At 53.2% G+C, this 115,343-nt stretch carries 89 protein-coding genes, 29 pseudogenes and 3 other annotated features; of the genes and pseudogenes, 46 read left to right on the top strand and 72 right to left on the bottom strand.

Features of this window, described 5'->3' with window-relative positions; translation table 11 throughout:
• Positions 1 to 127: 127 nt before the first annotated feature.
• From KGP22_RS22925 to KGP22_RS22910, 4 genes and pseudogenes are all read left to right on the top strand, one after another.
• A complete protein-coding gene (locus tag KGP22_RS22925; RefSeq protein ID WP_123061070.1) occupies positions 128 to 1,114 on the top strand; it encodes a tyrosine-type recombinase/integrase in 987 nt (328 codons plus the stop codon).
• A 438-nt stretch (positions 1,115 to 1,552) separates the two neighbouring features.
• A pseudogene (locus KGP22_RS22920) lies at positions 1,553 to 1,677 on the top strand (IS3 family transposase); the annotation flags it as partial.
• 1,186 nt (positions 1,678 to 2,863) lie between these two features.
• Positions 2,864 to 3,695 (top strand): annotated as a pseudogene (locus KGP22_RS22915) (IS630 family transposase); the annotation flags it as partial.
• A 39-nt stretch (positions 3,696 to 3,734) separates the two neighbouring features.
• On the top strand, positions 3,735 to 4,223 hold the full coding sequence (locus KGP22_RS22910; RefSeq protein WP_223540637.1) for a hypothetical protein: 489 nt from the start codon (positions 3,735 to 3,737) through the stop codon (positions 4,221 to 4,223).
• 165 nt (positions 4,224 to 4,388) lie between these two features.
• Here KGP22_RS22910 and KGP22_RS22905 read toward each other — a convergent pair.
• From KGP22_RS22905 to KGP22_RS22895, 3 genes and pseudogenes are all read right to left on the bottom strand, one after another.
• Positions 4,389 to 5,153: pseudogene (locus tag KGP22_RS22905) on the bottom strand (IS66 family transposase zinc-finger binding domain-containing protein); the annotation flags it as partial.
• Between the two features lie 6 nt (positions 5,154 to 5,159).
• A complete protein-coding gene (tnpB, locus tag KGP22_RS22900) occupies positions 5,160 to 5,540 on the bottom strand; it encodes an IS66 family insertion sequence element accessory protein TnpB (RefSeq protein ID WP_143345826.1) in 381 nt (126 codons plus the stop codon).
• Positions 5,527 to 5,859: a hypothetical protein gene (locus tag KGP22_RS22895; protein ID WP_123061067.1), complete on the bottom strand. Its 333-nt coding sequence runs from the start codon at positions 5,857 to 5,859 to the stop codon at positions 5,527 to 5,529. The genes tnpB (KGP22_RS22900) and KGP22_RS22895 overlap by 14 nt, the downstream gene beginning before the upstream one ends.
• An 83-nt stretch (positions 5,860 to 5,942) precedes the next feature.
• On the opposite strand from KGP22_RS22895, the pseudogene KGP22_RS22890 reads away from it, so the two are divergent.
• A pseudogene (locus tag KGP22_RS22890) lies at positions 5,943 to 6,323 on the top strand (transposase); the annotation flags it as partial.
• Between the two features lie 202 nt (positions 6,324 to 6,525).
• Positions 6,526 to 6,816, top strand: a complete 291-nt coding sequence (locus KGP22_RS22885; protein ID WP_123061066.1) for an Ail/Lom family outer membrane beta-barrel protein — start codon at positions 6,526 to 6,528, stop codon at positions 6,814 to 6,816.
• A 112-nt stretch (positions 6,817 to 6,928) separates the two neighbouring features.
• Here KGP22_RS22885 and KGP22_RS22880 read toward each other — a convergent pair whose 3' ends face one another.
• From KGP22_RS22880 to KGP22_RS22855, 6 genes and pseudogenes are all read right to left on the bottom strand, one after another.
• The gene (locus tag KGP22_RS22880) at positions 6,929 to 7,852 is read right to left on the bottom strand and encodes a Gfo/Idh/MocA family oxidoreductase (RefSeq protein WP_123061088.1); all 924 of its coding nucleotides are present in this window, start codon (positions 7,850 to 7,852) and stop codon (positions 6,929 to 6,931) included.
• A gap of 2 nt (positions 7,853 to 7,854) precedes the next feature.
• Positions 7,855 to 8,505: a YceH family protein gene (locus KGP22_RS22875; protein WP_223582559.1), complete on the bottom strand. Its 651-nt coding sequence runs from the start codon at positions 8,503 to 8,505 to the stop codon at positions 7,855 to 7,857.
• A gap of 9 nt (positions 8,506 to 8,514) precedes the next feature.
• Positions 8,515 to 8,589: pseudogene (locus KGP22_RS22870) on the bottom strand (30S ribosomal protein S5 alanine N-acetyltransferase); the annotation flags it as partial.
• Between the two features lie 54 nt (positions 8,590 to 8,643).
• Entirely contained in the window at positions 8,644 to 9,066 is a 423-nt protein-coding gene (locus KGP22_RS22865) for a hypothetical protein (protein ID WP_143345823.1), read from the bottom strand.
• A 1,333-nt stretch (positions 9,067 to 10,399) separates the two neighbouring features.
• Entirely contained in the window at positions 10,400 to 15,751 is a 5,352-nt protein-coding gene (locus KGP22_RS22860; protein ID WP_223580483.1) for an invasin domain 3-containing protein, read from the bottom strand.
• Positions 15,752 to 16,227: 476 nt separating this feature from the next.
• Entirely contained in the window at positions 16,228 to 16,626 is a 399-nt protein-coding gene (locus KGP22_RS22855; protein ID WP_223582557.1) for a hypothetical protein, read from the bottom strand.
• 166 nt (positions 16,627 to 16,792) lie between these two features.
• Between KGP22_RS22855 and KGP22_RS22850 the strand changes: the two are divergent.
• Positions 16,793 to 17,001 (top strand): annotated as a pseudogene (locus KGP22_RS22850) (IS91 family transposase); the annotation flags it as partial.
• 204 nt (positions 17,002 to 17,205) lie between these two features.
• Here KGP22_RS22850 and KGP22_RS22845 read toward each other — a convergent pair.
• Complete coding sequence (locus tag KGP22_RS22845) at positions 17,206 to 17,670, bottom strand: GyrI-like domain-containing protein (RefSeq protein ID WP_123061062.1); 465 nt, start codon at positions 17,668 to 17,670, stop codon at positions 17,206 to 17,208.
• A gap of 239 nt (positions 17,671 to 17,909) precedes the next feature.
• Between KGP22_RS22845 and KGP22_RS22840 the strand changes: the two genes are divergently transcribed.
• On the top strand, positions 17,910 to 19,115 hold the full coding sequence (locus KGP22_RS22840; RefSeq protein ID WP_123061061.1) for an AAA family ATPase: 1,206 nt from the start codon (positions 17,910 to 17,912) through the stop codon (positions 19,113 to 19,115).
• Positions 19,115 to 20,089, top strand: coding sequence for a ParB family protein (locus KGP22_RS22835; protein WP_223582697.1), 975 nt, complete (start codon positions 19,115 to 19,117; stop codon positions 20,087 to 20,089). Before KGP22_RS22840 ends, KGP22_RS22835 begins: the two co-directional genes overlap by 1 nt.
• 81 nt (positions 20,090 to 20,170) lie before the next feature.
• Here KGP22_RS22835 and KGP22_RS22830 read toward each other — a convergent pair.
• A pseudogene (locus tag KGP22_RS22830) lies at positions 20,171 to 20,275 on the bottom strand (DUF4113 domain-containing protein); the annotation flags it as partial.
• Positions 20,276 to 20,339: 64 nt separating this feature from the next.
• On the opposite strand from KGP22_RS22830, the pseudogene KGP22_RS22825 reads away from it, so the two are divergent.
• Positions 20,340 to 20,465 (top strand): annotated as a pseudogene (locus tag KGP22_RS22825) (IS3 family transposase); the annotation flags it as partial.
• A 394-nt stretch (positions 20,466 to 20,859) separates the two neighbouring features.
• Here the strand turns inward: KGP22_RS22825 and KGP22_RS22820 are convergent.
• From KGP22_RS22820 to KGP22_RS22795, 6 genes and pseudogenes are all read right to left on the bottom strand, one after another.
• Positions 20,860 to 21,642 (bottom strand): annotated as a pseudogene (locus KGP22_RS22820) (transposase); the annotation flags it as partial.
• A gap of 19 nt (positions 21,643 to 21,661) precedes the next feature.
• Positions 21,662 to 21,883, bottom strand: a pseudogene (gene tnpB, locus KGP22_RS22815) (IS66 family insertion sequence element accessory protein TnpB); the annotation flags it as partial.
• A 155-nt stretch (positions 21,884 to 22,038) separates the two neighbouring features.
• Positions 22,039 to 22,620, bottom strand: coding sequence for a DUF2913 family protein (locus KGP22_RS22810; RefSeq protein ID WP_123061056.1), 582 nt, complete (start codon positions 22,618 to 22,620; stop codon positions 22,039 to 22,041).
• Positions 22,621 to 22,671: 51 nt separating this feature from the next.
• Positions 22,672 to 23,241, bottom strand: coding sequence for a cytochrome b/b6 domain-containing protein (locus tag KGP22_RS22805; RefSeq protein WP_223582702.1), 570 nt, complete (start codon positions 23,239 to 23,241; stop codon positions 22,672 to 22,674).
• 599 nt (positions 23,242 to 23,840) lie between these two features.
• Positions 23,841 to 25,059 (bottom strand): annotated as a pseudogene (locus tag KGP22_RS22800) (IS3 family transposase).
• Positions 24,657 to 24,772, bottom strand: a sequence feature (AL1L pseudoknot). It overlaps the preceding pseudogene by 116 nt.
• Before the next feature lie 699 nt (positions 25,060 to 25,758).
• Positions 25,759 to 25,971, bottom strand: a pseudogene (locus KGP22_RS22795) (phospholipase D-like domain-containing protein); the annotation flags it as partial.
• Positions 25,972 to 26,139: 168 nt separating this feature from the next.
• Between KGP22_RS22795 and tnpB (KGP22_RS22790) the strand changes: the two are divergent.
• Positions 26,140 to 26,424, top strand: a pseudogene (gene tnpB, locus KGP22_RS22790) (IS66 family insertion sequence element accessory protein TnpB); the annotation flags it as partial.
• Here tnpB (KGP22_RS22790) and KGP22_RS22785 read toward each other — a convergent pair.
• Positions 26,425 to 26,862 (bottom strand): annotated as a pseudogene (locus KGP22_RS22785) (IS66 family transposase zinc-finger binding domain-containing protein); the annotation flags it as partial.
• Positions 26,863 to 26,916: 54 nt separating this feature from the next.
• A complete protein-coding gene (locus KGP22_RS22780; RefSeq protein ID WP_143345814.1) occupies positions 26,917 to 27,828 on the bottom strand; it encodes a LysR substrate-binding domain-containing protein in 912 nt (303 codons plus the stop codon).
• 107 nt (positions 27,829 to 27,935) lie between these two features.
• On the opposite strand from KGP22_RS22780, the gene KGP22_RS22775 reads away from it, so the two are divergent.
• On the top strand, positions 27,936 to 28,298 hold the full coding sequence (locus KGP22_RS22775) for a nuclear transport factor 2 family protein (protein WP_143345813.1): 363 nt from the start codon (positions 27,936 to 27,938) through the stop codon (positions 28,296 to 28,298).
• Positions 28,299 to 28,452: 154 nt separating this feature from the next.
• A complete protein-coding gene (locus KGP22_RS22770; RefSeq protein WP_172621951.1) occupies positions 28,453 to 28,974 on the top strand; it encodes a response regulator in 522 nt (173 codons plus the stop codon).
• Between the two features lie 52 nt (positions 28,975 to 29,026).
• Here KGP22_RS22770 and traM read toward each other — a convergent pair whose 3' ends face one another.
• The 10 genes and pseudogenes from traM to KGP22_RS22720 form a co-directional block, all read right to left on the bottom strand.
• The gene (gene traM, locus KGP22_RS22765) at positions 29,027 to 29,407 is read right to left on the bottom strand and encodes a conjugal transfer relaxosome DNA-binding protein TraM (protein ID WP_123061013.1); all 381 of its coding nucleotides are present in this window, start codon (positions 29,405 to 29,407) and stop codon (positions 29,027 to 29,029) included.
• A 436-nt stretch (positions 29,408 to 29,843) separates the two neighbouring features.
• Positions 29,844 to 30,095: a hypothetical protein gene (locus KGP22_RS22760; protein ID WP_143345811.1), complete on the bottom strand. Its 252-nt coding sequence runs from the start codon at positions 30,093 to 30,095 to the stop codon at positions 29,844 to 29,846.
• Complete coding sequence (locus KGP22_RS22755; RefSeq protein WP_143345810.1) at positions 30,092 to 30,676, bottom strand: adhesin; 585 nt, start codon at positions 30,674 to 30,676, stop codon at positions 30,092 to 30,094. The genes KGP22_RS22760 and KGP22_RS22755 overlap by 4 nt, the downstream gene beginning before the upstream one ends.
• 98 nt (positions 30,677 to 30,774) lie before the next feature.
• Entirely contained in the window at positions 30,775 to 31,032 is a 258-nt protein-coding gene (locus KGP22_RS22750; protein WP_143345809.1) for a hypothetical protein, read from the bottom strand.
• Complete coding sequence (locus KGP22_RS22745) at positions 31,029 to 31,526, bottom strand: adhesin (RefSeq protein WP_223540632.1); 498 nt, start codon at positions 31,524 to 31,526, stop codon at positions 31,029 to 31,031. Before KGP22_RS22745 ends, KGP22_RS22750 begins: the two co-directional genes overlap by 4 nt.
• 428 nt (positions 31,527 to 31,954) lie before the next feature.
• Complete coding sequence (locus tag KGP22_RS22740) at positions 31,955 to 40,903, bottom strand: hemagglutinin repeat-containing protein (protein ID WP_223582695.1); 8,949 nt, start codon at positions 40,901 to 40,903, stop codon at positions 31,955 to 31,957.
• 129 nt (positions 40,904 to 41,032) lie between these two features.
• Positions 41,033 to 41,608 carry an Ail/Lom family outer membrane beta-barrel protein gene (locus tag KGP22_RS22735; protein WP_143345805.1) on the bottom strand — a complete coding sequence of 192 codons (576 nt, stop codon included), beginning with the start codon at positions 41,606 to 41,608 and terminating at the stop codon, positions 41,033 to 41,035.
• Positions 41,609 to 41,660: 52 nt separating this feature from the next.
• Positions 41,661 to 42,212, bottom strand: coding sequence for a toxin-activating lysine-acyltransferase (locus KGP22_RS22730; protein WP_143345804.1), 552 nt, complete (start codon positions 42,210 to 42,212; stop codon positions 41,661 to 41,663).
• A 10-nt stretch (positions 42,213 to 42,222) separates the two neighbouring features.
• Positions 42,223 to 43,965, bottom strand: a complete 1,743-nt coding sequence (locus tag KGP22_RS22725) for a ShlB/FhaC/HecB family hemolysin secretion/activation protein (RefSeq protein WP_223582693.1) — start codon at positions 43,963 to 43,965, stop codon at positions 42,223 to 42,225.
• Between the two features lie 288 nt (positions 43,966 to 44,253).
• Positions 44,254 to 44,364, bottom strand: a pseudogene (locus KGP22_RS22720) (NgoMIV family type II restriction endonuclease); the annotation flags it as partial.
• 43 nt (positions 44,365 to 44,407) lie between these two features.
• Here KGP22_RS22720 and KGP22_RS22715 point away from each other — a divergent pair.
• From KGP22_RS22715 to KGP22_RS22690, 7 genes and pseudogenes are all read left to right on the top strand, one after another.
• Positions 44,408 to 44,530: pseudogene (locus KGP22_RS22715) on the top strand (IS91 family transposase); the annotation flags it as partial.
• A pseudogene (locus KGP22_RS22710) lies at positions 44,524 to 44,862 on the top strand (DUF3363 domain-containing protein); the annotation flags it as partial. The pseudogenes KGP22_RS22715 and KGP22_RS22710, both read left to right, overlap by 7 nt.
• Before the next feature lie 135 nt (positions 44,863 to 44,997).
• Positions 44,998 to 45,579: pseudogene (locus tag KGP22_RS22705) on the top strand (TetR/AcrR family transcriptional regulator).
• A 357-nt stretch (positions 45,580 to 45,936) separates the two neighbouring features.
• Positions 45,937 to 46,197: an MFS transporter gene (locus KGP22_RS24290; RefSeq protein ID WP_332107299.1), complete on the top strand. Its 261-nt coding sequence runs from the start codon at positions 45,937 to 45,939 to the stop codon at positions 46,195 to 46,197.
• Positions 46,194 to 46,796: a hypothetical protein gene (locus KGP22_RS24285; RefSeq protein ID WP_332107298.1), complete on the top strand. Its 603-nt coding sequence runs from the start codon at positions 46,194 to 46,196 to the stop codon at positions 46,794 to 46,796. Before KGP22_RS24290 ends, KGP22_RS24285 begins: the two co-directional genes overlap by 4 nt.
• A gap of 10 nt (positions 46,797 to 46,806) precedes the next feature.
• Entirely contained in the window at positions 46,807 to 47,571 is a 765-nt protein-coding gene (locus KGP22_RS22695; RefSeq protein ID WP_143345802.1) for an SDR family oxidoreductase, read from the top strand.
• A gap of 24 nt (positions 47,572 to 47,595) precedes the next feature.
• Positions 47,596 to 47,811: pseudogene (locus KGP22_RS22690) on the top strand (LysR family transcriptional regulator); the annotation flags it as partial.
• Positions 47,812 to 47,852: 41 nt separating this feature from the next.
• Here the strand turns inward: KGP22_RS22690 and KGP22_RS24245 are convergent.
• A complete protein-coding gene (locus tag KGP22_RS24245) occupies positions 47,853 to 47,978 on the bottom strand; it encodes a hypothetical protein (protein ID WP_282440867.1) in 126 nt (41 codons plus the stop codon).
• Between the two features lie 355 nt (positions 47,979 to 48,333).
• Between KGP22_RS24245 and KGP22_RS22685 the strand changes: the two genes are divergently transcribed.
• On the top strand, positions 48,334 to 48,561 hold the full coding sequence (locus KGP22_RS22685) for a hypothetical protein (RefSeq protein ID WP_172621950.1): 228 nt from the start codon (positions 48,334 to 48,336) through the stop codon (positions 48,559 to 48,561).
• A 135-nt stretch (positions 48,562 to 48,696) separates the two neighbouring features.
• Here the strand turns inward: KGP22_RS22685 and KGP22_RS22680 are convergent, their stop codons facing one another.
• On the bottom strand, positions 48,697 to 49,797 hold the full coding sequence (locus tag KGP22_RS22680; RefSeq protein WP_245405369.1) for a reverse transcriptase domain-containing protein: 1,101 nt from the start codon (positions 49,795 to 49,797) through the stop codon (positions 48,697 to 48,699).
• Positions 49,798 to 50,472: 675 nt separating this feature from the next.
• Here KGP22_RS22680 and KGP22_RS22675 point away from each other — a divergent pair.
• The 5 genes and pseudogenes from KGP22_RS22675 to KGP22_RS22655 all read left to right on the top strand — a co-directional run.
• Positions 50,473 to 50,711: pseudogene (locus KGP22_RS22675) on the top strand (transposase domain-containing protein); the annotation flags it as partial.
• A gap of 529 nt (positions 50,712 to 51,240) precedes the next feature.
• A complete protein-coding gene (locus tag KGP22_RS22670; RefSeq protein ID WP_143345834.1) occupies positions 51,241 to 51,972 on the top strand; it encodes a 3-oxoacyl-ACP reductase family protein in 732 nt (243 codons plus the stop codon).
• Between the two features lie 350 nt (positions 51,973 to 52,322).
• Positions 52,323 to 52,961 carry a glutathione S-transferase N-terminal domain-containing protein gene (locus KGP22_RS22665; protein WP_143345833.1) on the top strand — a complete coding sequence of 213 codons (639 nt, stop codon included), beginning with the start codon at positions 52,323 to 52,325 and terminating at the stop codon, positions 52,959 to 52,961.
• 48 nt (positions 52,962 to 53,009) lie between these two features.
• A pseudogene (locus tag KGP22_RS22660) lies at positions 53,010 to 53,584 on the top strand (IS5/IS1182 family transposase); the annotation flags it as partial.
• A gap of 126 nt (positions 53,585 to 53,710) precedes the next feature.
• Positions 53,711 to 54,283, top strand: a complete 573-nt coding sequence (locus tag KGP22_RS22655; RefSeq protein ID WP_223582690.1) for an NAD(P)H-dependent oxidoreductase — start codon at positions 53,711 to 53,713, stop codon at positions 54,281 to 54,283.
• Between the two features lie 210 nt (positions 54,284 to 54,493).
• On the opposite strand, the gene KGP22_RS22650 is transcribed toward KGP22_RS22655, so the two are convergent.
• The 7 genes and pseudogenes from KGP22_RS22650 to KGP22_RS22620 form a co-directional block, all read right to left on the bottom strand.
• Positions 54,494 to 56,065, bottom strand: coding sequence for an IS66 family transposase (locus KGP22_RS22650; protein ID WP_223582689.1), 1,572 nt, complete (start codon positions 56,063 to 56,065; stop codon positions 54,494 to 54,496).
• 19 nt (positions 56,066 to 56,084) lie between these two features.
• Positions 56,085 to 56,432 (bottom strand): IS66 family insertion sequence element accessory protein TnpB, encoded by a 348-nt coding sequence (tnpB, locus tag KGP22_RS22645; protein WP_143345776.1) that lies wholly within the window; start codon positions 56,430 to 56,432, stop codon positions 56,085 to 56,087.
• Positions 56,429 to 57,044 (bottom strand): annotated as a pseudogene (tnpA, locus tag KGP22_RS22640) (IS66-like element accessory protein TnpA). Before tnpA ends, tnpB (KGP22_RS22645) begins: the two are co-directional and overlap by 4 nt.
• Positions 57,045 to 57,092: 48 nt before the next feature.
• Positions 57,093 to 58,438, bottom strand: a protein-coding gene (locus KGP22_RS22635; protein ID WP_123060779.1) for an IS3 family transposase whose coding sequence is annotated in 2 segments (ribosomal slippage) — positions 57,093 to 57,953 and positions 57,956 to 58,438 — 1,344 coding nt in all. Because the reading frame shifts where the segments join, the coding sequence is not laid out codon by codon here.
• Between the two features lie 115 nt (positions 58,439 to 58,553).
• A pseudogene (locus KGP22_RS22630) lies at positions 58,554 to 58,661 on the bottom strand (IS6 family transposase); the annotation flags it as partial.
• Between the two features lie 77 nt (positions 58,662 to 58,738).
• Positions 58,739 to 59,362, bottom strand: coding sequence for a helix-turn-helix domain-containing protein (locus KGP22_RS22625; protein ID WP_223540699.1), 624 nt, complete (start codon positions 59,360 to 59,362; stop codon positions 58,739 to 58,741).
• Positions 59,363 to 59,574: 212 nt separating this feature from the next.
• Complete coding sequence (locus KGP22_RS22620; RefSeq protein ID WP_223582688.1) at positions 59,575 to 60,069, bottom strand: ProQ/FINO family protein; 495 nt, start codon at positions 60,067 to 60,069, stop codon at positions 59,575 to 59,577.
• A 273-nt stretch (positions 60,070 to 60,342) separates the two neighbouring features.
• On the opposite strand from KGP22_RS22620, the pseudogene KGP22_RS22615 reads away from it, so the two are divergent.
• Positions 60,343 to 60,866: pseudogene (locus tag KGP22_RS22615) on the top strand (IS1 family transposase); the annotation flags it as partial.
• An 82-nt stretch (positions 60,867 to 60,948) separates the two neighbouring features.
• On the opposite strand, the gene KGP22_RS22610 reads toward KGP22_RS22615, so the two are convergent.
• The 26 genes from KGP22_RS22610 to tssB form a co-directional block, all read right to left on the bottom strand.
• The gene (locus tag KGP22_RS22610; RefSeq protein ID WP_223540697.1) at positions 60,949 to 61,254 is read right to left on the bottom strand and encodes a cytoplasmic protein; all 306 of its coding nucleotides are present in this window, start codon (positions 61,252 to 61,254) and stop codon (positions 60,949 to 60,951) included.
• Complete coding sequence (locus KGP22_RS22605; protein ID WP_123061154.1) at positions 61,238 to 62,020, bottom strand: DsbA family protein; 783 nt, start codon at positions 62,018 to 62,020, stop codon at positions 61,238 to 61,240. Before KGP22_RS22605 ends, KGP22_RS22610 begins: the two co-directional genes overlap by 17 nt.
• On the bottom strand, positions 62,013 to 62,573 hold the full coding sequence (finO, locus tag KGP22_RS22600) for a fertility inhibition protein FinO (RefSeq protein WP_223582687.1): 561 nt from the start codon (positions 62,571 to 62,573) through the stop codon (positions 62,013 to 62,015). Before finO ends, KGP22_RS22605 begins: the two co-directional genes overlap by 8 nt.
• A gap of 135 nt (positions 62,574 to 62,708) precedes the next feature.
• Positions 62,709 to 64,040, bottom strand: coding sequence for a hypothetical protein (locus KGP22_RS22595; protein ID WP_223582686.1), 1,332 nt, complete (start codon positions 64,038 to 64,040; stop codon positions 62,709 to 62,711).
• On the bottom strand, positions 64,027 to 65,364 hold the full coding sequence (locus KGP22_RS22590; protein WP_223582685.1) for a VasL domain-containing protein: 1,338 nt from the start codon (positions 65,362 to 65,364) through the stop codon (positions 64,027 to 64,029). Before KGP22_RS22590 ends, KGP22_RS22595 begins: the two co-directional genes overlap by 14 nt.
• Positions 65,365 to 65,453: 89 nt before the next feature.
• Positions 65,454 to 65,924 carry a hypothetical protein gene (locus KGP22_RS22585; protein ID WP_123061157.1) on the bottom strand — a complete coding sequence of 157 codons (471 nt, stop codon included), beginning with the start codon at positions 65,922 to 65,924 and terminating at the stop codon, positions 65,454 to 65,456.
• A gap of 14 nt (positions 65,925 to 65,938) precedes the next feature.
• Positions 65,939 to 66,391: a type VI secretion system baseplate subunit TssE gene (gene tssE, locus KGP22_RS22580; protein ID WP_223582682.1), complete on the bottom strand. Its 453-nt coding sequence runs from the start codon at positions 66,389 to 66,391 to the stop codon at positions 65,939 to 65,941.
• Positions 66,384 to 66,920: a type VI secretion system lipoprotein TssJ gene (gene tssJ, locus KGP22_RS22575; protein ID WP_223582680.1), complete on the bottom strand. Its 537-nt coding sequence runs from the start codon at positions 66,918 to 66,920 to the stop codon at positions 66,384 to 66,386. The genes tssE and tssJ overlap by 8 nt, the downstream gene beginning before the upstream one ends.
• Positions 66,901 to 68,004, bottom strand: coding sequence for a type VI secretion system baseplate subunit TssG (tssG, locus tag KGP22_RS22570; RefSeq protein WP_223582678.1), 1,104 nt, complete (start codon positions 68,002 to 68,004; stop codon positions 66,901 to 66,903). Before tssG ends, tssJ begins: the two co-directional genes overlap by 20 nt.
• Positions 67,959 to 69,722 carry a type VI secretion system baseplate subunit TssF gene (tssF, locus tag KGP22_RS22565; RefSeq protein ID WP_223582669.1) on the bottom strand — a complete coding sequence of 588 codons (1,764 nt, stop codon included), beginning with the start codon at positions 69,720 to 69,722 and terminating at the stop codon, positions 67,959 to 67,961. The genes tssG and tssF overlap by 46 nt, the downstream gene beginning before the upstream one ends.
• Before the next feature lie 20 nt (positions 69,723 to 69,742).
• Positions 69,743 to 71,338, bottom strand: coding sequence for a type VI secretion system protein TssA (gene tssA / locus KGP22_RS22560; protein ID WP_223582667.1), 1,596 nt, complete (start codon positions 71,336 to 71,338; stop codon positions 69,743 to 69,745).
• Complete coding sequence (locus KGP22_RS22555) at positions 71,338 to 74,751, bottom strand: ImcF-related family protein (RefSeq protein WP_223582659.1); 3,414 nt, start codon at positions 74,749 to 74,751, stop codon at positions 71,338 to 71,340. The genes tssA and KGP22_RS22555 overlap by 1 nt, the downstream gene beginning before the upstream one ends.
• Positions 74,738 to 75,898: a hypothetical protein gene (locus KGP22_RS22550; protein ID WP_223582657.1), complete on the bottom strand. Its 1,161-nt coding sequence runs from the start codon at positions 75,896 to 75,898 to the stop codon at positions 74,738 to 74,740. The genes KGP22_RS22555 and KGP22_RS22550 overlap by 14 nt, the downstream gene beginning before the upstream one ends.
• Positions 75,899 to 75,901: 3 nt before the next feature.
• Positions 75,902 to 76,168, bottom strand: a complete 267-nt coding sequence (locus tag KGP22_RS22545) for a PAAR domain-containing protein (protein ID WP_223582655.1) — start codon at positions 76,166 to 76,168, stop codon at positions 75,902 to 75,904.
• A gap of 23 nt (positions 76,169 to 76,191) precedes the next feature.
• The gene (locus KGP22_RS22540; RefSeq protein WP_223582653.1) at positions 76,192 to 76,962 is read right to left on the bottom strand and encodes a hypothetical protein; all 771 of its coding nucleotides are present in this window, start codon (positions 76,960 to 76,962) and stop codon (positions 76,192 to 76,194) included.
• The gene (locus KGP22_RS22535; RefSeq protein WP_223582651.1) at positions 76,955 to 78,976 is read right to left on the bottom strand and encodes a lipase family protein; all 2,022 of its coding nucleotides are present in this window, start codon (positions 78,974 to 78,976) and stop codon (positions 76,955 to 76,957) included. Before KGP22_RS22535 ends, KGP22_RS22540 begins: the two co-directional genes overlap by 8 nt.
• A gap of 1 nt (position 78,977) precedes the next feature.
• Positions 78,978 to 81,518, bottom strand: coding sequence for a type VI secretion system Vgr family protein (gene vgrG / locus KGP22_RS22530; protein ID WP_223582650.1), 2,541 nt, complete (start codon positions 81,516 to 81,518; stop codon positions 78,978 to 78,980).
• Positions 81,519 to 81,597: 79 nt separating this feature from the next.
• Positions 81,598 to 81,825: a hypothetical protein gene (locus KGP22_RS22525; protein ID WP_223582649.1), complete on the bottom strand. Its 228-nt coding sequence runs from the start codon at positions 81,823 to 81,825 to the stop codon at positions 81,598 to 81,600.
• A 111-nt stretch (positions 81,826 to 81,936) separates the two neighbouring features.
• Positions 81,937 to 82,428 (bottom strand): DUF2778 domain-containing protein, encoded by a 492-nt coding sequence (locus KGP22_RS22520; RefSeq protein ID WP_223582648.1) that lies wholly within the window; start codon positions 82,426 to 82,428, stop codon positions 81,937 to 81,939.
• Between the two features lies 1 nt (position 82,429).
• Entirely contained in the window at positions 82,430 to 85,078 is a 2,649-nt protein-coding gene (gene tssH / locus KGP22_RS22515) for a type VI secretion system ATPase TssH (RefSeq protein WP_223582647.1), read from the bottom strand.
• A 176-nt stretch (positions 85,079 to 85,254) separates the two neighbouring features.
• The gene (hcp, locus tag KGP22_RS22510) at positions 85,255 to 85,746 is read right to left on the bottom strand and encodes a type VI secretion system effector Hcp (protein WP_123061171.1); all 492 of its coding nucleotides are present in this window, start codon (positions 85,744 to 85,746) and stop codon (positions 85,255 to 85,257) included.
• Positions 85,747 to 85,750: 4 nt separating this feature from the next.
• Positions 85,751 to 87,466, bottom strand: coding sequence for an OmpA family protein (locus tag KGP22_RS22505; protein ID WP_223582646.1), 1,716 nt, complete (start codon positions 87,464 to 87,466; stop codon positions 85,751 to 85,753).
• Between the two features lie 3 nt (positions 87,467 to 87,469).
• Positions 87,470 to 88,123 (bottom strand): type VI secretion system protein TssL, short form, encoded by a 654-nt coding sequence (gene tssL / locus KGP22_RS22500; RefSeq protein ID WP_223582645.1) that lies wholly within the window; start codon positions 88,121 to 88,123, stop codon positions 87,470 to 87,472.
• Positions 88,120 to 89,457 (bottom strand): type VI secretion system baseplate subunit TssK, encoded by a 1,338-nt coding sequence (gene tssK, locus KGP22_RS22495; protein ID WP_223582644.1) that lies wholly within the window; start codon positions 89,455 to 89,457, stop codon positions 88,120 to 88,122. The genes tssL and tssK overlap by 4 nt, the downstream gene beginning before the upstream one ends.
• Positions 89,458 to 89,475: 18 nt before the next feature.
• A complete protein-coding gene (tssC, locus tag KGP22_RS22490) occupies positions 89,476 to 91,023 on the bottom strand; it encodes a type VI secretion system contractile sheath large subunit (RefSeq protein WP_123061175.1) in 1,548 nt (515 codons plus the stop codon).
• A gap of 33 nt (positions 91,024 to 91,056) precedes the next feature.
• Complete coding sequence (tssB, locus tag KGP22_RS22485) at positions 91,057 to 91,554, bottom strand: type VI secretion system contractile sheath small subunit (RefSeq protein ID WP_223582636.1); 498 nt, start codon at positions 91,552 to 91,554, stop codon at positions 91,057 to 91,059.
• 264 nt (positions 91,555 to 91,818) lie between these two features.
• Between tssB and KGP22_RS22480 the strand changes: the two genes are divergently transcribed.
• Entirely contained in the window at positions 91,819 to 92,451 is a 633-nt protein-coding gene (locus KGP22_RS22480) for a hypothetical protein (RefSeq protein ID WP_223540680.1), read from the top strand.
• A gap of 285 nt (positions 92,452 to 92,736) precedes the next feature.
• Positions 92,737 to 93,749, top strand: a pseudogene (locus KGP22_RS22475) (IS3 family transposase); the annotation flags it as partial.
• Positions 92,817 to 92,933 (top strand) — a sequence feature (AL1L pseudoknot). (Overlaps the previous pseudogene by 117 nt.)
• Positions 93,750 to 93,920: 171 nt before the next feature.
• Here KGP22_RS22475 and KGP22_RS22470 read toward each other — a convergent pair.
• Positions 93,921 to 94,340, bottom strand: a complete 420-nt coding sequence (locus tag KGP22_RS22470; protein WP_223582626.1) for a hypothetical protein — start codon at positions 94,338 to 94,340, stop codon at positions 93,921 to 93,923.
• Between the two features lie 367 nt (positions 94,341 to 94,707).
• Here KGP22_RS22470 and KGP22_RS22465 point away from each other — a divergent pair, with 367 nt between their 5' ends.
• The 4 genes and pseudogenes from KGP22_RS22465 to KGP22_RS22445 form a co-directional block, all read left to right on the top strand.
• Positions 94,708 to 95,124, top strand: a complete 417-nt coding sequence (locus tag KGP22_RS22465) for an Exc2 family lipoprotein (protein ID WP_223582624.1) — start codon at positions 94,708 to 94,710, stop codon at positions 95,122 to 95,124.
• A gap of 252 nt (positions 95,125 to 95,376) precedes the next feature.
• Positions 95,377 to 95,598 (top strand): annotated as a pseudogene (locus KGP22_RS22455) (transposase); the annotation flags it as partial.
• 108 nt (positions 95,599 to 95,706) lie between these two features.
• Complete coding sequence (locus KGP22_RS22450; protein WP_223582620.1) at positions 95,707 to 96,516, top strand: TSUP family transporter; 810 nt, start codon at positions 95,707 to 95,709, stop codon at positions 96,514 to 96,516.
• A 211-nt stretch (positions 96,517 to 96,727) separates the two neighbouring features.
• A pseudogene (locus KGP22_RS22445) lies at positions 96,728 to 97,074 on the top strand (transposase); the annotation flags it as partial.
• Positions 97,009 to 97,105 (top strand) — a sequence feature (AL1L pseudoknot). Its footprint overlaps the pseudogene before it by 66 nt.
• Before the next feature lie 220 nt (positions 97,106 to 97,325).
• Here KGP22_RS22445 and KGP22_RS22440 read toward each other — a convergent pair.
• The 3 genes and pseudogenes from KGP22_RS22440 to KGP22_RS22430 form a co-directional block, all read right to left on the bottom strand.
• On the bottom strand, positions 97,326 to 98,519 hold the full coding sequence (locus KGP22_RS22440; RefSeq protein WP_223582618.1) for an MFS transporter: 1,194 nt from the start codon (positions 98,517 to 98,519) through the stop codon (positions 97,326 to 97,328).
• 119 nt (positions 98,520 to 98,638) lie between these two features.
• Positions 98,639 to 99,403 (bottom strand): annotated as a pseudogene (locus KGP22_RS22435) (IS5 family transposase).
• 62 nt (positions 99,404 to 99,465) lie between these two features.
• The gene (locus KGP22_RS22430; RefSeq protein WP_223540674.1) at positions 99,466 to 100,197 is read right to left on the bottom strand and encodes a 3-oxoacyl-ACP reductase family protein; all 732 of its coding nucleotides are present in this window, start codon (positions 100,195 to 100,197) and stop codon (positions 99,466 to 99,468) included.
• Positions 100,198 to 100,584: 387 nt separating this feature from the next.
• Here KGP22_RS22430 and KGP22_RS22425 point away from each other — a divergent pair.
• From KGP22_RS22425 to KGP22_RS22395, 7 genes are all read left to right on the top strand, one after another.
• Positions 100,585 to 101,279, top strand: a protein-coding gene (locus KGP22_RS22425; protein ID WP_223582616.1) for an IS1 family transposase whose coding sequence is annotated in 2 segments (ribosomal slippage) — positions 100,585 to 100,831 and positions 100,831 to 101,279 — 696 coding nt in all. Because the reading frame shifts where the segments join, the coding sequence is not laid out codon by codon here.
• 105 nt (positions 101,280 to 101,384) lie between these two features.
• Complete coding sequence (locus tag KGP22_RS22420) at positions 101,385 to 101,927, top strand: NAD(P)H-dependent oxidoreductase (RefSeq protein WP_223540672.1); 543 nt, start codon at positions 101,385 to 101,387, stop codon at positions 101,925 to 101,927.
• Positions 101,928 to 102,143: 216 nt separating this feature from the next.
• Positions 102,144 to 103,358 carry an IS91 family transposase gene (locus KGP22_RS22415; protein WP_223540671.1) on the top strand — a complete coding sequence of 405 codons (1,215 nt, stop codon included), beginning with the start codon at positions 102,144 to 102,146 and terminating at the stop codon, positions 103,356 to 103,358.
• A 365-nt stretch (positions 103,359 to 103,723) separates the two neighbouring features.
• Positions 103,724 to 104,020: a DUF2282 domain-containing protein gene (locus KGP22_RS22410; protein ID WP_223540670.1), complete on the top strand. Its 297-nt coding sequence runs from the start codon at positions 103,724 to 103,726 to the stop codon at positions 104,018 to 104,020.
• Between the two features lie 87 nt (positions 104,021 to 104,107).
• A complete protein-coding gene (locus KGP22_RS22405; protein WP_223540707.1) occupies positions 104,108 to 104,941 on the top strand; it encodes a DUF692 domain-containing protein in 834 nt (277 codons plus the stop codon).
• A 1-nt stretch (position 104,942) separates the two neighbouring features.
• A complete protein-coding gene (locus KGP22_RS22400) occupies positions 104,943 to 105,686 on the top strand; it encodes a DNA-binding domain-containing protein (protein WP_223540669.1) in 744 nt (247 codons plus the stop codon).
• On the top strand, positions 105,680 to 106,156 hold the full coding sequence (locus KGP22_RS22395) for a DoxX family protein (protein WP_223582614.1): 477 nt from the start codon (positions 105,680 to 105,682) through the stop codon (positions 106,154 to 106,156). The genes KGP22_RS22400 and KGP22_RS22395 overlap by 7 nt, the downstream gene beginning before the upstream one ends.
• A gap of 183 nt (positions 106,157 to 106,339) precedes the next feature.
• Here KGP22_RS22395 and KGP22_RS22390 read toward each other — a convergent pair whose 3' ends face one another.
• Positions 106,340 to 106,930 carry a sigma-70 family RNA polymerase sigma factor gene (locus tag KGP22_RS22390; RefSeq protein ID WP_223582611.1) on the bottom strand — a complete coding sequence of 197 codons (591 nt, stop codon included), beginning with the start codon at positions 106,928 to 106,930 and terminating at the stop codon, positions 106,340 to 106,342.
• A 561-nt stretch (positions 106,931 to 107,491) separates the two neighbouring features.
• Between KGP22_RS22390 and KGP22_RS22385 the strand changes: the two genes are divergently transcribed.
• From KGP22_RS22385 to KGP22_RS22365, 5 genes and pseudogenes are all read left to right on the top strand, one after another.
• Complete coding sequence (locus tag KGP22_RS22385) at positions 107,492 to 108,043, top strand: hypothetical protein (RefSeq protein ID WP_223582609.1); 552 nt, start codon at positions 107,492 to 107,494, stop codon at positions 108,041 to 108,043.
• 8 nt (positions 108,044 to 108,051) lie between these two features.
• Positions 108,052 to 108,306: pseudogene (locus tag KGP22_RS22380) on the top strand (transposase zinc-binding domain-containing protein); the annotation flags it as partial.
• A gap of 134 nt (positions 108,307 to 108,440) precedes the next feature.
• On the top strand, positions 108,441 to 109,265 hold the full coding sequence (locus KGP22_RS22375) for a transposase (RefSeq protein WP_223582607.1): 825 nt from the start codon (positions 108,441 to 108,443) through the stop codon (positions 109,263 to 109,265).
• A gap of 591 nt (positions 109,266 to 109,856) precedes the next feature.
• Complete coding sequence (locus KGP22_RS22370; RefSeq protein ID WP_223582700.1) at positions 109,857 to 110,465, top strand: isochorismatase family protein; 609 nt, start codon at positions 109,857 to 109,859, stop codon at positions 110,463 to 110,465.
• A gap of 5 nt (positions 110,466 to 110,470) precedes the next feature.
• A complete protein-coding gene (locus KGP22_RS22365; protein ID WP_223540662.1) occupies positions 110,471 to 111,334 on the top strand; it encodes a pirin-like C-terminal cupin domain-containing protein in 864 nt (287 codons plus the stop codon).
• A gap of 19 nt (positions 111,335 to 111,353) precedes the next feature.
• On the opposite strand, the gene KGP22_RS22360 is transcribed toward KGP22_RS22365, so the two are convergent.
• Positions 111,354 to 112,265, bottom strand: a complete 912-nt coding sequence (locus tag KGP22_RS22360; protein ID WP_223582605.1) for a LysR substrate-binding domain-containing protein — start codon at positions 112,263 to 112,265, stop codon at positions 111,354 to 111,356.
• Between the two features lie 624 nt (positions 112,266 to 112,889).
• Positions 112,890 to 113,504: a DUF2913 family protein gene (locus tag KGP22_RS22355; RefSeq protein WP_223582603.1), complete on the bottom strand. Its 615-nt coding sequence runs from the start codon at positions 113,502 to 113,504 to the stop codon at positions 112,890 to 112,892.
• 791 nt (positions 113,505 to 114,295) lie between these two features.
• Between KGP22_RS22355 and KGP22_RS22350 the strand changes: the two genes are divergently transcribed.
• Complete coding sequence (locus tag KGP22_RS22350; protein ID WP_223582601.1) at positions 114,296 to 114,460, top strand: hypothetical protein; 165 nt, start codon at positions 114,296 to 114,298, stop codon at positions 114,458 to 114,460.
• Positions 114,461 to 114,467: 7 nt separating this feature from the next.
• On the opposite strand, the gene repA is transcribed toward KGP22_RS22350, so the two are convergent.
• Positions 114,468 to 115,343, bottom strand: a complete 876-nt coding sequence (gene repA, locus KGP22_RS22345) for an incFII family plasmid replication initiator RepA (protein WP_123061002.1) — start codon at positions 115,341 to 115,343, stop codon at positions 114,468 to 114,470.

Below are 115,343 nucleotides of genomic sequence, written 5' to 3'. Positions count from 1 at the left end.
ATTACGATTCTATTTATTAAAATATACGTTTGAAAAAGTAGACTCTCTGCTGTACGCTTTGGTGTATAACTTTTCCCCGATTTTTCACGCAGCGCGCCGGAGGTTTTCCGGCCCGGACGGAGCCGAAATGACCCTGATGCCCGATGACGAACCGGATCTGAGTCTGTCCGCAGCGGTCATTCCACCTGGTGAGGCGTTTTTGCCGGCGCTGGCCGGTGAAAATGCTCCGGTCAGCCCGGCGCGGGCATACCTGCTTTCCCTTAATTCCCCCCGCAGCCGGCAGACCATGGCCTCGTTCCTGAACATCGTTGCCGGCATGCTCGGAACCCCGTCTCTCGAGTCCTGCTGCTGGGGCAGCCTGCGGCGCTATCACGTGATGGCCGTGACCGAACTGCTGCGCGACACCGGCCGGGCCACCGCCACCGTCAATACCTACCTTTCTGCACTGAAAGGGGTGGCAAAGGAAGCCTGGATGCTCCGACTGATGGACGTCGAGAGTTTCCAGCACATCCGGGCGGTGCGTAACCTGCGCGGTAGCCGTCTTCCGCGCGGCAGGGCCCTGCCACCGGAGGAGATCCGTTCTCTGTTTTCTGCCTGCGAGGCCGATGATTCCAGTATCGGTATCCGCGATGCGGCGATACTTGCCGTCATTCTCGGCTGCGGCCTGCGCCGTTCGGAGGTCGTGGGGCTGGATTTGAGTGACGTTGTCACAGATGAACGGGCACTCCGGGTACTGGGTAAGGGAAACAAGGAAAGGCTGGCCTACATGCCGGCCGGCACCTGGCAGCGGCTCAGAACGTGGATCGATGACGTCCGGGGGGAAAAAGACGGGCCGCTGTTCACCCGTATCCGCCGCTTTGACACCCTGACCAACGACCGGCTGACCGACCAGGCGGTGTACCATGTCCTGCAGGTCCGCCAGCATCAGGCAGGCATTGCTAAATGCGCCCCGCACGATTTGAGGAGAACCTTTGCCACGGCCATGCTGGATAACGGCGAAGACCTGATTACCGTTAAGGATGCCATGGGCCACGCCAGTGTCACCACCACTCAACAGTACGACCGCCGCGGTGAAGCGCGTCTTCGCAAGGCCAGAGATCGTTTAAAAATCTAACCGTCATCCATAAGGTATATAAATGCTTTTGTATCATTACAGTGACCAAAATGGTTTTATTGGAATTACTATTCCGCGCAGCTATTTAGCCAAATGACTTCTGTGTGTAAATTAAGTAAAAAAAACATATAAAAATACACCATTATAATAATAAGTTTCCATTATAATGAAAAGGTTGGATTACATCATTATTTGTTTCACATTTTTTTTTGCCCGTTCATACGGGCTTTTTCTATATGACGTTATATTATATCTCACATGAAATTGGCTTTCTCTAAAGCCTCGCATGTTAGACGCCTGAAGATGCAATTTGCTATGAGAGTAATTGGAAGCATAACGGGTTGCCATGATTTAATTCCTGCTGAAACTGAATTTTCTTTGAAGAGCAAGCAATTTAGTAACCTGGTAACACCTGAGGTGCTTAATCAGAGATAGCCCATTGATTTTATGTTCGATACGCTAATCCGTGGTATAAACTTCAAGACCTTCAATGTGTGGGTGGTTTTAACCGTGAAGAGCTGGCAATAGAAATCGATCTTAATATTCCTGCTCAGCGAGTTGTCTGGGTGCCAGACAGCATAGTGGTAAACCGGGGTTGCCTGCTGAAATTATTGACACTGGCACAATAGGAGGACTGAAGATGTTACCGACTATCCTGAAATGCTGCCCGTACTGCGGAAAACTGACGAACCCCTATGCGGGATATTGCTATCACTGTCATATATCGTCTCCTTTTGAAAGAGGAAGAAGGCGCGAGCGGAGAAGGAATATCTTGTGGGCTGCATTGGTGATGATTTTCGGTGTCATCATGATGCTCACGCTACTATAGCTGAATTTTCTGTATAATTTTTCTATTCCTTAATATGTTCATCAAAATAAGACTACTCACGGAACGGGAACAACTTTATCACTAAAAGTGATTTTGTTATTTTTGGGGAATATTTACATGCATGACACTAAACAAATATTTTTATGTATCTCTGTCATGTATTGCCCGTTTTATATGGAACTTGTAATTAAACACATCTTGTTATTAAGGAAAAATCATAAATTAACTACCCCCCCCCCCCATTAATATGGGCTTACCAACGTGTTATTGTTTTTACCACATCTATTAAAGAGAAAATCAAACCTACAAATAACAACAAATTCCCTGTATGCATTGTTGGTAGTTTTGTTTGGTCAACAAAAAAAATTGAATAACACCCCATCAAAACTGCAACAATCCAGATTATACGGCGTAATGGAAATTTCATAGGATACCCTTGAAATGTAATTGCCCAGTATATAGTCTGCTCACTTTTTTTATTTAGTTTGATTTCAGTGTGATATCATATTAACCTAATAACTCTTTAAATGGCTATTTTCCATTCCAATATCACACCCTGAAATATATAGTACAGATTATAACTTTAGTATTGGTTAAGTGATTTATATTAATTTTGAATTCATCCATGTCATTGCTAATGGATTTATAACGTATTGTATCTAACAATGGCAGCAATAAACAATGAATGATAGATTTTTTTATGTGTTTTATTGGCTATTATTTTCAAACCACTGTGCTTATAAAAATAAAAAAAGAGAACTGACCACACTGCTGCTGTCTTTCCCTCCGTATTTCGGAGATCAACTTATACAATCTAAAGGGAAAGTATCAAACACCACTTCTGAACAGATTCAAGGACAATGTAGGAGATATAATCATTTTCTGATGCCACTTCTTACAAATACACTATACTTGGAATTGAGCATATCTGCATCCTGTTACGTGAACAGATAAAGTATTCTCCCGGTGATTTTGGTTATCAGCGTTCGCGCTGGAGAACAGAACGTCTGGCGATAAAAAAATCAATGAGATAACAGGATCCCCGCTTCATGTGGGAACTCTTCATCGCTGGTTGCCCATCGCTGGGATAGTATGGCGCAGGGCGGCTCCGACGCTGTGTATGCATGATCCGCATAAAGATGAAAAGATGGCCGCCATCCATAAAGCGCTGGACGAATGCAGCACAGATCACCCGGTCTTTTATGAGGATGAAGTGGATATCCACCTCAATCCCCAAATCGGAGCGGACTGGCAGTTGCGCGGGCATCAGAAACGTGTGGTCACACCGGGGCAGAATGGAAAATATTATCTGACCGGGGCGTTGCACAGCGACACAGGAAAAGTCAGTTACGTGGGGAGAAGCAGCAAAAGTTCGGTACTGTTTATCAGCCTGCTGAAACACCTTAAAGCCACGTATCACCGGGCAAAACCATCACGCTTATCGTGGATAACTACATCATTCATAAAAGCCGTGAAACACAGCGCTGGCTGAAGGAAAACCCGAAGTTCAGAGTGATTTACCAGCCGGTTTACTCGCCGTGGGTGAACCATGTTGAGCGACTCTGGCAGGCCCTGCACGATACGATAACCCGGAACCATCAGTGCCGGACAATGTGGCAGTTGTTGAGAAAGGTTCACCATTTTATGGAAACCGTCAGCCCGCTCCCCGGAGGAAAACATGGGCAGGAAAAGTGGAGCGGTATTAGACGCAGCTATTTAGATCAGCGGCTTGTTAGCACCTTGCTTTTGTGATATTTTCCAAAAATTATCGAGGTAAAGGCAGGCAGCAGAATGAGATATATTTCATTGTTATGTTTTAGTGTTTCTATTGTTTTTTCCAGCACATCTTTGGCAAGCTCAAGTGATTCACCCCTTGGATGGTATTCTAAAAATCAGACTTTATATTATGGGAAGGAAAAATCCGATATCCGATATGGTGCATTTGCGTGCGATAAAAAATCACAAAAAATATATTTTTCTATCAATCAGGAAATGGAAGGATTAAAATCTAATAAAGAGAAAAGGATAGAAATTGTAGTTAATGAGAAAAGTTTCAGCCTTAAAGTAAAAGGTAAGTTTGATGCGGGTTGGGAAAATGCAGTTCCAGAAATATCATTCACAAAAAAAGAATTCAACAATAAAGAAAGCTTTGTTAATTACATTGCAAATCACCAGGGGGTGATTACTCATTTTTTGGGCGGAGAAAACCCGCATATCCCTCTCAATCGTGACTTCCATGAAAGATACAGCAAGCTAACAAAGCAATGTTTCGGAAATTAAAATAAAGAGGGAGACCATGTGTATATAGATTAATTACATGATCAATACATACGAATTCAGATAATAAGAATCAATCCCAGAAGGGATTGTCAGATGTCGTAACTGATAATTTCTGAAGGAGAAAATATGACGGGCGGCAAATGGCAGATCAGCGATGAACAATTCCGCCAGTGGTGTAAGTGCTGCCCCCGCACGCCCTACCATATCAGCCATCGTGCTGACGGGCAGATGGATATCTGAGCGGGCCAGCACCGACTGCTGGCGGTACAGGGGCATATGGTCGCAGTGCTTGCTGATCACCATCTGGGCGATGAGTGACGGCTCTGCCGCACCTTTCGGGATAATGTGTGCAGGCATATCACCGCTGACCACCCGCTGGCAGCAGGTACATCCATACTGCGGGCGAACGTACCGGTTAACCACGACGCGAGCCGGGATATACTCCAGTTTTTCGCTCACCTCATCGCGGATGTGACGCAGTGCGCCCTGGCAGTCAGGACAGCTTTCGGTTGAGGCCGGTTCGATAGTTTTTGTGACACGCGGGAGATGGGCCGGTAGCGGTTTTCGTGCCGGACGTTCCGGAGCTGATTTTTCTTCAGCAGGAAGCAGCGTGTCCAGTTGCGCTTCAACCGCAGCGATATCCGCATCCATATCCTCTTCGAACAGGGAGCGTTGCATACCGGCCAGTGTTTCGCCCTTTTTACCGAACCGTTGCTGGCGTGCCAGTTTCAGCGCTTCTTCCAGCAGAAGGATGTGTTGCTGAAGAGAGATATTCTGCTGGCGAAGCTTTTCTTCTTTTTCAGCGTTCTCAGACACGACATTTTGCACCATGGCAAGTGCCAGTGTGCGAAGTTGCTCGATGTCGTTGGTGGTGGAGAGAACAGAGATATCCATGCGGGTAATTATACCGCATCCGGCACAGATAGTCATTATTGTTCATAAGGTTATACTGGCTTTTGGTGCAGATTCAGTTGCATCCCGGAAGACCCATTTTGTGAGATCGTGACCTTTGACCTGCTGCCAGTCAACGCCGCTGACGAGCCAGCTGAACTCATCGGTAGTGAGGGACCAGGCAACATCACTCGCCCGGGACCAGCGGAAGTTCCCCTTGTGCAGACGGCGAACGCATAACCAGACGCCGTGTTTATCCCAGCGCAACACTTTGATACGCGAGCGGGATTTATTGGTGAAGACGAAGGCGGCTCCTTCGTGCCACGACGCGTTGAGCTCATTCTGGACATACTGCGTCAGCGTGTCGATCCCCCGACGCATATCAACGGGTTTGACGGCGAGAAAGACATTTTCAGGCGTCAGCATATTTGAGAGCCCTGAAGACATCGGTGAGTTGCGAAGGATGGCAGCACATGCGTATCCCGCCGGGGAGAAAGAGGGTTACGGGCTCATTTACCACGGGTGAAAAAGGTTCAGCAGGCGGCGTAGCTTCCGTGATATGTACGGGCAGCACAGCGGGCTCGCTGGCGCGTCGCTCTGCCTTTGCGACATCCTGCGGCCATTCACGGAATGAAGTAAAGGGTATGTCGTTAAGTTCGCAATACTGCTGACGGGTAAGACCGCTGGCCCGCCAGCTGGCGACATGGTGTTTTTTCTTCTCAATGAACCATCGTTGTCTCATCAGTAAACATCCTTCGTCAGTTAAAGATGTTGCTGATATTACCCGCTGAAATAATTAAGAAAATATGAGTTCACCGGATGCTTACGTTGTGGCAATGGCTGGAGCAGCAGAAAGAAGCGTGCCCGGAGAGCTCCGCGCTGGGTAAAGCGATCGCGTATGCACTAAAACGTCGTGTGGTTCTCAGTCGCTTCCTGGAGGATGGCGCGTTACCCCTTGACAATAATCGCTGTGAGAGGGCCATCAGACCTGTGGTGATGGGACGCTCCAGCTGGCTCTTCGCCGGTTCGGTTGCAGCGGGTGAGCGTGCCACAAAAATCATGAGCCTGCTGGAAACAGCGAAGATGAACGGTCTTGATCCACATGCCTGGCTGACGAACGTTCTGCAACAGTTACCTGGCTGGCCGGAAGAAGACCTAGACGCCTTGCTGCCGCTGCCGGGGTTCGTCTTCGTGCGCGAAGGAGCCTGACAGAAAGCCCCCGATATCCGCACTAAGGACTTGCGCGCCTGAGTCCGTAAATAGCGGGAGCCCGCTTCCCACAAGGCTTCATCGCCATAGCATACCTGACTAAGTTCCAGCGCCACACGCGCGGAATACCTCACTCAGTACTTCACCACCTGACGAACGCTTCCCGGAGAAACCTGATGCCGGCCCCATCGGAGCTGTCAATATGAGTTCACCGGATGCTTACCAGTATCTCAGCTTCTATGGCCTGATTGGTGCTGCCGGCACGAAGGCTGACTCCCGTCTGGTGTGGCGCAACAGTGTGCGGGCTGACGAGCCGGGCGGTAATCAAACGTTTAATGGTTCTTCGGTTTCCACAAACTTTGCGTACGCCGCAGGGGTGAGCATTAACCAGGTAGAAAATCTGTCCCTGAATGTCGGTTACGAAGGCAGCCGACCGGAGTACTGGAATACAACCTATTCCATCAACAGCTTCAGCGTGGGCTACCGCTTCTGACGAGATTTCACACGCCCTTCCAGGGGCGTGTTTTTATTTCCTTCAGGACAATCAAGCGGCGCTTAGTCTACCCGGATTTCAACGAATTACTATCCGCAGATGTTACAGCGAGTTATTCGCTCATGGCATCGCGCCAGAGCCTTTCCACAATGCGCTGCGCCAGAATGGCCTGCTCGCCGGACGTTTCAGGAACCGTCTGATTTTGCACGCAGGTGATAAAGTGACGGGCGCATCCTGCGAAACCGCGCTGCTCGAGGGTGCTCTGCCAGCCTGGCGCCGGGAGCGTCACCACGCCGTTGCCCTTCTCTTCCCGCCATTCGCGCATGTCCGTTATGTCGTACAGCGCGCCCTCGGTCACCGCCTGCACGGATTCACGCTGGCTACCCGCCCGACGGTGCATGCTGGTGGTAATCTGAAGATGCTCAACGGCAAAGTGGTGCTCCGCGTAGACCATCTGCCCCTGGTCATTCGTTAACAGGGTACCGCTTTTCAGCAGCGCTTCGCCGTTGCTCAGCCACAGAGCCGTATCCACAACGTGCAGATAATCATCCAGAAGGGTGAAGTGCAGATCGTTCGGCCCAATGCTGTCGGTGCGGTGTTTATCCATCCGCAGCGAGGCGAGCGTGTCCGACTGCGCCTTCAGCTGCTGGTAAAGCGGCGCGAAGCGGCGGTTGAAGCCCACCATCAGCGTCAGTTTTTTGCGCGCGGCCAGCTCAATCAGCCGTTCGGCATCCTGAACATTTTCCGCCAGCGGCTTATCCACGCAGACGTGAACCCCCAGATTGAGCAGCTCGCTCACCACCTGATAGTGGGTTGCCGTTGAGGTATGCACAAAAACCGCATCACACTCGCGGGCCAGATCCTGCAGAGAGGCGGCATACGGAATGCGCCAGGTTTCGCAGATACGTTCTGCCTTTTCTCGGGTGGGTGACCATGCCCCTTGCAGGGTCCAGTCCGTGGCCGCACCTAAAACAGGCAGCCAGGCTTTTTGCGCGATGCCGCCGAGCCCCACCACGCCTACGCGTAATTTTTTCACCGTCATTCTCCCAGATGTGCCAGCAAGGCATCCAGACGCTGTTTCAGCCCGGCGACCTCGTCTTCCAGCGCCTCTACCCTAGCGACAAGAGTGTCAGTGCCTGCTGAGGATCCCGCGTCGCTCTCCACGGTAGCGACATCGACGTCGCCGCTGAACAGATGCATATAGCGGCTTTCACGTTTGCCCGGCTCGCGCGCCAGACGCACCACGTATGGGCCGTCTTCGCGAGAAGCCAGCCCTTCCAGGGTCTGCTCAACTTCCTGCATGTCGCTGAACTCATGCATACGGGAAGCGCACGTGAGCAGCTCTCCCGGCGTCTGCGCCCCGCGCAGCAACTGCGTGGTGATGACCGCCACTTCCGCGCTGCTCAGCTTCAGGTCGCCGAATTCGGAGTTACAGAAGCGCTGTTCGTATTTGGTCACGCGGTTGCCGAAGCCGCTGACGGTGCGCAGATAGTGGCGTTTTACCAGCGCATCCAGCACGTTCTGAACCTCATGCTCGCTGAGGTTCATCACCGGCTCGCGGTTGGTCTTCTGGTTGCCGGCCATGGTTACGGCGTTGACGGAGAGCGGATACTGCTCCGGCGTGGTGACCTGTTTTTCGAGTAAGCACCCAATCACGCGCGCTTCTGTACCGTTTAGCTGATACTTCATCTTTTCTCCTTAACGACCTGCGGTCCAGTCCCGGGTGGTTAACGCCGTCAGAACGTGGTCGCGCCACTCTCCGTCTATCAGCAGCAAAGAACTCTATAGTACAATTGAGTTAATCATATAGTACGATGTTACCGCTCTTTATATATAACAAAGCCTCTGTTTTATATAGGCGCTTTTACTGCTAACGGTTTTAGTCGTCACTTTTTCTGAAGCTATTTTTAATGCTCGGTTAAACGCAATTAATGTCAAAGGGCTCTGATTAAACTTTTTGTAATTTGAATGGCTCTGGAAAATATAGACATCATCAGGATATCGTTTAGCACGTATTTCAATCAACTTTTTAAGGCTTATATTCATATTTAAAAACTCCCCTTTAAATCTCCTGTGGGATTTCAGGAAAATCACATCTTCATGAACATCATTATATTTCAGCATCAGAATCCTTCCGACTGGCACTCTGGTAATAAACAACATCATCCAGAGATCAGCCCAACTGTCGGAGATTGAATAGAGATTGTTATAAATCCCAGTGAACTCAACGGGAGTTAAATGCTTTTCCAATCTGAAACCCTTAAAAAGCACCATGAGTGTATCTAAAAATAGCATCTCAGGGAAAAGTTAAAAACTCAAAATAACTCATAAAAAAATATTAAAACACATGTAAATCATTATAAAAATCAATTCACACAATAAAAAAACACTGAACCACAACAATATGCCGGGATATTTTTTGCTGTGAACTCAGACAACCAGAACCGCAGTTTGGAGATCGGAAATTTTTGTACGTTAAGCGCATTATTTAACCAATCGAGATTCGTAACAGATTGATTTTACATCAGCGGCTATCGCTTTTAAGTTGCCGCTCTTGCCGTATTGCATTTAGGTTATCCAATTAAGGTCAAATCCCTGAAAACGGCGTATAGCACAGGAATACACACTATTGGTACAGTAAGCCTGTTCAAAAACAGCCTTACCGTACAATAATTATCTATATCCAAACTGCCCCCGGAAACGATGGCCGGAAACGATGGCTTCTGGGACAGACTGCAGGGTAAGTGCGCCTTAAAAACGGCTTTCAGGTTAAAAACTCACCAAAAACCGCATTTTATCGTCATAAGTGCCACAACAACCCGCAACCATTACGCTCCTCACGAGAACATCCATGGTCAAGATATTTTTAAAACGATGATTCATTTTCCTAAGCATGAACGGAAAAATCTGGGATTCCGGCGTAGTCCCCCCTAAATACTAAAGATCCTTGCGACACGCTGTGTGTCCCACTGCGCTAATGGGGGAGGGTATAGCAACGTAGCCCACGGTAATGTTGGCGCTGTTATTAAAGCCGCTGCTCGCCGGGTCCGACACCCAGTAGAAGTTATGGAAAAACTCACTAGTACCATAATACCGTATTGCCCCCCACTCGCTCCAGAGTCCGCCCAGTGTACCTCGGGTGCCATTGCCGATAAGTTGTTGCGCAGTTGGCATACTGTAGCCGGACCGCGCAGAGCAGTATGCAGCGACATCAGACCATAACATCTCTGTGTTTCCGCTACCTAAAAACCAACTTTTTATCGTGAAAGTATAGGTCAGAGCGGAACCTCCCAATTTCGGTGTCGCCGTAATGGTAACCGGGGAGGCGTTTCCATTAGAGATAAATTCCACCCGACCACTATCATCCACCGAAGCCCATGGGGCACTGCTGGCCCAGTCATATTCATTTGCAGACCGTATATTAATGGTAGATGCTGAGACTTGTTTAACTTCATTCGAACACGGATTGACATCAAATTTCAATCAACAATTGGAATCTGTTCATCAACTATGAACCGAACTGCACCTTACTTTGTTGGAAGTCCAATTTTTCGGGTGCAGGCCCAAAATATGCAGGTAAATATTATAAATATTTACTACACATAACATAATCTACCGCAACTATAGAACCAGTATACACTATACCTGATTCCATGCTTGCCTCATACCAAGTGGAAACATTTAAAGCTTGTGCAGACCAATACGATCCATTAGTAAAGCCTGAACCCGGATACACCGCTAAAGCCCCCCACTCATTCCAAAGAGCACCTATACCACGGACTCCTGTAGCAATATTACTGTTGTTAACCGTCATATCACTGAGAACAGGCAAATTTAGAGCCCTACCAATGCACCAATCTCTGGCATTATTTCCCGTTAACCGAGTTGCACCATTATTAATAAACCATTTATTAACTGTAAATGTATAAGTCAATGCATCCCCCCCGGCAATTGGTGTTGCCGTAATGGTTACAGGCGATGTGGTACCCTCTGCAGTAAACGTCACTCTACCAGTAGAAGATACCGAAACCCACGACGTATCACTACTTGTCCAGTTATATCCTGCTGCAGCCCCCACTGTATTAATGGTAAATGAGGCATTATTAAAACCAGTTGTCGGGAAACCTGCCGTAGTAGCAAAGGTAAATCCACCTGCGGTGACACCTGTTATCTCTCCAGTCAGGGTGACACCGGCCGGGGCCACCCCGAAGGCCGCACCGCCCAGCGTGGCGCTCACCGCCGCAGCGCCCGCCGTCGTTCCGGTCAGGGTCGCCGTGTAGCTGCCGTCTCCGTTGTCCGTCACCGTGCTGAAGGTCACCCCCCCGAGGGTCGAGGCAAAGGCAACCGCCTGCCCGCTCACCGGGTTGTTCAGCGCGTCGCGCAGCGTCAGGGTCAGCGTGCTCGCCGCCACCCCGTCAGCCGCTATGGTCGCCGGCGCCGCGGCCAGCGATGAACGGGCCGCATCCGGCGCGCCCGCCGTCAGGGTGACACCGGCCGGGGCCACCCCGAAGGCCGCACCGCCCAGCGTGGCGCTCACCGCCGCAGCGCCCGCCGTCGTTCCGGTCAGGGTCGCCGTGTAGCTGCCGTCTCCGTTGTCCGTCACCGTGCTGAAGGTCACCCCCCCGAGGGTCGAGGCAAAGGCAACCGCCTGCCCGCTCACCGGGTTGTTCAGCGCGTCGCGCAGCGTCAGGGTCAGCGTGCTCGCCGCCACCCCGTCAGCCGCTATGGTCGCCGGCGCCGCGGCCAGCGATGAACGGGCCGCATCCGGCGCGCCCGCCGTCAGGGTGACACCGGCCGGGGCCACCCCGAAGGCCGCACCGCCCAGCGTGGCGCTCACCGCCGCAGCGCCCGCCGTCGTTCCGGTCAGGGTCGCCGTGTAGCTGCCGTCTCCGTTGTCCGTCACCGTGCTGAAGGTCACCCCCCCGAGGGTCGAGGCAAAGGCAACCGCCTGCCCGCTCACCGGGTTGTTCAGCGCGTCGCGCAGCGTCAGGGTCAGCGTGCTCGCCGCCACCCCGTCAGCCGCTATGGTCGCCGGCGCCGCGGCCAGCGATGAACGGGCCGCATCCGGCGCGCCCGCCGTCAGGGTGACACCGGCCGGGGCCACCCCGAAGGCCGCACCGCCCAGCGTGGCGCTCACCGCCGCAGCGCCCGCCGTCGTTCCGGTCAGGGTCGCCGTGTAGCTGCCGTCTCCGTTGTCCGTCACCGTGCTGAAGGTCACCCCCCCGAGGGTCGAGGCAAAGGCAACCGCCTGCCCGCTCACCGGGTTGTTCAGCGCGTCGCGCAGCGTCAGGGTCAGCGTGCTCGCCGCCACCCCGTCAGCCGCTATGGTCGCCGGCGCCGCGGCCAGCGATGAACGGGCCGCATCCGGCGCGCCCGCCGTCAGGGTGACACCGGCCGGGGCCACCCCGAAGGCCGCACCGCCCAGCGTGGCGCTCACCGCCGCAGCGCCCGCCGTCGTTCCGGTCAGGGTCGCCGTGTAGCTGCCGTCTCCGTTGTCCGTCACCGTGCTGAAGGTCACCCCCCCGAGGGTCGAGGCAAAGGCAACCGCCTGCCCGCTCACCGGGTTGTTCAGCGCGTCGCGCAGCGTCAGGGTCAGCGTGCTCGCCGCCACCCCGTCAGCCGCTATGGTCGCCGGCGCCGCGGCCAGCGATGAACGGGCCGCATCCGGCGCGCCCGCCGTCAGGGTGACACCGGCCGGGGCCACCCCGAAGGCCGCACCGCCCAGCGTGGCGCTCACCGCCGCAGCGCCCGCCGTCGTTCCGGTCAGGGTCGCCGTGTAGCTGCCGTCTCCGTTGTCCGTCACCGTGCTGAAGGTCACCCCCCCGAGGGTCGAGGCAAAGGCAACCGCCTGCCCGCTCACCGGGTTGTTCAGCGCGTCGCGCAGCGTCAGGGTCAGCGTGCTCGCCGCCACCCCGTCAGCCGCTATGGTCGCCGGCGCCGCGGCCAGCGATGAACGGGCCGCATCCGGCGCGCCCGCCGTCAGGGTGACACCGGCCGGGGCCACCCCGAAGGCCGCACCGCCCAGCGTGGCGCTCACCGCCGCAGCGCCCGCCGTCGTTCCGGTCAGGGTCGCCGTGTAGCTGCCGTCTCCGTTGTCCGTCACCGTGCTGAAGGTCACCCCCCCGAGGGTCGAGGCAAAGGCAACCGCCTGCCCGCTCACCGGGTTGTTCAGCGCGTCGCGCAGCGTCAGGGTCAGCGTGCTCGCCGCCACCCCGTCAGCCGCTATGGTCGCCGGCGCCGCGGCCAGCGATGAACGGGCCGCATCCGGCGCGCCCGCCGTCAGGGTGACACCGGCCGGGGCCACCCCGAAGGCCGCACCGCCCAGCGTGGCGCTCACCGCCGCAGCGCCCGCCGTCGTTCCGGTCAGGGTCGCCGTGTAGCTGCCGTCTCCGTTGTCCGTCACCGTGCTGAAGGTCACCCCCCCGAGGGTCGAGGCAAAGGCAACCGCCTGCCCGCTCACCGGGTTGTTCAGCGCGTCGCGCAGCGTCAGGGTCAGCGTGCTCGCCGCCACCCCGTCAGCCGCTATGGTCGCCGGCGCCGCGGCCAGCGATGAACGGGCCGCATCCGGCGCGCCCGCCGTCAGGGTGACACCGGCCGGGGCCACCCCGAAGGCCGCACCGCCCAGCGTGGCGCTCACCGCCGCAGCGCCCGCCGTCGTTCCGGTCAGGGTCGCCGTGTAGCTGCCGTCTCCGTTGTCCGTCACCGTGCTGAAGGTCACCCCCCCGAGGGTCGAGGCAAAGGCAACCGCCTGCCCGCTCACCGGGTTGTTCAGCGCGTCGCGCAGCGTCAGGGTCAGCGTGCTCGCCGCCACCCCGTCAGCCGCTATGGTCGCCGGCGCCGCGGCCAGCGATGAACGGGCCGCATCCGGCGCGCCCGCCGTCAGGGTGACACCGGCCGGGGCCACCCCGAAGGCCGCACCGCCCAGCGTGGCGCTCACCGCCGCAGCGCCCGCCGTCGTTCCGGTCAGGGTCGCCGTGTAGCTGCCGTCTCCGTTGTCCGTCACCGTGCTGAAGGTCACCCCCCCGAGGGTCGAGGCAAAGGCAACCGCCTGCCCGCTCACCGGGTTGTTCAGCGCGTCGCGCAGCGTCAGGGTCAGCGTGCTCGCCGCCACCCCGTCAGCCGCTATGGTCGCCGGCGCCGCGGCCAGCGATGAACGGGCCGCATCCGGCGCGCCCGCCGTCACGCTCACGCTGGCATCTGCCACGATGTTACTGGCTGGTATATTCGCTTTAAGAGTGTTTATGCCGGCAGACGTCATCACAACGCTCGCGGAATAACTTCCGTCTCCGTTGTCTGTCCAGACAATTCCACTGTAATCCTGTCCCGTCAGGGTGTTACTCAGCACGATATCAGAGGATTGCAGGCCTGTTACAGGAACTGAATCGCGGTTGACAACCTTTAACGTCAGCATACTGCTCTGCCCGACCGTTACAGGAGAAGTTGCCAGCAGGGTCATACCGGTAACGGAGGCATTCACCGGAACAAAAGTCACACCGGTTACAAAACTGTTGCCGTTGATGAGCGTTGTACTGAGCGCGTACTGCCCCGCCCTTAAGTGAGTTATATTGAGAGCAACCTGGCCTGAAGCATCCGTTGTTGCCGCAAACCCTCCGCAGTCAGACGAGCCATTGATGGTACATTCATTCTTTCCTGTCGAAGGGGATATAATCACCTTCAGCGCCATTCCGGACACTGGCTTCCCGCTGGCGTCCGTCACCTTAACCACCACCTGATTGGCAGACCGCCCGTCCGCAAGCGCATTATCTGACACAACGCTGAGAGTGGCCTGAACGGAAGACGCCTTCACGGTTATAACCGTCCGGGCTTCCGCTTTGTTGCCTTCCCTGTCGGTCATTACTGCAGTAAGAGTGTAGGTATTTTCTTTTCCCGTTTCAGGCGAATTCCAGGCAGGCAACACCAGGCTGACCTCAAGAGGATTTGCCCCTGTGACAATCTGCCCTCCGGCTGCAATAAAGGCGCCGGCCTCCCACTCAACGCGGGAAACTCCGTACTTTGCCTTCGCCTTTGCGGTAACCGGAATACTCGTCAGCGCCTCCCCCTCAAATGACGGAGGTAATGACAATGAAACAAGCTCCTGCTTGCGGTACTGCATGACAATATTATAGTTACGGTCAACAAGGTCATAACGGCCGCCCTTAAGACTACGCATAATGCTGACATTGTCAGCACTTAACTGCTCAGAAAGCGACAATCCAAACCGCCAGTTAAAATCAATCCTGGCAAACAGGTCAGATGAGTCACCTGAGCGGTGACCGGCAGTGACTGTCATTAACGGGAAAGGCGTATAATTTACGGCAGTCGTAAACGTCTGCGGAGCATCCCGGAGGGAATCAGGAGAGGCAGAGCCTGTCCCGGAAGCTATTCCTTTTCCGAAATATTTTTCGTAGGTAAATTCCCCACCAACCTGCGGATATGCCGGCAGCCAGTACCTGGCCCTCAGGTCATAACCGTTAGCAGGGCGCTCATCATAATCACGCATGGAATCAAGCACCGACTGATGCCAGTCAGTAATTCGGAAATAACGGTTCGCTGAAAGACTGATATAGTCAGTTCTGGCCTCGAGCCCTACACCATAACGGGCATTATTGCCCGTCTGGTCATAATCATAAAAACTGTTAACTCCCAGCATGAATTCCTCTGCCGGGTAATACCGCACGCCCAGACCGCCATTCCAGATTGTTCTGTCTCTGTCACGCCGCACGCCGGCCTGACCATAAATAAGATGCTCCTGAGCATCCACCAGAGGAACCAGTAAATCAGCGCTCCCGCGTTTTTCCGTATCTATCTGAACACGTGCATTGCCTTTTTGCCCAAGCCAGTCACGTATGGCATTATTCATCACCCCATTGGCCATTCCGTTGATACGTCCAAGCGCTGCTGAGCGCGCAGCCCCGGCGCGGTCCTCCGCCCCCATAACTCCCCAGACGGACTGAACCCCGCTCAGCAGGGCCTGAGGGGGTTCGGTTTTTTGGGGGGAAGTTTCATTATGTATACTGCCCGGCATTAGTGGTGGACTCGCAGGCTCTGAAGAGTCCGTTCCGGCTGAATGAACTGAAATATCAGGGTTGCTGTGGTTGTTGTTTTTGCCGGGAAACGCTGCGCCCCGCAAAGGCTCTGAGGATGGCTTAACAACAGACACCTCAGGCGCCGGGAGTGACGATGCCTTTCCGTAAGGTTCAGAGAGCAATGCCTCCGTCTTCCCGTGACCAGCCTCCATCAGATGACTCATCTCCCCGAGCCTTTCCATCCCATCAGGCTGGGAAGCAAATGCAAGCGGGGCAAGAGGGAAAAGAAAACTACTTATGACCCAGTAAAATAAAACAAACAGCCGCATTTTTTCAAAAAACCTGATGTCAGCAAACACAAACAGCACCCCGAATATATCAATAATTAAATCTTAGAAACCTGTAACATGCGGTTTCGTATTTCAACAAACGTCTGACTTTTAACCCTGTCACAAATCATATTCAGCTTATCATTCAGAGTGATGACCATAACTTCTTTAGGGTCCTTTTCCATTAATTCTTCATTAGCTTTATAGTACGCGTACTGTCGGTTAACGCTGTCAAACTGGGCCTTATATCCGGAATACGCAGACGTGTTAAGTTGCTTCAGGAGGTCGAAGTTATCAACACACTGGCGACCATCTGATTTTGCGCTGATGCTGCTTTTCTGACTCTGAGATGAAACGAGAGAAACTGAAGAAGGCCGGGTCTTGCCGACCGAATTACAGCCAATCAGGAGTGAAGAAATAACAGAAATAATTACCAGATGCGTTTTTCTGTCCATGTATTAACCATCACCGTGAGATAATTTCAAAATAAAATTAATTATGAGCGCATAAACACATCGGTGTAAATATGTAAGAAAACTCATTTAAAAACCCAAAAATCCACATTATTTAAGTCTTTTGCGTATTGAGGTAGTGACCGGGTAGCTGCGTTAATAGCTAACTTTGTACAGCGCGCTGGAAATGGATAAACCGGAGCCGGCGGCAAAGGTCTGCTACGCGCAGATGAGTAAGCAGTCCTGCGGTATGACCCGTTTGCCTGCGTACTGTGAGGTGGCCAGATGGTGTACCGCCGGGCGGTGGCGGGCCTGAATGTGCAGGAGCTGAAAATCCACGCTCGGGAAATCAGTCTGATGAGGTATATCCCGGCCTGACACAGGGAAGATCCGCCCTGAGCACTCTGACAGCCTGAAAAAGGGTTCCGAAGCCCAACCGTACGGAAACGTACGCTAAGTGCATTTCTGAACAATTCAATATGCACATAGCATATGTGAATATTGATGAGTTTTGGACGTATTCCTTGTCTACGTTGGGGGCTGAGCCACAATGTAGACTTATGGAAATTGAGTTTGAAAAGATTATGTAGTGCTAATACCTATGTAGATATCAGCTTCTTCAGGACTTTTATAAGCTTCAAAATCAGTAAGAAAACTGCGACATATCTCAGGGTGTTGCTCAAAATAAGACCAGATATAAGACCAGGTTTGAATCATCGCATCGGGCATAGCCCCTCTTGCTTCAAAAACGAGATATTCCCCAGCTTCAATGACAATATTTTCAAAATCGCTGTTTGATTTATCAACAGATACACCAACGGTTAAATCATAGAAGCCGGTAGCGTCAGTTTCATAAGCTGAGTAAACGCCAAAAATTGGAGTATTTGGTAACCGTGTTGAGATCTGCTCTGTCACCCCCTCTGAATAGAACTTTGCCCATAGTCCAGGGATTTTTGCACTTTCAGAATTGAACTCATCAATGTTTTTCGTACGTACGCAAAGCCCCGCCACGCAGAAGCTTTTTATATGTTCAGTCTTTGGTTTCATAATGATTGTCTCTCTATGTAAATTTGAATTATACCCCAATGTGACAGGTTGACGCGCCCTGCGGGCTTGCCCACCCCCTCGCTCAGATGCAAGCTCTGAACTTACTCACGATTTGTGCTGTGGGTCAACAAAATTAAACACGTCTCCAACTGTTGAGAGCAAAATCAAAATATTATGATTTTTTCCTTGTAACATGATGTTTTTTGCTCAAAATAACAAAAAATGTCATGAGGTGATAAATGGAAAATATTGAGCAGTTACGGAAAGTAGCTACACGTGCAGGTAAACTTCTGACATCCTTGAGCGAAAGTATCCGCCAGCAAAAAGAGGAATTGAAGCTTACTGAGTTCTATCAGGAATACAGCAAAGCTGCCCTGTATAAGCTGCCTAAGCTCAGCAAAGGGAGTGTTGAGTATGCTGTAGCCGAAATGGAAGCAAGTGGCTACATTTTTAAAAAGAAACCTTCCGGCAATACGATGAAGTACGCGATGACGATTCAGAACGTCATCGATCTGTATTTCCATCGAAAAGTCCCCAAGTACAGAGATCGATTCGATAAAGCCTTCACTATTTTTGTATGTAACCTTAAAGGTGGCGGTTCCAAGACAGTTTCTACCGCTTCATTATCCCATGCTTTTCGGGCTCATCCTCAGCTTCTGTTCGAAGACATGCGTATTCTGGCCATCGATTTCGATCCGCAGGCATCTCTGACAATGTTCCTGAGCCATGAGAATTCAGTGGGCCTGGTTGAAAATACGGCTGCTCAGGCCATGCTCCAGAACGTGTCTCGTGAGGAATTACTGTCCGATTTCATCGTGCCGTCAATTATCCCGGGCGTTGATGTTATTCCCGCTTCCATTGACGATGCATTCCTTGCTGAAGGCTGGAAGGGATTGTGTGAGGAACATCTGCCCGGGCAAAATATTCATGCAGTGCTTAAAGAGAACCTTATCGACAAGCTCCGGTATGACTACGACTTTATCTTCCTTGATAGTGGTCCTCACCTCGATGCGTTCCTGAAAAACTGTATCGGAGCGGCAGACCTGATGTTGACCCCTCTTCCTCCGGCAACGGTTGATTTTCATTCTTCCCTGAAGTTTGTAGCCAGCCTTCCTGCGCTTATTGATTCGATCGAACAGGATGGACACACCTGCAATCTCATCGGAAATGTCGGTTTTATGTCCAAAATCCTGAACAAGTCTGATCACAAAATTTGCCATAGTCAGGCTAAAGAGGTATTCGGTGCCGATATGCTCGACATGGTTCTGCCGAGGCTGGATGGCTTCGAGCGCTGCGGGGAGACTTTTGACACAGTTATCTCCGCAAATCCAGCAACCTATGATGGAAGCGCAGAGGCGCTTAAAAGCGCAAAATCTGCAGCGGAAGACTTTGCGAAGGCCGTATTTGATCGCATTGAGTTCATTCGTACTAACGGAGGTATGTGATGTCGAATGAGAAAAGGAAAACCATTGGTAGACAGTTAAATACCCAGGCGTCAATGGTCGAGATGACTGACACCCAAAGAAGTCAGGTATTTACCCTAAAAACCGGCAGGAAGATAACGTTCAGGTTTGTTCGGGTACCTGCATCGGACGTTGAAAGTAAGACATTCGTAAACCAAGAAACCAACGGAAGAGATCAACTTGCTCTGACCAAGGAGTCCCTTAAATCTATTATCCAGACGATTAAGTTTCAGCAGTTCTTTCCCTGTATTGGAATTAAGCAAGGTGAAAGGATTGAGATACTGGATGGTTCAAGACGGCGAGCCTCAGCGATTTATATCCGTACAGGGCTTGATGTAATGGTTACCGATGAACTTTTATCAGCTGATGAAGCTCGCCAGCTAGCTAAAGATATCCAGACAGCTAAAGAGCATAATCTTCGGGAGATCGGCTTAAGATTGATGGCTCTGAAAGAGTCTGGATTCAATCAAAAGGAAATTGCTGAACTGGAGGGGTTATCCCAGGCTAAGGTCACCAGGGCACTGCAGGCGGCAGCAGTACCGCAAGAATTGATTTCTCTGTTCCCAGTTCAGTCTGAGCTGTCGTTTAGTGACTATAAAATTCTGTTAGAGGTTAATGAAAAACTCAGTGAAAAGGGCTTAACGTCTGAAGGGCTCATTCAGTCTGTCTCAGATCAGCATGATGCAATTTTGAGTGACTACGAGCGACCAGAAGACGAAAAGAAAGTCAGTATACTGAAATTGATTTTCCAGGCCTCTCAGGCATTGATAGCTCCGCCTCCTAAGGAAAAGTCAGTAATTTCCGCACTCTGGACCTTTAACGAAAAAGACAAGTTCGCGCGCAAACGTGTGAAAGGGCGTACGCTGACTTATGAGTTTAGCCGTATGCCAAAAGTGGTTCAGGATGAACTGGACAAAGCTATTAACGAGGTCCTTGATAGAAATTTGAGTCAATAATTTCGCCACGGCGATTTCATATCTAACTTATTGTAATTAAGTTATTTATTTTGATAATTTCAAGGTGAAATCTCCACAATTTCAAGTCAATTTTGCTGCAGAAATATCCGCCCAGCGTGTCGTGTAAGCTGGCGAAAGTAGTTCCCTTTTAATCTACCACTCGGGGGCAATCCCCCGACCGGCGAACCTCCGGTAGAGCTGGCTAAGGAAACACCCACACGTGCGTGGGGAAGACGACACAGTCGGGCAGGCGACGCTGGCGTGGGTGGACTGGTACAACAATCGCCGGTTGCTGGAAAGGCTGGGGCATATCCCACCGACAGAAGCCGAACAGGCATATTATGCTTCCATCGGGAATAAGGATCTGGCAGCCTGAGTTCCCAACCAAAATACTCTCCCGGAAAACCGGGGCGGTTCAGGTTCACACGTTCCGTATCTGAGCCTGAGCAGAGATCATGCCACCTCAATGCCGGTTGCCGGATGGTCAGTAAACAGGTTTCCACCATCCTTATCCCGGGGTAACGACAAGAACCCGGTTTTGACAACGCTTACACGTAACGACACTTGTCCAGTGGTTCACTCGCGTTCATCTTCTCTGCTCCTACCTGACGGCTTCTTGCCGCCTTTTCCCCAGCGCTTCCTGCTGTGGCTCTTTACCACAACAGTCTGAGGTGGTTTGTATCATCCTCCTGTAAGGCGAATACGGAAGGCCATCTTCCATCTCAGACACAGCATGGACGGAGCCTTCCCGGTTCCGTCCTTCGTGTCACACTATCATCGGTATGCACTTTGCAAGCCTGGAGTGCCTCATACAGCGGACGAAGCCGGTTGCCCATCATCGCGACCCAGCGGACCATCGTGTTACGGCTCAGCACCAGCCCATGACGGGTGTAGATTTCAAAGTGTCGGTACAGCGGCGTGTGCTCCACATATTTTCCGACCAGGATACGGGCCAGCAGGCTGCTGCCCACACGACTGCCTTCTACTGGTTTGGACGGGAGCGGTGCCTGCACGATCACGTCGCACCGGCTGCACGCCAGTTTTGGCCGGACCGTTTCGATAACTTTAAAGGCGGTATTGATGATTTCCAGTTGTTCAGAGAGATTTTCTCCCCTTCAGTTCTCCACCACAGGACGGGCAGACGCTGTCCGCTGGCAGGAGAATCTGCGTTTCCCGTGGCAGGTCGGCTGGCAGCGGTTTTCGGGTGGTGTTGCGGGCGGTTTTTCCTGGCGTCGTTTGTGGTGCAACCTCAGCATCTGTTGGCGCATCCAGGACCGGTTTGTCGTCGTTCAGGCAGTTTTGGCCGCCTCCAGACGGGTATCAAGCTCTGACAACCGTTTCTCTGCCTGACGGATTTTGTTTTCCAGCTTATTACGGCTCTTTTCCGAACTCTGACCGAACAGCATTCGTCGTAGTTTATCCAGCTGTGCTTTCAGGCGGTTTATTTCCAGCTCGTAACCCGCAACCTGTCCTGCATACTGGCGCAACAGGGTCTGTTGTTTACGTAGCATGACCTTCAGCTGGTCGATGTCGTCAGGAAGTTCATTTTCCATACCACGACATTACAACAGGTTACACCCGCAGGCCAGGACGTTGTGATGACTGCGGATGTTTCCAGTTCAGGCCTTCCAGCAGCATAGCCAGTTGCGCCGGGGTCAGGTGGAGCTTCCCGTCGCTGACAACGGGCCAGGTGAAGTGTCCGCGCTCCAGTCGTTTGATGAACAGGCACAGACCATCCTCATCTGACCACAACAGCTTCACCATATCACCACGGTGTCCCTGGAAGATGTCAATGCCAAGATTTATGGCCATGACAGTCTTATATCATTGGCACTAACAGTATTGCAGGAGGAGTTTCAGACACAGGTTTTGAACCGCTCCAGAAATCCGGGAGAAAAAAGTGTCAGGGGGAGAGGTGTACAGAATAACTGATTAAAATCCGGTGCGTTTCAGCCGGTGCGGATGGCCATCAGTATCCACTGGGTGTCGTTGCTGACGGCCTCCCAACCACAGCTTTTCAGCAGCGTATTCAGTCCGCCAGCCCTGCCGCCAATTCTCGCCGGAACCGGCATAACCTGCTTCCCGTCATCATTAAAACCGATTTCCAGCGCGCTTTTCAGCAGAAAGATGCTGTTTACCGACGCTGATGGCTGAATCTGACGCCGGCCGCTCCACTCACTGTCGCTGAGGACGTGATACACCCAGTCATACTGCTTCGCCAGCTCCAGGGCGTATGTCAGGCGAAAGAGGTCGTTCTGCTCTGACAGTTCGCCCGTACAGCTGCGCCAGAGATAATCGAGCTTATGCCGTAACCCTGCCCGAACGCCAAGTCTTCGCCCCTGATCCAGTATCCAGTCAATATCCGTGGCCACGTCACGCGGGAAGCGGCGCTGTTTTTTCGCCTGCGCAAACCAGCGGTTGATAAACAGGTTTTCCTGCGACTCTGACAGTACCAGTCCGTCTTCCCGCGCCGTGTGCAGGGCAACAAGAGCGCACCATGCCAGATGGCCCGTTTTTTCCATGTTTCTCATAAATATATCCCCTGCTGAGATATTCTTACAACCCGGCTGCTGGGGTCTTTGTTATTCTGTATCTGGCAGAGAAAAGTAGCTCATTATCATATGAAGTAGTCCCATAGCTCCGTGAGCAAAAAAATAAATCTCAATGAAACTGGTCAGAAATTTATGTAATCCAATCATTATTTCTGTGTTAACACCAGAAAAGAGATAAAAATAGTCAGATAAAAACCATGATGCACCTGAAAGAGTAACGCCCAGCAGTGCCAGCACGCCAAGTCCCTGCACAGTAGCTGCAATTCCCCCTGAGTGAGCGTCAGGAAGACTCTTTTCCCTCAATGTAAGCAGATCTTTCTTAATTCCGGTAAAATCCATGAAAAGCCAGCAGTAATAATAACGAACACCTCTCTTCAGTAACATCCAGGAAAACAATACAGTACCCAGAATAATCAGACTTAGGCCTGAGATAATATGAAACCACGTGACGATATTATCAATTCCAGTCTGCTCCAGGGCATCAGTGCTTGTCATATTTGAGTTAATAATCTGGGAAAGAATCAAAAGAGCAATGAAAATATGCAGAAGACGAAAGCCTGGAAAGCTGCTATGAGGAAGCAAACCCCATATTTTTTTAATCTTCTTGATTTACCTGCTTTTATTCTTAAAAATTTAATGTTTTTGTTTATGATTAATTTCGGATATACAAAAGGTATTACAGATATAAATATATCAGCTTTTATGTCATAACGACATGGAGGAGCCATCCAATACGTAATATTGTACATTCTCTGAATGTCGCAGCTACCAACGTGATAGCCTGTGGCTGTTAACATTCCTCGCCGTGTAAATCCATAATCGGGGTATGACGCTCAATGGCGCGAAAAGTCACGTTAAGAGCATTAACAATGAGGGGTCACCTCAGAAAATAGAAAATTTCTCACAGCGCATTCTACGCAACGTGAAGCGAAGATATATAGCCCTCTCACAGCTCGACGCAAGAATGGATTAGGGAGCGGAAAATCCGTGAGTATGTCCATTCGAGGAAGCAGAAGGGAGCTGATCTGTCATATGGCACTTTCTCGCCGATGGTTGAAAATTGAGCGTTTGATGTTTTGCATTGAGATTAGGGCAAAGACAGGGAACTGTCCCCTGCTTTCTTGCAGAGTTATCCACAGAGTTTGTGGGTTAAAAACTGAACCGCCCCGGTTTTGTGGGAGAGAGTTTAGTCCGGGAACTCAGGCTGCCAGAGCCTTTTCTCCGATGGAAGCATAATATGCCTGTTCTGCTTCAGCAGGTGGTATGTGGCCGAGTCGCCCAAGCAGCCGACGATTGTTGTACCACTCCACCCATGTCAGCGTCGCCAGCTCAACCTCTGTACGGTTTTTCCAGCTCTGTCGGTGTATCACCTCCGCTTTGTACAGGCCATTGATGCTCTCCGCCATTGCATTGTCGTAGGAGTCCCCCGTGCTGCCCGTTGAGGCCAGCAGTTCCGCCTCCTGTAGCCGCTGCGTGTACGCCAGCGACACATATTGCGATCCCTTATCGCTGTGATGGATTGTGCCTGACGGACGACGGGCCCACAGCGCCTGCTCCAGCGCATCCAGCACGAATGTCGTCTCCATCGAGGATGACACCTGCCAGCCCACGATGACGCCGGCGAACACATCGATGATGAACGCCACGTACGCGAAGCCCTGCCAGGTGCTGGCATACGTAAAATCTGCCACCCAAAGCTGGTTGGGACGGGCAGCGACGAACTGGCGATTGACCCTGTCATGAGCGGCCTGCGTTTTACGACCGACTGTCGTGCGCACTTTTTTACCACGGAGCACACCGGCCAGCCCCATAGCCTTCATCAGCCGCGCGATGGTGCATCTGGCCACGCTGAAGCCTTCCCGCTGCAACTGACGCCAGACCTTGCGAACACCATAGACGCTGTAGTTTTCGTCGTACACGCGCTGTATCTCCACTTTCAGCTGGTCGTCACGTTGCTGCCGCAGGCTACGCTTCTCCGGATGCTGACGCTGCTCCTGGTGCCGGTAATATGTCGACGGGGCGATATCCAGCTCATGGCATACCGGTCCGACCCCGTGGCTCCTGCTGAGGGTATCCAGCAGCGGTATTATTTTTCCACAGACGGTCGAACTCCGCCTTCGCAAAATAAGCGGAAGCCTGCCGCAGGATATCGTTGCTGCGCCGCAGTTCCCGGACTTCCCGCTCCAGCTCCTTGAGACGTTCGCGCTCAGAGGTGGAAAGTCCACCGTCACCTCCGCCTGCATCCCGCTCATGCTGACGAAGCCAGGTGCGCAGGGTGTCGGTGCTGCAGCCTATTTTAGGGGCAAGAAAATGGATAGCCGCGTGTTCAGAACGGTACTCATCACGCTGGTCCAGCAACATTCTGACTGCCCGTTCACGAAATTCCGGGGAGTAACGGTTTGCTGATTTTGATGCCATGTCGGATCTCCTTTTTCACTGAGAGTTTAGTCTCCCGGAAACCCGGTGCGGTTCAATCCGTATGTTTTGACGGACGCTACCATGCTGCTCTCCCTTATTTGAGAAGTTAACCAATAGTTTTGCAATGAAAGACCAGATGGAAGTGGGCACGCTTTAGCGTCAGGGCAAAGTCTGAACCCCTATCGTCACCATTACAGTCACGCATTCGCTTTTTCCATCCTCCTCTACCCGCACTGCCAACAGCGTCTCTTACGATTTGCCTGCCCTTAGGGCAGCAATACGGGCTTACCACGTTTCTGATGGGCTTGCCTATCTGCCGGGGGCTGTTCTGGCGACGTGTCCCAAAACTACAATGAAACATCCAGCCACCTTTACCTTTTGGTTAATGCCTGTCAGCCGTTTGGCATCTTCTTCGTTGACGACATTTATCAGCAATTCACTCATGTTGCCCATACCGACCAGCCTTGCCTCTTGGCCCTCTTTCGGCTGAGAGCTTCTGCCCCACATTTCACAATGATGAGGCACCCTGCCAGGGGAGTACGTTGTCAGAGGAGCTCCAGACAGTTCCGTTACCAGCACTGCCTGTCCTCTTAGGCTACAGTTGGTCGCACAACTGGTTAACTAACAATGCTCAATAAGCTATTGGTTTAACAATGATAAATCAGACAGTCACGTTTGTTAGGCGTGTACGTGTCGCACGAAGTTAAAGGAGCCGACCTGGGTGTTGCGCCCGTCAGCGACGATCACTTTGTCATGGAGAATTTTGTAAGTACTGACTGTACGAACCGGAATGCCCGCACCAGCCAGAAGGTTCATCGCGGCCTTACTCGCGTTGTTGTTCTTTCCGGCATTTGATTTCCAGTCCAGCACCACGGCCACATCCACACCGCGCCTTTTTGCCCGGACAAGCGCCGTACTTCCTGTGACTCTCGATGCAGCTGCCGTACAGTCAGAGCCACTCGTGGAGGCCCCGGAAACCCTCAGTATCAGCTGTGAGGTAACGTTCCGGCACGGAACGCTCCGTCTCAATGGCACTGTCAGCGAAAAGCTCCTGACCCTGCTGATACAGGAGCTCAAACGGTGATCCCGTTACCAACAGGCACCAAAATATGGCTGGTTGCCGGTATCACCGACATGCGTAACGGCTTCAATGGTCTCGCTGCAAAGGTGCAGACGACGCTGAAAGACGATCCGATGTCCGGCCACGTCTTCATCTTCCGGGGCCGCAGCGGCAATCAGATCAAACTGCTGTGGTCTACCGGTGACGGGCTGTGCCTGCTGACCAAACGGCTGGAGCGCGGCCGCTTCGCCTGGCCGTCAGCCCGCGATGGCAAAGTGTTCCTGACACCGGCGCAACTGGCGATGCATGTGTTCTGCATATTTTCCAACCAGGATACGGGCCAGCACGCTGCTGCCCACACGACTGCCTTCTACTGGTTTGGCCGGGAGCGGTGCCTGCACGATCACGTCGCACCGGCTGCACGCCAGTTTTGGCCGGACCGTTTCGATAACTTTAAAGGCGGTATTGATGATTTCCAGTTGTTCAGAGAGAGTTTCTCCCATCACCTTCAGTTCTCCACCACAGGACGGGCAGACGCTGTCCGCTGGCAGGAGAGTCTGCGTTTCCCGTGGCAGGTCGGCTGGCAGCGGTTTTCGGGTGGTGTTGCGGGCGGTTTTTCCTGGCGTCGTTTGTGGCGCAACCTCAGCATCTGTTGGCGCATCCAGGACCGGTTTGTCGTCGTTCAGGCAGTTTTTGGCCGCCTCCAGACGGTTTTCCAGCTCTGCCAGCCGTTTCTCTGTTTGGATTCTCTAACTGGTGCCTCAATGGGAAAAAGAAATTTCAGATACCTTGGCTATTCAGTCGTTTGCCGCAGTGAAGTGGTCCACAAAATTCTTTGCCTGATCGTCAAGCCATTTAGAAAAACGCTCCAGAGTGCCCCAATTGTGTGAGCGGTGAGGCCAGACTAGATAGTAGCTGAATGTGTGTGTAGCTTCGATAGCTGTTACCTGAACAAGTTCTCCACGTTCTAGCAGACCTGAAGCAATTGAGCGGCGGGTGAGTGCTATGCCCATTCCTGTTCTTGCAGCTTCCAGCATGTGTGTCGAATCGCTGAAAAGTAATGAAGGTGGGAGGGCGTCAAACGTACACGCCTCTGTTCTTCCGGACAACCATGTTGACCAACTCTCGGTGGCTTGTAACCTAGGAAATGCAAGGACTTCTTCCACAGTTTGCAGCCCACCAGTAGAGAATAGCCGCGGAGCAGCAACCAGCAACAATGAATCCCCCATAAGTCGGTGGATATGCATATTTGGCCATTCACCGTGTCCGAAGCGAATTGCACAATCTGCTGGCCCAGTATCAAAGTCGGTCAGATCCGTCGACGCCTCAAGATTGAGAGTAATAGTGGGGTTGCAGGCTAGCCAGTCAGACAACCTAGGTACTAACCAGTGCATGGCAAAGGAGGGTAAGACAGATATCCTCAAATACTGGCTACCTACTTGGTATCGAAGGTGCTCGGTGGCAGAGACAATATTCTCCAGTGCTTGACTAATCTGGTACGCATAAACTCGCCCCTCATCAGTGAGGATAGTCCGGCGGCCGGTACGGTTTACCAGTGATATACCAAGATAATTTTCAAGGGCGTGCATCTGGTGACTGATCGCACTGTGTGTCACATGTAATTCATCAGCAACAGCACCAACCGAGCCCAGACGTGCTAAAGCAACGAAGGCACGAAGTGCCGTTAAAGGAGGGAGTTTTGATTTCATGTTAGTTTTCCTAACCGCGTAAAAGAAAATATGTCACACATAGTTCTAGGCCGCAAAGCTATACTTTGGTGGCATTGCAATTCTTTCATGTCAGAGGAATTATATAAATGGTTATTAAAGAAATTCAGGAGTTTCTTGGTTCATACTTTGATGTGCTTCAACATCAGGATCTATCGCTATTTGATCGGGTGTTCCACCGTGATTGTGTGCTCTATTCACAGCAACAAGGTAACACAATAGTACGTCCATTATCCGAATACCGGAAAATGGTTAAAGGACGAAAATCACCGGAAGAAGGTGGATTTCCACGTTCTGATGAAGTGTTAATGATCGATGTTCTGGCATCGGATATGGCACTGGCTAAGGTCCGCTTACGTTTGTTCGACAATATTATGATCGATTATTTGAATCTTATGAAAGTTGACGGGCAGTGGCAAATTGTGTCGAAGCTCTTCTATCGAGTGGAGTAATAACATAGGTTCTGTTGCATTAAGGGAGGGGGCTGGCAAAATCCCCCTTATTTTCTCAAGTAACCAGTCATGTCTCTGATCCGAAAAGCCTTCAAACGACTCCATTATCCTGTCGATGTTATCGCCCTGTGAAGTTAAAATTCCTAGCTTCGGAATGGGTCTTGCAATTGTTGACGGGCTTGTGAAAGCCTTAAAAGGCGAAATTGAAGTAAAAAGTGAAGAGGGGATAGGCAGTGAGTTGATTGTAAAATTACCAGTCATTGTTGAACAATCAGTTGATCTTCAAAACACTTCACTTAAACAAATAGATTATCCAGTGCCAGCCAACCTAAACATCATTGTTATAGATGATAATGAACTATCATGTTTTACAATAGCTGAAATGTTATCAACCTATGACCATATATGTGAAACATCAACCTCCCCTACTCGAGCACTAGAAAAGCTTGCAAGAAAACCATATGATATAATTTTATGTGATTTGCAAATGCCAGTCATTACCGGCGATCAATTACTTAAACATATAAGAGATAATGAAGGCCCTAACATGAGAACCCCCTTCGTTTTCATAAGTGCTTACGCAGAAAAATTTAAAGTAATGAACACTAAAGTTATTTCAAAACCTGTGCATTCAGAGGAACTTCTTTCTGTAATATCTAAAGCCATCATAAAATAAATACCATAGTCCATTGTCAATAACTGACAATGGACTTTCCATTCTATTAACCTTAACCTTCATCATCCGGAAAGAAAATTCCAACATTTTCTTTAGCAACCTTATCAATAAATAGCTTAATAGTTTGTCCGTCAAATTTACCACTAGCTACAGACTCCTCACTAAGCATATTCATTCTCATAATTTCACTACACATAGCCCTGACTCTAACCAAACTGTCCAGCATAACCTTGTTGTACTCCATCTGGTTAAAACCGCCTTCCTTCCTTTCTCTCTGAATACGATAAACTCTGAGCCCTAGCTCTACTAACATGGAAGTTATTGACGAAACTGTTGCATCAGTCTCCGTTGCTCCTTCCTGCCTGCGCTCAGTAATAATCGCATCTATTTCTTCCCTGACCTGATTACTGACAAATGTTTGTATCCGTGGCATTCTTTGCTTTTCCTTACAGATTTAGAATCTTATTAAAATATAAATTCGGAAAATTATCCATAGTATGTTCAGAGTATATCATTTATTTTTGCAGAGTATAGTAACGAGTACACCCCCTCGGAAAACCAGAGTATACTCTAGAGTGCACTCTATCTATATAATTGATTTTAAATGTATAGTATAAAAAGAGTATATATATACTCTAATTATACTCTGCATAGAGTATATATATACTCTATGCATCAATGATGCAAATGACTTTGCAGTCTTAAAAAAACTATAACAGCATGATTTCAAAGAAAAACCAGGCAAGATGCAATCTTGCGAGGTGTGTGGGACTTTGAAGTTAAGAAGCAGGTTTAGACAAAATTGTCCGCCGGGCAGGATTCAGTAATTAGTGAGCAAAAATCCCGCCAGCGAAAGGGCGGGATTAATTTTATTCTTTAGGATCTGATGGCGTCTTTTTACGAGCGTTAAATACATCAATTAGTTTAAAAACGACAGCGGCAACTGTTATCGCCGTGCCTGCAATTGTTCCAAAAACCAAAGCTCTTTTGATTTGATGTAAAGGGAAAAACCAATATCCCTTACTGAAATAAATTAATGATGCTACCCCTGCACCCAGTACCAAACAAACTCCGATAGAGAAAACACAGGCATAGATGAATAGCTTCAAGTAACTAATCATTTTTTAGCCCCTGATTTTTCTTCAGATGGATTGTTTAATGCTTCTTTCGAGAATCCGTTAATAAACTCACTACCAACACCTCCGATAGCATCATAAACAAAATCAGGAATGTTATTCCCGTTTAATACTTTATCTACGCCAACTGGCGCATACTTCCCAAATGCCCCACCCAGACCAGCACCAATACCAGCCCCGGCCAGTGACACTGTATTTGGACCATCAGTAAAGAATGCCCTACCCATTGCGATACCTGTGTTCGCAAGGACACCACGACCGGGAGCCATCATGCCTGTTGTAAATGAGGTCGCGCTTCCCAGATAGTCCCACGACTTATTCGCATTCTGCGGCTGGTTTAAATCATAGACCTGATAACCACTATTGGCCGCCAGTCCAAGAAGCCCGCCACCAAGAACTTTACCTGCTGACGCAGCAGGCCCCAGATACCATGCCCCGGCAATCATCACACCATCCTGGTAGCCATCCACGATCACTTTCGTGATATTGGTGCTGTCCGGCATATCACCTTTCGCTATCTTATCCAGCCCGGCCTGCTTTTGTTCCGGTGTCAGATTATTGTCCACCGCGTACTTGTTCCATGATGTAGCCGCCGCAGCATTGCTTTCAAAACCATCACCGAAGCTGAGCGCGTTATTCTCAACAACAACTCACTCCGATAGCGTTATTTGCGTCTGTTTTTCCTATAGTGCTGGTAGTACACAAACCAGCAACCTATAGCTCCAATAACACCACCAACAACGCTGCCTTTCAAAATTTTCACATAATCGATGGATAATAAATCCACAGACAATCCGCTAGTAATAAAATAAAACAATTTTATTACAACTTGAGTGGCAACCGTTGTAATAAATATTCCAATAGGTAAAGCAATTACTAAGTAGAGTAAGATCAAAAGCCATTTTGAGAGTGAAACTTTCATTTCTGCCCCTCCGTTGCTTTTCCTGCTTGATCATTGCCATACTCTGTTGTGACTGAACCAGTTATGTTGCCAGCAACGCCGGGCACTGGATTAATCGGCAGTGGTTTTGATATTCCCATCCCGACATCTGTCCAGATCCAGTCTTTCCATGGTTTCATTGGATTAAGGACTTTATCAAATGGCAATTCAACCAATTTACCTGCGCCATAACCCAACCCAGATGCTATGCCGCTGATTGCTCCACCTTTCCACGGGTCATCACCTTTAAGGTAACTTGATGTCGCTCCACTACCAGCATTCACCGCCATTGTGCCCCATAACCCAGTTCCTGCTGTCAATGCACCTGTCCAGTAACCAAGGATTACATCATTCGGATTCACTTCACCATTAATCAGTAAGCCTACACCAGCATTTGCACTCGCACCGATCAGACTAGTGGTAGCAGCCATCTCGGGCAATAACGGCCAGGCAAGAGCGCTTCCTACCGCTGCCATTGCCGTTTCACAGGATACTGGAGTATTTCCACTACAAGCCTCTTTAATTGCTGCCTGAGTACCTGACGCGTAGTTTTCTGTTGTACCTGGTTTATTCGCGTTTGCGGCAGCTAAAATACTTCCAAGCGCGTTATTCTCAACTTAACCCCAGCCGCAAGGTCTAGGATTTGTATCCTATCTGTTCTTGTTTTTCCTGTAGTGCTGGTAATAGATACACCAACAACCTGAACCTGCAAGTCCTCCACAGAATACACCCGCTTTTATTGTTTTATTAAAATGAATATTTGAGAAACTAAACTCCCCACTATAATACAGCGAGTAACATAATTCAGTTCCAACTTGCACAAGCATGAACCATAATGGGAAAATAAGCATTAAGGCTAAGTTGAGATATAAAAAAACAAATAAGTATTTAAATTTGCTAGACCTCATTTTTTGCTCTCCGAATGATCTTTAACCCATTTACCTGCTTGATCATTAGAGACTTCAGTTGTACCTGAACCAAATATATTTCCAGCAACCCCAGGTAATGGCTCTAACTGTAAAGGCTTCGATATCCCCATTCCGACATCCGTCCAGAGCCAATCTTTCCATGGTTTCATTGGGTTAAGGAGCTTATCAAACGGAACCTCAACAAGTTTAGCGGCACCATAACCAAAACCGGACGCAACACCACTGATCGCTCCGCCTTTCAGCGGATCATCACCTTTAAGATAACTTGACGTGGCTCCACTACCAGCATTCACCGCCATTGTGCCCCATAAACCAGTTCCTGCTGTCAATGCACCTGTCCAGTAACCAAGGATTACATCATTCGGATTCACTTCACCATTAATCAGTAAGCCTACACCAGCATTTGCACTCGCACCGATCAGACTAGTGGTAGCAGCCATCTCGGGCAATAACGGCCAGGCAAGAGCGCTTCCTACCGCTGCCATTGCCGTTTCACAGGATACTGGAGTATTTCCACTACAAGCCTCTTTAATTGCTGCCTGAGTACCTGACGCGTAGTTTTCTGTTGTACCTGGTTTATTCGCGTTTGCGGCAGCTAAAATACTTCCAAGCGCGTTATTCTCAACAGCGTTCTTACCCGCCAGTGCCCCCGCAACAACATTAGCACTGCTATCACCCACTACGCCACCAACCAGTCCTGCCGCCAGGGTACCCAGCGCACTGATGGTCTGACGTTGTTCTTCCGTCAAGTCGTTGCGGTCGATACCGGGGTACATCTGTTGGGCGATAAATTCCCCCATCACTGCGCCGCTGGCTCCAGCCAATGCACTGTTGCCATTGACCGCAGCTGTCACCGCACCGAGAACCGCGTGGGCCATCAGGTTGGCCTCGGTGTTCACTATCTTGCCGTCCGCACTGGTGGTCATATTGTGGATGACTTCCGCCAGATACGGTGCACTGGCTCCCGCCAGGGCTTTAGCCATATCACCGCCTGCAAGCCCCTGAATGGCCGCCGTTGCCGCCTGGATACCTTGCTGTAGTGCACTACCGGTGCCATATTGCTTCATGGCATCTTTATACTCTTTGGTTTCACGAAGTTGCTCAGTTGTCTTGTCCGGGTACTTCTCTTTCGCCGCTTTCAGCCCGTTGATATCCCCCTGCGTCCGGGCAATATCTGCCGCCTGGCTACCGATCTCACCGATCAACTGTGCTTCCCTTAACCGGTTCTGTTCTTTCTCTTTATCAAAGATTTTGTTCAGACCCGGATTCGCATTCTCGACATCACGGCTCAGCCCAGCCACGTCTTGCTTCTGGTTGGCCTGGTCACAAATGGTGATGGTGCCATCACTGACTGCCGACTGGGTTGTTGAACTGGCGCTGCCGCTGCCATTCACCCCGGTCAGGAGACCATTCGCCATATTCCCCGCGAACTGCCCGCCGATGCTACCACCCGAGCTGATACCCACACTCTGATGCTCAACGTCGTACCTGGCCTTGTTCTCGATGTTGCTGAAACCCAGCGTACCGGTATCCAGTTTATTCTTGTCCGCTGTGGCGGTAGAGCCGATAACTGCCCCGTTGAGTTGGGTATGCTCACCCACGGTAATGTCGAAGCCACCTTTTCCGGCGAACACCCCGGTCTGCTCCTGCACCGCATCGTAAGTGGAGTGCATCCTGTCACGGCTCAGATTGACCGAACCACTGGCAGAACCGAAACCGACGCTACCGCCTGCGCTGGCGTTCTGCTGCTTCGAGTCGTAGTTGTCGCTGTCGCGCTCACTGGTTAAGGTCAGGTTGCGGCCCACATCCATCGTCACCTTCTCACCGCTCACCTGTGCTCCTGTGAGGGTGGTGTCGCGGCCGCTGGTGATATTGAGGTTGTTACCGGCGTTCAGCGTGGTCTCGGTATGGGTCAGCATATTGCCGCTTTCCGAACCTTTTCCCTTGTTCACGCTGGCATTCAGCGTCAGGCCGTTCTTGCCCTGGCCGAAGTTCACACCCACACCCACCGAGCCACCCTGGCTTTCGCTCCTGCCATCCACCGTCTGGGTGTTCCGGGCTGAAAGCAGATTGACGTCCCGCGCCGCATTGAGGTTGATATCCTTCCCGGCCTGCAACTGGCTGCCCTGGACATTGATATCGGTGCCGGTCGAGCGGATGTTCAGATTGTTGCCTGCGGTCAGGGTGCTGCCCTGGCTTTGCGATTGCACCGTAGTCTGCTCAGATTTTGACGACTGGCTGCCCCAGGAGAGGTTCAGCCCCACCAGGCTGGTATTTTCATCTCCGGCGTTGTGCACTTCATTCGCCTGCGCCGCCTGTACCCCGCTCAATGCCGCTTTCATCCCCTGCAAGGCAGCGAGACGCCCGTTACTCTCCTTGCTGGCGTCACTGGCGCTCGATACTGCAGAACTCACGGCACTGCCCACCGTACCGGACAGCGCCAGCGTCAGGCCACTTTGCTTCTGCTCCACCACATGCTTCCGGGTGCTCTGATTTTCTGCGGCAAGGACATTAACTTCCTTGCCGGTCAGGTTGATGTCTTTTCCGGCCAGCACATCAGAACCCTGTACCGTCAGGCTATTACCCGCATTCAACGTGACATTCCCCTGGGTGCTGCCCACCGTGCTGCCGACGCTGGTCCGGGATTTGCCATCATCGGTGGTTTTGGTGTCACTGGTGCCGTAGCTGAAGCCAATGCCGCCAGTGCCGGACAGGCCGCTTTTCTTCTCCTGCAGCATATGGGTTTCATCGCGCTGTTCGGTCGCCGCCTGCAGGTTCAGGTTGTTACCGGCGGTTAAATTGACATCCTGCGTAGCCGCCACGCTGCTGCCCGTGACGGTTAAATCACGTCCAGCCTGCATGCTCACCGTGTCGCCGCTCAACTGGCTGCCATTGACAGTCTGCTGGCTAATGGTGTCCCGCGACTCGGTGGTGGTTTTCGAGAGCATGCCGCTGCTGCCGGTCGCCTTGTAATGCTGGTCCAGCGTGTTGGTATCAACGCCATGCTGAATGTTGATATCGTTACCTGCCGCCACACTGAGCTTATCACCGGCAGAGACGTTGCCTGCGGTGATATTCACATCTTGTCCGGCTCCCAGTTGCACGTTACCTGCACCGACGATTTCACTGCCGACCTGCTGGCTGCTGGAGTGGTGCTGCCAGTTGTCGCCCCAGTTGAGGTTGTCTGTGCTGCCGGTAGTCACCGTATTGAGGTTGAGATCACGCCCTGCCGTGATGGAGGTGCTGCCGCCTTCCCCGCTATTCACAATCTGCGCCGCCGTCAGATTCACATCGCGCCCTGCCTGCAATGCCAGCGTACCATCCGGCTGCTGCACATATAGCCCGGCGACGCGATCCAGCGTAGTGCGTGCAAAATCGCCACCGGCGCTCTTGGCGCTGCGGGTGGTGGTGGTGGCGTTGATATCCCGCCCGGCGGTTGCGGTGAGGCTTTGTTGCCCGGCGATCACCCCACCGACATTACTGATGTCGGTCCGCGCCTTCAGCGCGACATCGTTCCCCTGGATCAGGCCGCCCAGGTTGCTGATGTTTTCTGCCAGGATCTGCGTACTTTGCTGGCCGTTGATGCGCCCACTGTTAGTCAGATTGCCGCTCAGGTTCAGGCCGATGGTTTTTCCGGCAAGCAGTGCGCCGCTGCCATCCAGATCCCCTGCCTTGACGGAGGCATACACCTGTGGCACCAGTACCTGACGGGTACTTCCGTCCGGCAGGGGCACGGTCTGCGCCACCATCCAGACGATATCGCCCGTCAGCAAGGCCATCTGTTCAGCGGTGAGCGCCACACCCAGCGTCAGATTGTATTTCTTGCCGAACTCCACCCCGTTGTTCATCAGGGCCTTGTACTGCTCTTCGTCGTTCTGGAAGCCGTCGAGGTAACGGTTACCGCTCAGAGCGATCACCTGTTCACGGATCAGCCGCTGCTCGTAATAGCCATCCCCCAGGCGTTTCAGCACGTTGTTCGGATCGGTGGTGAAGGCGTTCATCATGTAATCCGAGCCCAGCCACTGTTTCTTGTCCGTGAAGCGCGGATCGGTTTCCACCAGATACGGGCTGCTGTCCGGTCGTACCCGGAACAGGCTGTTGTCCGGCAGGCGGGTGTTTGGTCCCACCAGACGCACCACCTTACCGGAGTCCCCGAGGTTCACCTCGAAGGTTTTGCCTGCTGGCAGAGTAATCGCCCCCGGCACCACCGGCAACAGGTTACCTGCGCCCGGCCCGGCAATTGGCGTGGCATTAATGCCCACTGCCCCCTGGATATCGCCATTAATATCGGCCTGCTGCTGGGCATCAATCACCAGATTGCTGCCCTGGCTCTGGGTGTATTCTGCCAGCGTACTCGGTTTCAGGGTGATGGCCTGGATCACCGTCGGTGGTTTATAGGCGGTCACATCGACATTGGAAGAGTCTCCGCCTTTACTCTGATGGCGTGAATAGTAGGTAGCGGTGCCCACATCGTTGATCTGGCGGTTGGCCTCCACCTCGACGTTATTCAGCGATCCGCCCTGGAGCGCCAGTGCCCCACCGGCGATGATCTGGCTCTTGTCATTCAGCACGCTGCCCGCATTGATGCTGAGATTGCCCCCGACCAGGATTTTGGCAGGGTCAGACTCTTTCACCCGATCTTCTGTGATGGTGCGGGTGTAGTCGTAGCGGGTAAAACGGTCTCCGTCGGTGGTGTGGCAGATCACCCCTTCGATACACAGGATATTGACTTCGTCCTTGTAGATATAAATGGTGTAGTCTTTGTCGTTATAGCGCACGCCGTTATTCAGACGCGCCACTTCGTACTCGGAAACGTGCTCCTGGGAAACCAGCACGCTTTCCAGCGAGAAATGGTCATTGATGTTGTTGATTTGCGCGATATTGAGCGCCATATCCCCGGCAGATTCAATAGTGGAACTGTGGTTGTTGAGTACCCCGCCCTGGCCGATGGCCTGATAGCTGCCATCCAGCGCCCCGCCAATCGTCATAAAGCCGTCGCTGTAAATCAGCGCATGGTCGTAGTTGTTGAGGGTGCCGCCCCCCAGATCCAGGCGCTGACGCGCGGCAATCGTCGCCGCCTGGCCGTTCTCCGCCTGGTTGTTCAAGGTTCCCGCCTGGATAGCTAACGCATCGCCATAAATACGGCCACTGCCGATATTGTTGACGGCGGTGCTGTTGAGGCGGGTATAAAAACCGTCAATCAAGCCATAGTTGGTCAGGGTCTGGGTGGCGGTGAGTTGCGTGGTACCTGCGCTGATTTCCGCAGCGGTACTGTTGAACAGGTTGGTGGCGACCAGATCAAGTTTGTTACCCGCCTGGATCAGCGACCGGTTGGTCAGAGTACCCTTGGTGGTCAAGCCCAGGTCATGACCTGCCTGGACTGACCCGGTATTGAAGAAATCCTGCACCAGCGTGAGCGACATGTCCCCCAGCGACAACAGCGAGCCGTCGCCGGTCAGAGAACCACTGGTGAGATTCAGTTGCTGACCCGCTTCCATGGCACCGGCTCTATTGGTGACTTGTTGGGCCAGGGTGTGCAGGCTATTCTGCGCACTCAACAGCCCCGAGGTGTTGTTCAGGCTGCCGCTCAGATTAAGCGTCAGCGCATCATCGACGCGCAATGCACCCTGGCTGTTATCAACATCCTGCGCACTCAGCGTCAGGCTGCCGCCCTGGATGCCATTTTGTGCACCGAGGGTATTCTGGTTGAGAATAGTGGCAGCGTTCAGGGTGACCTTCAGTGCCCCCTGGATCAGCCCGGCCCTGTTGTCGATAACGGACTGAACCGCGTTAAGCGCCATATTACCCAGCGCCTGGATCTGGCCCTGCTGGCTATTGATGTTGCTGGCTGTGAGATCCAGTGTCCCTTTACTGAACAGGTTACCCTGCAGGCTGTTATCGAACGCGGCGGTATTGAGCGCCATCGCCCCGCCGGAAGCCAGCAGCCCATACTGGTTATTCGCATCTGCGGAGGTCAGCGACAGGTCACCCTGCGCACTGAAGGTGCCGTGCTGGTTATCCAGCCCGTCCCCCTGAGTATTCCACTGTAAATTCTGCCCGGACTGCAAGGTACCCCAGGCGTTATTCAGCGCCTGCGTCAGGGCATTGATACTGCCCAGTGCAGCGATCTGGCCCTGTTGGTTATTGACGGCCCCGGAGGTCAGGGTCAGTTGCTGATTACCGATCAGAACACCCTGCTGGTTATCCAGCGCAGCGGTTTTAAGCGTCAGCGAACCCTGGCTGGTGATGCCCCCCTGGTCACCGCTGCGGGTGTTGATGAGGGTCCCCCTCTGGGTGTCAATCGCCAAATCAGCAGCGCTTTGCAGCAAGCCGCCGTCATCGTTCAGGAGCCCGGTGTTAAACAGTGACAGATTACTGAGGGAAGCCAGTTGGCCGCCCCGGTTATCCAGTAAGCCGGTGCGCAGTAACGTATCGCCACCGCCCACCAGTTTGCCCTGACGGTTATCCACTGCACCGCTGGCAAGCGATAGCGCGCCAGTTGCGCCGATCAACCCACCTGCCGAGTTGTCGAGTGTCTGGCCGTGCGTGTTCAGCGTCAGTACCGCACCGGACTGAATGTTCCCCGCCTGGTTGTTGAGAACGCCGCTGCTGAGCGTCAGCCCCTTGTCTGCCAGGATTTTGCCTGCGGCATTATTGAGTGTGCCGGTCCGGGCATTCAGGGTGCTGGCAGCAATCTGGCCGTTGCGGTTGTCGAGGTTGCCGGTCGCAAGCTGCATATCACCTGCGCTGACAATGCCGCCCTGTGCGCCGCTGTTGCGGTTCAGCACCTCGGCTCCGCGACTGTTCAGACTCAGGGTGGAACCCGCCTGCATCAGCCCACCGGTGTTATCCACCGCACCGCTGAGCGAGATCAAACGACCATCGGCGGCAATCAGACCATCGCGGTTGTAGAGCGCACCGTCCAGGGTCAGCGTTACATCGTGCTTGTCGGCAGCAATCAGCTGGCCTTGCTGGTTGTTCAGGGTTCCCGCCGTCAGCGATAACGCACCGTTGGAGAAGATTTCCCCTTCCTGATTGTCGAGCAGGTCGGTAACATTCAGGTTCAACGTGCCGCTGCCGGTCTGAGTCATCTGCCCGCCACGGTGCGACAGGCTACCGGCATTAAGGGTAATATTTCCCGCCTGGGTGGTGGTGTTATCCAGTTGCAGTTGGGTACCGCTGAGCGCCAGACTGCCGTTGGACAGTACCGCGCCCTTATCACCGTTCATCTGTGTAGCCTGAATGATCAGCGCACCGTCACCAGCATGCACAAGGGTGCCTTGCTGGTTGTTGAGATTCGCCGTGTTGAGCGTCAGGTTTTTACTGTTGCTGGCGATAGTACCTGCACGGTTGTTGATGCTGCTGACGTGGGATAGCGTCAGATCCTGCTGCCCGAGCTGCTGCACGGTACCCTGCTGGTTAGACAAGCTATTGGCAGTCAGGGAAAGCTGGTCGGCACTGAGTTTACCGCCGTCGTTATTGAGCATCCCGCCGGTACGTGCAGAGAGTGTTTGTGTGGCCGCCAGATTGGCCCCGGCGGTGCGGATATCACCCACCGTGGCCTGGAGAACGATGTTGTTGCCGTAGGTCTGGCTGCCGCTGAAATCCAGCGCGGTGCCGGTAGCGGACAATTGCCCTGCTGCGGAGTTCTGGCCGTTGGCGTTGAGCTGACCCTGGCTGTTGAGCGTCAGGTTACCGCTGCTACCGAGTTTCCCATTGCTGGCCATCCCTGCTGCCAGCACCCCTTGTGCGGTGCTGTTAATGCTGGCTGTGGTAAGTGTGGTGTTGCCCTGTGCGGCCAGAATGCCGCTGTTGGTCAGTGCGCTGCGGCTCTGCACCTGGGTATCTGCCCCGGCGTACAGCTTGCCGCTGTTATTGATATCCCCGGTGGTCGTCACCTGGACGGCCTGAGAAGCGTTAATCGCCCCGCTGTTGGTGAGCATCCCATCCGCATTGACCACCACGTCACCAGCGATGGCATTGAGCGCCCCGGCATTGTGCACGCCCACCCCGGCCTCGGTGCCCAGCAGGCGGATTTTATTGGCGTACATGCCGCCCAGTTGTGACACATCCACCGCCACCTGTGGACGGGGGTCGCCGTCAGCGGTCTTTGCTGCGACAGTTTGATGTGCGGCATCCACCTCGTTGCGCCCGGTGGTCACCGCCAGATCGTTGGCCCACAGCCCGGCATTGATTTTGACCGAACGCGCAATCAGATCGGTATGATCCTGCAGGCTGCTGTCCAGCCCCTTGCCCTGTATGACGATTTCACCGCGTTCGACGTTATAGCCGGTCAGTTGGCCGTTGGTCATCTGCGCCTGACCGGTGGTGAGCGTGGCGCGGTTGGCGTTGATAAATCCACAGCCGCTACAAGTAATACCTGCCGGGTTGGCGATCACCACCTGCGCTTTCTGCCCGGCCACTTCGATAAAACCGTTCAACTGGCTTGGGTTACTGGCATTGACTTCATTGAGAATGACTTTGGCTTCGCCTTTTGCCAGCCACGGGTTGGCGGTGACCATGCCAGCGATCTGGGTCTGGGTGTTGAGGTGGCTGTTATTGAGCACCACGCCCTTGTTATCGATGTCGAACTGACTGTAGACGTTGCGCGAAACGCCCTCTGCGCTTGGCGTCTGGATATTGACCTGTGGCGTGCCGTTGGCACTGCTGATAATGGTCGGCTGCTGGTTACCCGGTGCACTGCCATCGGCCACGATGTTGGCCTGCACCGGATGTATAGCCCCCAGGGCCAGTAGCACCGCAAAACTCAGTCCATGAACTTTACCTATCATCTGGCTGAGGGTATGACCGGTACCCGACGGCGACGATGCAGCCCCCGCACGGCCAGCCCCGGCGATATCGGGCACCACCATCAGCATGCCACGCGCCTGGTTGAAAATGAGTCGGTATAAATTCTTGTTCACAACAACGTCCCTGCAGAAAATGTGGAAGTGAAAAGTTAGTTTTTTTATCTACCCCAATGGCCTCAAGCGACAGCATAGTGACCTGTCGCTTCAGGTCATTAATCCCGGCGAAAACCGGGATGTCTGGCATCAGAAGCGATAGCCGATCCCGATATTGAAGCCGTTGATAGCATGAGATTTATTGCCGTCATCCAGGCTGGAGCCTTCATAACCGATATCCACCGCCATATTTTCAATCGGGTTAATCTGCAGACCCACACCGTACATCAACGAGGTCTTGTTGATGTTGCCGGTTTCCGTGCCCATATAGCGATAAGAGCCGGATTCGTAGTTGGTCCAGGAGGAGCTGTAATCCACTTTGTTGCGATTGAACCCCAGCAGGCCATAGACGCTGAAAAACTCGTTAAAGCGGTAAGCCGGGCCGACAGACAGCGAGTAATATTTGATGTCTACCTTGTTCTCGATGATATCGCGCGCCAGAAGGTAGGAATCATTGTCATTCCCATTCATATAAGTGAATGAACCGATAACGCTGACCGGTGAATCCCACTCATAGCGGTACTTGAGGTTCACCCCGTTGATATTGTGCAAGTCCTGCACCTTGCTCTGCGCATACCCCAGAGAAACGGTTTGCTGAGCGGCATGTGCCAGCGAACTCAAGCCCAGAGTGGCGACCAACGCCGAGGTCATCAATAACGCTTTCATTGTTTTATCCTTTTTAGTGTGTGCTTGCCTTAGCCGCGGTTTTACGTCGTCCCTAACCCTGTCGCTCATCGGCGTGCGGGGTTTCGGGCAGAGAAACAGATAAGGGATTGGCCACACGCCAGGCACGAGCCTGCGCTTGACTGACCTGGTCACCCTTGAAATTCATCACGCGTTTACCGCGTTGTGCACCACGGTGATAAAGGGAACGAAAACAGTGCTCAGGGAACAGCACGGCCCCTACCAGGCGGCGCATCACCCGGACATCGCCAAACGGCGCGATCCAGTCACGGAGCCACAGGCGATCGCCGCTGGCCCAGTCATCTTCCTTCACCAGAATGGCCGGTTGCGTGAGATAGCGCGCTTCCGCCTCCGCGCTCAGCAACATCCAGCTGAGGAAAAACAGCGGCTGTGTACCCCGGCTGACCAGCATATAGTGCTGGTGTTTGATAATCGGCAACAATACCGTGGGCAACGCATGCAATGGCAGATCCCGGTGCTGTGACGAGTGCATCCACAGCCACACGGCGGCCCCGAGCACCTCGGCTTCACTGAGATCCCCACCTAACATCAACGGCGCATGGACGTCATAAGCACCTGTCTGCATAGTCCTGCCCTCAGAAATCCCAGTTCAGGGTAAAGCCCAGCGTCAACGGGCTGGTCTTGAAGCCATCCGGTCTGGAGAGCGGTACACCGGCAAACAGATCATAACGCGTCTTTAAGGCGCTGCCGCGCATACCGAGCACGCTACCGGCCAGGTTGGTTCCCGCCAGGTTTTCGGTGCCACGGCCGCTGACGTGACCGTAATCTGCCCCCAGATACAGTTCCTGGTTCGGCACTGGCGTGCTCCAGGCCAGCTCATTGCGCACCGACCAGCCCGCACTGGCATTGAGAGTACGTTCTCCGTCAAAACCGCGCACCGTAAAGCGGCTGCCGATGGCAAACTGGTCCTGCGGCGTCAGCGGGGTGCTGCTCATCTGGCGCTGATACTGAACGTTGTAACGGAAGGTCTGTTTGCCCAGCGCAAACGGCACATTAAGTTGGCTGGAAAGCTGTATAATCTTGCTAAGTGCAGTGGCATCGCCATACGACTCTTCCGGCGCAGGCAATGCCCCGAACCAGCGGGTGCCACGCTGATAGCTGATACCGGCGTCCAGTGTCGCCTGCTGGATAAAGTGGCGGTGTTGCAGCCCCATACGCCAGCCTGCAGTGCGGCGGCGCTGTACTTCCACTTCGGTGTCATTGATGTAGTTCTTCGACCCGCGCGTCAGGATATCGTAGGTGAAGGTAGTTTTCTGATTGCTGCTACGGTGCAGGACGCGGCTCAGTTGCACCGTCAGGTTCTGGCTGTCGCCGCTGTAACGGTAATCGCTATTCAGCCCGGCCACGGTCTGGTGATAGTTGTAGTCGTTGGCAGTCACCGACAGCATCGCGTAGCGGAACGGCACCGAGTAATGGGCGGTGAGGTTCTTGCTGCCCTTGTCATTACCGGGTTGCAGCGCACGGATACCGGAGATGTAGAACAGGTCGCTGAGCGACAGCGGGTTATCCAGCGAGAAGGTCAATCCGCCCTGGTAACGCCCGGTACTGCGGGTGCCGGAATCGTCCAGCGACGCACCCAGCCGCCATATTTTGGCCTGCTGCCAGTTGAGCTGAATATCACTTTCGCCGGGTTTTTCACCGGGGACAATTTCCATCCTGGCCTGTACGGTCGGCAGGCGCTGCAGGTTCTCCAGGCCTTGCTCAATGCCGCGCAAATCCAACAATTGACCGGATCGCGGCGGGAACGCATTGAACAGCGTGATATAGCTCCCGCTGTCCGGCGTCAGTTTCACCTGACGGATGAAACCAGGCAGGATGTTCAGCTTCAATGTCCCTCGTTTTAAGTCTTGCTGCGGGGCCAGCACGCGGGTGGTGATATAGCCGTGGTCCACCAGGCGATTCTGCATCGTGCTCATCAGGAGATTGATGCCCTTGCCGCCCAGACACTGGCCCTGCGTCTGATTGGCGATGCGTTGTAACGGTAACCAGCGTGGCAAGGCTTCCTGACCACTCAGTTCCACGCGATCGATATTGAAGCAGGTTTTTTCTGTGGGGAAAACAAGATGAGAGGGAGAGGACGCTTTCTCAGAAAGACGGATATCCGGTGCTTTTGGTGTAAGAGCCTCGTCTCGGGCTTTTTGCTGCTGCTCCTGCAGCTGAAACTGCCGTGTGGCATCCTGTTGAAGCAGGTTTTGCAGGATAAACGGTTCATCGCCAGTGGGTGCCGCAGAGACGGGGACAACACCGGACAACATCGCTGAAATACAGACAACACAAAAAGAATGCTTACGTATCCGTGAGCGACGCTGAACATCCATGTCGATATAACCCTTACACAATCGCATTATCTTTTAAAATGTAAACAAAGGACTGAATATAACCGATATGGCTGCATTGATTCATTCCATAAAAACCTTTGTTATTCAGTAAAATAACGCAAAGCAATCGTCTTGCAAGGAGGGTTTTATGCTGCCATTCATGGCGGTAACTGCCACATTCCCTCCGTAAAAAGTATATCTGACCAGTCAAATGCGACCATACCCCCCTGAAATGAAGGACAGACATCTTTTCTGGATGCAGGGGCTGAACACCGCGGTCAGGCGTAAGATGGTGCTGTCGTCCTCTGTTTCGCGTACCACCACGATATCCGGTGTGATGGTGTAGTCGCTGCCGAGAGCTGCCGCCAGTTCTGGAGCGGCCTTGGAGGACCGGTGAACTAAGCAGCCTGTCGGCTGCAAATTGCCCCCCCCGCCATCGGTCAACCGCTAGCTGCTCAACGACCTCTGCCGCCTCGCCGTCGATAATCTCCTGTACGCCGCCGGCAAAAGGGCACTGGATATCGGTATTTTCTGCGCGATTCACACTTATGGGCGTCGTCTGAACAGGGACTGGCGCAGCGCGTCATCCTCACACGCAACCTGCTGGGCATGCTGCGCAATCGGGAATTGGCGCAGGGTGCCAAGGACATTGCCGCCGAAACAGGTCTGGAGCATCTTCCGGTGGCCGATAGGCAGCGCGTGGCCGGCATCTACCGGCACTCCGTCATGCTCGCCAGCGGGCGCTACGCGATGCTGGACGATGGCATGGGATTCAGCCTGGTTCCGTGGCGGCCAGTGATCGAACAGCGGCTGGGACAGCAACTTGCCGCAACAGTGCGCGGCGGCGGCGTTTCGTGGGAGATTGGACGGCAGCAGGGGCCGGCCGTTGGTGGCTAGTTTCCAGATGACGCGGCAAGCCGTCTCATGTCCCCAGCTCATCAAATTTATATTTGACTGATCGTTCCATTATTGGCTATAACCTCAGCGAGGTCACGCACCTGCACACGCAGACCAAGTATTCAGAGTTACGTCATGAGTGGAAGACCCCGGGAATTCGACGATGAAGCCGTCATTGAGGCGGCTATGGACGTGTTCTGGTCGAACGGCTATCAGGCCACTTCGTCGCAAGAGCTGGTCGAGCGTACCGGCCTGGGACGCGGCAGCCTCTACAACGCCTTCGGCAGCAAACAGGGGCTGTACCACGAGGCACTCAAGCGCTATCAGGAACAGGGCATTCTTGCGCAGTCGCAGATTCTAAATGACCCCGGCGCAGTCAAGGAGCGCCTGCGCAGCCTCATGCTGTGGGGCATTGAGGGCGACCTTGATCCGGTCAAGCAGCGCGGTTGCATGGCGCTGTTCGCCGCTCTGGAGCGTTCCAGCAAAGACCCGGTGGTCGTGCAGATCAGCCGGGGTTATGTGAATCGGCTGGAGCAGGAGCTGTGCTATTTGTTTGCCGTGGGTCAGCGCAACGGAGAGGTGTCTTCCTAGAGGTCGCCATGGTCGCTGGCGCGCGCCTTTCTGAGCAGTTACTACGGCTTGCGCGTTCTGGGCCGGTCGATGCAGGAGCGCGCGTTCCTCGAAGATGTGATGGAAGGTACGCTCGCCCTGCTGTGAGGCTCACCACTACCCTGTCGTGACAGCCTTTTTATTTCCCCAATTATGTAATGAATGTTAAAAATATGACCCCGAAATAGCCCGTCCCCTTCGTTGTTTGTCTGCTGGGCCTGACGATTTTCGCCTTGACCACAGCCGAGTTCATGGTGGCCGGCATGATGCCGTCGCTGGCGGTGGCGCTGAGCGTCTCCGTCGGGGAAATCGGCTACCTGATTTCCTGGTATGCACTGGGCATGGACATCGGTGGCCCAGTGCTGACGGCTCTGTTGTTCGCATTGCGCATTCCCGACAAGCGAGCGTTGCTCTGGTTGCTGGTTCTCTACGTGGCTGGTTCCGGGCAGCATTGGCCGCGTGGTCATGGGCATCGCCAGCCCGCCTTACCTCGGCGTATCGCTGAGTATTTTCGCCGGGCTGGTCGCTCCAGAAGCGCGCGGTCGCGCGGCGTCTTTCGTGCTGGCGGGCCTGATGCTCGCACCAGTGTTCAGCGTGCTGGCGACGGCCCTGATCGAGCTGCAGCATGGCTGGCGTACCAGCTTCTGGGCCGTGGCGTTGCTGTCCATGCTCTGCACGGCGGTGGTGGCCTCCGTGTGTCAGTCTCGAAGGGGCAAGCGCAGGTGAGCTTGAGCGCCGAGTTGCTGTCGCAGCGCAATAGCGGATTGTGGGCCGCCTATGCCACCAGTGCACTCATCATCGGCGCGACGTTCACCGCCTTCAGCTATTTATCGCCAATCTTCACCGAGGTCACGGGCTTTTCGGCCCAAATCATTCCCTGGCTGCTGGTCGTCTATGGCCTGGCCAACGTCATCGGCCGCGTGGCCGACCGTCACACTATGGCGGTGCTAACGGTCGGCCTGGGCATCCTGGCTATGGGGTTGGGCGCGTTCGCCCTGTTTGCGCACAGCGCCACGATCAGCGTGACGGCATTCCTGGTGATCGGCCTGACCGGGGTATCGCTGAATCCGGCAATGGTTGTTCGCGTCATGCGTGCTGCTTCGCTTGGGCCGCTGGTGAACACCATGCACGCATTGCTGATTACTGTTGGACTCGCGTTCGGTTCCTGGGTCGGCGGGGTAGCGATCAATGATGGTTATGGGCTGCGATCCCCCTTGTGGATAGGCGTTGCATTGGCTACGCTAGGCCTGCTGAGCCTGTCGCCTTATTTGAGATTCCGGCATTTCAGCGTCAAGCGGACGACGGATGTGTGTTTGGGAGTATAAAGGAGTTGCTATGAAGACAGATTCTTTTTCGGGAAAGAACGCGCTGGTCATTGGCGCGGGTTCGGGTATCGGGCGTCAGATCGCCATCGCCTTGGCTAGGCAAGGCGCTCGCATTGTTCTCGCAGGCCGGAGAATCGCGGAGCTTGAACAGACGGGCCGGGAGATCGATCCGGATGGGCGTAATTGGCTGGCCGTCCCGAGTGATGCAACGGATGAAGAAAGTGTGCGGTCTCTGATGGTTCAGGTGCTGGCAGGGCCGCGGCAGCTTGACATCGCCGTCAATGTGGCCGGCGTGTTCCGGATGGGTGCTGTGGACGAAACCGAAGTCGATGCCTTCAGAACGCTTCTCGATACCAATGTGATCGGCACCTGGCTCTGCATGAAACATGAAATTCTTGCCATGAAACGGCAAGGCGGCGGTGGCTCCATCGTGAATATTGCATCGAATGTCGGCCCCCACCTGATCCGACCCGGAACGGGTGCATACGCGGCATCTAAGGCTGCCGTATCCATTCTGACCCGTACGGCCGCACTGGAGGCGATCAGCAGCGGTATCCGCATCAACAGCGTCAGCCCTGGTCCTGTCGATACGCCGATGTCCTTCCGACCTGGTGAAGACCGGACTGCGCGTGACGCCCGCATGGCGCAAGTGAACCCTTCTAAGCGGGTCGCAAAGTTGGAGGAAATTGCTTCCGCCGTGCTTTGGTTGTGCTCTGAGGGCGCGGCGTACACGGTAGGACACGATTTGGTCGTTGATGGTGGTGCATCGGTGTGAAGTAACCGTAGATGGAACTCAGCGATGGAACTTCGCCATCTTCGTTGCTTTCTTGCCGTAGCCGAAGAGCTGCACTTCGCCCGCGCAGCCGAGAAACTGCATATCGAGCAGTCTCCGCTGTCACGAGCCATCAAGGAATTGGAGGAAGAGCTGGGCGTGGTGCTGTTCGCCCGTACCACGCGAAGCACGCGGCTGACCCGCGAGGGCAAACTGTTTCTGGATCATGTGCCACATGTTTTCGGTAAGCGTCACTAAATCCCCACAGTGATCTGCTACGGGGTTTAAGGCAGGGTGATTTTCCAGGGCAGCAGCGCGTCCACAATCAGCACCAGATCATTGATGCTTTTGCGGAAGTCGATATGCTCCGGATAAAGCCAGATAGCGGGTGGTTCGACAAACATCTTCATGGTGCCATCTCCCGCAGCAGGGTGGCCAGCCAGCGTGGCGGGATATCGGCGGGCAGGGAGAGGGTAGCGTTGTGTAAGGTGAGAGTGAGCCGCAGGTTTGCGGGCGGAGCTTAGATAACACTCCCCGTAGGCAGGATTGCACTGGCTGGCCCGGGCCTGTTTTCTTCTGTCCCGGGAGGGAGTGCGGAAACTGAAGGGTGTGATGGAGGCGTCGCTGGCAGAGAGTCGCAGCCAAGCATTTGAAAATGCGGAGCGCGTGATGCCATGCAGGCGGCAGAACTGTGTTTTAGTGAGGCCAGAGCGGAATTGTTCGTCAAAAAGGGAGTGCCATTCTGCGGGGATGCGGGTGTTTCTCATGAGTCTGATCCTTGTTGGTTATCGGGAACAAAATCATGGCAACATCGCGAACACAAAAACAGGTGGGGATTTAGTGACGCTTACGCTCAATCAGTGGGATGCGCTGTGCTACTACTGCGATGATGGTCTTGCGGAAGCTGGTAGAGTAGAGATGTGGCGCGGTGGTTTTAGTTCAGGCATATCTGTTAATCCACCTCTTTCGATTGGTGGTGCCTTACTGTCCTGAGCGTGACTCCGTTTCCGCATCCCTCTCATCGAACCGGACTTGCGGATTTCCCGCATCCGGCTCTCTTGCAGCACATCAGACCTTCGCGTTCGGGCGGTTACGGGGAAGGTCCAGCAGGCGTATCAGTCCTAACTGCTAGTACAGGTACTGGTCGGGGTACTGGCGATATCCCGTTCCCCGCTGGCCCTTCCTTCGCTGTAACCAGATCCTGACTCGTCTCGCCGTGTAGTTGTCAATGTCACGATATATCTGTAACACCGGACCCTGACTGAAGTAACTGGACCAACCCCTGAGGAGCGGATTCAATCTTTCCGCTCTCTCAGCGGCAGGTTTGCAATTCCAGCGTGATGTTGTCTGGGCGTGTATTTCCTGTTTGAGCCGTTTGATCGCTTTCCGGGATATTGCTGTGCCCCAGTAGGGGCGCCCACCTTTGCCATAAAATCGGCCAATGGTATATCCGAGAAAATCAAAATTCCCTTCAGGTAGAGCGACCAGCCGGGTTTTACTTTCGTTAACGGTCAGCCCCAGCCGTTCCATCAGGCGCTTCATCCTTGTCATGGCCTGTTCTCCGGTTCCCCTTTTGCATAATATCACCAGATCGTCGGCATAATTGACGATCTCGCTGTTCTTCTCCCAGAAAGGAGTCCCGCTATTCCATGCCAGAATAAATCGCCTGAAATAGAGGTTTCCCAGCAACGGGCTTATTGGTGAACCCTGTGCCGTTCCACGATGAGTGTTACGGCCAGCTGTGGTCCGGATTTCGACACCCTGCCTGGTCCGTTCCACTACCGGGGCTCTGAGCCACTGGCGGATTATCCCCAGTACGCTACCATCACTTATCCTCCGGGCGATGCATTTCATCAGTTGCCCATGAGGGATCGTACTGAAGTAGTCAGATAAATCCGCATCAACGACTTCTCTGGCGAAGCGTTCAGAGATGCTAAAGTAGACTCTGCGTATGGCCATTTTGGCGTCGATGTGACTTCTGAAACCGTACTGCCGTGGGGACAGATCGGTGTCGAAAACGGGGTTAATAACGAGTAACACCGCCGTCTGAACCACTCTGTCTTTTATTGTCGGGATACTCAACGGGCGTTGTCCGCCGTTGGCTTTGGGGATCCATACACGCAACAGGGGCGAGCAACGATACTGCTTTGTGCTCAGCTCCTGCTTTAATCTTCGCAACCATTGCCCTAATCCCTGCTGTTCTATGCCAGCAAAAGACTCTCCATCCACGCCGGGGGCTCCCCGGTTGAGACGGCATCGCCTGTAAGCTTCCACGAGAACATCCGGTCGGCAAACCTTATCCCACAGACTGTGGAATTTAGCCGTTGCGTTACCCTTTGCTTTTGCCTGTAGTGTCTTCTGCAGGTTCTGAACCGATTCGAGCGGAGTTGTTAGGCTGATGCCAATCCCCGGGCTCTTCCTGCTTGGTACACTGGTACTGCAACAGGTGGCCTTCGCTCCTCTGACATTACTCAGTCTCTTCACTACTACACCCCCATCCGCCATCCATAACAACCGACTCAGCCCCTCACGGGGCGTCGTTGCCCGTCTGCCGGGCGGGCATCGTTATGGACTTCCCTTGTTGCACGATCGATCAATCGTTATGCGTGCTGTCACCACTACCCCGGTGGGTATGACCGGTGCATTTCTCACTCTCTTCCCGGTCATCGTCGGCCTTCCCCGTTATTATGGCGTGTCAGCACCCACGACGGCATTTCGAGGCCTGCTCAGTGTTCACTCACGTTACGGCCCGCATAACCTGTTGACTTCCTTAAGAAGCCGTTTCAGGGAGAGCTTCAGCCCATTCGTTACCTCCTGGACCGCCCCCTGAACTTCCGGCCGGAGCGAGAGTTAGCCGGGTCGGACTTTCACCGACGGAAAGATCGTGCCTTGCAAGGCACACATAACAATGCCGCAGAACGCGCGCTACGAGCGGTCTGTCTTGGGAAAAGAACTACATCTTCTTCGGCAGTGACCACGGTGGCGAGCGTGGAGCACTGCTGTATGGTCTTATCGGGACATGCAGGCTCAATTGCATCGATCCGGAGGCTTACCTTCGCCATATCCTGAGCGTACTGCCGGAGTGGCCGTTGAACAAAGTTGCCGAACGCCTGCCATGGAACGTAGAGTTCACCAATAAATAATCGTCAATACGGTGCTCACTTAACACTTACGCATGATGGTTGTAGCAAGGGAGGCTCCCTAACGGGGGCCTCCCCGGGCTGACACCCGATCTCGTTGTCCCGGAAGCTTCAGACCTCGCCGTTGCCAGCAACGCCTGTTCCGGTAGGCTACAGCTAATGGAATAGCTATTTTTATCAATGTAAAACAATATGTTAAACGGCTTCCTGTCGACAACCACCTCCGGCTCACCATGCTATGCTGCCTGATGGCTTTACGGAAGAAGCTTAGAGAGGCAGCAGCATCTCGTTTGCCGGGAATTACCGATACAGGGTACCAAGGATTTACCATTTTATATAATGTGTAATTTTAAATATTGCACTTTACTGATTTTATGGTAATTATATAATTTGAAAATTGCTTGAGTTGTTTTTTCTTTGCAAGAAGGGAAATATTGGAACTACGAGGTAGTTTTCAATTTATATTATTACATGTTTAAAAATTAAGTAACATCCGAATTAATTCCTGCCAAGATTAATGAGAAGGTCAAGTATGAAAGAATTTGATAATAAGGTTGCATTGGTTACTGGTTCTTCTCGCGGTATTGGTGCTGCTATAGCAATTGAATTAGCGAAGAAAGGTGCTAACATAGTATTAACGTATTCATCTTCAAAAGAGAAAGCCGAACTATTATTAAATAAAATAAAAGCAATGGGTTCTGATGTAATGCTTTTAAAAATGGATGCAAAGAACCCATCAAGCATGTCTAAGCTAATTGATTCGGTTAGCGAGAAATTTGGAGGGATTGATATACTGGTAAATAATGCAGGTGTGTTTAATGCTTTTGGTTTGATAGGTGATATTGATGAGTCTGAATTTGAATTTCAGTTATCGGTTAATGTTCGTTCGGTCTTCAGTCTTACTCAGGCGGCAGTGAAAAAGATGAAACCTGGTGGAAGGATTATAAACATTAGTAGTATGGTTGGTGAGAGAGCTGCATTTCCTGGTTGTAGTGCTTACATAATGACTAAGTTTGCAATTTCAGGATTAACTCGTGCCTGGGCACTAGATTTATCTTCAAAAGATATTACCGTAAACGCCGTTTTACCAGGGCCGATCGCAACAGACATGACTGCTGGTTTGCAAGGAGCAGATCAAACGCCAGCGTTGAAAAGATTAGGTACACCAGAAGAAATAGCAAATGTAGTTGTGTTTCTTGCCAGTAGTGCTTCAACATTTATGACTGGTGCTTTGGTTACTGTTGATGGTGGTGCTAATGCATAATAATAACCTATCCCAGAAGGGATTGTCAGAATGTCTTAACTAGTAATTTCTGAAGGAAAATATTGCAGGCAGAAAATGGTGGATTATCGATGAGTTTTGGGAAAATGACATCACTTATCCTTGATGGTTAGGAAAATGAATCATCGTTTTAAAAATATCCTGACCATGGATGTTATCGTCGGGAGCGTAATAGTTGCGGGAGGTTGTGGCACTTATGACGATAAAATGAGGTTTCCGGCGAGTTTTTAACCTGAAAGTAAGGGATTTACTGCCCTGGATATTGAGTGCATTACTGATTGCCGTTTTTGTTTGTAGCAGTCTGTTTTTAGTTGATTTTTGGAGGTTTTTTTATGAAGCTTTATTATATTGTAGGTTCTTGTTCTTTAGCTGTTCGTATTGTGATGAATGAACTAAACATTCAACATGAATCAATCAGGCTTCAGAAAAAGAAAGTTGGTAATGGGTATAAGGTTTACACTTCAGAAGGGATATTATATGAAGACACTATTAATAAGAAAAATGCGGTCCCTTTGTTGGTTCTCGATGATGGTAGAGAATTGACAGAGGTATCTGTAATATTACAGTATTTGGCGGATAAGTATAACGGAAAAATGATTTCCCCTGATAATGGAAGTTTTGAACGTTACCAGGTTCAGGAGTGGTTAAATTACATTGCATCTGAATTGCATAAAAACTTCACTTTAATATTTTATAAAAACGATTATCCAGAAGGCTCTGGTGATTTATTTATGGAGCAGGCAATAAAGAAAATTTCATTTTTGAATTCATGTTTAAACAATCGAGAGAGTTTGGTAGGTGATTTCTCTATTGCTGATGTTTATATGTTCGTGGTGTTATCCTGGTGTCAGTATATTGGAATTGATTTGAAAAAATACACGCATATTGTAAGTTATTACAACCGAATTCTTCAAAGGAAGTCTGTCATTGAATCATTAGAAGAGGAAGGTCTTAAATATCACTTAATCTGATATTGTATAATTTTAAAAACGTATACCGAATCATGCGTCAGAATGCACTTCTGACAGAATGATTTGCTTGCCTGTGGGCATCTGGACGGCATTGACTGGTCCTGATTGTCGATGGACGGCTGTATGATTAAATCGCCGCTGGCAGGGATAAAAAAACAGACCGTAATCCCACAGAAAGAGGGAAGCAAGGCGTAAAGCGCAGTCTGATGACAGATTCCAGCGGGCTTCCTCTGTCGCTGGCCGTCGCAGCTTCGAACACGTACGATATCAAACTGGTTGCAGATACGCCCGATGCATTTCAGACGGGTCGTGCGGGGCAAAAAATCAGGCTCTGCCTGGACAAAGGTTGCGAAGCAGGCTGGCTGGAAAAGTATCTACAGAGCCGTCGCCACGAGCCGCATATCCAGTCCTGTAAGGAAGAATCTTACGGAAGTAAAAACACGTACTTCAAAACCCATGGCTGTGTTGTCGTGAGGACTCATAGTTGGATGAATCGCTTTCGGCGGGTCCTGACCCGATGGGAAAAGAAGGCCCAAAATTACGAGGCCATGTTGCATTTTGTCTGTGGTCTTATCGTCTGTAATAAATCTCTGTTGAAATATGCTCTTAACTTACCTCCATAATGGAGGTGTTTAGTGAACCAGAAAACCAAAATTTCGTATTTACATGCTAATATAAACAAGACTGTTATGCAAGCTGCAATAAAATCAATTTAAACTCTTCATCATCAAACTAAAAGGAGATAAGTTATGGGGGAAAATTTAATTATCCTGGCGCACCCTGATATAAATAAATCAATCTACAACAAAAAAATCATTAGTGGCTTAAAACACATTGAGGGCACACAAATAAAAAATATTTATGAGTTATACCCTGACTTTAAAATAAATACCGCCATAGAACAAAGTGATTTGTTGCATGCGGGAAAAATTATATTCCAATTTCCAATGTACTGGTATGGAGCTCCGGCATTATTAAAGCAATGGGAGCAGTATGTTCTCACTCCTGATTTATGCTCGGGAGTTACAGGTGATAAATTAAAAGGGAAAGAACTTATGATATCTGTTACAGGTGGTGGATCTATGGAGGAATATGAAAGAAAAAAAATGGATTATGATGTCATGAAATTATGGGCTCCATTTTTTTATATTGCAAGGTATTGCCAGATGCAATTCCATGAACCTGTGTACACTAATGTCCCTTATATACCAACTGGCCATGAAAATTGTGACCTTAGTAAGGTCGATGATATCATAAAGCCGCATATAGAAAAAATCCTGAAATTCATAGAGCCCCCAAATAAAAGCAGAAACTTAAATTAAGTTCCAGCAGGAGTCGCCTAAGAAAACGGAAAATAAAGTACGAGAAACGTGTGCAGAGGCAGGAGTCCAGCGATATAGCGTAGGAATGGACATGCTGAGATTCTTGCCCACGTCCTTGGGCTGCAATCCACTGGCCAGTAGCTCTTTGGCTGCAGAAAACGTATCGAACTATCTTCGAGAGTAAGCGTCACATCCAGACCGTATTGACGCTTATGCAGATGTGAGATCGGTTTTCCACGGCAGCAGGTCGCGCAGCCGGTTTACCGGCCAGTCCTGGATATGTCCCAGGACATAGCGCAGCCACGCCTCCGGCTCCACACCATTCAGCCGGCAGGTGCCGATCAGCGAGTACAGGATCGCAGCACGTTCACCGCCCGCGTCTGAACCCGCGAACAGCCAGTTCTTCCTGCCCAGGGCTACGCCACGTAGTGCGTTCTCCGCGATGTTGTTGTCGATCTCCGCCCACCCGTTGCTGCAGTACAGGTTTAACGCGTCCCACTGCTTCAGCAGGTAGGCGAACGCCTTCGCCGTATCCGAGTGGCGCGACAGCACCTTCATCTGTTCCTGTATCCAGTCATACAACGACTGCATCCGCGGTATGGCTTTGGCTTTTCTGGTCGCCAGCCTTTCCTCTGCCGGACTGCCGCGTATCTCCGCCTCGATGGCGTACAGTTCGCCGATGCGCCTCAGTGCTTCGGTTGTGATATCTGTTGGGAGGCGGACGTGGACGTCGTGGATTTTTCGGCGGGCGTGTGCCATACACGCCGCTTCGGTGATGCGGCCGTCTTCGTACAGCGCGTTGTAGCCACCGTACGCGTCCGCCTGCAGGATACCGCTGTACCCGGCAAGATGTTGCTGTGGATGCACGCCTTTCCGGTCCGGCGAGTACGCGAACCATACCGCCGGTGGAAGTTGTGACCCCGCGTTACGGTCATCCCGGACGCAGACCCACAGCCGGGCCGTGCGGGTTTTGCCGCTGCCCGGCTCCTGCACCGGCACAGGGATATCGTCGGTATGCACCTTACCCGGCATCAGCACGTACTGGCGAAGCAGGTCGTACAGCGGCTCCATCAGTTCGCTGACCGCGCCGGACCAGCGCCCCAGCGTGGCACGACTCAGTTCAACACCCTGACGACGGTATATCTCTGACTGACGATAGTGAGGCACATGTTCGGCGAACTTCGCCGTGACGATGCGCGCCAGCAGGCCGGGCCCCGCATAGCTGCGCTCAATGGGTTTTGAAGGCATGGGTGTCTGAACGATGTGGTCGCAGCTGCAGCAGGCCAGCTTCGGCCGCTGCGTTTCGATAACCTTAAAGGCGCTGCTGATAAGCTCGAGCTGCTCCGATACGTCGCAGCCCAGCGCAGTGAGCTCGCCACCGCATTCCGGACAGGCGGTTTCTGCCGGCGACAGCGTGCGGGTTTCCCGGGGAAGCGATGCCGGCAGCGGTTTGCGAGAGGAAGACTGGCGCAGCGGCTGGGGCAGTACCGGGTCATGCTGCTCTCCCAGCACCTCCGCCATCTCCTCCTGCAGGGCGCTGATGCGCTCCTCTGCCTCGCGCACCTGGCGCTGCGTTTTCTCACGCAGCTTTTCGGAGCTTTTGCCGAACTGCATCCGCTGCAGCTTAGCGACCAGCGCCTTCAGCCGGTTAATTTCGCTGGCGTACGCCGCCACCCGCTGTGAGAGCAGGCGGTTATACTCCGCCATTTTGCGGATGGTGGTCTGCTGCTCCTGCAGCAGCGCCCTGAGCCGGGCGTTTTCATCAGGGTATGAGGTCTCCATAACCCCACTTTACAGCAGGTTACAGGCGTATTCCAGGGCGTTCCGTTCGCTGCGGATGCTTCCAGTTAATGCCTTCCAGCAGCATGGACAGCTGCGCCGGCGTCAGGTGGATTTTGCCGTCGCGGGTCACCGGCCAGACGAAGCGCCCCCGTTCCAGGCGTTTGGTGAACAGGCACAGGCCGTCCCGGTCCGCCCACAGCACCTTTATCATGTCGCCGCGACGCCCCCGGAAGATGAACAGATGCCCGCTGAAGGGGTCATCCCGTAACGTGTTCTGCACTCTGGAAGCAAGGCCATTGAAGCCGTTGCGCATGTCCGTCACGCCGGCGACCAGCCAGATGCGGGAGCCCGCAGGGAGTGATATCACCGGCATCCTCCCTGCATTTCCCGGATAAGCATCTGCAGCAGCTCTGGCGTCAGCTTTCCACTGATACGCAGCGTACCGACGGGCAGAACCAGTTCGCAGCAGGGAGACTCTTCCGCAGAGGGTGTCAGCGGGCTGACCTGCCTTTCGGTAGCGGTCAGCGTCACGGGGAGCAGTGCTGGCCGGAGTCCCTGACAGCTCCTGCTGATAACGACGTCGCCAGTTGAACAGGAGATTGTCGTTAATGTTATTTTCACGGGCCAGCTGTGCCACGCTGACGCCGGGCTGCATCGACTGCGCCACCAGTGCGATTTTGAAGTCGCGGGGGAAGTTGGGACGTCGTGGTCGTTTGCGGGCGACAGGGATTTCGCAGAGCGCAGGGACTACGGGAAGAATGGACGATTTTCGGGAGTTCTGCCGGTAAAGGCGTTTATCCAGGTTTTTTGCGTTGATCCGTGGCGGCAAAGGCCAGGAGAGACCGGCTTTCCTGAAGCGAACAAAGAGATCGCAGGCCGTGGTTTTGGGGATGCCTAACCGGCGTCCGGCCTCAATGCGCGGCAGTTTTTCTTCAAAGTGGAGGCGAAGTACCTCGAGAAGCCATGTCCGGTGTTTCAAGCGATAGTGTCCATTTAAAAATGATCTGCGCCCCAGATCTTGGACAACTTATGCAGCCTGACTCAATCGATATTGTACCGGACTAAGACCGCCAAGTTTTTCCTTTATCCTCAATTGGTTATAATAATCAATGTAATCGATAATGTCTCGCTTTAAGTCATCCACATTTTTATATTCATTGAGGTAATAACATTCTGATTTCAATGTTCCAAAAAAACTCTCTATCACTGCATTATCAAGGCAATTTCCCCGACGAGACATACTCTGGGCGATGCCACTATCTTTTAACCATCGTTGCCAGCGTGACATCTGATATTGCCAGCCTTGATCGCTGTGCAATATTGGGTGTTCGTCTTTCGGCAACTGTTTCAGCGCATCCGTGAGCATAGTCTGCACCATTGAAGGTAGAGGGCGGTTAGCGAGGTTATAAGCAATGATTTCGCCATTATAAAGATCCATGATGGGCGACAAATACAGCTTTTTGCCATTCACTTTAAACTCAGTGACATCTGTGACCCACTTCTCGTTGGGGCGTTCTGCGTCAAACTGGCGTTTCAGGAGATTATCGCAAATTCGTCCTTGTTCTCCTTTATATGAACGGTACTTTTTGACGCGAATCAGGCTGCTAATACCCAGTTCCTTCATGAGTTTTCTAACGGTTTTGCCATTAAGTAAAACCCCCTCGTTACGACATGCCAGCCTGATGCGTCTGTAACCATAGCGACCTTTGTGCTGGTGATAAATTTTCAGCACAAGCGCTCTGGCAGACTGGTATCGGTCCGGAGCCGCAAGACGTTTTACATGATAGTAAAATGTACTCCGGGGCAGCCCAGCAACGATTAACAATCGGGACAATGGCCATTCCTGCCTTAGTTCACTTACAATGCTCACTTTTTCCTGGGCGCTGAGCATGTTTTCTGCTGAACCAAGGCCTTCAGCTTTTTTAAGTAGGCATTCTCGACCCTGAGTTGTTCAAGTTCCTCTCGCTCAACATCGGTTAATGCTGGCTGTGGTGGGACTGGCGTGATGCTTTTATCTGGCACTGGGATGATCTTTTGATTTTTTCGGGTGAAAGCATCCTCGCCATGTTTTCTATATTTTTCAAGCCAGGTACATACAGTACCAAAGGCTGGTATCCCATGTTTTACCGCAGTTTCACGAACAGAGAAGCCATCATCCACAACTTCTTTTACTACCATAAGTTTGAAATCAGCAGAGTAGCGTCCCTTTTTACCCGTAAGCACACCGATCCCATGCTCCCGGTAGGCATAAGCCCATTTTCTTACCGTGCAAGGGCTTATGTCGTACATCCTGGCTACAGATTTCAGACTCAACTCATCTTCCAGATACTTCTCTGACACTTCCTTTTTGAATTCCAATGAAAATTTTGCCATGCGCCCTCAGTTTTTGATCTGGTGTCTAACTTTTGGGGCGCACTACAAAAATGATGGACACTATTTTCCCGGAACCGGAGCCTGCTGCACAGACGGTCTAATTGTGACGCTTACCTTCGAGATCACGCAGGCTCAAAGCATAAGCAAGGTACCAGCGAACGCACCGGGCGATGACATCGACAGAAAAATGGAGTCGTTTGAAGGCTTTTCGGATCAGAGACATGACTGGTTACTTGAGAAAATAAGGGGGATTTTGCCAGCCCCCCTTAATGCAACAGAAACCCCGGGATTGCCGGAACATCAGTAATTCGCCGGAAGTGACTTTTTATCCATCAGCCTTCCCCTGCGCATTGTAATATATCCGCCGGTGCTGAGCTCCTTCAGAATTTTGTTCAGTGAACTGCGTGAGACGGTCGTCCGGCTAAGAATGAACTCAAAGGCTGAAAACCTGCTGCGCTGCTCTTCATCCATTTCCCACAGCATTTCAAGGTGCTGTCTGACAATCCCGTAGACGTTTCGCGATGCGAATGCTTCATCGCGAATGTAGCATTTATTTACCACATCCACACAAAGTGTGAAGGCCTCCTGCCAGAGTGATTGCTCTTCGATAAGGCGCAGCGCGCGTTCCTGCCTTACTGCCATGAGCTCCGCCGGTCTGGTGGTTCTGAGATAATGAAAGATCGTATCCTTCTCCCGGAGGGTCAGTCCGGTGACGGCGGGGGCTTTGACGTAAGCCACGACGGTATCGTCTGACAGCCTGCGGACCTCTGCTTCACCCGCGCACAGACAGTACACGTACTGCGTCTCTTTCTGACGAAATGGTATGGTCTGCTTTTCGCCGGCGACAACCCTGTGAAAACAGTCAGCGCTCTCAATATTGTCAATGATACGTTCTGCAGCAAGCTGTGCGGATATACTGGTCATCATCATTCCGTGTAAAAATACCCATTAATTTAGTGTGGTAAAGGTGTTAACGGAGTTTAATATAGGCGAATTATGATATTATTTTGTATCAGTGATTGTGGAATATTGAAGCTGTGACTGGTATCAAAAAATTCAGCAAGCGTTTGACATTATTCCTGTGGTCCTGACCGGCCTGCCACCTCCGGTGACGGAGACGCCTCATACAGGTACAGTCAGTCAGCGGAATGTGCGGCCTTTGCTTTTTTTTGCCTCAGGTATATTCGCTTTACCTCTGCTGTCAGCGCTTCCTCCTCCGTGACCATGCCCACAGGTCTGCCCGAGGCGTCATACCGGAAAGCCCCTTCCCTGATGCCCTCCAGATACATCTCGCTCCTGACCAGCGCTTTCAGCGCGAATGCCACCTGTGTAAGCGTTAACGGCAGCTTCCGGGCATCAATGTCCCCTGCCAGCTGGTCTTTTATCCCCACAACCACAGGCCTGGGACGTTCTCCGTCAAACAGACCGGGCCAGAACCGACGCAGGGTATTCACCGCATCGGGTAACTGCGTGGCCGGTAATGGCAACACCGCCGCAGGAGCCTGTGCAGGTTTCTTTCGCATATCAGGCGGAGGGGGCGGATTTCTGGTTATCCTCCGTTTTTTGTGCTTTATCAGGCCGGAAAGACGCGACACGGCGTCAGTCGCCGGGACTTTTTTCTCTGCTGACATAAGTTTCTTCCCTGCAGGTTAAGGTGGTAAATAATACGCTGCGGGCAACATCCGGCCCGCACTGCTCCGCTGATTCGCAGTACCTGAGGAACACCGCAGATACCGCCGGAGCGGGAAGCTGGATTTCCCGCTCCGGCGGTATCCGACAACAACGCCCTGCGCGCACTGACTCAGCATTTTTGTTACCGAACGCGCACTGTTGCCTCACCAAAATTGGGTGATGCCTCTAATTAGTTGAATCTGATGTATAATACGGGCTTTTGAGGTTATCTCATGGCCAGCGTTAACGTTCATTGTCCCCGTTGTCAGTCTGCACAGGTCTACCGCCATGGTCAGAACCCTAAAGGCCATGACAGATTTCGCTGCCGTGACTGCCACCATGTGTTTCAGCTCACTTATGCTTATGAAGCGCGTAAGCCGGGTATTAAAGAGCAGATCACTGAAATGGCCTTCAATAGTGCCGGGGTTCGCGATACCGCCAGAACACTGAAAATTGGCATTAACACCGTCATCCGGACTTTAAAAAACTCGCGCCAAAGCGAATAACGTCTTCGCCTGTTGCCCATGCTGATGTGGCGCTTATCTGCGAACTTGATGAGCAATGGAGCTTCGTTGGCAGTAAAGCCCGGCAGCACTGGCTCTGGTACGCGTACAACACCAAAACAGGCGGTGTACTGGCCTACACTTTCGGTCCTCGAACCGATAAAACCTGCCGGGAGCTACTGGCACTGCTTACACCATTCAACATCGGCATGATCACCTGCGACGACTGGGGCAGCTATGGCCGGGAGGTGCCCCCTTTATTTCATACAATGATTATTAAAAATATCAATAGCTTTAATTCCGGGTGCCGGGCGGGCACCCGTCATATCGGGAGCGTCAGTCCGTCAGGGGTGCGCGCAGTTTCCAGGTGCTGCCGCCAAAGAGCACGGGTCCGACAACCCGCTCCCACTTTTCAGCCTCCGTCAGGTGGTCGGCTACCGACAGGAAGTCGGTATGGTTCAGGATAGTTTCATCCCGCTCATCGGCAGAAACCAGCGTGTAGCCGTCAGGAATACGGGGTATCTGCTGGCCCGCCGTTGACGCAGAAGCACGCCAGAACGTCCGGATGCAGCCGCCCCTGCTCAGGGCGGTAAGAATAACATTTTCAGGTACGCGCATACGCCAGTTACTGTCCGGCAGCATGACTGATGGCCTGCTGCAGGGCCTCCGCGCTGGTGTATCCCGGAATAACCGTCACGTTATCAGCGCTGGCGCCGCTTGACGGGAGAACCACCAGGGCCGGGGTACCGCTGAAGCCCAGCTGCTGCGCGAGTGTGTTTATGCCATCCAGGGTCCCCTGAACGTCTGGTGCTGTTTTCGCATCGAACTTCACGGCTTTTGCGGCCGCGCTGATATCAGCATCGGTCAGCTTGCCCTCGTTGTGGCCGGTGGCGTAAATCGCGTTGTGATAGTTGAGGTAAGCATCGGCCCCCTTCTGCTTCCAGACCTGGAGCCCGGTTTTCGCCGCGCTGAGTGACGCCGGCCAGCGCTGGCCAAATATCGGGAATTCCTTGAAGACAAAGCGCACGTCCGGGTTCGCTTTTATCACTTTCTCCAGCTCCGGCGCCAGGCGGGCACAGTAGATGCACTGGTAATCAAAGAATTCAACGACCGTCACTTTTGCATCAGCGGGACCATATGACGGCGTGCCTTTATCGTTCAGCAGCGCTGCCTGATTCTGAACCACGGCGGCCGTCATCGCCTGCTGCTGCGTCTCCTGCCGTTGGGCCTGCAGCTTCTGGCTGACCTCAACCAGCACCTCCGGATGGGCCAGCAGGTAGTCTTTCGCGATTTCACCAATGCGGGCTTCCTGCTCCGGGGTAAATGCAGCGGCAGGTTTCTCTGCTGCACCCGCCACGCCGGAGACCAGAAGGCCTGCGGCAAGCATGGCTGAAAGGGTTTTATTCATGTTCATCCTGTGTTTTTCTCTTCTCGGTTGTTATCAGTTTGTTTCGTGCACGGGTGGCGACGCTTCTGACCGCCCTGCGCATGTGTTTAGCGTGCTCCTGAGCCCTGCGCTCCACGGCATACGCCGCCTCCTCTGGACTCACCGCTGCGACCGGTTCACCGGCAAGGTTTTTACGCCACGCGCCCACCGTCATGGCGCCCAGATACGCATCCGGGCGGGTGACGGCGGCAAGGCAGCGTTTCAGCGTCTTCACGGAAACCTCCTGCCCGCGCCGGCGAATGTCATTCACCATCGCCTCCCGGATGTTGACCGCCAGGAGCTGCGGCTGGCCGTCCGTAACGAGGGACGGCCAGCATTGCTCCAGGAGCGCGAGCGCGTCCGCAAGCGGCATGACCTTCCGGTAAACCGGTTCAGGTGCAGGCTTGCGCCTGGCCGCCCGCATGCGCGAAAAGAGTTTATGCCTGACTGCAGCGGCCAGCCACTGCATCACGAACAGGTGCTCCTGCAGGGGAGAGCAAATTTTTCCTTCCCGCCCGGCGAGGCGGACCGCCACGGTAATACACCCGGCGAGATGCGCCAGTTCATTGAAGGACGTTTATGGGCGACAGCTGTCAAACCGCACGCCACTCTTTTTAACCGTAAACACGGTATACCCCACGTCTCGCGCTGTACGCAGCGCGTTTCCTTGTCACCTGGCGTCACGCGCCTGTAACCATTCCTGCAGGCGAAAGCGCGCGCCGCAGTCACGACAGACCACCAGAGGGTTATCCGGTGAAATTTTGGTCACCCCCTCCATCACAAGATGTCCTGAGGTGCAGGAGATGCAGCTCACGCCCTGCTCGGCCGGGGAAAAACCGAGCATCTTGCGCGGTCGCGGCGTGACGGGATTATCCCCGCGACAGGCGTCAATAAGGGGTCTGAGCCGTTTACGGTACGGTGTGATACCGCAGTTCGAACCGATCTGACACACCGACAGGCTTTGCGCCTGTTTCCAGGAGGTCCACAGGCATACCAGAACCGTGTAGAGCCGGTACCAGAAATGCCGGGGTATCTTATAAAAAACGGTCCCCTCCGCCTCGCTGAATCTGGACTTACAGGCTGCGCAGTAGTAATAGGTGGTGACAACACCGGGCGTGTGGTATTGCGACAGACCGGTGCTGCCGCAGCGGACGCAGGCATGAACGCCCCCCATCAGGGGATTCTGTGCATCGAGCTCACCGGCGACCTCCCTCAGTAAAGGTTCTCTCAGCCAGACCTCTCGCAGGTGCTGATACTGTCCCGGCGTGACGTGGGCAAACTCCCGGCGAAACCAGGCGGGGACCGCCATGTCCCGCCCACGGTTAGCCGGCACGGGGGAGAAGGTATCCGGCACTGTCGGCGATCCCACGGGTGACCCTGTCACATCATGCATCAGGAACGTCCGGTGGCAGTCTTCGCAGTGGATTAGCGGGTTATCCGCAGGGGCCGCCTCCCCCCAGTTCAGCCAGGCCGAGTCACAGTGCGGGCAGTGAAGCCCCAGTTCGCCGGGCAGAAATCCCAGCACATACCGGGGAACCGCGGTCACCGACCGGCCTGAAACCTGGCGTAACAGCGGCGTCAGGCGGACGATATACTGATCCCAGGTGGTCTTATTGATGCAGTGACTCAGCCAGACCGCCTCTTCCTTTCGCCAGCATCCCCAGAGCGTCAGCAGAATGGCATACAGCCGGTGGTGCAGGGCATGCATCAGCCCCGAGAACGGCGTGCCGTGGTACAGGGAGCTGTTACGGTGGCAGCTTTTACAGTGCAGTTTTTCAGGGGCTGACGGGTTAACATGATACACGCGTGTGCTGTGACACAACGCGCAGCGCAGGGTTTCCGGCTGCCGGAACTTATCCAGTCTGGCAGCCAGCTCGCGAAGCACGGGTTCATTCTGCCAGAGGGTTATCACCCGCCGGCGGTCGGCCTCGTCAAGATGGGCAAACGCGGGCGAAAACCAGTCCGGCAGTTCGGTATCATGGCGGCGATCACGGTGTGGCATCCTGCCCCTCCTGTGACGAAATGAGCAGGACATAACGTGCCAGCAGCTGCTTCAGGTGTAGTGCCGTCTGTTCGCGCAGGGCAGCAGGCTCCGGCGCGCCTTCCGGACGGGAGGCCAGCTGGCGCAACATCTCTTCCGCGGGCACGGTATGGTTAAAGGCCTGGCTGATGGCAAAAATCTGCGACTTAAGCTCGCTGACCGTCATGTACTTTCCTTTCTGTTCATCCAGATCGTTGAGGCGGCTGGTCAGTTTCTGCAGCCGGGACATGCCCTGATACCAGCCCTCCAGGCTTTCAGGCGATGCGGCGGCAGCGTTCAGCAGGCTCTGCCACTGCTGTGCGAGCGCGACGGTTTGCGGTTGCGCGGGCCACAGATGCTGCGCCTGGTGCACGAGAAGGCTGCCGTGCTTCATCGGCCAGACCGGTGACAGACGGGACAGGATGTCCAGCTGTGCCCGAGCCTGCGGGAACCATGCGTTGCCGTTCTCTGCGGTGCGGGGAGACATCGCCTCAAGCTGTTCCGGCGAAAGTACGGCAGGCAGGGGCGCGACGGTGGACATCAGTGCCAGCCTGTCAGGATCGGTGGTCAGACGGCCGGCGCCCCACATCACCAGGGTGCAGGTAACCAGCATGGCCAACATCCCTGCGACAAAAGGCCGCCATGGCGAGGCAGGATTGACGCGAACGCGGGGCTCAGGCGCGGAGGGCAGAACCCAGACCAGCCGCGGGGAAGGAGGATGACTGTTGAGCGCCGCTGCGGGAAGGCTGGCCGGCGGTATCGGTGCGTCATGCGTCCTGTCGCTGTTGTTTTCAAGCCGGACCGCGGCATGACGGATCTGCTGGTAGAGGGCATCCAGGCCTGTCTGGTGCCTGAGTTCCAGGCGCTGCAGCGCCTCCGCGATCGCAGAAAGATGTTGTTCTGCCTGATAGAGGGCGATCAGGTCCGTATAGCCCGGCACCTGCGTTCGCAGGTGCTGCTGCAGTCGACGGGCGAGCGTGCTCAGGATCTCCACCCGGGCATGAACGGCCTGCGGCCACAGGCTTCCCCACAGGCGGCAGATCAGCACCTCAAGAATGGCCAGGCCTTCATTCATCCCCGCTAATCCCGTCCGCTGTGAGCGAACCAGTGTATACCAGGCGGCCGTCTGCAGCTCCACCCCATTGTGTTCAAACAGGTTCAGGCAGAGCGTTTCGGCATACGTCCAGTTAACGTCCGGCCGGGCCGGGTGGGTCAGCTTGCTCAGTTCATCACGCAGGGCGGCACAATCCGGTAGCGTGCGCGGATCACCACCGATTTTGATTTTTTGTGGGGTAATGTCATTCATGGCTGAATATCCCTGTCACGTTTACGGGACTTTGTTTTCTGTTTAAGCGGCTTCCCGCGGGTCGCTGAAGCCACTGCCTGCCGAAGGCGCTATGGCAGAAGCGATAAAATGAGGCCAAAAAACGCGCCTTCATCAAAATGCTCTCCGGGCAGGGCAGGTTCCCCGGGGTAAGTCAGCCTCCAGTCGTTAAGCTGACCTGCCCGCATCAATAAACGCCCCAGTGAAGTGATCACCCCTTCTGCGTGAAGGGTCACGTCCACACATCCGACCACGCCCTGACCGTACAAAAATACCGGCGTAAACTTTACCGCCCGGTCGTCGATGCGCAGAACGATGCCGGCGATATCAAATGCTCCGACCTCCGCCAGCAGGTCCGTAACGGAGACGCTGAACGTCCCCACATTCAGCCCGGTACCGTCGAGCCACGTATCCATCTGCTCCTGAAGCAGCGTCATTCTCAGGTGAAACTCTGCGATATCGGCCTGACACCTGGTAGCGGACGGGACCGGCACGGATTGTCTGGCCTGCAGCTGTTTCAGAAACTGTGATTTTAGTGACATGATGTTATCTGACCTCAGAGACGGGTTGCTGAGTCCACATACTGCTGACTCTTCAGGTGTCGCAGCAGCACGCGGCCTTCGGGCATAAATTCAGTGCCGTAGCGTACAGGGCCAATGCCCTTCAGCTCAGCATCAATGGCATAACGCAACTCACCGGGGACGTTCTGCTCAAGCAGAACGACCGCTATTTTCTTCAGACGGGGCTCATATTTCAGCAGCACCTCAGACAGGGTCCCCATCAGCTCATGGGCGGTACCCGGCATCCCCTGCAGGATTCTGGTCATATCCGGCAGGCCATAGTCCGGCAGGTGCGCCAGCGTGCCGGCGCGGCAGTTGAGGATACGCTGCATATTGTCGAGTACGGACAATATGACCTGGTTCTGCTCGCTGACCTGGTGCAGGTCGAGGCCGCCGGTGAAGTTGCCATAAAGAGTTTCATACAACGAAGGACGGGATGACTCACTCATCTTTCAGCGCCTTCAGGGTCAGGCGGTTGTTGCCGGCCTCTATCACCCGCGCCTTGTCCGGGTCAAGGTCATCACGGCTCAGGACTACGCGCCAGGTGTTGTTCACCTGGTCCGGCGACATAAACATTCCGGCCACCGCCACGTACTGCGCATTTTCCTCCATCGGCATATCGACCGTCACCGCGCCACCCGGCTGCAGGCGGATATCTTTCTCTGCCACCAGGTCCGCCCTGATGGCCTGACTGTCGGCTTTAAACAGTGACGGGTAGTCCGTCGTGTCAAAGGTTTTACGGTCCTTTAGCTGATAAATTCGCACCACCGTTGACAGTGCCACGCCGCCTGCATTGCTGTTCACTGCCTCACGGGCCCGAATATCCAGATGCAGGGTCTTTATCTGCTTATAAAATATCGATTTGGTCACAGCAACGGTACCGTCTGTCACTTTTTGAGTCAGCCCGCACCCCGCCAGCATCAAGGTGATACCAGCGGCCAGTGCAGCCAGAGGAAATTTACCAGCGGTAATCGCCATCTTCATCGGTCTCCCTGCGGTGAATATTTTCCTGTACCCGCTCATAGCGGCCCAGATTGATGGTTATGGTTTTGGAGTGCGTGAGGGTGTTCGCTGCATTCAGCGGCCGCATCACTGCGGTGCGGCCCAGCTGCACTGCGCCGGCGTTGGGTTTAGCGCTCATTGTCGCGTCCGGGAGCAGGCTACGGTCGACACACAGCTGCAGCCGGACATCCAGACGAGACCCAATATACACGTGCAGCAGCGCCATTAAATCCGTGTGAAGCTCCCCACCCGGTAACCAGCCCAGCACTTCAGTTGAGTCAGTGGTTGTCAGGCGCATCAGTACCTGGCTGTTTACGTCGGTGGCATAGTTGCCCATCACCGGTCGGTTTGTCAGGGTGACGGGCTGGCTGACGCTCATGGTCAGTGGCTTCTTCAGCGGCACACGGCGTTTGTCGTGGTGCCAGATTTTCGCCTGCGTGTTGGGTGCCAGGAGTCGCACCAGCGAGGCCATGCCTTCTGCGGTACGCCCCGGCAGCAACATAACCGGCAGCAGTGCCAGAAAGCGCGAAGCCGGGGTCGCGATGCTGTCCGTGCAGCCGTTAATCCCGAGCCCGGCCAGCCCCAGCAGGTACTGCGAGGTTTTGTCCTTACCGCCTTCTTCGAAAGTCGCCGGGTATGAATATTTACGCCAGATACGGTAGTACTGAGCAATCAGCCGGTGGTTGAAGATATCGAGGAAATCCGCGGTGGCCTCATACCCTTCCCGGCGCTGGGTGATGTCATCGATATAGTGCGTTGGCAGCGGGGACTCCACGCCATAGAGCCCCATAAAGGTGATGCGTACCGTCGGCGGCAGATGCGAATGCTCAGACGGCTCAATCCCTTTGACTTCAGATGCCGGAAAGCCCATCCCCGGGTGTGGCCGAAAACGTACCGGTTCATGACGTACCTGCCAGGTACTGCCCGTAACCGGTTTATCTGGCTGGCTCTGCTCCAGCAGCTGGCAGAAGCGGTAAAAGTTGATATATGGCAGCCGGTCCCCCAGTTGCACTATCAGCCGGGCAGACGCGGACTGTGATTCTCTTTCCACCGGATGCATTTTCCTTCTGGCTGAACAATGAGGGTGAGCTGGTTAAACTGGTTCATATCGGCATACAGTGCAAAGAACCGGTTGAGCATTTCACCGAACAGGTGAATATCGCCCTCACCGGTGAAGCCGTTGCTGTCGAGGGTCACTTCGATATCCAGCCCCCGAAGCAGGTAGCCCTGTTCAAAACGTTGAAGGCGATGGTGCGCTACATGCTGAATCGCCTCCAGACGTCGGGTGTTCAGTTCATCTTCCTGCCAGTTGTAGAGCGCAAGCGTCCCGCGCAGCACTTCGGCGGTGCTCATCATGTTCAGGAAACCGGATCCCAGATGGCTCAGCACCCGCCAGTGAAACCGGTCTTCGGAAGGCGGATAGACTGGCAGCGTCGGTTTGCAGAGATTGCGTACTGAAAGTTGTGTACTGACCACCTGCTCACAGCGGTCAAGCAGCGTACTCTGTAGTGCACGGCGCGGCAGCTGGCCGTTGGTGCCGGTGATTTGCAGCGATACGGCTTCACGCTCAAACAGGCGGTCCTGTTCCCACTGGTGCCCCCCAAGGATAAGCCAGGTGTCATACAACCCGGTCACGCTGCGCTTCACGCGGGTGTGGTAGTAACGGGGTGGTGCATGACGGCGCATCATCCCGCCCTTGTGCCTGAAGCTGCTGAACGGCACATACTCTGCGTCACTGGTCCGGTTTGAGCCTGTCACCGAATCCACCGAATAAATCTCGGTGTGTCCGTCCTGCAGACGTTTGGGGCGCAGCAGGTACTCGCTTTCAAGCCCGGTAATGGTGAGCGGGTCGGCTTCCAGCGTAAACAGGTTAATCACCGGTACGCAGTGCAGACGAACCGCGTCATCGGTGACCGGCAGGTCTGATGGCCACGGTGTGCTGAACACCACTTCGACGTCGAAGTACTCAGCACCGGCAGGCGGCGTAATGCCGTCCAGGCCGTTAAGGTGGACAAACATAAACTTGTCACGGAAGGTGAAATACTCCAGCAGAAGCTGGTAGCCGCTGAAGGCGGTATCGCCCTTCGGCCACAGCCCGTCCTCTTCGGCAAATCCTCCCGGCGAGAAATACCCGTCAAGCCGGATGCGGTCGGTCTGCCCGGGCAGACGCATATACAGAGCTGCCTGTCGTCTGGTCAGCATCAGGTGCAGCTGGCTACTGACCGGGGCATCCGCCCCAAGATAGAGACTCAGGTGGCTGAGATCAGCATGGGACCAGTCCGCCTGGGTGCTGCAGGCAAAGCGCATCCGCAGCAGCGAGCGCCCGTCCGGCTCAGTGGTCATGGTCACCCCAGAGATATTCAGCGGGTTGAGCATCACATCACGGGTGGTGCGGTAGCGGCAGACGGTGTTCTTCGGCCCCACAGGACGGGAATATATCTCAAGGCCTGCGGGCACCACTTCCGCCATTTTCATGGCATGCAGGGCCGGGGTCAGTACCACCACCGAGAGGGACGGGATCGTGCGCAGGTAGTGTGGCCAGAGCATACTGACCAGCCCTTCGGTCATTTCCGGCAGGTCGTCGTCAATTTTTTCGCGCAGCCGCCCCATTGAGAAGGCAAACCCTTCAAGCAGGCGTTCAACATACGGATCGGGTGTACCGGCCTTATCCAGGTCGAGCATTGCCGCCCGATCGGGATGGGTTTGCGCGAACTCTTTCGCGGCTTCACGCAGGTAGCGCATTTCCGCGTCGTAATAACGCAGGGTCAAATCTTCCATTTATTTTTGTTCCTGTGGATTTAACCGCAAAGCACGGCGGCACGGGCAGGATCGATAGCGATCAGCCCGGCAAGTAGCTGGTCCATTACTGGCGTAAGGCGGGCTTTATCAGCCTCACTGCGACCGGCTTTCAGGCGCAGGAGTTTCAGATGGCGGGCCTGGACTTCAAACAACAGCTCAGGCTCCCAGTCACTGAGGGTCACTTCACGGGCACGCTCACCCAGTTCTGCAAACAGGTGCACCGCCAGCTCATTTTTACCGTACTGCTCAGCAATGCGACCCATCAACAGACGCAACAGCCACTTCTGACGATCGGTGGTCATGCCCGGCCGGCTCTGCAACCAGCCCAGTGCGGCATCCGGACCTTCACTGTCGGCCAGCGCCACAGCTTCCGGCTCCAGCGCCAGAATGTCGTCGTTACCGGCGGTGACCGGGGTTGATGGCGTGCCGTTGCCCCACCCACCGACGGTGTCCAGCACGCTCTGCTGGATCCAGTTCTGCGTCACTTCGTCCGCAAACGGGGTACCGTCACTGAACGCCAGCGTCTCCAGCCCGGACAGGCGCGACAACAGTCCTTTCAGGTCGGCAGCAATAATGTCAGCCAGGGTGTCCTTGCCAGATTTCGTCAGCGCCTGGTGGATGTACCACTGCAAATCCAGCCACAGGTGATTGGCACCGCGGGAAAACGTGCTGTCGGCTTTTTCCAGCATTTCGGCCCAGTTCTGCTGCAGGTAGAGGCGTTTGAGTAACGCGCGCTGATCTGCTCTTGGCGGCTCGATGCGTGTACGCCCCTGCGCATCAGGAGCCGGGATGTCCCGCAGGGTGTCGTGACGCAGGCTCTTCATCAGATGGTGTGCTGACAGCCAGCCGTCCGGCTGCTCGCGCAGGTACTCGGTGAGGGTACGGGCCTGCGCCAGCAAATCCTGACCGGACGTTATCCGCCCGATGGCCGGGGCATCGCTGTGACTGGAAGACGACGGGGTTTCGCTGGTACTGGCGTTCTGCGGTACCACCGCATCCACGCCCCCCGCTTTCTGCAGACGGCTTTCCAGCGCACCGTAGAGCGCATTGAATTCCGGGCGGATTTCATCCGGCTCATTTTCAGTAAGCCCGGCTATCAGCAGCAGCGCTCCGGTGGTACGCATCGCATCGATCCTGACCACTTCCGGGTACAGGGAAAGGGAGTCAGTCATGCGCGATCCTGCCAGCCATTCCAGTGCCGCCTTACGGCTGCGGTCACGCTGCGGGTGCAGCTGTGTGCCAAAGCGCTCCAGCAGGCCGGCCAGCAGTTCGAGTCCTTCAGCCAGCCCCTGCTCTCCTTCGCGGTGCAGCTTCGCCCAGCAGTACCAGGTTGCCACACGAATATCTTTCGCAACGGTGGTTAGAATCTTTTCCGCATGCTGGCAAATAAGCTCCATGTTGGCGCCAGAGAGCTTATTAATCTCCTCGCGTATCTGCTGAAAGTCATCGTCATAGCCCGGGTCTTCTCCAGCGGGCGATGAACCGGACAGCGGCTGCAGCCAGCTTTCCCACTGCGCCACACGTTCACGGGTCGCTACAAGCAATGGTTCCTGTTCTGTCTGGCAGGCACTGAGTAAGGCATTGAGCGTGCTCATCAGTAAACCTCCTCTGCATTACTGTTCGCACTGGCGACCTGGCCTGATGGTGCAACTCCGGTAGTGCTGAAGATGGTTTCCGGCAGGCGGAAATTGCGCAGTTTCAGCAGCGCCAGCGGACCCTCTCCGGCTTCGGTACGCAGGGTGTAATTGAGCGTGCGACCGTCCTGGGCTTTCCAGCTCAAACTGTAGCTGCTGCCCACGCCCGGATAAGCACTGACGGCGGCTTTATCGAGCAGGCGTATCCAGCCCCAGGCGCCGGGAATATCGGCATACTGGCGGGTGCCCGCCTGTGTGCTTATCCAGCTCAGGTTCGCCCCCGGAGCCTCAGTATCTGCAGGCCAGGTGAAGCGCTTCCACGCCGGCATCTGGTTCACATACGTCAGCTTCTGGCTGTCGATAATCATGTCGGTCTGCATCACGCCAGCGGCTGTACCTGGCCGCAGTTCGAAGTTCATCCCGGCATTGCCTTCGGTGAAGGCAACATCCGAAATGTGACTCAGGGTGTTGATGGCATTCAGGAACGCCGGATTAAACGACAGCCCCTGCGAGTTGATGCTGTCCGGTACCCAGTGATTGCCCTCTTTGTGCAGCACGCCTTTGAGACGGGTCTGCAGGAACTGAGCGATACGCCCTGAATCCGCGTTAAGGTATTTAGCCAGCAGCGGCAGGGAGACATCACTGCTGGAGTCGTTAAACGGATAGCGCCCACCAAAGGTACTGTTCCACTCAGCCACCACCGCCTGCTGCCACTGGGTGTTGAGGCTGTCGGCCGCCGGAGTCAGCACCTGCTGCCAGGCCTGCTCCATCGGATTCACAAACACCGAACGACCAAAACCGCTCCACTCCTGTCCCAGACCGGCGGCAATCAGGCTGCCGTAGTCGCGGGTTTCGGTCAGGTCCACGGCCTTGCCCTGGAATACAGTCTGGGCAATGGTCTGGGTCATTGCCTGCGGGTCGGCAGCGTTGGTCACCTGCTGCAGACGCAGACGCACCTGCGTCACGCGGGTCAGGTACGACTGCAGGCTCAGTTCCTGTGTTCCTGTCCGGTTTTTGTCCATCAGCGCCAGTACCGGACCAAAGGTCGCATCCAGCGGGCCGTGAACGCCTGCACTCTGGTCAATGGCATCCTGGTTATCACCACCGAGCAGGTTCTTCGCTGACTTCACCAGCGAATCTGAAATCGCCTCGCCGGTCTGTCCGGTCCGCCCCTGCACGTTCAGGGTGTTCATCAGCGCCACCAGAGGTGACTGACGCACGTCGGCCATCAGGGTCAGCTGGTCAATGGAATCCGACAGCGTCGCGGCCTGGTTCCAGCGCAGGCTGTTGAGGAACGCCAGCCACGCACCACCGAAATCAGCGAAGTAACGCTCCGTAAGGTGCTTTTTCAGCGCTTCCGGCGAGGTCTCGTCCTGTTTATTCACCTGACGCTTGCTGTCAGTGAGTACCCAGTCAAGCTCATCCCGGCGCGCCTTCACCACCTTTTCAATGGCAGGCTGTACGGCCTGCTCCCAGGCCTGGCGGGTAAACATCCCCGGCACGATTTCCGTGGTGCTGAACAAACGGGATGCATCGGTATCGCCGGTCATATCTTCCAGGCGCATATCAACATACAGGTGCGCCACCTGAGAGAGCATATTCTGGTACAGGGTTGATTCGCTGTTACGTACGCCCATCAGACGAACCAGCAGGGAACGCGCCTGGCTGACCATGTTCTCATCTGCCCGCAATTTCCACTCAGGATGTGCAACCAGATGCGCGCCATAGAACGACAGCAGTGACGGCGCCACACCCTGCCAGACGCCGTCTTTCACGCCATCACGCTTTGGCCAGTCACGAAGCAGCGCCGGACTGAACCAGGCGGCGTCCATGTGTTCCGGGCGGGCCAGCATCAGGTAGAGCTTGAGCTGGTCATAAGTGGTTTTTGCCATCTGCTCACGCAGCGGGCTGGCCGGCGGCAGTGCGTTAAAGGCATTAATCTGTCTTTGCAGATGGTCTGCAGCTGCATCCCGCAACAGCGGCAGTGCGCTGTCCTGATAGCGTGGCCAGAGTGCCGCCAGCAGGGCATTGTTCTGACTCAGTCCTGCCTGCTCATACCATGGCACTCCGTGCTCAGAGCGGTACTGCAGACGGGCCAGGGTTTTCTGCAGTTCAGACAGCGCGTACAGGCGCTGCTCCAGGGGCTGATTCTGTCGGGCGGCAAGTGCGGCCTGGGTATTCGCACCGACAATCTGGCTGCGGTTGGTGACATACGCGATACCCATCCACACAGCCCAGCCCACCATCGTCAGGGCAGCGACTGACACAAACACTTTACGCCAGGGAATGCCCGGTTTGCGCGGACGGAGTCCTGCCGGAAGCGTCCGGACTGATTCAGGCAGAATATCCCAGCGCTTATCCATGCCCCAGTGGTGCGTCACGGAACGTTCAGCACCGGCAGAGGGCTGACTGAACACCACGCCGGCCAGCGGCAGCGGGCGGTACGGATTGAGCATCACCGACAGCGGTGTGGTCACGCTCTGCGGCTCACGAATGAGCTGGTCGGCAAGCGTCAGCAGGAAGTTATGTTTCACTTCACCGCAGGTCTGCTGCAGGCCCAGTGAGGTCAGATCCGGCGTCAGGGCGGAGAGTTGCTCTGCCAGCCCTTCGGTGCGACAACCGGCAGGCAACAGACAGCCGGTCGCCTGTACAACCCGTCCTTCCGGCTTACCGGCACGCGGGTGCAGGGACCAGACATACAACGGGAGCTGCCAGCCAAGCGCTTCCATACGTGCGCTGATGGCGTGAGACAGGGAATCCATGGTGCTTTCAGACGGTACCGGCAGCGGCTGTTCCAGACCAGGAGCTGAAAGCTGGTCAAAGGCCGAGGTGACCCACACCAGCCCATCCACAGGGCGGCGACGCAGTTTGCGCAGCGCAGTCAGCCAGGCACTGTCTGCCGGCGTATTGAGGTCACCGCCCCACAGCAACAGCGTGCCGCGGTCTTCCTGCCAGAGCTGAGCTGTAAGACCCGGAGTCAGTTGCTCCACTTCAGAGGCGGTGCCAGTGACCAGCAGGATGCGTGTTTTGCGGCCCCAGCGCCGGCCGTAGAGGTTACGCATGGCGTCACGGATAGTATCAACGGTGACATTGCGGGGCGGAGTCCGGGCAACTCTTGATTCATCAGAAGGCAGCGCATTGTTCTTTTGTTCCCGCCAGCGGTGATACTTTTCCCGCATGTACCGGAACATAAACGGCGTATAGAAAACAATCAGCAGGACTATCCATACGGCAACAAATGCAAGCACTTGCTTCAGTCGGGTATCAAGGCCATACGAAGGACCAAAATGCAGGATCACGGCTACTATAATCGCTGAGATGCAGGCTACTATGCCGACAAGCCCCCCTCTGCTCCATGTACTACCCGGCATCATTATTTCCACTCCCTGAGGTAACAGTACTGACAAAACGATCAGCACCTGAGGTAAACAACCCTAAAACAGGTTTGTTGCTGACGGACACGATGTCGGCCAGTAATGTGGCCAGAAGCCACGCACTCCCGCTCCCTGGAATTCCGTTATATTTTTCCAGTACATCAATCTCCTGGGGCACCCACGGTGTCAGATGTGATTGAGACGCCGTCATTAGATCAGCAAACCCGTCATTCCAGTGCCCGTAATCACAGAACACGTTTGATGTCTGACAGGCGATCGTTTGTGTTTCGAGGAACAACCCCATATCAGCCCTGAAATTTGGCATGTCCAGCAGCATTGGTCGCAAGATGCGGGCAGAGTGAGGAAGATGGTATTTTCCAGCAACATCATCGCTGGTAAGTATCAACGCCGCGAGTGCATCGGAATACTGTTCAGCCCCCTGATTCTGCAATATCAGGATCAAATCAATATCGAAAACGGGATTTTTAAGGCGCTCTTCGATCCAGGCAAAAGAAAGGGCTTCACAACATGAAATCGAACCTGTCAGCGCCCGCCCAGGATAAATTTTTCCCCATGATTTGCGAAACCGGGTCTCGAAGTCTGACGAAATTATGTCGCTCACAATGGTGACATTGAACGGTACTGTCGCAGGCAACATTGATATCGCCTCTTGTATACCGGCCAGTCCCATTTCGAGCAAGGAGGTGGGCGTCGTCGATTTCACATCAAAATGGCAGGTCAGTGAAAGCAATTGCGGCGCATCTGCAGCATCAGATTTAGCAATGGCGTCAGAGGTCACTCCGGAAGGCAGCAGTATGCTGCTGCCAAGTACGGCCAGATAGCGTCCAGCCCATACTTCCCACTGTTGCTGTCCGTATTCAGCTTCCTTCTGCAAAAACTGATGTTCGCTGACGATTCTGCCCCACAGCCACCCCCGCAAACAAAACAGGAAAAACCAGCCAAGAAACGGGCTGGATGCCAGCCACCAGATATTGAATACAGCCAGTGCCTTAACCATGCCTGATGCATGCAGAATAAACAGCAAAATCCCCACAACCGCGGCAACACCGCCAGCCAGCAGCCATCCCGTAAAAGATGGTTCAGGAGGCAACTCCATCGTTGTTGCTTTCGTCCTTTCCCAGCCCATTGATTATCCTACTGTGCTGTTCTGAGCACTTGAAATTACGGTACAACCGCACTGACATTTGCAGCCATCGACGACAACAGCCCGACCGTTAAATGTCCGGTGCGGTGATCCTTCCACGATAGGATTAGTTCCATGCCCTTCTACCGGGCAGCTGACCATATCACCCACTAACGCGGCTTTTTTCCCGTCGACAGTAATACTGGAAGAGGCGGAGATCACTTTTCCACCTTGAGACGTATTGTCACCAAGTAAAACCAGACCTTTTGCCATATTTCACTCTCGATAAAAAACAATCAATTGATTTTCATCTTGTCAACTTTATCAAAATCAGGGAAGAGAGTTTTTTCAGGAGCAACACTTCCGTCCGGATAAATTATCTTGGAGTACACACCATCGATTTTTTTTTCTGGCTCTATATACTTAACAACTTTCATCTCATCAATTTCAGGGTGAAAATAAATATTACTAAATTCAGACACTCTATAAGAAAGGAAATTGTTTTTCCCTAACAGAGAAAGTGATTTTGTTTTCTCTGCTATTTTCCTTTCTCGAATATATGGATAATATTTAGGTGAAATATTTAAGTCACCTGTAGAGAAGGTGAATTGGCCATTACGCGAAGCATCATTATCAAAAGCAAGCGTCACACCTACCGCTGTACCGGGTACAAGATCTTTGCCAAGGTGTGTTGCGTCTATATACTCGATACCTAAATTGACCGCACTCAGGGTCCATTTACACGAGCCACCGCCAGTCATAGCAACTTTTGCTTTCCAGATATCCCCGCCCTCTTGCTGCATGGGGATACCAATAACGTTATAGCTTGGCTCCGTGATAACTGAGCCATCAAATCCACTGATTCTCTTTTTCATGCATTCATACGAGATGTATCTGACCTCAAGCGGAAACGGTTTCGTATACTGAGACGGATTTTTTACTTCAATATTGACCCATTTTGTATCTGCCGGTGGAGATAACGTTTTATTTACGGCCCGACTTATGCTGCAACCCGCCGAGGAAAACAACACCAGGGAAAGCAGAATAATTTTTGCTTGATTATACATTTTCCATCACCTCTTCTCCGTATTGAGCAAACCGCAAAAGCGTATCGTTGCCAGACGGCATGGACAACGTAGGGGAAAGCGATACGCCAAGCAGCCCTTCTATACCCAGAAAGATGTTATTTCTTGCTAACTCTTTCTCTGGTATGGCATTTTTATTTTCTTCCATCTGCTCCCTGAATGAATCAACGTTATAACGATGCTCAGTAAAGGTACGCTTTTCCACTATCCCGGCATTATCAATAAGTTCTAACACTTTGTTATACATATAGGGCATGTATGAGGTCGTAAAGTGATCAAAAAAATTTAAATTTACGCCTCTGTCCGGATTACTGCCTCTGGGGAAAAAGTCATTTAGATCTACCTGCGTTAATGACGCTTTAAACTCTTTTTGCTGCTGGCCAGCCTGCTGCATCTCCTGTTCCGCCAGCGCAGGCACCAGGTAAAGCTTAGCCTTAAGAGGAAGTGAACTTCTGATAGGAATACACCCTGCCGGCGTTGGCAGGTCTCTCTTACACTCTTTCCACTCCCTGCTCTGGGTGACGGTGAGAAAGGCCACCGTATTACCGTGGTGCCAGAAGCAGTCTCCCCAGGCAACCATCTGGTAAGCGAGAAGTTCACCCACTGACCAGAAAAAGCCCAGTGTACCGCCAAGCCATCCCCAGAGTTTGTATAGTTCATTATCCAGATTGGCCTCCGCAGGTACGGCTGGAATCGGATCGTTATCATTAACATGGCGGAAATGGGTAATCTCCGATAATTGCATTACGGCATCGCGGGTAAAAGTTCGCGGCATTCCATAGGTGTAAAGTATCGGGTTATAGTCCTTCAGTTTTGCTGCATGAATTAATGCCAGTGCGCCACCTAAACTATGCCCACAGATAAACAACTTAAGATTTGCCAGCAGATCTTTTAATGTTTCGACTTCCTCTTTAAATTTCTTATCAACGCGACTATAACCACTCCAGAACCCGGTATGCACTTTTCCAGCAGGTAGTAAGCCAGTACATTGCGTTTTATCTTTATCACAGACTTCAGAACTTACCGGCCTGAACGCAAGATCCGTCCCCACATCAAACAAGCTGGCCGTTCCGCGCCAGGCAACGATCACCTTATTCGCGTTATAAACATAATAAAGCTGCGTATCTCCATCTGCCTCGGTTGCAGCAGTATCGCCCCCTGTCTGTGCTGTTGCCTGTGAATCCTTCTTATCCACCTTAGGCGAAGTATCCCGTGAGGTATCCATAAACACGGGGGGATAATACCGATCGCTGAAGGGAATATCCTGTACCAGAGTATTCCATGCAGAGCCGTCTTTATAAAGCTGAGGCAAGCGGGAAAGATCCTGACACTGGTTAATAAAAAAGCGCGTGATTGAAACCGTATCCAGAGTGCTGTCATCTGCATAAGCAAGCGTTGCTGCTGCCCCAAGGTTAATTCCATTCGCAATGGAATAATCCTTTTGATGATGCAGAACAAGCTCCCAGGCCCTGAAGGGGCATATTTCAATCACATGGCGTTTTTCAAGTTCATTTGTACGGATTTTAATTCCCTTAAATGCTGTTTTTGCAGGGAAGTGATATGCGGGCAACATTTCTCCGGATCTTAATTCCAGGTTTGGGGAACTCTGGCAGAGCTCTCCCACTACCGCATAGTGCCAGATATAGTCCTTCCCTTCTGCCCCAGGACGAACAACAGAATCATTTTCCGCATCCCTGCTAACACGCAAGGCGCGTTTTTCCATTTCCGTTACCAGCTGATTACTGTCTAAAGTCAGTCTCAGCTCCAGACCGTGCGGCATGTCGACCCTGATTAGCCCGTCTGCATCGCTGTGACCAGAATAAGTGAATCCCTCTACTAGCCCGGAAACCGGATGGGCACTTTCCACAGTCCATGGCATATTCGCGACAGGAGCATTCTGTTCATCTACAAGCTGAATTTCTACCCAATATGGCATCTGCTCTTCGCATGGAGCATGGGGGTTTTTACGGCAGAGTGAGGATACAGCTGTAGTCATTTTATTCGCCCTCCTGGCTATCGGCAATATTTCGCGGATATTCGATTTTTAACTGCGATGGCATAGACGTAAATACTGGAGAAGTCTCTCCTTCTGCACCGGAAATGCCCTCATAAACCTCCCCTTCAGCCGTTGTAATTTTATATGTGGTGAAAGGCTTTACTGCTCCGCTGGCAGATGATGTTGTGATAAACCCTTCACTGTACCCTTTTGGGAAAGTCACTGGTGGTGTATCTAAGCTGGCGGGGCCCGTCTGATTAACATTGGCCGCTTTCAGCAAAATATTCCCCGGACATCCCAGTTCAATATTCCCGCCGCTAAGCTTTATATAAGCACCACCGCAACTTAAAATCAGTTCCTTGCTGGCATTTACCTTCACGCTCCCCTGACCACTGGCGACAGTGATGTCCATTAATGCTGAGACATTCATGGCATCAGCTTGAGCCTGAATATCAACCTTACCTGCCCCTGCATACATTTTCATTCCTGCAGCCTGTGCAAACAAACTTACAGCCTCGCTTGCCGCTACAGTGAACGATTGCCCGGTGCTGATATCCGTGTTTTTACCTGACATGAGGCCTATACTTGCTCCGCCTGAAGCAAGCCGGACAGCCTCAGGACTCAGAATACCTATACCAGCAGGTGCACTGGCCAGCATTCCTGGCATTTTCAGATATTTCAGTGAACTGTTAAGCGTCTTTTGGCTGTCGATATCGGATACCGTTGCCTTCGCTCCTTTCGCCGCTGCCTGGAGGCTTCTTGCCAGCGTGAGTGCCTGCTCCAGTTGTTCTACAGCCCTGTCCATTTCAAGCATTTTACTGCCGACGTCAGGCTGAGCATCTGCAGTAAGCAGAATGCCCTTACCACCACGAATGCTGACCCAGTCGTTAGTGCGCAACTCTGCCCCTTCACCACGAAGAACCCTGGAAGCATTGACGTTGTGCCCTAAATTCAGTTGGGTCTTACCCCCGTATTCGGTACTGAGCTTAATGTGCTCTTCGCCGCGCTTGTCCTCCATCCTCAGTTTGTTCAGGCCAGCTGTGCGGATAACATTGCGCGTGCTGTTGGCCTCCGTAACATGGTCGACGTGGCGGGAGTCGTGGAGGGCATGGGCTATATACGGCCTGTCCGGGTCACCCTCATGGAACGCAATGGCGACTTCAGTACCCTGTATCAGCGGAAAGTGGAAGCCGTACTTGTCACCTCCGTAAGGTTTGGCAAAGCGCACCGGCATGCTTTCCATGCCCTGCTTTTTGTCATCACGGTCGGCATCAAATTTCACCCGGTACATGCCGGATGCATCCTGCCAGGCGTAGATGTCGTTATCTCTGGCACTGGTGACACGCGCCATCAGGGTGCCGCTGACCACCGGACGCTTTTTCGCGGCTGGACGCCAGCAGCGGTTCTCGTAGTACGGCATAGCCGCCCATTCCACCTTCAGCGCGTTCTGACGGCTGGCGGAGTACCCCGCGCTGATGATGACAAGACCGTTTTCGGTTTCTCGCGGCAGCGTCGGCGGGATAGCAGTTTCGGTAATGGTCAGCACCTGGGCCGGACCCAGGGTATGGTCGGTACTGCTGCCAGTTACAGTGGTCTGGGTGGAAAGGTAGCGTTCATGCTCCAGGCGCGCCCAGAAGTTACCTGTTTCCGCTGCGGGGTTAATTTTGTCGCCACGTTCAGGGTGACGCGGGCGATAATGGTAAACATCGCCGTAGGTGTTCCCTTCCCCGTCCCCGCGGGTCATGTCCGCCGGCACGGACGTCAGGACGTTCTGGGCTTCGCGGTGGTTGTAATCGCTGGCGGTGACCGAGCGCTCCACGACGTTATGCCGCACGTGCACGTCCCACACCGAGTCGGCCGCATTGTCATTCGCCCCTGACGGGCTGTTCAGCGGGAGTTTTTTACCAAACGTCCACGCGCTCTGCTTGTCCGCAAAGTGCACCACTTCGGTCTGGGTGTCAGGCTGCAGGGTGAAGAAATAAAAAATACCCACCTCCGCCAGCAGGCGTTCGATGAAGGCGAGGTCGTTTTCCTGATACTGGTTAATCTGCTCACGCTTCGGATAGTCGGCTTTGAGGGTAAACTCAAACTCCCATCCTTTCAGGCCATGCTCCGTGAGCACCTCTGCAACCACTTCCGGCACCGACTTGTTGACGAAAAAGCGATGAGTGCGGAACTGATTCCCCAGCAACGCCAGAAACGGCTCCAGCACGATGCAGTACTTCGCTTCATCCGCGGAGCCACCGGTACGCTCGAAACGGGTCACCACCCCGTGAACCACCTTGCGCTCCGTCAGGGAAAGCAAATTGCCCGCGCCCATGGTCAGGGTCGCCGGCTTGCTCAGCATCTGGCGGGCATCAATGTTCTTGTCGGCACTGGTGAAGTTGATGGTGTAGCTGTAAAGCTTGCTCATCGCTTCTGAACCACTGAAGTCCTCCACGTCGATATCGGCCGTGCAGGAAGGGATATCGAGGCGGTAGCGATTCAGGGCTTTTCCGGTGACGGTGGCCACCATCGTGTTCAGGGTATCCGTCAGGCTCATGGCGTTGACTCCATTGTGTATTCGGTTATTCCGTCAGGGCTGGCGCGGGCCAGCATCGGTCAGAGAAGAAGAAAACGGACTATTTATTCAGACGATTGCGCAGCCAGTGGAGCAGGGTCAGCAGGAGATATGCTCCGACACCGCTCAGCAGGGCTTTTATCAGGATGACCGTCATCGCAAGATTATCCATCCCCTCTTCACCGTCACCCGACACCGGAAGATGGTTAATGACAAAATCGCCAAGACTGCCATCGGGAAGGAAGAACGACCCGAGCAACGCCAGGACCAGTACGAGCAGGATTTTCATTCTGCGCTCTCCGTGCGTTTCTTCAGGGCCTGTTGTGCACGATGCCTGTCAGCGTCTTCCTTTTCCCTGACCTCTGCCTCGCACTGGCTGAAATCAGGGTTACCACACACATCAATACGGGCCCGGGTCATCAGGCCGTTGCACCCCGGCACCGGAAAGCCCCCCCCGGTTCGGTAACAGGCGGCGCAGATGCTGAAAATCGCTGTAGCGTCTCAGGGTGATACAGCCCCGGGAGACGCCGGTACCATCGCTGTTCAGGGGGTGAAGACGAAAACCGATCCGGTTGAGACCGTTCACATTCAGGCTGTCTTTTTTGGTTTTATCGCTGAACAGGACAAACCATTCAGAATGATGATTCCGGTGACCATGCCGCGCATCGATCACTTCTGCACGAACCCGGTTGTAGAGACTGCCGGCGGGCCTGTCGGTCACCCAGCATGTACCGGGGGGAATAGCCGCTTTCTCATGGTCGGCACAGTCAGGGTTATTGATATAGCGCTCAGTCCCCGACAGCACTTCAAACGTCCCGATGCCGTAGCATTTCAGGTACGCCGTTTTGCCATCCGCCGACAGGTTGCCGTAATCCATCATGCAAATCTGCATTTCAGCCTCCGTGCGCCTCATTAAACGCCAGTACAATCCCTTCTTCATCATTCCAGCCGAGCGTCAGGGAGCGTGGTTTTTGTTTCGCGGCCATGTGGATCAGCAGCTGCTGACTCAGCACCGGCAGAATTTGCTGGCTGAGCAGGCTGTCGACATTGCGCGCACCGGTATCCGGCAGCAGGCAGGCGGCGGTCAGCGCGTCATACAGGCTCTCATCTATCTGCGTGGTCAGGCCGTAGTGACGGTTCAGTCGCCTGCTGACCTGTGCGAGTTTCATCTCCACGATGGTGCGCATAGCCGCTTCCGCCAGAGGACGGTAAATCACGGTCTGGAAACGCGCCAGCAGCGCCGGCTGGAAGTGGTCGCGCAATATCGGGCGCAGCAGTTCGTGCAGGTCGGCTTCGCTGGCCTCCGGCTGTTCGTCAAGCAGCTGCATCAGGTGGTCGCTGCCGAGGTTGGAGGTCATCAGGATAACGGTGTTGCGGAAGTCGATTTCACGCCCTTCACCGTCGCGCATAAAGCCGCGGTCGAAGACCTGGTAGAACAGGTTCATCACGTCGCGGTGCGCTTTCTCCACTTCATCCAGCAGCACCACGCTGTAAGGGCGTTTGCGCACCGCTTCGGTGAGAATGCCGCCCTGACCGTAGCCGACGTAGCCCGGCGGCGAGCCTTTCAGCTGCGACACCGTGTGCGGCTCCTGGTACTCCGACAGGTTGATGATGATGAGTGACTTCTCACCGCCGTACAGCACGTCCGCCAGCGCCAGCGCGGTTTCGGTCTTACCGGTGCCGCTCGGGCCAACCAGCAGGAACACGCCCTGCGGACCATTCCCGGACGTCAGCCCGGTCTTCGCCGCGCGCAGGCGCCGGGCGATAGCCTCAAGGGACACATTCTGCCCGACGACACGCTGGCCGATTTCACTTTCCAGGGTCAGCAGCTCAGTCTGCTCATCTTTCATCAGGGAAGAGAGCGGCACGCCCGTCCAGTCGGCAATCACGTTGGCAACCGTGCGGGTGTCCACATCCACCTGAACCAGCACGTCTCCCTGCTGTGCCTGTTCGAGCTGCTGCTGCAGGCCGGAAATCTCAGCCTGATTGCTGATGTCCTGGCGGCTGGCCATCAGCTGCTGCGCCAGCGCTTTTTCGTTGCTGAAACGCGCTTCCTGCTCCGCAATACGCGCTTCCAGTTCAGTCCGCTGCTGCTCAATGGCACCCAGGCGGTCACCATGGCGGTTGCTGCCGGCGGCGATATCTTCCAGCAGCGCCTGTTCTTCCAGTTCCAGCGCGGTCAATTGTGCTTTCAGGCGCACAATCTGTTCCGGCACCGTATCAAGGCTCATACGCACGCGCGCGGCGGCGGTATCCAGCAAATCAACGGCCTTGTCCGGCAGCTGGCGGCCCGTCAGGTAGCGGCGCGACAGGGTGACAGCGGCTTTGACCGCATCGTCAGTAATATGCACGTTGTGGTGTTCGGCGTAGCGGGATTTCAGGCCTCTGAGCATCAGGCACGCCGTCTCATCGTCCGGCTCGTCCACCTTCACCATCTGGAAGCGGCGCTCCAGCGCGGCGTCACGCTCAAAATACTGCTTGTATTCAGACCAGGTCGTCGCGGCAATGGTGCGCAGTTCGCCGCGCGCCAGCGCCGGTTTCAGCAGGTTGGCCGCATCCGCGCCACCCGCCTGATTGCCAGCCCCGATAATGGTGTGGGCTTCGTCGATAAACAGTAAAATCGGCACCGGTGACTGCTGCACCGCGTCGATGACGTTTTTCAGGCGCTGTTCGAACTCGCCTTTCACACCTGCGCCCGCCTGCAACAGGCCGAGGTCAAGGGTACGCAGGATGACTGGCCTGAGCGATTCAGGCACGTTGCCCTCTGCAATACGCAGCGCCAGGCCTTCAACCAGCGCGGTTTTACCCACGCCGGGTTCACCGACAAGGATTGGGTTATTTTTACGGCGACGCGAGAGAATGTCCACCATCTGGCGGATTTCATTATCACGGCCGAATACCGGGTCAATCCTGCCCTCTTTCGCTTTGGCCGTAACGTCGAGGGTGAATTTATCCAGCGCGTTCTGCAGCGCCGGGGTCAGTTCGCCCTCTTTCAGCTCTGCACCGACCGGGCGGTCAACAAACTCCACGTCACCACCGTGATTCAGCGCCAGCTCTTCTTCGTGCTGCACTTCCGGGCGCTCGTCAGACTGCGCATCCAGTAACGGGCGCAGGCGGGACAGCTGGCTCATCCCGAGCGTCAGCAGTGGCCACAGGCCGTCGCAGTGAGGGAGTCGTGGGTTTTCCGTCAGCGCCATCAGCAGGTGTACGCTGCGGATACTGTCCTCTCCGGCAAGTGAGGCCTGCATCCAGGCTTCCTGCATTAGCGTCTGAATGCTGTCTGAAAGCTGCGGGCGACGGCGAACAGAGCGGGGAAGTGAATCCAGCCAGCTGAGCAAATCCTGCCACAGCGCATCCATATCCCACTCGTAGCGGCGTGCCAGCACCGTCAGGTCACCTTCCCCCTGTTCGAGCAGCTTCAGCAGCCAGTGCTCCGGCAAAATTTCCGCATGGGCGCGGGTCTGACAGAGTGACGCGGCCCCTTCCATCGCACGGGCACAGTAAGGGTTCAGACGTCGCAGCAGGATGGCTGGATTTTCCATGACTCTCTCTCTTTGTCGGTTCCTGGACACGCTACCGCCCCTCGCTGTTTCCCGTGAAGGAGACCAAAGCGCATACGGTCGGGCTGGCAGATTGTGGGTTTCTTTGCTCAACGCCCGGACGGGCAGACGTTCAGCAAAGACAAAAAAGCGGACAGAGGGGTCTGTCCGCTTGTGACTTACGCGGTGGCGCGTTCGTTCCAGGAATCGGAATGAATGATGTTGCCGTCCTTGTAGGTCCAGGTGATTTTTTCGTAACGCAGCTCGATCTGCTCGAGGTGGTTGTGCTTCTCGAAAGAAGGATCCTTGACGTCGTGCATCACCGGATTTACTTTCACCACTTTTACGTTCTCAAGCTTAGTGTTGAAGTATTCAACTTCCTGGCCCGCGTCGTTGATTTTGTACCACCTGAATTCCGCAGACTTCAGGGTCTGACCGGTGGTCACAGCCTTGTACAGGTACGGGCTGGACGAGTCGATTTCCTTGGTAAACAGGAACGGCGTGTGGATACGAGTACCGGTCAGCTTGCCGGTGTTGTTATCGGTCGGGATGTACAGGTTATGCTTCTGCGCCACCACTTCGATGCTGCCTTCACGATCCTGAACGTCAACAGAACCTTTAATGTCCGCGCCGCCGTCGTCTTTCAGCCAGAGATAAACAGGAATTGCCATGGAATTACTCTCCATTGTGTTGTGATGCGCCATCATCCTGCGATGACGCTGAGGGTTGGCCCGGTATCTGGCAGGCATTCGCCTGCGGTACCAGACTGATTTCGACACGGCGGTTGAGCGCGCGCCCATCCGGGGTGTCATTGGTTGCGATCGGACGGCTCTCGCCATAGCCCTGAACCGCAAAACAGCTTTCCGGCACGTCACCGGTATCACGCATCCAGTTGCGCACCGCTTCGGCACGTTTCAGGGACAACGTCTGGTTCAGTTGCGGATTGCCGGTGTTATCGGTATGCCCGGACACGACAATCAGCCAGCCCGGCTTCGCCTTCACGCCGACCAGAGAATTGACCAGCATTCTGGTCGAGCCGGCTTTCAGCACCGATTTGCCCGAATCAAACAGCGACATACTGTCGAGACGGATGGTTTTCGGGCCCTGAATGATTTTCCTGATGACCGGTGGCGGAGGGGCCCAGTCGCTGACGGCGGCCTCAACAGGAGGTGCCAGGCGCAACCCCTGATACAGCCCCAGGCGATAACGCAGTGGCTCCCCGCGACGCGCCCAGTCGTCCAGCAATGCGCCATCGGCTCTGAGGCGCTGCTGTGCGCGCAGTTTAGGGGCAACAGGCTTGCCCGTCAGCTGGTGATATAACGCAAGGTGATCGCCAACATTACGAATGAGACGCTGGTTGTTCATCCAGGACGCCAGCATGGCAAGTGCCAGGAAAATCCCGCCCAGTAACCCGGCGTAACGCCAGAATATCATTCTGCGGCTGACGCCCCGTCGGCGCGGCAGCGCCGGCAGCAGCAGTTCAGGCAACGGTAGTGGTTCGGTGCTCACAACGGCATCCGGTGGCAGCGCCGTCACGGTGGTGATGTACTGCTGCCAGAGATTGCCCTCGATACCGCTCACCGGCACCATGCAAATGCCCTGCACACAGGGCTTCATCACCGGCAGTTCGCACTGGCGCACCGACAGCAGGTCATTGACTGCGCTGTTCTGCCAGGCAAGCAGGCTGTCCAGCCACAGCCCCTGACTCAGGCGCGAAAGACACCCGTCAGATCCACTATCCCGGGTCCACTCTGTCAGTGACATATTGCCCTGACCGGGCTGATACACCTGAATGCCGCTTCGCGGGCTGACCGTGGTAAACCAGACGGGTTCAGCTTCCGCGCAGGCCACAGGAGGCGATACCCAGGTCACGGTCCACAGCGGTGGGATCGTGCCAAATGCTGCGCGGCACTGGACGACAGCACGCTGCCAGCCCCGCAGAGACTGGGTAAAATCATCGCCGGATTTATACTGCTCAGGTACCACCGCCAGCATGACGGAGATTTGCGATACCAGGGCCGGGCGCATCAGGCTCATGTGCTGTGCCAGGAGGGGAAGCTGTTCCGCATCCTTCACCCACAGATACCAGCCCTGCCGGGTTTCCAGGTGAAGGGAACCGGAGACAAACAACGGAGCGTTGTCGCCACAAACGAGGATCACCGCCCCCTGAAAATCTTCCGACGGCAGGTTTTCATCCACAATTTCCCGGACAGCGGTCGCATGCACCTGCGCAGCCCGTCGCTGACGCCAGAACATCATCCCGGACACCAGAACAACCAGCAGACTGAGTGCCACACGGCTACCCGTGGACAGAGGCCAGAATCCCAGAATGAGCCACAGTGCCAGCACGGCCCCCAGGGCAGTTAACAGACTTCGGTACGCATCCCGCATCGCTTACCCCGGCCTGATGGTCTGGCTTACCAGGTCGGAAAGCGAAGATGAAAGGAAAAACCATAGTGCCACCAGGGCGACAGCGGCCACGACCCAGCTCAGCCAGTACCAGCAACGGCCGCTGCGCAGACGTGATGCCCGGGCAACAATGGGAGCGTCCTGGGCAAGCGTAAAGGCCGGCACCCGTTCCGCGAGCGCACGAACGATATCTTCCCGGTGCTCATCATCCTGGGCGCGATATTGCCCCACAAACCCCAGCTGCAGGGCCCGGTACATGCAGGTCAGGACAGCGGCGTCAGGAGCAGTTTCTTTCAGAAGGTTGCGGATCCGCTCCCACAGCTCTTCGCCGGCATTGAGGGTGCCAAAGAAGTGTGCCTGCAGCGGATCACGGCGCCAGGTCAGGTAACCATCATCGGTGGTTCCCCGGTTCATCACGCTTTCATCAAGCAGTGCACACAGGGCATACACCATATGGTCACGACTGATGTCGCTGTAACCTGCCTCCGTAAGCGCCCCTTTTGCCTCCTGCACCAGACGACAGGCCCGGCGATAGAGCCCCTCCCCGTCCCGGACTTCCTGACCGCCCCGCAGCTGACTGGCCATCAGCCAGCCAGGGTAGAAAATACGTTCAATCTGACTGAGTTCGGATTTATTCATGAGCGCAGCACCGCAAAGAGTTCAAGACTCACATCCCCCAGTGAGCGTGGGGTGTAGAAGGTGCAGCTGCCCATTTCAAGCATTGCGCGAGCCGCCTCACTACTCAGATCCAGCGAGAAATACTGGTTCTCAAGACGTAGAGGAATGGCTGCCGGAACATGACTGACAGGTTTGAGGGTCATCCCACTCAGAGCCACATTCACCACCTCCGAAACATCCTCAAAACTGCCCGCCTTACACAGCTGCGGGAATTTCGTCTGAAGTTCATGGTTCGGCATGGAGGAGCGTACCGAGAGCCAGAAGTCTGCCCCTTCGCGCAGGCGCGCATCGTGCAGGGCACCTTTCCAGATTTGGTCGTGATGCTCCAGTTGAATGCTGACCACGCGCGATGGCAGACTGGCTTCCAGTAGTTTGTCCAGCAGTGCCAGCAACGGCGGGAATACCTGTTCAGGGGCATCATGCAGGTAAGCCGGAATGTCCCCGGCGTCATGCTCCAGAGAGAACGTCAGCAGACTGCCGGCAAGACGGGTCAGTTCGCGATACAGGATTTCCGGGTGACGATCGGGTGTCTGTAGCAGTTCTGTCAGCACCGGTTCAGCGCTGTTCAGGGCATTCAGCAGCCAGAACAGGGAGACATCCGCGACAGCAAAGTCTGCCATCCGCTCATTGCTTTCACGACGCATGGCCATCAGGCGACGGCGGCGGGCCTGCAGACGAACCAGCAGGTCACTCAGTTCAGTGGTCAGCGACGGGCTTGCAGAAACGGAAAGCATTGGCGGTATAAAGGCCGGGTCCCGGCTCCACTGCCCCTGTGCATTACGCACCAGACGGGCTACCGGGCAGGTCAGGTATGCCGTGTTTTCCTGGCTGGACAGACGCAGGGTCAGCGCATGATGCAGGATCGCGAGTTCCCCGCTTTCATGCCCGGCCAGTTCCTGCACCACCACACGTTCCGCTTTCCAGCGACGCGGACGTTCACTGTCCTGGCCATTATCCAGGTTGCCGCCGCTGGCACTGAGCAGCGGCAGCGCGACAACCACATCAACCGCTTCACTGCCGGCGGCAACTGATAAATCACAGACCGGAGGAAGCGTGTCTGCCAGGTCGGTATCCACAAGGGTACCATCCTGAAAGCGCACCACCAGACGGGTTGCGTTCAGGCGCGAGAGCGCCAGTGCGGCGTCATCAAATTCTGCCACAACCACGCCCCAGGGATGAGAAATACCCATCCGGGCGACCATGTCGGCAACGTGTTCACTCCAGCGGGCCTGCTGCTGGAACTGTTGCGGGGCCAGAGCGGCCCCATCCTCCCAAAGTGGGCGGTAAATTTTCATCCCTGATTTCCCCTCGCCTTACGATTTGGCTTTCGGCATCTGGGAAACCAGCGACAGGTTGACGTCCATCCCTTCCACCTGGAAATGCGGCACGGCAAAGAGCTGCACGCGGAAGAAACCCGGATTGTCTTCGATGTCTTCCACCACCACCTTCGCGTCGCGCAGCGGGTGAGAAGCCTGCAGCTCGTCGCCCGGATCGGTCATTTCGGTCACCAGACTGCGCACCCAGGTGTTGAGCTCAAGCTCCAGCAGGCGACGGTCCTTGGTGGTGCCGATGTTTTCACGCTGAATCAGCTTCAGGTAGTGAGCGATACGGGACAGCAGGAAGATATACGGCAGACGCGCGTTGATACGGCTGTTGGCCGTGGCATCCGCGGTGTCATACAGTGCCGGCTTCTGGGTGGAGTTAGCGCTGAAGAAACAGGAGTAATCTCTGTTTTTATAGTAACTTAGTGGAATAAAGCCCAGGTTCGCAAACTCAAACTCACGGGTTTCCGGGATCATCACTTCTGACGGGATCTTCACCTGATTGCCGGTACCCAGATCGTACAGATGGATAGGCAGGTCCTGCACGGCACCACCGGCCTGCGGGCCACGAATTTGTACACACCAGCCGTTGTTGATGAAGCTGCGAACCATGTTAGAAGCGAACGCAAACGAGGCGTTAGTCCACAGGTATTTATCGTGATCCGGGCCCTTCACTTCTTCCACGTAGTTGAAGCTACGAACCGGGACGGTGTCCGGACCATACGGCAGGCGACCCAGCACGCGTGGCATTACCAGACCGATATAGCGGGCATCGTCCGTCTCGCGGAAGGATTTCCACTTGATGTACTCCGCACGGTCAAAGTAATTACCGATATCCTTGATGGCTGCCACTTCTTCCATTGAGTCCTTGAGGAAGAATTTCGGGCCGGCAGAGCCGATAAACGGCATATGCGCTGCGGCAGACACTTTTGAAATGTTGCGCAGCAGAGCAACATCCTGCGCAGACGCATCAAACTCGTAGGCAGAAATCAGCGCGGCAATCGGCTCACCGCCCGGGGTGTCGTACTCATCGATATATGTGTGTTTATACAGTCCGCTCTGGATGATTTCCGGACTGTCTTCGAAGTCCTGACGCAGGTCTTCTTTTGACATATCCAGCAGCTCAACCTTCACGTTCTGACGGAAATCGGTTTTGTCGACCAGGGATTTCACGCCGCGCCACAGGCTCTCCACCGCCTGGAATTCTTCGCTGTGCATTACCGCATCCAGCTGACGGCTAATCTGGTAGTCCAGCTCAGCGATATGGTGGTCGAGGAGGTTACGGTCCAGCTTCTCAACTCTGGAGCCTGATTTGGTCAGACACTCCAGAAAGACCTGCATCCCCGCCGTTAAACGTTCATCCGCAGTCGCATCCGACATCGCCTGTGCGTCCTGCCAGATATCCAGCGCACTCAGCTCAGAGACCGGGTTCAGGTTGATTTTTTCAAACAGGGATGCATAAACCCCACCCGCAGCAGGACGTTCCAGTAACACGCTTTCGCCACCAGTCGTATTCTCATTTTTTACAGACATCAGCATCTTCCTTTTTAATCCGTTAAATCATCGTGACCGTTATGGCTGCTCAGGCGCCAGAGCTGAAAGCTCGGCTCTGAGTTCTGCGCTTAACGCCGGGTCGAGGAGAATTTTTTCCAGCTCCCTGCGGAAGGCCTGATTGTCCAGGAGGTTCGCTTTTAAATCGCGAAGCAGATTGCGCATGGACAGCATCGCTTTCATCTGAGGAATTTGACGTGCGACCTGTTCTGGTTCAAAATCTTTCATGCTCCGGAAGGTCAGGCTGATGTTGTCTTCGCTACCATCATCAGCAAGCGTGTTTTTAACGGTCAGACTGATTTTTGGGGAATATTCGGACAACACTGAGTCGAAATTATTTTTATTCAAATCAACTTTTTTGCGCTCAGACAGAGGGGCAGATTCCTGACCATTACTGAAGTCGCCCGCCACCAGTAATTTCAGGGGGAGCTCCGTTTTCTTGCTCGCTCCCCCCGTATGCAGATCTAATTTTAGATTAATACGCGCTTTAGGAATTTCGCTCTGAAAGGAATTACTCATAAGGTCTCCTGTCTTTCAGACAAAAAAAAATAATCTGAAATGTGCACAGGCTGCCTGAGGAAAATACAGAACGACAGGTCACATCAGATTCGTCAATAACTCGTTAAAAATCATATCCCTTCATGGTCCCGGGCACCACAATCAATATTCCTTCTTATTGCTCATTTATTTACATAAAAATAACCATTGCATTTTAGACAACGCGACCAATTATTTTATTTATATATCCCTTTGATTCACGCATACTTCAGGAAGAATGTAAAAATGAGCCCAGGAAAGGAACGAAACCGCCGTCAGCGCTGGACGCTGGCTGAGATGCGTTACGTGGAGCAGCACTACGGGACGGTCAGGGCCAGAGTGATTGCGGAGCATCTGGGCCGCCCGGTGACCAGCGTCCGCACGGTAGCCGGTCATCTGGGATGCAGCAGGAAAGGCTCTGCCCCCTGGACAGAAGAAGAGAAGGATATTATCCGCACCCACTACGCGCGGGGAGAAGGTATCACCCGGGTGATGCCCCTTCTGCCCGGACGCACGCGCAGTACCATTTTCGCCATGGCGGCCGCCCTCGGGGTCACCAGCGCACGCAGCTGGAGCCGGGAAGAATTGCGCATTCTGAAAGCCTACTATACTACAGAGGGTACCGCCGTTTCGCGCAGACTCCCGGGGCGCACACCGGAGGCGGTCAAAATTAAAGCCCACGAGCGGGGCCTGACCTTTTGCGGGGATGGTCTCCAGGGACGACAGCGGATGTGGCAGCCGGAAGAGCTTGCCCTGCTGAAAGCAAACCTGCATCTGGAGCAGTCCAGGCTTGCCCGTCTCTTTCCCGGACGCTCACTGATGTCGGTTAAAAAAGCCCGGGAGCGCCTCAGACATCATCAGAAGAAGGTTTCAGAGTAATGAGGTCCGGCTCTGCCGCCTCAGACAGCAGTCCGAAAGAGGACAGGATGTCATGTACCGGTTTGTGTTTACCGGCCACCACGAACGTGACCGGTGCCAGCAGCCTGCCGGCGTCCGAAAAATGACGCACCAGTTCTGATTTAGGGGTTCCGCGCTCAATTCCTCCAAAAGTCCCGGCTCATTCAGATATCACATTGAATGTTATCGATAAAGAAGTGGATTTTTAGCTTCGTTTTTTATTTTCCTTTTCAACCAAAATACTCTCCCGGAAAACCGGGGCGGTTCACTGAGCGCGAACGTCTCAAGGAGCTGGAGCGGGAAGTCCGGGAACTGCGGCGCAGCAACGATATCCTGCGGCAGGCTTCCGCTTATTTTGCGAAGGCGGAGTTCGACCGTCTGTGGAAAAAATAATACCGCTGCTGGATACCCTCAGCAGGAGCCACGGGGTCGGACCGGTATGCCATGAGCTGGATATCGCCCCGTCGACATATTACCGGCACCAGGAGCAGCGTCAGCATCCGGAGAAGCGTAGCCTGCGGCAGCAACGTGACGACCAGCTGAAAGTGGAGATACAGCGCGTGTACGACGAAAACTACAGCGTCTATGGTGTTCGCAAGGTCTGGCGTCAGTTGCAGCGGGAAGGCTTCAGCGTGGCCAGATGCACCATCGCGCGGCTGATGAAGGCTATGGGGCTGGCCGGTGTGCTCCGTGGTAAAAAAGTGCGCACGACAGTCGGTCGTAAAACGCAGGCCGCTCATGACAGGGTCAATCGCCAGTTCGTCGCTGCCCGTCCCAACCAGCTTTGGGTGGCAGATTTTACGTATGCCAGCACCTGGCAGGGCTTCGCGTACGTGGCGTTCATCATCGATGTGTTCGCCGGCGTCATCGTGGGCTGGCAGGTGTCATCCTCGATGGAGACGACATTCGTGCTGGATGCGCTGGAGCAGGCGCTGTGGGCCCGTCGTCCGTCAGGCACAATCCATCACAGCGATAAGGGATCGCAATATGTGTCGCTGGCGTACACGCAGCGGCTACAGGAGGCGGAACTGCTGGCCTCAACGGGCAGCACGGGGGACTCCTACGACAATGCAATGGCGGAGAGCATCAATGGCCTGTACAAAGCGGAGGTGATACACCGACAGAGCTGGAAAAACCGTACAGAGGTTGAGCTGGCGACGCTGACATGGGTGGACTGGTACAACAATCGTCGGCTGCTTGGGCGACTCGGCCACATACCACCTGCTGAAGCAGAAAAAGCGTATTATGCTTCCATCGGAGAAAAGGCTCTGGCAGCCTGAGTTCCCGGACTAAACTCTCTCCCACAAAACCGGGGCGGTTCAGTATGCCGAAACGCCGGGCTCAGGCCAGAATCCAAGAGCAACTGCGGGCTATCAATCCGGTACTGATGAACCCGGAAGAGTTCAGAGCCAGCCTGAAACGTTAGCCCGTCCCTTCCACTTTCTTACATATCAGAAGTGACTCTGGCAAGCGTGGCAATACTGACGGCCAAAATGGGAGTGTATTCCTGTCGCGGCCATGACAGAGGACAATTTCTTAGGATTACCCTCATAACATTTAGGGCAAAATGGGCCATTAGGCTTCCCGTCTACTGGTGTTACCCGGTAGTAAAATCCGTCCCTGAATACTAATTCATCTACGGTATTCAATTGAGCCTTGAGAGACGAAACCTCTGCCTGTAGAGAGTTTATTTCTTGCTGTGCTTCAGCAAGGTTCATCCTGGCATCACTAAGATTCAAATATAACTCACTAAGTTTTAAGCGAAATTCTGCTTCATTAAATGCTGCAGTAGCCTCCTTTAGATCTTTTGCGATATTAAAGGCAAGTTTAACCGCGTTTAACCCTGCTGTAATAGATGCAATATCAGCCATTTATCTTTCCTTAATAAACTGGTAAGTCGTTCATAATACAGAATCTAATCACTGAAGGACATTGATGAAATGCATGAAAGTGACATTTCTACTTTGGAGGATCGGGTGACATTTTAAACTTGCAATAACAGCTAAAAACGACTGGCGGCGTTTCCGGGGCCAACGGGATTAAACAGGCAACAAACCACCCGCAACGCCCCCGGAAACGCGCCGGATAAATTTTACCCGGATGCATGGCTATGCGTGCAACTGAATAGCATAGGATTTGACAGAAAAAGGATAACAAAAGCATTATTTCCGGTGATTTACTTCCGCTTAAATCTCAAATTATTATGGCGTTCTTTTATGCTCACAGGGAATGTTCACCATGCCTCAGGTTCGTCTTTTACCGTTAGTATTCTTCATACCTTTATTTCTGGTCGCCTGTTCAGGTAATCAGACCAGCGTCGAGAAAAATGCCCGACACCTGGCATACAAGATAGAACGGGCACACTTTGACCCCAACACAAAACCGTTAACAGGCGATAACATCCGTCTGATGTCGGCGTTTCTCAGCCAGTTTTACGAAATGGGGAAACAGGACCGGGCCACAGGCCTGACCACGGCACAGGCGCAGCAGCGGGTGAACAGCTTCAGCAGCGACGACGGCCCTTTTGCACCCGGCGCACAAAAAACGACGTTCATTAACCGGGACTATGACGCCGACCAGCCTGGGAAACGCAGCGACATTCTGAAACAGGGTGCCATCGCAACATACTGGGACGGCTACAACGGCCGTCCGTGATGAAGAAGGAAAAGTGGTGCCGGTGTACTGTCTTAATTTATGCGGCCTCAAAAAGTTTGAAATTCCTAGACGTGAACAAATGAATATCAGCATATTTACATATCAGGTAAAAAGAGGAGATACTTTGGAGTCCGTTGCAGGGCAACTGGGAATTTCGGCAGAGGCACTGAAACGTTATCACAATACTTAGAACCTATCCCAAAAGGAGTTGTCAGACAAAAATAGTGTTGTGTGACAATTTCTGAGGGGCGGATGGCGGGCGATAACTGGCTGATTAGTGATGAGCTCTGGGCAAAAATGGAACCATTGCTTCCAGAACACAAAACCAACCACCCCTTGGGGAGGCATCGCAAGCGGGTGGATAATCGTGCCGCGATGAACGCCATTTTCTTTGTGCTTAGGACGGGGTGCCAATGGAATGCCCTCAATGCTACCGGCATTTGCTCATCCAGTTCTGCTCACCGACGCTTTGAACTGATCGTTGGTTGCTACGCGTCTTTGGCATGATGACAAAACCACTCGATAGCCAGCTTCTTGATGCAGCGGCTTGCGAGCATAATTTACGCACTCTTTGAGGTAAAAATGGAACTGCTGAACACAACGGATTTTATTGCAGGAAGTGTTATAGCTGAGTATCTGCTTATCGGCGTGCTGCTGCTCGTGCTGGCGTCGTTTGTGGCAGGTTACATTGATGCGGTGGCCGGCGGTGCGGGGCTGATTCTTATCCCTGCATTCATCCTTACTGGCTTGCCGCCCCAGTTGGCGCTCGGGCAGGAAAAGTTAGTAAGTACCATTGGCACGATTGCGGCCATCAAAAATTTTGTGAAAAACAAATCGGTGATCTGGCGCGTTGTACCGGCCGGAATTTTTGCGGGACTGGTAGGCGCATACATTGGCGCAAAAGTTATCCTGTTGATACCTGTTGAAACGCTCTCAATCGTCATAGCGGCGCTTTTACCGATTGGATTGCTTGCGGCCACCCTGAAAGGAAAACTTAAACAGGGAGCCTCTGATGAGGTTAAAACGGGCATTATGGCCATTACTGCTGTGTGTCTGGTTGTTGGCTTCTACGATGGTTTTTTTGGTCCAGGTACGGGGAGCCTGTTTATCATCGCGCTGACGGTAATCAACCGCTTCGGCATGTTGCAGGCATCAGCCACGAGCAAAATGTTTAACTTCTCCTCAAACATCGGAGCGTTTGTTGCGTTTGCGCTTGCCGGTAAAATGGCTTACCTAATTGGCATCCCTATGATTATTGGTAGTCTGGTCGGTAATCATATTGGCTCTCTGCACGCGATTAAGACCGATGGCGCGATAATCAAAAAGGTTCTGTATTTTACAGTGGGCGTGATGATGCTAACGCTGTTGTTTAAATCTGTTGCTCAGCTCTGAGAGGTGAAAATGTACGCATCACATGAAAAGTTTGAAATCAGATTAGCTACCACAGAAGAGATTCCACTGGTTAAGGCGCTGCTTGAGCGTTACCACACAAAGAATCTGCAGACCGATAATGAACGCGCTAACGGGTTTGTGACTACTGATATGTCAGAGTGAACCGCCCCGGGAATCCTGGAGACTAAACTCCTTGAGAGAGGTAAACAGGATGACTAAAAATACTCGCTTTTCCCCTGAGATTCGTCAGCGGGCCGTTCGTATGGTTATTGAAAGCCAGAATGACTATGACTCGCAGTGGGCGGCCATCAGTTCCATCGCCCCTAAAATCGGCTGTACGCCCGAGACCCTGCGTATCTGGCTGCGTCAGTATGAACGTGATGCCGGTGGCGGTGATGGTGGCCTCACCACCACTGAGCGTCAGCGTCTGAAAGAGCTGGAGCGGGAGAACCGCGAGCTACGGCGCAGCAATGATATCCTGCGACAGGCCTCAGCTTATTTTGCGAAGGCGGAGTTCGACCGCCTCTGGAAAAAATAGCCCTCCTGGTGGATACCCTGAGCGATGAACCTGCGAACCGTTTTCCCGCCAATACGTTGTGTCTCCAGAAGCTTGAACGATGGCTGAAAGAAGTTAATAAATAATCGATTAGCCATGTACATCTGATTCATCGCTTTTACAGCAGGTTCACCGTCAAGACGACTATATCCCGCCAGTTTTCTTACCACAGAACCATTTTTTGCTCTATCCAGGCTTGATCGTTCAGCGAGTATTATACATCGAATTCAACTAATTAGAGACGTTACCCGCTTCAGTTCATTTTTGACAATTTTTTATTCATAGCAAAAACTGTACCTACTAAAGAAAAAACTAGAACTAAGATTACGGCCCAGGCAAAAGATGAAGGTCCTATCGTATCAAGTAAAATACCACCGACAACTCCGCCACATGCAACAGCAATATTCCAGCCAGTGGTATACATAGACTGGGCCACATCAAATGAGTTACCAGAAAAACGCGATAATGCTGTTTGGGTAATAGTCGCAAAGCCTCCAATGGAAAGTCCCCAAATGAAGACTGAAGGATAAACTATTTGCTCAAAATGTCCCCATAATCCGAGAAGAAAAGCAGAAAGTCCAAAAATAATAATGCTTGCTACTGCAAGAAATTGCAACTTACGATCTACCATTACACCAATGAACCATAATCCAATGATTGAGCCAAAGCCAAAAACAAATAAAACAATATGGACATTCGCTGATAAACTTGACATTGTCAGAAAGGGTTCGATATAAATGTAGAGAATGTTGTGGGCAAGAACGAAAGACATGACAACAAAAAGCACCGCGCAAATACCTGTCTTATTAAAGACACTTATTAACGACTGACGCAGTTCTCTGGATTGCCCCGGGAAATCAGGTACAATACTTATTATCCATATAATAAGTAAAATTGCCAAAGCACTCATCAGTCCAAAAGTGCCTTGCCAACCAATTATTCTCCCCAGTACTGAACCAAACGGGACACCTAGTACTAATGCTATCGTCGCACCTGCCGATACAATTGCTATAGCTCTCCCACTTAGCTGAGATGGCGACATACGTACTGCATAGCCTGCCAGTAACGACCAGACGAGACCACCGAAAATGCCGGCAAAGAATCGTGCACCGATAGATAAAATGAAATTATCAGAAACTGCTGTAATAAGGTTTACAAGCGCAAATCCTAATATCGCAGTTAATAGTAATGGGCGCCGACGTATTCCTTGAGTAAATACAGTCATAGGAATAGCTGCAATAAGTGCCCCTACAGCATAAACTGTTATAAACTGACCGGCAATACTCTCGGAAACATCTAATCCTTCGGAAATATACAAGAGCAATCCAGCTGGCATAATCTCGGTCAATAGTGTCAAAAATGCTGCTATTGATAGTGCCAAAAGCGCACTGAGTGGTAAATGCTGACTATTTACACTAGCATTAATAATATTAGTTTTTGAAATCATTCTCTCTCCCTATATCCTTGTATTAAAAATCAATTAACTATCATTCATACACTATATATGAACCTACTTATTCATTTGTGTTATAGATTAGTGTAATATCTTAAAGGGCGGAGCCTGTATCATTTAAACAGAGACTTTATTCCAGACGATAAAACCCCAGGCAAATTGGCCTCGTAATTTTCGGTCTTCTTTTCCCATCTGGTCAGTACCCGGATAAAGTGATTCATCCAACTACGAATTCTTTCGACAACCCAACGGTAGCGATGGACTTTGAAGTCCTAGTTTTTACTGGCATCAAACTCTTCTTTACGGGGCTGGATATGCGGCTCGTAACAGCAACTCTTTAGAACCAACCCTATTAGCAACCTTTGTCCAGGCAAAACTTGATTTTTTGTCCCAGACCCCCCGTTTGAAGAGTATCGGTCTTCTCCACAACCAGTTTGATGTCATACGTTGTTGCTGATGCAACAATCAGCAATAAAAGAAACCCGTTACCATCCATCAGTAGACTACGCTTTACACCTTGTTTCTAACTGATTGCTGCCTGTTTTTGTTCTTGAATGCAGTGATCCGGTCATGCAGCCGTCCATTGACAACCATGACCAACCAATACCGTCCTAATGTTCATAAGCAAATAAACCATTCTGCCAGAAGCACTCAAAGATACCGATGTCACACCATTCCTGTAAACACCGGTGTACAGGAATCGATGAACATATCCCGGTGGCATTCCACTGGCAATCATTCCTGAGAACGAAGAATATAGCATACATGGCAGCTCATTTACGGTGAGTACCGAACAGATGATTGGTTTTGCGCTCAAGGATAAATGATGTCATTTTTCCCAAAGCTTTATCGCTAATCCACCATTTTCTGCCTGCAATATTTTCCCTTCAGAAATTACCAGTTAAGACATTCTGACAATCCCTTCTGGGATAGGTTATTATTATGCATTAGCACCACCATCAACAGTAACCAAAGCACCAGTCATAAATGTTGAAGCACTACTGGCAAGAAACACAACTACATTTGCTATTTCTTCTGGTGTACCTAATCTTTTCAACGCTGGCGTTTGATCTGCTCCTTGAAAACCAGCAGTCATGTCTGTTGCTATCGGCCCTGGTAAAACGGCGTTTACGGTAATATCTTTTGAAGCTAAATCTAGTGCCCAGGCACGAGTTAATCCTGAAATTGCAAACTTAGTCATTATGTAAGCACTACAACCAGGAAATGCAGCTCTTTCACCAACCATACTACTAATGTTTATAATCCTTCCACCAGGTTTCATCTTTTTCACTGCCGCCTGAGTAAGACTGAACACCGAACGAACATTAACCGATAACTGAAATTCAAATTCAGACTCATCAATATCGCCTATCAAACCAACAGCATTAAACACACCTGCATTATTTACCAGTATATCAATCCCTCCAAATTTTTCGCTAACCGAATCAATTAGCTTTGACATACTTGATGGGTTCTTTGCATCCATTTTTAAAAGCATTGCATCAGAACCCATTGCTTTTATTTTATTTAATAATAATTCAGCTTTATCTTTTGAAGATGAATACGTTAATACTACGTTAGCACCTTTATTCGCTAATTCAATTGCTATAGCAGCGCCAATACCGCGAGAAGAACCAGTGACCAATGCAACCTTTTTATCAAATTCTTTCATACTTAACCTTTTCATTAAACTTAGTAGAAATTAATTCGGATACTACTTAATTTTTAATTAAGTAATAACACACATTGGAAATTATCTTGTAGTTTCCTTTGTTGTTTCTTCTTGCAAAGAAATAAATAATTCAAACAATTTAAAAATTATATTATTACCATAAAATCAGTAAAGTGCAACAATTAAAATTACACATTATATAAAACGGTAAATCCCTGGTGTCCTGTATCGGTCATTCCCGGCAACAGGGAAAGCTCTTCAGCAAGCAAACGCCACTCGTTCCTGTCATCAGTGACCTGTTCTGGTCGAGTTAACCGGACACTTTTTCCAGGTGATGCCTCTAATTAGTTGAATCTGATGTATAATACGGGCTTTTGAGGTTATCTCATGGCCAGCGTTAACGTTCATTGTCCCCGTTGTCAGTCTGCACAGGTCTACCGCCATGGTCAGAACCCTAAAGGCCATGACAGATTTCGCTGCCGTGACTGCCACCATGTGTTTCAGCTCACTTATGCTTATGAAGCGCGTAAGCCGGGTATTAAAGAGCAGATCACTGAAATGGCCTTCAATGGTGTCGGGGTTCGCGATACCGCCAGAACACTGAAAATTGGCATTAACACCGTCATCCGGACTTTAAAAAACTCGCGCCAAAGCGAATAACGTCTTCGCCTGTTGCCCATGCTGATGTGGCGCTTATCTGCGAACTTGATGAGCAATGGAGCTTCGTTGGCAGTAAAGCCCGGCAGCACTGGCTCTGGTACGCGTACAACACCAAAACAGGCGGTGTACTGGCCTACACTTTCGGTCCTCGAACCGATAAAACCTGCCGGGAGCTACTGGCACTGCTTACACCATTCAACATCGGCATGATCACCAGCGACGACTGGGGCAGCTATGGCCGGGAGGTGCCGAAGGATAAGCATCTGACCGGCAAAATATTCACCCAACGCATTGAGCGTAATAACCTGACGCTCCGCACCCGCATTAAGCGATTGGCTCGTAAAACAATCTGCTTCTCACGCTCAGTTGAGATCCACGAAAAAGTGATCGGAGCGTTTATCGAAAAATACATGTTCTACTAATTGGATGCACTACCTTTTTCAGACACTTCAGTAAACCCTAGAAAGCTTTCCCCAGTACAGTTATCATAATATAAATTAACTTTTATCTCTAAGGCATCTCGATAAATGATCATTGTTGTCGTTGCACATCCCAATCTCGAAGAATCTATTTTAAATAAAAGTCTGGTGGAAAAACTTTCCAACGAGAAGAACATTGAAGTTCTTGATCTTTATGAGCGCTACCGCCATGCAACCTATAATGGTCTGCCTGATGATAAGCTAGAAGAAGATCGCCAAAAGTTGCTTACGGCAAATACCATCGTTTTGCAATTTCCTTTCTATTGGTATTCCACTCCAAGCTTATTGAAGCAGTGGATTGATGACATCTTACTAAACGGTTGGGCACATCATGGAGGCGTGGAAGGTAAAGATTATGCTCTTGCTTGTAAGTCGCTGTTGCTCGCTCCGACAACGGGTGGCTCTAAAAGCTCCTATGGCCCAGATGGCTACAACATGCATTGGTTTTACGACTTCATGGTACCTTTCGTGCAAACGGCGAGAACCTGCAAAATGCGTTTTATTGATCCATACGTCATTCATGCCGATCAATTTAAGCCGACAGAAACACCCAATGAGTATGTTGAGTTCATCCGGTCAATTGGCCAATAAATTCTGGGTCTGACGCTCAGTGGAACGGGCAGAAAAGGGCTGACCTTCGGTTAGGGGAGCTATAATTGACGCCATTCTAACCGATTACGATTTGCAGCCACCAGGCTGCTTCGTTCGTACCTGCAAGCTGAACAGTAGCGCCCTTGCAGGGCGAGCGTCACCGCTTCGCGGTTCCGATGGATTGCATGTCCCGAACCCGGCTTTATACTCTGCGGCATGTATATTCCTCGCCCTGCAAAACTCCTCTTCACCGTCGATGACGGCTGGAATTTGTTCATCAATAAGTTCGGCGATAGCCTGACCCCGTGGACCCGTCTTTGCGTCGAGCGCATGCTCGCCTGCGGCACCGCTGCCATGGGCGTTCGCCGTTACTGCTGCGCACCGGCCGACTGCACCCACTCCCGCTTTTTCTGCCAGAGCTGTAAGTCAAAGGCCTGCAGCTCCTGCGGCTTCAAAGCCACGGAGCTGTGGGTGTCGCAGCAGAGCCACATCCTCCCAGACTGCGACTGGCAGCATATCACCTTTACCATGCCTCACCTCCTGTGGCCCTTTTTTAACAACAACTGGCCCCTGCTCAACGCTCTGTTCCGCGCCGCCACCCGCGCCATGCTCCGGTGGGCCCGCAAACAGGGCGTGGAGGTCGGCATCTTCTGCGCCCTGCACACCTGTGGCCGCCAGCTCAACCAGCACCCGCACATTCATCTGTCCGTCACCCGCGGCGGGCTGGATATAAAACACAGCGTATGGCGCGACCTCTTCTTTAAGAAGCAGCCTGTAGAGGAAATCTGGCGCGGGGCGGTCATCCACCTGCTGCGCCACAGCTATGACCTGATTAATCCCGGCAGCCTGCCCGGGCTGGGGCATATCCGTGATAAAAAGCAGTGGCAGCGCTACCTGCAGGCGCAGTACGGGCGCCGCTGGAAGGTCCACTTTGCGAAGAAAACCCGGGGCGCCTGGCGGAGCGTCAAATACCCTGGCCGGTACCTGAAGCGACCGCCGGTGTCGGCGGCAAAGCTCAGGCACTACAGCGGCGGCGCCGTGGTGCACCACTATTACGACTACCGGACGCAGCAGCACCGGAAACAGACGCTGACTCAGGAAGAGATGATCGGGCGCTACATCAGCCACGTGCCGGAAAAGCATTTTAAAATGGTGCGCTACTACGGCTTTTTGTCTAACCGGAAACGGGGCGAGCTGCTGCCGAAAGTGTACGAAGCCCTGCAGATGGAAGCGAGGAAAAAGCCGAAGCAGCCGGGCTTCGCCGCGCTGATGAAGGAATTTCTGCGCACGGATCCCTACAAATGCATTCTGTGCGGCAACCGGCTTCGCTTCAGCGGCGCAGAGGCCGGCAGGCACGCCACCGAACTGGTGGCAGAAAGGCTGCACGGCATCGACAGGAAACGATGGCTTCTGGCGCAGACTGCAGGATAAGTGCGCCTGAAAAATGGGTTTCAGGTTAAAAAGGCACCGAAAACCGAATTTTATCGCCATTAGCGTCACTACCACCCGCCATCACTGCGCTCCAAAAGACTATGTTCATGGTCAGGATATTTTTAAAACGCTTTTCCAGTCTCCTAACCATCAAGAGTCTGGGGTTCAGGTAACCTTCGCTGGTGTTTGCAGAGCTAAGAAAGGCGGCTTAGCGTTGCACTGCGAACTTGAATCCGACACCAGCTAAAAATTTTCCCACTTTTTCTGTAAGAAATTAGCACCGCTAACGACTTTATTAGCAAGGAGTACATAGCTCTGATATCTGAAAGACGAAACGCTCACACTGGAAAATTAAGGAAATAATTATGAAAAAGAATACAACTGCAGCTTTACTGGCGCTGACCGTTGGAAGCGTATTGGCGGGCATCAGCTCTTCGGCTCATGCCGAAACCACCGCGAATTCGGAAAAGTGCTACGGCGTATCGCTGAAAGGTAAAAATGACTGTAAAGCTGGCGCCGGGACGACCTGCGCCGGGACCTCTAAAGTCGACTATCAGGGCAATGCCTGGAAAATGGTGCCGGCGGGAACATGCGTTACCCTGAAATCTCCGACGTCAACGACTGGCTTTGGTCAGCTCGACTCCTTTAAACACAAAGCCTAAACCGCTGGAACTGGAGCACATGCCGTGCAAAATACTGCCTCTTTTCCCGCTGACAGTTGTTCTGATGATGTAGCCGGTGCTCCTGTTATCTGCTCCTTGCCCGCGAAAGCGGGCATTGGCCTTAAGCCCGAGCATTATGACGACATTATCAGACTCCAGCCGGATATTGGTTTTGTCGAAATCCATGCGGAAAATTATCTGGTGGCAGGAGGCCCCATGCACGCCGGACTTCGTGCAGTCTGTGAGAAATATCCCCTTTCTGTCCACGGTGTGGGCCTCTCTATTGGTGGCGAAGACCCGCTGGTTGAAAACCATCTCACGCAAGTTGTCTCGCTCGTGGAACGTTATCAGCCAAAAATATTTTCTGAACATTTAGCCTGGTCAACGCATGGGAACGCCTTTTTTAACGACCTGCTGCCGTTGCCTTACACCAAGGAAACCTTAGAGCGGGTCTGCGATCATATAGATCAGGTACAGAATGCGTTGCGTCGCCCTATGCTTCTTGAAAACCCATCAACGTACGTTGAGTTCAGTGCCTCAACCATGAGTGAAACAACATTCATCAGCGAAATAATAAGGCACACCGGCTGTGGTTTACTGCTTGATGTAAATAATCTCTACGTAAGCGCAGTCAACCACAACCTGGATGCGCACCGCATGCTTCTGGAGCTCCCCTTGCAGCATGTGGGAGAAATTCACCTTGCGGGGTACACCGAATGTATTGACGGTGCCGGAGATCGTCTGTTGATTGACTCACACGACAAAGAAGTGAGCGTTCCGGTTTGGACGTTATACAAAGAAGCGCTGAAGCACACGGGCGCAGTTGCCACGCTGATTGAATGGGATGGCAACGTGCCACCACTAACGCGTCTGCTTCAAGAATCGGCGCGAGCTCAACAATGTCTGCTAATGAGAGATTAACATGCAGCGCGCCTTCATCAATGCATTACTGGATCCTGATGCAGATCCTCCGGCAGGCTTAAAGATATGGAACGGCAGCGATCCTGCCCTGCGGTTTTCAGTATATCGTAACAACGTAATGGCTTCGCTCGTCGACGCGCTGGCTGCTAATTTTCCCGTGCTGCAGGAGCAGGTCGGAAGTGAATTTTTCCGGGCTATGGCTGCCACGTTCATCCGCCAGCATCCGCCCTCTTCTTCTGTGCTGGCTCGTTATGGCGAAAATCTTCCTGCGTGGATCGCGGCCTTTGAGCCGCTGGCTGACTGGCCGTGGTTGGGAGATCTGGCAAAACTTGAGTTTTCTGTCATTGATTCGCTGAACGCTCTCGATAACGAGAAAGAGCTAACGGCGTTAATCCCTGCGTTTGACCCGCAGAACAATGGATTGATGCTTGAGCCTTCCTTGCGGGTCATCACTTCGCCTTATGCCATATTTCAAATCTGGTGCGCCCATCAGGAAGCGCTGCCGGAAACCATTGATCCGTATCAGGCGGAAAATGTTCTACTTTTCCGCCAGCAAAACGCTGTTAGGATTTTGCCTGTAAACGCAGCCCAGGCGCACTTTGTCAACAACCTGCGACTGGGCAAATCGTTAATAGCTTCACTCGAAGCGAGTGAGGGATTAGACCACGAACTCGATGTGGGACAAACGCTGCTGACTCTTCGTCAGCATGGATTGATAATCACAATAAGAGAAAATATATGCTGAAGATCATTCACACTTACATTCGGACTGTGCAACAATTGAGTCAGACGGCACTTATAGCCATCATCGCCCGCATTGGACTTGCCGCCACTTTCTGGCTTTCTGGACAAACAAAAATTGAAGGATTCCAGTTTGATCTCTTTGGCGAGCAACCTCTGCAGTTGGGGGTTCCGAGCCTCACAGAGGGGGTCGTAGCCTTGTTTCGTGATGAGTATCGCCTGCCATTCCTGGAACCGGAACTTGCTGCGACGATAGCAGCCACAGCGGAACATATGTTGCCCCTGCTGCTTATACTGGGACTGGCTACCCGCTTATCGGCGCTGGGATTGCTGACGATGACAATGGTTATCCAGATATTCGTCTATCCGGATGCCTGGACTGTGCATACCTTATGGATAAGTGCGCAATTGTACCTGCTGGTATATGGCGCAGGCAGCGTCTCACTGGACCGCTTAATATCGCGGCGTTATTAAGGCTTGTTACTGCCGTCATCACCCATGGCAAATGCGCGGCTCACAACACGTAAATCGTCAAGCTGATGCAAAAAGTTTCGGCAACCTGAGCAGCACAGCAAATGCCACCGCAGTACCAGCCGTTGAGAAACGGCTAAATTCTCATCCTGCATCTGAGATATCAGCCGCGTTGCGTTGATACAATTAAGCATGTATACCCTCGCCTTCAAACCAGCGCTGTGACAGGCACTCGCGTAAACGCATTCGGGCACGCCACAGTATAACGTTCAGATTACTGACGGACACGTCCATCTCCTGGCAAATCTCAGGCGTTTCAAGACCAATGAATTCGCGCATCATGAATGCCCGGGCGTGCTTCGCGGGTAAATTTGACAGACACATTTCAAAAATCTTCCAGAATTTTTCCTGTTCTATTGCCTGATCAGGCATGTGCCAACGTTTAGGTTCTTCGCCTGTGGCCCAATGCCCCGACTCATCAAACAGCATATCAAAATCCAGTTCTTCCTGCGCACTACTTTGTGTCGGCTCGGAAGCACGATAACGCTGTCGCAGTTCATCAGCAATTTTATGACGAAGAATAGCAAATACCCAGCTTTTACAGGCGCCTTCACCTCTGAGCGTGGACGCATTTTTCATAGCACCTTCCAGCGCCTCCTGAACGACATCTTCTGCCAGACAGCGGTCACCTAACTGCAGCTGGGCAAACCTCACCATTTGTACACGTAACGCAATCAGGAAATTAAGCTCATCCGCTCCATGTGGAACATTCTGCATAAATGTATTGCCTATTTAAGGTGAAATTTAAACGCGCATTAGACACATGTAGACCATGCTCACTTCAGCAATGATTCAGAGATGCTTAGCGGAGCTTTGAAGACCTTACGGACCAATAAATTTTATATTCGTTATTATTACAAATATTTAGCTCGTGGAAAATAAAATTTACGTACGGCAATGTGAATCGCCAGGTAATGACGCAGATTTAGTGGTAATGGAGGATTGTCGGATACCAGCCGATGGTCTTGTCGTGCATAACCACCATTGATTGCAACTCCACCAGACCAGGAACCGCACGCAAGCCCAGCGTTAATCAGAGATTGATCTTGACCTGCTATCTCCAGACAGCTTTTGTAGCTTAAGTTAACGATGCCCGCAGCGCCGGTATTATTTCGGGGAGTGATATCGCAGCACGCTGTGCGGATGGTTTTCATTGTAATAATTGAACGTAGCGCCCTTAGAGGGCGAGCGTCACGGCTCTGCCGTTCCGATGGTGTTCATGCCCGGCTCACGGCCTTATACTCTGCGGTATGTTAATACCCGAAGGATATCTCCAGCATGCCGCGCAACAAATCTCCGAAAAAACGTAAACAGCACAAACCCGGAAAACCCGGCAGGTCTCCTGCTGACGGGCGTATCCCGTACCGACGCTACCCCAAACGTTTCATGGTCTCCGCGCCTCCTGAGCACGGCCATGAGACCCCGCATGAGTTCTTTTATGACAGTCCCGAAGAAGCCATACAGCACTGCGTCCACCTTGGGCCTCAGTTTTTTCTCGACACGCTGAACTATCCGCCCCTGGTCACGGTTATCCGGGGTTTTGAGCAGCATCCCGGTGATGCTGAGAGGGCCGGATACGACTGTACCGATGGCGCAATGACTGAAAGCATGCCCGTGGATCAGTTCATGACCTGTACAGAGCTGGGGATAATGCCGGTGTCCTTCGACCCATGGGACAAATCCACCGACAACTGGGCTGACAGACCCGACGAACTCGACTGCGACTGCGACTGCGACTGCGACTGCGACTGCGACTGCGACTGCGACTGCGACTGCGACTGCGGGCAGTATGTCGATTTTAGTTTCACCGGCAAGATACCCGGCCTGTAATACCCCGGATGTATATCCCGCGTCCCGCAAAACTCCTCTTCACCGTCGATGACGGCTGGAACAGGTACCTCGGTTCAAATGGCGACAGCGTCAGCCTCTGGACCCGTCTCTGCGTTGAGCGCATGCTCGCCTGCGGGACCACTGAGATGGGTGTTCGTCGTTTTTGCTGTTCGTCACCCGGTTGCACCCACTCCCGCTTTTTCTGCCAGAGCTGCAAGTCAAAGGCCTGCAGTTCCTGCGGATTCAAAGCCACGGAGCAGTGGGTGGCGCAGCAGAGCCACATCCTCCCCGACTGCGACTGGCAGCACATCACCTTTACTATGCCCCACCTGCTGTGGCCGTTTTTTAACAACAACTGGCCACTGCTCAATCAGCTCTTTCAGGCCGCCACACGGCCATGTTACGGTGGGCCCGCAAACAGGGCGCAGAGGTCGGTATCTTCTGCGCCCTGCACACCTGTGGCCGCCAGCTCAACCAGCATCCGCACATTCACGTCTCCGTCACCCGCGGCGGGCTCAGCATGAAGCACGGCGTCTGGAAAAGTATCTTCTTTAAAAAACAGGCTGTAGAAAAAATCTGGCGCACTGCCGTCACGGAGCTGCTACGGGACAACTATGACCGGATTAACCCCGCCAGCCTGCCCGGCCATGGTCATCTCCGGGATGAAAAACAGTGGCGCCGTTATCTGCAGGCGCAATACGGACGTCGGTGGAAAGTCCACTTTGCGAAGAAGACCCGGGGTGCCTGGCGGAGCGTCAAATACCTCGGCCGGTACCTGAAGCGACCGCCGGTGTCGGCGACGAAGCTGAGGCACTACAGCGGTGGTGCCGTGGTGCACAATTATTACGACCACCGTACACAGCAATACCGGCAGCAAACGCTGACCCAGGAAGAGATGATCGGACGCTATATCAGTCATATCCCGGAGAAGCATTTTAAGATGGTGCGTTACTACGGTTTTTTGTCAAATCGTAAACGGGGCGAGCTGCTGCCAAAAGTGTATGAAGCCCTGGAGATGGAGACGCGGGAAAAACCGGAGCAGCCGGGCTTCGCCGTGCTGATGAAGGAATTTTTGCGCACGGATCCGTACAAATGCCTTCTGTGCGGCAACCGGCTGCGCTTCAGCAGTGCACAGGCAGGGAGACATACGACCGAATTAGTGGCAGAAAGGCTGCATGACATAGACAGAAAACGATGGCTTCTGGCACAGGCTGCAGGATAAGTGCGTCTGAAATATGGGTTACGGGTTAAAAACACGTCAAAAACAGCATTTTATGACTATAACGTTCCCGATGGCGCATCATTACTGCATTGTTGACACTGCTGTTCATGGTCAGGAAATTTTCAAAACGATGATTCATTTTCCTAACCATGAACGTTAACGCTGGCCATGAGATAACCTCAAAAGCCCGTATTATACATCAGATTCAAATAATTAGAGGCATCACCAATTTTTCAATTGTTGAAAAAGGTACGACACTTTATGGAAACCATAAGCCCGTATCTGGATGGCAAAAATGCGCTGGCAAAGGTGTAGCAATATTAGGACAATTTTTATTGTCCTATTTTATTAAACGAATTGTCTTAAATATTCTGAATTCCAAAACAACAAGGAGGTAAGTATCATTCAACCTCAACACGTTCACGTTATATGGAGTAAAAAATGTCAACATATTTACCTAAGAAAGTTATCGCTCAGTTAGTCGCTGGTACTTTTTCCGTCGTATTAGGAGCACAAGCCATGGCAGCCACCACTCATTCTACAGTATCCAGCAAGACTCATGAGGTTAAACAAGTACCACAGTCGCTGGAAATGTTGTCACGTGATAACACGGTTCTGGTGCTGGTCGATCACCAAATAGGTCTATTCACTGGTGTGAGAGATATCCCTGTGGCCGACCTCAAACATAATGTCGTGGCATTGGCAAAGGCGGCCAAGGTATTGGGTATTCCGGTTATCATGACGGCAACTATGCCTGATGGTCTGTGGGGACCAACCATTCCTGAGCTGACCTCTGCATTGCCCGATGTACCGATCATCACCCGAACAGTAATCAATGCTTGGGATGATCCTGCTGTTCGGGCAGCCATAGAAAAGACAGGGCGTAAACAGATTTTGATTGCGGGTGTTTCACTGGAAGTTTGTGCGGCATTTCCAGCGATTGCTGCTAAAGCTGCTGGATTTGATACCCGTGTAGTATTGGATGCTTCTGGTACCTTCAATGATGCCAAACGTGAGGCAGGTATCCAGCGCCTGACCGTGGCGGGTATACCGTTAACGGATTATGCCTCCGCAGGTGTAGAACTATTGGGAAGCAATACCGATCCGAAAGCTCACAATGTCTACAATGCGCTGGATATTCCCTTTGCCACACTGGTTTGGCAGTTGAAAAATACCCCACAACCTGACAATCAAAAGTAAAGGAAATGAGCACTCAGCTATCAAATGTCATTACGGCAAAGATGCACCCGATAGGCACCGGGTGTACCATCGCACAGTTTCGACATGACTTGTTCAATGCTGGAATGATGTCGCCTTTTGTTATGGTAGATCATTTTTATATGTGGGAGCCTACGTTTGATGTGCATCCCCATGCGGGTTTCTCTGCTGTAACGATGGTTTTTGAAGACACTAAAGGCACAATGATCAGCCAGGATTCTCTTGGCAATAATGCGGTGTTTGGTGCTGGTGACCTGCACTGGACCATGGCTGGCCGGGGAATCATGCATACACAGGTTCCTGTTGGCGCACAATCCCATATTCATGCACTGCAAATTTTTGTCAATTTACCAGCAGCGCAGAAAAATTTGCCAGCAGATTCGTTTCACATCAGCAGCGATAAGATACCAATCATCGAGAATGAAGGGAGCCGCGTGCGTGTTGTCTCTGGCGATTTTCAGGGAAATATCTCCTTGACCCGAGCCCCTCGGTCAATACTGATGCTTGATGTACAATTTCAAAAAGCTGATGCCAATATTGAAGTCCCTCTACCTGGTCAATGGAATGCATGGATACTTATAGTTGAGGGAGATGTCATTGTTGATAACAGCAGTGAAATCGTGTCAGGCCAAGCGATCTGCGTCAGTGCCGATGATCAAGGCGGCACATTCAGGCTCAAAGGAAGTGAAGGCGCTCAGTGTGTTGTTTTGGCTGCTGAGCGGATCGATGAGCCGATGATTGTCCAAGGTCCGTTTGTATTCGAAAGTAAAACTTCTCTTGATAAAGCAGTAGATGATTTTCGCGCTGGTAAGTTCGGCTCTGTCGTCTTTAAACAAATGGATTCAGACTAACAGAATCTATTAATTGGAGTTACCCAATGCGACCAGCAATCGCACTGGGTAATTCATCAACCAGATAATCCAATAGTACCCGAACTGCGGGCAACCATCCTTGTTGAACGGGAGCCACGGCAGTCAGTTGTGAATCACCTGCAAGCCATTGTGGTAATACGCACACTAACTTCTCTTCTGCCACACCCTCACGGCACACATAATCTGGTAAAGCAACCACACCTAAACCCGCTTCAACTGCCTGTTTCAGTGCTACCATGTTATTACTCACAAATCGCGCGTTAAAGGGCACGGTAACGGTTGGTTTATTCAGAGAAAAAAGCGACCAGCTTTGTGCAGTTCCTCGGCCAAGAGCGATGGCATCGTGGGTCAATAGATCATCAGGGCAATGCGGATTCCCTTTTATTTTCAAATAATTGGCAGAAGCGAACAGATGCCAGGGTACTTTTGCCAAGGTACGTTGTATCAATGACGAATTAGGAAGAGGATCTGAATGGGCACGAATGGCAAGATCATACCCCTCGCCGATAATATCGGTAATGATATCAGTGGAATACTGTTCAATACTGACCTTCGGATACTTGTCCATAAAGGCAGGAAGTATTTCGCGCAATGCAAACTGAGCTACTGTCACAGACGATGTAATACGGATAGTGCCACTGGGTTCCGATTGCCGTTGACGGCCGACATTTTCTGCGGCCTCGGCTTCCTGGAGCAAAGACTGTGCGCGGTGATAGAACTCACCACCTACGTGGGTGAGTCCGAGTTTGCGTGAGTTTCGGTTAAGTAACTGAACACCAAGATCACCCTCGAGCTGTTGAATACGAAGACTTAACGTTGATTTCGATATGAACAGAACTCTGCTTGCAGCAGTGAATCCTCCATGGTTCACTACCTGCACGAAATAGAATACGTTGGTGAGATTTAACATTTAAGAAGATTCCCTATATTCGCAGTGCAATTGTCCTAAGTACGCCGAAGATGGGGCCGCGTGGAAAATTTTAACTTATCCCCTATAAACGAGGGACGTTACTTATAATCCGTAAAATGTAAAGCTATAAATAAAAATTTTCCTTAGTATAAAAATATAATTTTGTGCATGAATTTTAAGTTTACCCCAATGTCATAGCATAAAGTACCGCCATTTTCCCCTTGGATCATAATCTATCTGTCACGTACATTATGATCATCACTTAAACGTCGCAAATGGGTGACAAATGTACATTCATGGTTACCTCCGCGCATCAACAAAAGTACCGTCGTGCGGTAGCTGGCCTGAATGTGCAGGGGCTGAAGACTCATGCCCGGGAGAGCAGTCTGATGAGGTACATCCCGGCCTGATGCAGGGAAGATCTGCCTTGCGTACACTGGCAGCCTGGAAATTGACCTGAAAAAGCACAAATTATCACCACTCCGGGGAGTGCCCGCTTACCCACGGAGACATAAATCAAAGAGGGGTTAAATTTCAACCACTTCATTCCAGAGCAGAAAAGGTTTCAATTTCCTATACGTCCAGAAAACCCATAACCCGTCATCCCCCTGTTAATGCCGTCACTCAGCCGGCGGTTTGCGTGTCAGTTTCGCCATTACTGACCGGGTTTATGGTCAGCAGTGTCCAGTCTCCGTCGCAGCAGACGGCCTCCCAGCCGCAGGTTTTCAGCAGCGCATTCAGCCCGTCAGCCCGACCGCCAATTCTTACCGGCACCGGCATAACCTGCTTCCCGTCATCATTAAAACCGATTTCCAGCGCGCTTTTCAGCAGAGAGATGCTGTTAACCGACGCCGCTGGCTGAATCTGACGCCGGCCGCACCACTCACTGTCGCTGAGGACGTGATACACCCAGTCATACTGTTTTGCCAGCTCCATCGCATACGTCAGGCGAAAGAGGTCATTCTGTTCTGACAGTTCGCCGGTACAGCTGCGCCAGAGATAGTCCAGCTTGTGGCGCATCCGAGCCCGGATACCGAGGGTGCGGGCCTGGTTGAGGAGCCAGTCGATATCAGTGGCGACGTCACGGGAAAACCGGCGCTGTTTTTTTGCCTGCGCGAGCCAGCGGGCAAGAAACAGATTTTCCTGCGACTCTGAGACCACCACGCGGTCTTCCCGGGCGGTCAGCAGGGCAATGAGGGCGCACCATGCCAGATGGCCAGATTGTTCAGTCAGCGACACGGTTATCTCCGGGTATCATATACCGGGGCAGTATAGCATATCCTGATGATAGTTAATGATATTTAACGGTACCCGTCACGGGATGCCGCAACGCGGCATGGAGGCGCCAGCGTGCGTTGAATATGGCACTGTAAGTGAGTGGCGCCGTAGCCCGGCGCAGCCGGTTACATTGTTGACAGGTTTCACCAATCCATCCCTTCCCCCTGCCAGACCAAAACCCGCTTAAAGCGATACAGAAGCCTGTGTGCGCCGTCGGAGTGATTCCGGCGTAGCCGGAATGTATCTCCGCGTTAGCGGGCCGTGAGGGCCGCTTACGGGCGTGTACGCAATACTTCCAGCGATACCACTTACAGCGACTCAAAACCTGGTTACAACATCCATCACTAAAAGCGACACCACTCCCGGCCTTCGGCCGGGGGCGGCGGCGCTTTTCAGGGGTGGGTCCCGGCGCAGGTGGTGCCGCTGTGCACGGTCTGCCGCTCTCATTGTTTTGTATGTTGTAACTATGCGCGCGCGACAGCGCCCGCTGCAACGCGGCGGGACCAACCTTTTTTGTTTCCGAACCGGCGCGGACGTGAGTCCGCTGCAGGGGCGGGCATTCTCCTGAGCCTGTCCACAGGGCAGGCGACGAACAGGTTATTTATTTATAAGAAGTAATTTTATTTATTTAAAAGAAGTACAGAGCAGGTTTTTAAAGGAAACCACGCACTTTGAAAATACGTCGGCTGGCGCTCTGTAAGCTGTACGGTTGTAACCTTACGGAAAGGTCCCTTGCAGTTAAATGTGAATAAATGGATTCAGCGACCGCAGCGGGCTCCGGTGGGCAGATTTCTGGCCGTTCTGATGGCCGGATGACGGGGATGCCGGTGCAGCTGGCCACCGTTCCGCTCAGAAAAATGAGCGCCGGCGGGCTGCAGGCGTGGGAAATCCTCCGGCGTCAGCCGGATTTTTCATGAAGGAGGGTTATATGGGGACGGTGGCCAGTCGCGTGTAGTTGTTGCCCCGCGACATCAGCATGCGCTCTTTCACGCGCCGCTCAAGCTCGCGCTTCATCGCATCCAGCCCGCCGGTAAAGCGGCCGGTGGCGTACTCGCGCGTCAGCTGCTGTTTCACCAGCGTGACAATGTCCTGACGGGTTCTGCCCGCGTCGCGGCGCGCGCGGGCGCGCTTCAGCCCGTGCGACTTACGCTCGGTCTGGTAAACACGGAACCGCTCGCGCACAAAACGCCAGGCCTTCGCTATCAGCTCGTCCATCCCCAGCGGCTGGAGGCGCTGTTTTTTACGCTGCTGGTTTTCCCATTCGACGCGGCTGCGGCGGGCGGCCACCACGGCCACGTCTGAGACGTCCAGCGCCGAGAACAGCGCCGGCGTGAAGGTGATATCGGTCGGGATATTGCACCCAATCTGCGGGTCATATTCGGTCTGGTAGGTAATCAGACCCAGCTCCGCCATAAACCTGAGCGCCCGCGTGGCGCGGGTGATGGAGAGGTTCCCGCTCTTTGACTCCGTCGCCAGCCCGCACTCGATGGCCAGATTGGTGATGGAGCGCTGGACGCGGTTGGCCAGCGGGTCGTAGTGGAAGCAAAGCCCCTGCAGCAGCGCATCGATGGCACGACGGCGCAGCACCGGCGGCATGCGGTGACGCTTACCCAGCGAGCGCACGAACGCCACGTGGACGGAAAAATCAAAACGGGACGTGAAGCCTTCGGCTTTCGCCATCAGCTTACGACAGAACGGCAGCGTCTTCTTTCCTTCGCGCGGCGTGAATGCCGGATGCGGGTTTCTGACCTGCCGGTAATGGGAGAACAGGGTCTGAGCGTCAGTCACACCTTCCCGCAC

The organism is Enterobacter sp. JBIWA005, from assembly GCF_019968805.1.
In the GTDB taxonomy this organism is placed as follows: Bacteria; Pseudomonadota; Gammaproteobacteria; order Enterobacterales; family Enterobacteriaceae; genus Enterobacter; species Enterobacter vonholyi.
Note: the sequence above shows the minus strand (reverse complement) of the source record. Positions and strands in the feature narration are given on the sequence as shown.

Bases quoted from the DNA above. Each gene is read 5' to 3' on its own strand.
- KGP22_RS22695 (WP_143345802.1), top strand. From the start codon at position 46,807: ATGAAGACAGATTCTTTTTCGGGAAAGAACGCGCTGGTCATTGGCGCG.
- KGP22_RS22585 (WP_123061157.1), bottom strand. From the start codon at position 65,924: ATGTCACTAAAATCACAGTTTCTGAAACAGCTGCAGGCCAGACAATCC.
- KGP22_RS22590 (WP_223582685.1), bottom strand. From the start codon at position 65,364: ATGAATGACATTACCCCACAAAAAATCAAAATCGGTGGTGATCCGCGC.
- KGP22_RS22385 (WP_223582609.1), top strand. From the start codon at position 107,492: ATGCCGCGCAACAAATCTCCGAAAAAACGTAAACAGCACAAACCCGGA.
- KGP22_RS22540 (WP_223582653.1), bottom strand. From the start codon at position 76,962: ATGTATAATCAAGCAAAAATTATTCTGCTTTCCCTGGTGTTGTTTTCC.
- KGP22_RS22625 (WP_223540699.1), bottom strand. From the start codon at position 59,362: ATGACCAGTATATCCGCACAGCTTGCTGCAGAACGTATCATTGACAAT.
- tssA (WP_223582667.1), bottom strand. From the start codon at position 71,338: ATGAGCACGCTCAATGCCTTACTCAGTGCCTGCCAGACAGAACAGGAA.
- KGP22_RS22650 (WP_223582689.1), bottom strand. From the start codon at position 56,065: ATGGAGACCTCATACCCTGATGAAAACGCCCGGCTCAGGGCGCTGCTG.
- KGP22_RS22730 (WP_143345804.1), bottom strand. From the start codon at position 42,212: ATGCAGACAGGTGCTTATGACGTCCATGCGCCGTTGATGTTAGGTGGG.
- KGP22_RS22670 (WP_143345834.1), top strand. From the start codon at position 51,241: ATGAAAGAATTTGATAATAAGGTTGCATTGGTTACTGGTTCTTCTCGC.
- tssF (WP_223582669.1), bottom strand. From the start codon at position 69,722: ATGGAAGATTTGACCCTGCGTTATTACGACGCGGAAATGCGCTACCTG.
- KGP22_RS22440 (WP_223582618.1), bottom strand. From the start codon at position 98,519: ATGATTTCAAAAACTAATATTATTAATGCTAGTGTAAATAGTCAGCAT.
- KGP22_RS22505 (WP_223582646.1), bottom strand. From the start codon at position 87,466: ATGCGGGATGCGTACCGAAGTCTGTTAACTGCCCTGGGGGCCGTGCTG.
- KGP22_RS22725 (WP_223582693.1), bottom strand. From the start codon at position 43,965: ATGGATGTTCAGCGTCGCTCACGGATACGTAAGCATTCTTTTTGTGTT.
- KGP22_RS22735 (WP_143345805.1), bottom strand. From the start codon at position 41,608: ATGAAAGCGTTATTGATGACCTCGGCGTTGGTCGCCACTCTGGGCTTG.
- KGP22_RS24290 (WP_332107299.1), top strand. From the start codon at position 45,937: ATGGGCATCGCCAGCCCGCCTTACCTCGGCGTATCGCTGAGTATTTTC.
- KGP22_RS22360 (WP_223582605.1), bottom strand. From the start codon at position 112,265: ATGTTAAATCTCACCAACGTATTCTATTTCGTGCAGGTAGTGAACCAT.
- KGP22_RS22885 (WP_123061066.1), top strand. From the start codon at position 6,526: ATGAGTTCACCGGATGCTTACCAGTATCTCAGCTTCTATGGCCTGATT.
- KGP22_RS22545 (WP_223582655.1), bottom strand. From the start codon at position 76,168: ATGGCAAAAGGTCTGGTTTTACTTGGTGACAATACGTCTCAAGGTGGA.
- KGP22_RS22780 (WP_143345814.1), bottom strand. From the start codon at position 27,828: ATGAAATCAAAACTCCCTCCTTTAACGGCACTTCGTGCCTTCGTTGCT.
- KGP22_RS22875 (WP_223582559.1), bottom strand. From the start codon at position 8,505: ATGAAGTATCAGCTAAACGGTACAGAAGCGCGCGTGATTGGGTGCTTA.
- KGP22_RS22610 (WP_223540697.1), bottom strand. From the start codon at position 61,254: ATGCTGCCGGACAGTAACTGGCGTATGCGCGTACCTGAAAATGTTATT.
- KGP22_RS22470 (WP_223582626.1), bottom strand. From the start codon at position 94,340: ATGGCTGATATTGCATCTATTACAGCAGGGTTAAACGCGGTTAAACTT.
- KGP22_RS22400 (WP_223540669.1), top strand. From the start codon at position 104,943: ATGCAGCGCGCCTTCATCAATGCATTACTGGATCCTGATGCAGATCCT.
- KGP22_RS22375 (WP_223582607.1), top strand. From the start codon at position 108,441: ATGTTACGGTGGGCCCGCAAACAGGGCGCAGAGGTCGGTATCTTCTGC.
- KGP22_RS22395 (WP_223582614.1), top strand. From the start codon at position 105,680: ATGCTGAAGATCATTCACACTTACATTCGGACTGTGCAACAATTGAGT.
- KGP22_RS22760 (WP_143345811.1), bottom strand. From the start codon at position 30,095: ATGATTAGTTACTTGAAGCTATTCATCTATGCCTGTGTTTTCTCTATC.
- tssG (WP_223582678.1), bottom strand. From the start codon at position 68,004: ATGCATCCGGTGGAAAGAGAATCACAGTCCGCGTCTGCCCGGCTGATA.
- KGP22_RS22925 (WP_123061070.1), top strand. From the start codon at position 128: ATGACCCTGATGCCCGATGACGAACCGGATCTGAGTCTGTCCGCAGCG.
- KGP22_RS22605 (WP_123061154.1), bottom strand. From the start codon at position 62,020: ATGAATAAAACCCTTTCAGCCATGCTTGCCGCAGGCCTTCTGGTCTCC.
- KGP22_RS22840 (WP_123061061.1), top strand. From the start codon at position 17,910: ATGGAAAATATTGAGCAGTTACGGAAAGTAGCTACACGTGCAGGTAAA.
- KGP22_RS22555 (WP_223582659.1), bottom strand. From the start codon at position 74,751: ATGATGCCGGGTAGTACATGGAGCAGAGGGGGGCTTGTCGGCATAGTA.
- KGP22_RS22770 (WP_172621951.1), top strand. From the start codon at position 28,453: ATGGGTCTTGCAATTGTTGACGGGCTTGTGAAAGCCTTAAAAGGCGAA.
- KGP22_RS22655 (WP_223582690.1), top strand. From the start codon at position 53,711: ATGGGGGAAAATTTAATTATCCTGGCGCACCCTGATATAAATAAATCA.
- KGP22_RS22685 (WP_172621950.1), top strand. From the start codon at position 48,334: ATGAGTCTGATCCTTGTTGGTTATCGGGAACAAAATCATGGCAACATC.
- KGP22_RS22810 (WP_123061056.1), bottom strand. From the start codon at position 22,620: ATGAGAAACATGGAAAAAACGGGCCATCTGGCATGGTGCGCTCTTGTT.
- KGP22_RS22860 (WP_223580483.1), bottom strand. From the start codon at position 15,751: ATGGGGGCGGAGGACCGCGCCGGGGCTGCGCGCTCAGCAGCGCTTGGA.
- KGP22_RS22430 (WP_223540674.1), bottom strand. From the start codon at position 100,197: ATGAAAGAATTTGATAAAAAGGTTGCATTGGTCACTGGTTCTTCTCGC.
- KGP22_RS22620 (WP_223582688.1), bottom strand. From the start codon at position 60,069: ATGTCAGCAGAGAAAAAAGTCCCGGCGACTGACGCCGTGTCGCGTCTT.
- tssB (WP_223582636.1), bottom strand. From the start codon at position 91,554: ATGAGTAATTCCTTTCAGAGCGAAATTCCTAAAGCGCGTATTAATCTA.
- KGP22_RS24245 (WP_282440867.1), bottom strand. From the start codon at position 47,978: ATGAAGATGTTTGTCGAACCACCCGCTATCTGGCTTTATCCGGAGCAT.
- KGP22_RS22465 (WP_223582624.1), top strand. From the start codon at position 94,708: ATGCCTCAGGTTCGTCTTTTACCGTTAGTATTCTTCATACCTTTATTT.
- KGP22_RS22835 (WP_223582697.1), top strand. From the start codon at position 19,115: ATGTCGAATGAGAAAAGGAAAACCATTGGTAGACAGTTAAATACCCAG.
- tssL (WP_223582645.1), bottom strand. From the start codon at position 88,123: ATGAATAAATCCGAACTCAGTCAGATTGAACGTATTTTCTACCCTGGC.
- KGP22_RS22480 (WP_223540680.1), top strand. From the start codon at position 91,819: ATGAGCCCAGGAAAGGAACGAAACCGCCGTCAGCGCTGGACGCTGGCT.
- KGP22_RS22845 (WP_123061062.1), bottom strand. From the start codon at position 17,670: ATGAAACCAAAGACTGAACATATAAAAAGCTTCTGCGTGGCGGGGCTT.
- KGP22_RS22365 (WP_223540662.1), top strand. From the start codon at position 110,471: ATGAGCACTCAGCTATCAAATGTCATTACGGCAAAGATGCACCCGATA.
- KGP22_RS22775 (WP_143345813.1), top strand. From the start codon at position 27,936: ATGGTTATTAAAGAAATTCAGGAGTTTCTTGGTTCATACTTTGATGTG.
- tssH (WP_223582647.1), bottom strand. From the start codon at position 85,078: ATGGAAAATCCAGCCATCCTGCTGCGACGTCTGAACCCTTACTGTGCC.
- tssJ (WP_223582680.1), bottom strand. From the start codon at position 66,920: ATGGCGATTACCGCTGGTAAATTTCCTCTGGCTGCACTGGCCGCTGGT.
- vgrG (WP_223582650.1), bottom strand. From the start codon at position 81,518: ATGAGCCTGACGGATACCCTGAACACGATGGTGGCCACCGTCACCGGA.
- tssE (WP_223582682.1), bottom strand. From the start codon at position 66,391: ATGAGTGAGTCATCCCGTCCTTCGTTGTATGAAACTCTTTATGGCAAC.
- tssC (WP_123061175.1), bottom strand. From the start codon at position 91,023: ATGCTGATGTCTGTAAAAAATGAGAATACGACTGGTGGCGAAAGCGTG.
- KGP22_RS22745 (WP_223540632.1), bottom strand. From the start codon at position 31,526: ATGGCAGCGGTAGGAAGCGCTCTTGCCTGGCCGTTATTGCCCGAGATG.
- KGP22_RS22525 (WP_223582649.1), bottom strand. From the start codon at position 81,825: ATGAAAATCCTGCTCGTACTGGTCCTGGCGTTGCTCGGGTCGTTCTTC.
- KGP22_RS22415 (WP_223540671.1), top strand. From the start codon at position 102,144: ATGTATATTCCTCGCCCTGCAAAACTCCTCTTCACCGTCGATGACGGC.
- KGP22_RS22390 (WP_223582611.1), bottom strand. From the start codon at position 106,930: ATGCAGAATGTTCCACATGGAGCGGATGAGCTTAATTTCCTGATTGCG.
- KGP22_RS22595 (WP_223582686.1), bottom strand. From the start codon at position 64,040: ATGCCACACCGTGATCGCCGCCATGATACCGAACTGCCGGACTGGTTT.
- KGP22_RS22410 (WP_223540670.1), top strand. From the start codon at position 103,724: ATGAAAAAGAATACAACTGCAGCTTTACTGGCGCTGACCGTTGGAAGC.
- KGP22_RS22750 (WP_143345809.1), bottom strand. From the start codon at position 31,032: ATGAAAGTTTCACTCTCAAAATGGCTTTTGATCTTACTCTACTTAGTA.
- KGP22_RS22420 (WP_223540672.1), top strand. From the start codon at position 101,385: ATGATCATTGTTGTCGTTGCACATCCCAATCTCGAAGAATCTATTTTA.
- KGP22_RS22370 (WP_223582700.1), top strand. From the start codon at position 109,857: ATGTTGTCACGTGATAACACGGTTCTGGTGCTGGTCGATCACCAAATA.
- KGP22_RS22550 (WP_223582657.1), bottom strand. From the start codon at position 75,898: ATGGGCTGGGAAAGGACGAAAGCAACAACGATGGAGTTGCCTCCTGAA.
- KGP22_RS22665 (WP_143345833.1), top strand. From the start codon at position 52,323: ATGAAGCTTTATTATATTGTAGGTTCTTGTTCTTTAGCTGTTCGTATT.
- KGP22_RS22450 (WP_223582620.1), top strand. From the start codon at position 95,707: ATGGAACTGCTGAACACAACGGATTTTATTGCAGGAAGTGTTATAGCT.
- KGP22_RS22855 (WP_223582557.1), bottom strand. From the start codon at position 16,626: ATGGACAGAAAAACGCATCTGGTAATTATTTCTGTTATTTCTTCACTC.
- KGP22_RS22910 (WP_223540637.1), top strand. From the start codon at position 3,735: ATGAGATATATTTCATTGTTATGTTTTAGTGTTTCTATTGTTTTTTCC.
- hcp (WP_123061171.1), bottom strand. From the start codon at position 85,746: ATGGCAATTCCTGTTTATCTCTGGCTGAAAGACGACGGCGGCGCGGAC.
- KGP22_RS22350 (WP_223582601.1), top strand. From the start codon at position 114,296: ATGGATTCAGCGACCGCAGCGGGCTCCGGTGGGCAGATTTCTGGCCGT.
- traM (WP_123061013.1), bottom strand. From the start codon at position 29,407: ATGCCACGGATACAAACATTTGTCAGTAATCAGGTCAGGGAAGAAATA.
- KGP22_RS22520 (WP_223582648.1), bottom strand. From the start codon at position 82,428: ATGCAGATTTGCATGATGGATTACGGCAACCTGTCGGCGGATGGCAAA.
- tssK (WP_223582644.1), bottom strand. From the start codon at position 89,457: ATGAAAATTTACCGCCCACTTTGGGAGGATGGGGCCGCTCTGGCCCCG.
- tnpB (WP_143345826.1), bottom strand. From the start codon at position 5,540: ATGCTGACGCCTGAAAATGTCTTTCTCGCCGTCAAACCCGTTGATATG.
- KGP22_RS22535 (WP_223582651.1), bottom strand. From the start codon at position 78,976: ATGACTACAGCTGTATCCTCACTCTGCCGTAAAAACCCCCATGCTCCA.